Source organism: Pseudomonas sp. LBUM1644, from assembly GCF_059716195.1.
In genome coordinates this window covers 631,263-746,605 of the sequence record NZ_CP166812.1, presented here as the reverse complement: position 1 = coordinate 746,605, position 115,343 = coordinate 631,263, and the positions used below count along the sequence as shown (strand labels likewise).

The following is a 115,343-nucleotide window of genomic DNA, read 5'->3' as shown; positions in this document are numbered from 1 at the left end:
TCCGGAACCATCACGATGATGTCACGAGGCTTCAAGTCGGGATCAGCGCTGAAGCGGGCAAGTAATTGGTCGTGGAGAATCTCCACTTCGCGCTGAGCGCTGTGGGCGATATGAAAACGGATCGATTCGTCTCGCTTTAAATCGACTGCCGGCCAGCGCTCACGCGTTTCGTTCAGAGGACGTAATTCAAGAATGTCATCCTGCAGTTCATTGAGCATGCTCTGCGGCTGGCTGTCACTGAACAGGTCAATGCGTCCATCACGAAAGGCCGAGCGATAGCTGTTGGGTTCGTCGTAGCTGTCGAGCAGATTGATGTAGTCACGACCCTGTTTACCCCACGCCGCCAGCAGCGGATGTGCGTGCTGGTGGAGGGTCTGCGGATCAAGCACAGCGGGCATGCCGCTCTTGCGGGCCTGGCGTTTGTATTGATGCCGCAACAAGTCTTTATCGGCGACGATGTCTGCCCAGTGGTGACGACACGGGTTGTGCACGCACAGTAACACCTGACTGAAGCGAGCCAATCCGGCCAGTGCTTCCAAGGCTTGAGCGGGCAACGAAGAAATTCCGAAAACAATCACCCGTGATGGCAAACCATTGGGCGCCACGTCCAGGCTGTTGATGCGTTCGATGAACCTTTGATGGACTCCGGCGCGGCTTTGCGCCATGCCCTGCTCTCCAACATCCAGCAACAGCGCTCGCCATAACTCGGCCTGCCAGCAGTTCGCCGGGGTCAACGGTTTTGCTTCGCCTCTGCCATTTCGCAGCTGATGACGACCTTCTGCCCAGTCTTCGAGCCAGTCAGCCCGATACACCTGATATTGGTCGAACAAGTCCGCCAACCGCTCAGCCAGCTGATAACGTTTACGCAAATCGCTGTCATTGGTAAGGAAGCGCTGCAAGGGTTCGAAGTGCGGTTCATTGATCAACTGTGGAAGCAGGCGCATCAACCGCCAGGTCAGCGGAGCTTTATCCAGCAAGGATTTTACCGGAATTTCATCACGCCCAAGCACCATGCGATAGAGCTGCCACATGAAGCTACCCGGCAGCTGCACGTCGATGGCTGCGGCGATTCCGCAGCCGCCCATGTCGTCTTCTTCAGGGTCTTCAGCGAGCGCCAGTTTCAACCACTGGGCGATGCCATTGCTTTGCACCAAGGCAATTTCGTTTTCCAGAGGAGCCAACGGGTAACGCCGCATCCAGCTCACCACCAGGCTGCGCAACTCGTCCAGGCGGTTACCGTGAACCACCATAAAACCAGCACTGAGGGACGTCGCATCCGGCATAGAGGCTTCCTTGGGAAAATACAAAAGCTAGGGCCGAACCTTAGCATTGTCGGGAGAGTGTGACAGCCGGGAGCAGTCCGATGTGGCTGTACGAACTTTCCTGCGGGCAAAACAAAACCCCTACCTGCATACGCAGATAGGGGTTTCGGAATTTAATCTTGACGATGACCTACTCTCACATGGGGAAACCCCACACTACCATCGGCGATGCATCGTTTCACTGCTGAGTTCGGGATGGGATCAGGTGGTTCCAATGCTCTATGGTCGTCAAGAAATTCGGTAGCCAGGTCGTTCTCCTTGCGGATCACGCTCCAGCGAATGGGTATGTGATAGATCTTGGTGCTTTGTGAGTATCTCGAACTTTCGGTTCGTTTCGTCTTCACACACCGCAATCTGGCCTCTTTCGAGTTCACAAATTGCTTGGGTGTTATATGGTCAAGCCTCACGGGCAATTAGTATTGGTTAGCTCAACGCCTCACAGCGCTTACACACCCAACCTATCAACGTCGTAGTCTTCGACGGCCCTTCAGGGGACTCAAGGTCCCAGTGAGATCTCATCTTGAGGCTAGTTTCCCGCTTAGATGCTTTCAGCGGTTATCTATTCCGAACATAGCTACCCGGCAATGCCACTGGCGTGACAACCGGAACACCAGAGGTTCGTCCACTCCGGTCCTCTCGTACTAGGAGCAGCCCCTCTCAAATCTCAAACGTCCACGGCAGATAGGGACCGAACTGTCTCACGACGTTCTAAACCCAGCTCGCGTACCACTTTAAATGGCGAACAGCCATACCCTTGGGACCGGCTTCAGCCCCAGGATGTGATGAGCCGACATCGAGGTGCCAAACACCGCCGTCGATATGAACTCTTGGGCGGTATCAGCCTGTTATCCCCGGAGTACCTTTTATCCGTTGAGCGATGGCCCTTCCATACAGAACCACCGGATCACTAAGACCTACTTTCGTACCTGCTCGACGTGTCTGTCTCGCAGTCAAGCGCGCTTTTGCCTTTATACTCTACGACCGATTTCCGACCGGTCTGAGCGCACCTTCGTACTCCTCCGTTACTCTTTAGGAGGAGACCGCCCCAGTCAAACTACCCACCATACACTGTCCTCGATCCGGATAACGGACCTGAGTTAGAACCTCAAAGTTGCCAGGGTGGTATTTCAAGGTTGGCTCCACGCGAACTGGCGTCCACGCTTCAAAGCCTCCCACCTATCCTACACAAGCAAATTCAAAGTCCAGTGCAAAGCTATAGTAAAGGTTCACGGGGTCTTTCCGTCTAGCCGCGGATACACTGCATCTTCACAGCGATTTCAATTTCACTGAGTCTCGGGTGGAGACAGCGCCGCCATCGTTACGCCATTCGTGCAGGTCGGAACTTACCCGACAAGGAATTTCGCTACCTTAGGACCGTTATAGTTACGGCCGCCGTTTACCGGGGCTTCGATCAAGAGCTTCGCGTTAGCTAACCCCATCAATTAACCTTCCGGCACCGGGCAGGCGTCACACCCTATACGTCCACTTTCGTGTTTGCAGAGTGCTGTGTTTTTAATAAACAGTCGCAGCGGCCTGGTATCTTCGACCGGCATGGGCTTACGCAGTAAATGCTTCACCCTCACCGGCGCACCTTCTCCCGAAGTTACGGTGCCATTTTGCCTAGTTCCTTCACCCGAGTTCTCTCAAGCGCCTTGGTATTCTCTACCCAACCACCTGTGTCGGTTTGGGGTACGGTTCCTGGTTACCTGAAGCTTAGAAGCTTTTCTTGGAAGCATGGCATCAACCACTTCGTCACCCAAAGGGTAACTCGTCATCAGCTCTCGGCCTTAGAATCCCGGATTTACCTAAGATTCCAGCCTACCACCTTAAACTTGGACAACCAACGCCAAGCTGGCCTAGCCTTCTCCGTCCCTCCATCGCAATAACCAGAAGTACAGGAATATTAACCTGTTTTCCATCGACTACGCTTTTCAGCCTCGCCTTAGGGACCGACTAACCCTGCGTCGATTAACGTTGCGCAGGAAACCTTGGTCTTTCGGCGTGGGTGTTTTTCACACCCATTGTCGTTACTCATGTCAGCATTCGCACTTCTGATACCTCCAGCAAGCTTCTCAACTCACCTTCACAGGCTTACAGAACGCTCCTCTACCGCATCACCTAAGTGATACCCGTAGCTTCGGTGTATGGTTTGAGCCCCGTTACATCTTCCGCGCAGGCCGACTCGACTAGTGAGCTATTACGCTTTCTTTAAAGGGTGGCTGCTTCTAAGCCAACCTCCTAGCTGTCTAAGCCTTCCCACATCGTTTCCCACTTAACCATAACTTTGGGACCTTAGCTGACGGTCTGGGTTGTTTCCCTTTTCACGACGGACGTTAGCACCCGCCGTGTGTCTCCCATGCTCGGCACTTGTAGGTATTCGGAGTTTGCATCGGTTTGGTAAGTCGGGATGACCCCCTAGCCGAAACAGTGCTCTACCCCCTACAGTGATACATGAGGCGCTACCTAAATAGCTTTCGAGGAGAACCAGCTATCTCCGAGCTTGATTAGCCTTTCACTCCGATCCACAGGTCATCCGCTAACTTTTCAACGGTAGTCGGTTCGGTCCTCCAGTTAGTGTTACCCAACCTTCAACCTGCCCATGGATAGATCGCCCGGTTTCGGGTCTATTCCCAGCGACTAGACGCCCTATTAAGACTCGCTTTCGCTACGCCTCCCCTATTCGGTTAAGCTCGCCACTGAAAATAAGTCGCTGACCCATTATACAAAAGGTACGCAGTCACCCAACAAAGTGGGCTCCCACTGCTTGTACGCATACGGTTTCAGGATCTATTTCACTCCCCTCTCCGGGGTTCTTTTCGCCTTTCCCTCACGGTACTAGTTCACTATCGGTCAGTCAGTAGTATTTAGCCTTGGAGGATGGTCCCCCCATATTCAGACAAAGTTTCTCGTGCTCCGTCCTACTCGATTTCATGACTAAGAGATTTTCGCGTACAGGGCTATCACCCACTATGGCCGTACTTTCCAGAACGTTCCGCTAATCTCAAAGCCACTTAAGGGCTAGTCCCCGTTCGCTCGCCACTACTAAGGGAATCTCGGTTGATTTCTTTTCCTCAGGGTACTTAGATGTTTCAGTTCCCCTGGTTCGCCTCTTAAGCCTATGTATTCAGCTTAAGATAACCATCTTATGATGGCTGGGTTCCCCCATTCAGACATCTCCGGATCAAAGTCTGTTTGCCGACTCCCCGAAGCTTTTCGCAGGCTACCACGTCTTTCATCGCCTCTGACTGCCAAGGCATCCACCGTATGCGCTTCTTCACTTGACCATATAACCCCAAGCAATCTGGTTATACTGTGAAGACGACATTCGCCGAAAATTCGATAATACTCAATTAAGAGCAACTCACAAATTTTACCTTAGCCTGATCCGTTACCAGTGAAAGTAACGTCCAGTCTATCTTTCTATCACATACCCAAATTTTTAAAGAACGATCTAATCAAAGACTAGAAATCAATATTCACGCTGGAATATTCATTTCTAAACTCTAACAGCAGAAGCAGTTAATGGTGGAGCCAAACGGGATCGAACCGTTGACCTCCTGCGTGCAAGGCAGGCGCTCTCCCAGCTGAGCTATGGCCCCATACAAAATTGGTGGGTCTGGGCAGATTCGAACTGCCGACCTCACCCTTATCAGGGGTGCGCTCTAACCAACTGAGCTACAGACCCAATTTCGAGCGCGTAACTGTTAGCGTTGAGCTATCAGCTTGGAGCTTAAAGCTGCTTCTATCGTCTTCTTCAATGAATCAAGCAATTCGTGTGGGAACTTATGGAGCAGCTGATGTCGTCGATTAAGGAGGTGATCCAGCCGCAGGTTCCCCTACGGCTACCTTGTTACGACTTCACCCCAGTCATGAATCACACCGTGGTAACCGTCCTCCCGAAGGTTAGACTAGCTACTTCTGGTGCAACCCACTCCCATGGTGTGACGGGCGGTGTGTACAAGGCCCGGGAACGTATTCACCGCGACATTCTGATTCGCGATTACTAGCGATTCCGACTTCACGCAGTCGAGTTGCAGACTGCGATCCGGACTACGATCGGTTTTCTGGGATTAGCTCCACCTCGCGGCTTGGCAACCCTCTGTACCGACCATTGTAGCACGTGTGTAGCCCAGGCCGTAAGGGCCATGATGACTTGACGTCATCCCCACCTTCCTCCGGTTTGTCACCGGCAGTCTCCTTAGAGTGCCCACCATTACGTGCTGGTAACTAAGGACAAGGGTTGCGCTCGTTACGGGACTTAACCCAACATCTCACGACACGAGCTGACGACAGCCATGCAGCACCTGTCTCAATGTTCCCGAAGGCACCAATCCATCTCTGGAAAGTTCATTGGATGTCAAGGCCTGGTAAGGTTCTTCGCGTTGCTTCGAATTAAACCACATGCTCCACCGCTTGTGCGGGCCCCCGTCAATTCATTTGAGTTTTAACCTTGCGGCCGTACTCCCCAGGCGGTCAACTTAATGCGTTAGCTGCGCCACTAAGAGCTCAAGGCTCCCAACGGCTAGTTGACATCGTTTACGGCGTGGACTACCAGGGTATCTAATCCTGTTTGCTCCCCACGCTTTCGCACCTCAGTGTCAGTATCAGTCCAGGTGGTCGCCTTCGCCACTGGTGTTCCTTCCTATATCTACGCATTTCACCGCTACACAGGAAATTCCACCACCCTCTACCATACTCTAGCTCGACAGTTTTGAATGCAGTTCCCAGGTTGAGCCCGGGGATTTCACATCCAACTTAACGAACCACCTACGCGCGCTTTACGCCCAGTAATTCCGATTAACGCTTGCACCCTCTGTATTACCGCGGCTGCTGGCACAGAGTTAGCCGGTGCTTATTCTGTCGGTAACGTCAAAACAGCACAGTATTAATGTACTGCCCTTCCTCCCAACTTAAAGTGCTTTACAATCCGAAGACCTTCTTCACACACGCGGCATGGCTGGATCAGGCTTTCGCCCATTGTCCAATATTCCCCACTGCTGCCTCCCGTAGGAGTCTGGACCGTGTCTCAGTTCCAGTGTGACTGATCATCCTCTCAGACCAGTTACGGATCGTCGCCTTGGTGAGCCATTACCTCACCAACTAGCTAATCCGACCTAGGCTCATCTGATAGCGCAAGGCCCGAAGGTCCCCTGCTTTCTCCCGTAGGACGTATGCGGTATTAGCGTCCGTTTCCGAGCGTTATCCCCCACTACCAGGCAGATTCCTAGGCATTACTCACCCGTCCGCCGCTCTCAAGAGAAGCAAGCTTCTCTCTACCGCTCGACTTGCATGTGTTAGGCCTGCCGCCAGCGTTCAATCTGAGCCATGATCAAACTCTTCAGTTCAAACATCTTTGGGTTTTTAAGAAACCCTAAACTTGGCTCAGCAATCGTTGGTTACATCTTTGATTTCTCGCGGAGTAACTTGTGATGCTGATAATCTTGTTGACTATCAGTCTGACTCCACAAGCACCCACACGAATTGCTTGATTCAGTTGTTAAAGAGCGGTTGGTTAAGATCTTTCGTCTCAACCGAGGCGCGCATTCTACAGCAGCCTCTGTTGCTGTCAAGCGGTTATTTTTCGAAGTTTTCAAAGTTTCCTCTGCAACTTCAACCACTTGCGCTTTCGATCTCTCGTCAGCGGGAGGCGAATTCTACAGCGTTACTCGCTGCTGTCAACACCTCTTTTTCAACTCCCTTTCGGCTTCGATGACCTGAAGCAACTCACTGTCGAAAACCGCGCAACTCTTTGTTTACCAAGGAGTTTTCCGTTTCGACTGCGCCGGAAGTGGGGCGAATTATAGAGGCTCAGAATCTGCCGTCAACACCTAATTTCACAATTCTGTCATATAGGTCAGAAACCCCCGGAAACGCGAAGGCCGACCCCAAGGGGTCGGCCTTCTGCACGCCTACTTACAAGCTAGGGAATGCGAATTGCGATGCTTCATGGCTCGCCCGCTGCGGCCAGCGCTGAGTGATAGCTTTACGGCGAGTGTAGAAACGCACGCCATCCGGGCCGTATGCATGCAGATCGCCAAACAGTGAACGCTTCCAGCCACCAAAGCTGTGATAAGCCACCGGCACCGGCAACGGCACGTTAACGCCGACCATACCGACTTCGATCTCATCGCAGAACAACCGCGCCGCTTCCCCGTCACGGGTAAAGATGCAGGTCCCGTTGCCATACTCGTGATCGTTGATCAGTTGCATCGCCTCTTCCAGGCTGTTGACCCGAACGACGCAAAGCACTGGGCCGAAGATCTCTTCTTTATAGATGCGCATCTCTGGCGTGACATTGTCGAACAGGCAGCCACCCAGGAAGAAGCCTTCCTCATGACCGGCCACGCTCAGACCACGACCGTCAACCACCAAGGACGCACCGGACGAAACGCCGTCTTCTATATAGCCACTGACTTTGTCGCGGGCCTGACCGGAAACCAGCGGCCCCATGTCCAGGCCGCAGGAAGTTCCCGCACCGATTTTCAGCGCCTTGATCTGCGGGGTCAGTTTGGCCACCAACGCATCCGCCACCTGATCGCCAACACACACAGCTACAGAGATCGCCATACAACGCTCACCGCAGGAACCGTAAGCCGCGCCCATCAGTGCGCTGACGGCGTTATCCAGATCCGCATCCGGCATCAGCACCGCATGGTTCTTCGCGCCGCCCAGTGCCTGGACACGTTTACCGCGCTTGGTGCCTTCGGCGTAGATGTACTCGGCAATCGGTGTCGAGCCAACGAAACTCAGCGCTTTGACTTCCGGCGCTTCGATCAGCGCATCCACCGCAGCCTTGTCACCGTGGACGACGCTCAGCACGCCTTTCGGCAGGCCGGCTTCCAGCAACAATTGAGCGATCAGCAGCGTCGAGCTTGGATCACGCTCGGACGGCTTGAGGATGAAACAGTTACCGCAAACGATCGCCAGCGGATACATCCACAGCGGCACCATTGCAGGGAAGTTGAATGGCGTAATACCGGCCACTACACCCAACGGCTGGAAGTCCGACCAGGCATCAATGTTCGGGCCGACGTTACGGCTGTATTCACCCTTGAGGATTTCCGGCGCTGCGCAAGCGAACTCGACGTTCTCGATACCACGCTTCAACTCACCCGCCGCATCTTCCAGGGTCTTGCCGTGCTCTTCGCTGATCAACTGAGCGATGCGCGCTTCGTTCTGCTCCAGCAGTTGCTTGAAGCGGAACATCACTTGCGCACGTTTGGCCGGTGGCGTGTTGCGCCAGGCCGGGAATGCAGCCTTGGCCGAGTCGATGGCTTTCTGAATGGTTTCGCGGCTGGCCAATGGCAGTTTGTGGATGACCTGGCCGGTAGACGGGTTGAACACGTCGGCCGTGCGGCCTTCTTCGGTCACCAGTTCGCCATTGATCAAATGCGGGATAAGGCTCATGCGGGGCTCCTGAAAAGTGATGCACAGACGCCCGACAAGAGCGTCTGTATATAGAAGGGAAAATCAGTCGATCTTGTTCAGCACTTCGCCAACCGCGTCGAACAGACGATCAAGGTCTTGCGGCTTGCTGTTGAAGGTTGGGCCGAACTGCAGGGTGTCGCCGCCGAAGCGCACGTAGAACCCGGCTTTCCACAGCGCCATGCCCGCTTCGAACGGACGCACGATGGCGTCGCCGTCACGCGGTGCGATCTGGATCGCACCGGCCAGGCCGTAGTTACGAATGTCAATGATGTTCTTCGAGCCCTTCAAGCCGTGCAGCGCATTTTCGAAATGCGGCGCGACTTCGGCCACGCTCTGCACCAGGTTTTCCTTTTGCAACAGGTCGAGTGCAGCCAGGCCAGCGGCGCACGCTACCGGGTGTGCGGAATAGGTGTAGCCGTGCGGGAATTCCACCGCGTACTCAGGCGTCGCCTGATTCATGAAGGTCTGGTAGATCTCGGAGCTGGCAATCACCGCGCCCATCGGGATCGCGCCATTGGTCACTTGTTTGGCGATGCACATCAGGTCCGGGGTCACGCCGAAGCTGTCAGCACCGAACATCGAGCCTGTACGGCCGAAACCGGTGATCACTTCGTCGAATACCAGCAGAATGTTGTGCTGATCGCAGATTTCGCGCAGACGCTTGAGGTAGCCCTGCGGCGGAACCAGAACGCCAGCAGAACCGGCCATTGGCTCAACGAACACGGCAGCGATGTTCGACGCATCGTGCAGTTCGATCAGCTTCAGCAGCTCATCGGCCAAAGCGATACCACCTAACTCCGGCATGCCACGCGAGTAGGCATTGCTCGCCAGCAACGTATGCGGCAGGTGATCGACGTCCATCATCGCCTGACCGAAAATCTTACGGTTGCCGTTCACGCCGCCAAGGCTGGTGCCGGCGATGTTCACACCGTGATAGCCACGGGCACGGCCAATCATTTTGGTCTTGGTCGCCTGGCCTTTCAGGCGCCAGTACGCGCGCACCATCTTCACGGCGGTATCGGCGCACTCGGAGCCCGAGTCGGTGAAGAAGACGTGATTCAGATTGCCCGGCGTCAGGTCAGTGATTTTCTCTGCCAGTTGGAACGACAGCGGGTGGCCGTACTGGAAGCCTGGCGAGTAATCGAGGGTGCCGAGTTGCTTGGCGACCGCTTCCTGGATTTCCTTGCGCGTATGCCCGGCGCCGCAGGTCCAAAGACCGGACAGCGAGTCGTACACCTTGCGTCCTTTGTCGTCGATCAGCCAGCTGCCTTCAGCCGCCACGATCAGGCGCGGATCACGCTGGAAATTGCGGTTGGCGGTGTACGGCATCCAGTGAGCATCGAGCTTGAGCTGGCTGGCCAGGGAAGTCGGGGCGTTTTCAGGCAAGTTCATGGGCAAAACCTCGCAGGGCAATAAGCGGCGTGGAGATGAAAGGCGTTCTTGCAGCTAAATTGCCACGGGGATAAAGTCGGTGAAATTCAATTTTTCAAACCTTCAGTCAGGCCCTCACTAAACTATGAGCACTCGCCGACCCGATCCGCTGGCACAAGTCAGCGACTTTGATATCCGCCTGTTAAGGATTTTTCGCAGCGTGGTGGAGTGCGGCGGCTTCTCCGCAGCTGAATCTGTGCTGGGAATCGGCCGCTCGGCGATCAGCCAGCAGATGAGCGACCTGGAGCAGCGCCTCGGCCTGCGTCTTTGCCAACGCGGCCGTGCCGGTTTTTCCCTGACCGAAGAAGGTCGCGAGGTGTATCAATCGTCGTTGCAGCTACTAAGTGCGCTGGAAAGTTTCCGCACCGAGGTCAACGGGCTGCATCAGCACCTGCGCGGCGAGCTGACTATCGGCCTGACCGACAACCTCGTCACCCTCCCCCACATGCGCATCACCCACGCTTTGGCACAATTGAAGGAGCGCGGGCCGGACGTACAGATTCAGATCCGCATGATCGCGCCCAATGAAGTCGAGCAGGGTGTGCTCGACGGACGCTTGCATGTGGGTGTGGTGCCGCAGGCCAGCGCATTGTCCGGGTTGGAATATCAGCCGCTCTACAGCGAACGTTCCCTGCTGTATTGCGCGGTCGGACATCCGCTGTTTTATGTCGATGACAAACAACTGGACGACGAACGCCTCAACAGCCAGGACGCCATCGCCCCGACCTTCCGTTTACCGGCCGAGATACAGGCGCATTACCAGGTGCTCAACTGCACCGCCAGCGCATCCGATCGAGAAGGCATGGCGTTCCTGATCCTGACGGGGCGCTTTATCGGCTACCTGCCGGATCACTACGCCAGTCTTTGGGTGCAGCAAGGTCGCCTGCGTGCGCTGAAACCCAAAGCACGGTTTTATGACTTGAGCCTTGCTTCGGTCACGCGCAAGGGCCGTCGGCCGCATTTGGTCCTGGAGAGCTTCCTGGAGAGCCTGGCCGCAACACGTTAAGAAGAACCTGCACTGTAGGAGCTGCCGAAGGCTGCGATCTTTTGATCTTTATCTTTAAAAAATCAAGATCAAAAGATCGCAGCCTTCGGCAGCTCCTACAGAGGTTGTGGAGTTTCATGGTTTTATCGTGTCGGGACTTGTCTGGAGTCTGTGGGTGCGCTATCAACGCACTGGTTGCGCCCACTCACTTGTTCGGAAGTGCCTATGACCTTTGAAGTCCCTGCTCACGGCGGCAAACCCGCCAGCCGCATTCGTCAGAAGAACGAAGAGACCATCATCAAAGCCGCCGAAGACGAGTTCGCCCGTCACGGATTCAAAGGCACGAGCATGAACACCATCGCCCAGAATGCCGGATTGCCCAAGGCGAACCTGCATTACTACTTCACCAACAAGCTCGGTTTGTATGTGGCGGTGTTGAGCAACATCCTTCAGTTGTGGGACAGCACCTTCAACACCCTGACGGCCGAGGATGATCCGGCCGAAGCGTTGACGCGCTACATCCGCGCCAAAATGGAATTCTCCCGTCGCCAGCCGCAAGCCTCGCGAATCTTCGCCATGGAAGTCATCAGCGGCGGCGAATGCCTGACTGAGTATTTCAACCAGGACTACCGAGCCTGGTTCCAGGGCCGGGCGGCGGTGTTTCAGGCGTGGATCGACGCCGGTAAAATGGACCCGGTCGACCCGGTAAACCTGATCTTCCTGTTGTGGGGCAGCACCCAGCATTACGCGGATTTCGCCACGCAAATTTGCCGAGTCAGCGGTCGTAGCAAGTTGACCAAACAAGACATGGAAGACGCGGGCAACAACCTGATCCGCATCATTCTCAAGGGCTGCGGCCTGACCCCTGCTATTTAAGACTTTTATGCCTTTTACCCTCAGCGGTTTTTGCGAATACCGCGAAGAAATTCGCAAAAGCCGCTTCCTCACCTTTGCCGGGCCGATAACCAGCCCGGCTGAAGCCCAGGCGTTCATCGAGCAGCACAGCGATTTGAATGCCACGCACAATTGCTGGGCCTGGAAGCTCGGCGATCAATACCGCAGCACGGATGACGGCGAACCTGGGGGCACGGCGGGTCGGCCGATTCTGGCGGCGATCGACGCCCAGGATTGCGATCAGGTCGCGGTGTTGGTGATCCGCTGGTATGGCGGCATTCAGCTAGGCACCGGTGGCCTCGCCCGGGCGTACGGCGGTGGCGCCAACAAGTGCCTGCAAGCGGCGCCGAAGGTCGAGCTGATCAGCCGCGTGCCGGTGAGTTGCGCCTGCGGGTTTGGCGAATTGACGCTGGTGAAACTTCGGGTGGCCGAGCTTGGCGGGTTGGTGGTGGCAGAAAACTTCACGGCCAATGGTGTAGAGCTGCAATTAGCGATTGGCGACGCACAGATCGATACCCTGCAAAGCCAGCTCGCGGATTTGAGTCGTGGGCGGATTTTGTTGGAGCGTTAGAGGATCAAAAGATCGCAGCCTGCGGCAGCTCCTACAAGGCTGCGATTTTTTGGGGCACTATGAATTTTCATGTATTTCACATTTGCCCACATCTACTGTGCACCCGGCTGTGGATAACCTGAGCACATACCGCTGTAACCCTTCTGTCATGCGGCTTTGCGGGCATTGTTCACTTTTCATCCAAATCGCCATCACTGAAACTAAATCCACGTTAAAACAACTAGTTAGCGCGGGTTATCACCTTTAGAAGAAAGCAGGTCAGTGCTTATGCCCGAGCTTCAGGCTTGCGCACAAATACTGTGGAGCAACCTGTGGATAACCCGTTCATGGCTGGCGCGGCCCCATATCCGGCATGGCTCGCGGTGAGTTGCTCGTTTTTTGATCAACCCTTAATGAGCAAAACCGGAGCCTGATCAACGGCTTTGCCCCCAAGTGGTGCCTGGTTCGGATCGAAAGACAGCGAAGCCACGTGCTCAACACCTTGGCCGCCAGGACTTTTGAAATTTCCTGACTTAATGGCCAGGAAATTGCTTTATCCACAGGCATCACTTCAGTCGATCCGAGCCTGTCATGTCCAACCCCGAGCCGATCCCCGATCAAACGCCTCGTCTGCAATTGCGCCGAATCAGCAAACGCTACCCCGGCTGCCTGGCCAACGATGCTATCGACCTGAGCATTGCCCCGGGTGAAATCCACGCGCTGCTCGGTGAAAACGGCGCGGGGAAAAGTACGCTGATGAAAATCATCTACGGCGTCACCCACGCCGATTCTGGCGAGCTGATCTGGCAAGGCCAGCGCGTGTCCATGCGTAACCCGGCCCAGGCGCGCGGGTTGGGGATCGGCATGGTGTTCCAGCATTTCTCGCTGTTCGACACCCTGAGCGTGGCGCAGAACATTGCGTTGGCGATGGGCGCGGCGGCCGGTACACCGAAGCAGCTTGAGCCAAAAATCCGTGAAGTCTCCAAGCGGTACGGCATGGCGCTGGAACCGGAGCGACTTGTCCACAGCCTGTCGATCGGCGAGCGGCAGCGGGTGGAAATCATTCGCTGCCTGATGCAGGACATCCGTCTGTTGATCCTCGATGAACCCACTTCGGTGCTGACGCCGAAAGAGGCTGACGAATTGTTCGTGACCCTGCGCCGACTGGCGTCCGAGGGCTGCAGCATTTTGTTCATCAGCCACAAACTCGGTGAGGTTCGCGCGCTGTGTCACAGCGCCACGGTGTTGCGTGGTGGTCGGGTGGCCGGGCATTGCGTGCCCTCGCAGTGTTCGGACCGGGAGCTGGCGAAGTTGATGGTCGGGGAAGCAGCGGAGTTGATTACCGATTATCCGAAGGTGATGGGCGCTGATGTATTTCTGAACGTGAGCGGGTTGTCGTGGCACAACCCGGACCCGTTTGGATGCTCGCTGAGGGAAATTGACCTCGATGTGCGCAGCGGCGAAATTGTCGGCATCGCCGGCGTCGCCGGCAATGGCCAAGATGAATTGTTGGCCTTGCTCAGCGGCGAAGAACGTCTGCATCGCCAAGACGGCGAGACGATCCGTTTCGGTGGGCAACCGGTCGCGCATCTACGGCCCGACGCACGACGCAACCTGGGTCTGGCGTTTGTGCCCGCCGAACGCCTGGGTCACGGCGCAGTGCCGGAATTGAGCCTGGCTGACAACGCGCTACTCACCGCTTTTCAACAAGGTTTGGTCAGCCATGGGCTGATTTCGCGAGGCAAGGTCAACACGCTGGCCGAAGAAATCATCCGCCGCTTTGGCGTGAAAACGCCACACGCTCAAACGCCGGCCCGCAGCCTGTCCGGCGGTAACTTGCAGAAATTCATCCTCGGCCGGGAAATCCTCCAGCGGCCGAAATTGCTGGTGGCCGCGCACCCGACCTGGGGCGTGGACGTCGGCGCCGCCGCGACCATCCACCGCGCGCTGATTGCCTTGCGCGACGCCGGTGCAGCGATCCTGGTGATCTCCGAAGACCTCGACGAACTGTTCCAGATCAGCGACCGGCTTGGTGCTTTGTGCAGCGGACGATTGTCGCCACTCAAGGCCACCGTCGACACCCGCCTGATCGATGTTGGCGGCTGGATGGCTGGCCAGTTCGACGCCCCCCAATCATTCGTATCCGCAACGGTTTAACGGAGTTCCACATGCTGCTTTCTCTCGAACCCCGTGGCCAGCAATCGCGCTTGATGTTGTGGTGCTCGCCGTTGCTGGCAGCGGTCCTGACACTGGGCTGCGGCTCGCTGCTGTTTATCGCATTGGGGCATGACCCGCTGCTGACCTTGCACACCTTGCTGATCGCGCCGGTCAGCGATTGGTATGGCGTATCCGAACTGCTGGTCAAAGCCTTGCCGATTTTGCTGTGTGCCCTTGGTCTCGCCGTGGCCTACCAGGCGCGAATCTGGAACATCGGCGCTGAAGGTCAACTGCTGCTCGGCGCGCTGGCCGGCAGCGCGCTGGCGGTCAACATTATCGACCTGCAAAGTCGCTGGGCGCTGGTGTCGATCCTGTTCGTTGGCACGCTAGCCGGCGCGGCGTGGGCCGGGCTGACGGCGTGGTTGCGCACGCGCTTCAACGCCAATGAAATCCTCACCAGCATCATGCTCAACTACATCGCCCTGAACCTGCTGCTGTTCTGCGTGCATGGACCGCTTAAAGATCCGGCCGGGTTCAATTTTCCGGAATCGGCAATGTTCGGTGATGCCAGCCGTTTGCCGCTGTTGACGGAGGACGGCCGGGTTCACGCTGGCGTGTATTTCGCCCTGCTGGCGTTGGTGGCGGTGTGGGTGTTGCTGCAGAAAAGCTTTGTCGGGTTCCAGATCAAAGTGCTCGGGCTGGACAAGCGTGCGGCCGGATTTGTCGGCTTTCGCGAGAAGCGCTTGATCTGGCTGGCGCTGTTGATCAGCGGCGGTCTGGCGGGGTTGGCCGGCGTCTGCGAAGTCACCGGTCCTATCGGCCAACTGGTGCCGCAAGTCTCGCCGGGGTACGGCTACACCGCGATCACCGTGGCGTTTCTGGGGCGACTCAACCCCATCGGCATTATGTTTTCCAGCCTGTTGATGGCGCTGCTTTACATCGGCGGAGAGAGCGCACAAATGAGCATGAATCTGCCGCAAGCGATCACGCAATTGTTCCAGGGAATGATGCTGTTCTTCCTGTTGGCCAGCGACGTGCTGATTCTCTACCGGCCGCGTTTGAACCTGCGCTGGGTCCGCCGCGCACCCGCCACCGCTGTAATCGCAGGAGCGCTGTGATGGATATCGATCTGCTGAGCAATATTTTCTACGCCATGGTCCGTTGCGGCACGCCGCTGCTGTTGGTGGCGCTGGGTGAATTGATCTGTGAGAAGAGCGGCGTCCTCAACTTGGGCCAGGAAGGCATGATGCTGTTTGGTGCGGTGATCGGATTTATCGTCGCGCTGAACAGCGGCAACCTGTGGCTCGGCGTGCTGCTGGCGATGCTCGCCGGGATGCTGTTGTCATCGCTGTTTGCGTTGGTGGCGCTGGTGTTCAACGCCAATCAGGTGGCCACCGGGTTGGCGCTGACGATTTTCGGCGTGGGCCTGTCGACGTTTGTCGGCGCGGCGTGGGTCGGTAAACCGTTGGCGGGTTTTGAGCCGGTAGCGATTCCTCTCCTGAGTGAGATCCCGTTGATCGGACGGATGCTGTTTGCGCAGGATCTGCTGGTGTATCTGTCGTTTGCGTTATTTGCACTGGTGGCGTGGGTAATTCTGAAAAGTCGTATCGGCCTGATCATTCAGGCGGTTGGGGAAAACCCGGAGGCGGCCAGTGCCATGGGCTTGCCGGTGTTGGGCGTGCGCACCTTGGCGGTGTTGTTCGGCGGGGCAATGGCCGGGTTGGCCGGGGCCTATTTGTCGCTGGCCTACACGCCGATGTGGGCAGAGAACATGAGCGCCGGGCGTGGCTGGATTGCCTTGGCGCTGGTGGTGTTTGCCAGTTGGCGCGTGTGGCGGTTGTTGCTTGGGGCCTATCTGTTCGGGCTCGCCAGCATCCTGCATTTGGTGGCGCAGGGGCTGGGCTTGGCGATTCCATCGAGCCTGCTGGCGATGCTGCCGTATGTTGCGACGATTGTGGTGTTGGTGCTGTTGTCGCGGGATGCGGTGCGCACGCGGTTGTATGCGCCGGTTTCATTGGGGCAGCCGTGGCGGGCCGGGCATTAGGGGTGGCCTGCACTGGCCTCTTCGCAGGCAAGCCTCGCTTCTACAGGTCCGATACAAAATCTGTAGGAGCGAGGCTTGCCCGCGAAGAGGCCCTGACAGGCAACACCTGAGCCACGCCCCACGCCAGTTCAAAGAACAGGAAAATCACCAACAGCGAACTGGCACCATGGACCAAGGCATACAGCTGCCAAGTCGCAAACAAAAACCTGCCCACCGCGTCATATCGCCCAAAAACGGGCTGCGGATCACGAATCCGCAGCACCGCCCAGACACACACAATCGACCCCAGCAAATTGGCCATCAGCATGTGCATCGGCTCGAACGCCGGCAATGCTCCGGACAGGTTGAAAGCCTGGCTCAAATCCGCCAACACCCGGTGCAACACCGCAAAACTCCACGGTGTGGCAAACGCTGCCGTCACGATCAAGTCATACCAGGCGCTGCCTCGCACCAACCGGCGATATTGGGTTGAAGTCCACATTGTCGTTGCTCCACAAAATCAGGGAGCAAGCAGGCTAAAGCCTGGAGTATGCTCCAGGGTCAAGCCCCTCTCGAGATGTCAGGATGCGCATCGGTGAATTAGCCCAGGCCAGCGCCGTCAGTCGTGACACGCTGCGCTTCTACGAGCAGCGCGGATTGATCGCGGCGCAACGTAGCGCCAATGGTTATCGCGACTATCCAGCAGAAATGGTGCAACTGGTGCTGTACATCAAGACCGCTCAACGGCTCGGCTTCACCCTCGGCGAGATCGGCAACAGTGTCGCTGCGTTGTGGCAATCGCCCGACCCGGACAGCGCCGTCACGCAACTATTGCAAGACAAACTCAAACTGATCGAAACCCGTATGGACGAACTCGGCGCACTGCGTCACGAGTTGCAGCAACGGCTCGGCCAGCGTTGTCCATTGAATCCGTGATCCTCTTTTCTCAAGGAAGCCTCTCATGTCCAAGGCAAAAACCGCGCTGATCATCGGCGCTTCCCGGGGCCTGGGCCTCGGTCTGGTGAAAACCCTGTTGGCCGACGGCTGGCAAGTCACCGCCACCGTGCGCAACCCGCAGAACGCCGACGCCTTGCAAGCTTTGGGTAGCGTGCGGATCGAAACACTCGACATGGATGATCAGCAGGCTGTCATCGCTTTGAGTCAGCAGTTGAAGGGCGAAGTGTTCGATCTGTTGTTCGTCAACGCCGGGGTGAAAGGACCCGACGTGCAAACCCCGGGCGGTGCGACACTGGCTGAAGTGGGCCAGTTGTTTTTCACCAACGCCGTTGCACCGATCAACCTGGCGCAGCGTTTCGTCGCGCAGATTCGTCCGGACAGCGGCGTGTTGGCGTTCATGAGTTCGGTGCTCGGCAGCGTGACCATGCCCGACGCGCCGGAGCTGGCGCTGTACAAGGCGAGCAAAGCGGCGCTGAACTCGATGACCAACAGCTTCGTGACGCAATTGGGCGAGCAGAAACTCACCGTACTGTCGCTGCATCCGGGTTGGGTGAAGACCGATATGGGCGGTGAAGGTGCCGATATCGATGTGCAAACCAGTACTCGTGGGTTGGTCGACCAGGTGAATGCCTACACCGGCAAGGGCGGGCATCACTTCGTGAACTACAGGGGTGAAACCATCCCTTGGTAACACCACATTCCCTGTAGGAGCTGCCACAGGCTGCGATCTTTTGATCTTTTCTGGACTGTTGAAAAAACAAGATCAAAAGATCGCAGCCTGCGGCAGCTCCTACGGGATTTTCGTCGTCTGGTCGGGCGAGGCTTGCCGTCAAAGCGGATTTGTTTGAAACTCCGCACCTCGTCCTCGCGGCGCCCCTGGATCAGCAGACAGGGTAATCACTGAGCTGGCAACCCTGAACCCAACTTTCAGAGGAGCCGGCCAACATGCCTGCGACCCGTACCTGGTTAAAAAATCCCCTCGCGATCTTCACTGCCAACGGCCTCGATGCCCGTGGCGGTCTGGTTGTGCAAGACGGTTTGATCGTCGAAGTGCTCGCCGCCGGCCAGCAACCTTCCGCGCCGTGTGCACACATTTTCGATGCCCGCGAGCATGTGATCCTGCCGGGACTGATCAACACCCATCACCACTTCTATCAAACCCTGACCCGCGCCTGGGCGCCGGTGGTCAATCAGCCGCTGTTCCCTTGGCTGAAAACCCTGTACCCGGTCTGGGCGCGACTCACACCTGAAAAACTCGCCCTCGCCACCAAGGTCGCGCTGGCCGAGCTGCTGCTGTCCGGCTGCACCACCGCCGCCGATCACCATTATCTGTTTCCCGAAGGCCTGGAAAATGCGATCGACGTGCAAGTCGAGAGCGTTCGCGAACTGGGCATGCGTGCCATGCTGACGCGCGGTTCCATGAGCCTTGGCGAAAAGGACGGCGGCCTGCCACCGCAGCAAACGGTGCAAGAAGGCGAAGTGATTCTCGCCGACAGTCAGCGCTTGATCGCCGCGTACCACGAGCGTGGCGCTGGCGCGCAAATCCAGATCGCCCTGGCGCCGTGCTCGCCGTTCTCGGTGACCCCGGAAATCATGTCGGCCAGCGCCGAACTGGCGAACAAACTCGACGTGCGTTTGCACACGCACCTGGCGGAAACCCTCGACGAAGAAGACTTCTGCCTGCAACGCTTCGGCCTGCGCACTGTGGATTATCTGGACAGCGTCGGCTGGCTCGGCCCGCGCACCTGGCTGGCGCACGGCATCCATTTCAACCCGGACGAAATCGCCCGCCTCGGCGCGGCCGGCACCGGCATTTGCCATTGCCCGAGCTCGAACATGCGCCTCGCGTCCGGCATCTGTCCGACCCTGGATTTGACGGCGGCGGGTGCATTGCTGGGCCTCGGTGTGGATGGCTCGGCGTCCAACGATGCGTCGAACATGATGCTCGAAACCCGTCAGGCGCTTTACATTCAGCGCCTGCGGTATGGCGCGGAGAAAATCACGCCGGAATTGGTGTTGGGTTGGGCGACCAAGGGTTCGGCGAGTTTGCTGGGGCGTACGGACATCGGTGAGTTGGCGGTGGGCAAGCAGGCGGATCTGGCGCTGTTCAAGCTCGATGAGCTGCGTTTCTCCGGCAGCCATGACCCGGTGTCGGCGTTGCTGCTCTGCGGGGCGGATCGGGCGGACCGAGTGATGGTCGGCGGCAAGTGGCGGGTGATTGATGGGCAGGTCGAGGGGTTGGATCTGAAAGGTTTGATCGCCGATCACAGCCAGGCGGCTCGGCAGTTGATCGCCGGTAACTGATCGAACGCCTTCGCGGGCAAGCCTCGATCCTACAGGTACAGCCCCACAACCTGTAGGAGCGAGGCTTGCCCGCGATGCTTTTACAGACCCAGCAGCGACAACATGATAAACGTCGCAAACAGCACAAAATGGGTCATGCCTTCGATGGCATTGGTTTCGCCATCGTTGAGGTTGATCGCGCTGACAATCAGGGTCAGGAAGATCATCACGGTCTGCACCGGCGTCATCGCCATCTGAAACGGCTGGCCGGTATAGAGCGCCATCGCTTCCATCACCGGCACTGTCAGGATGACCGTCGACAGCGATGCGCCCATGGCGATGTTGACCACCGACTGCATGCGGTTGGCCAACGCTGCGCGCAACGCGGTCAAAATCTCCGGTGCCGCAGAGATCGCCGCCACCAGAATTGCGGTGATCACCGGCGGTGCGCCCGTCCCTTCCAGCCCCAGATCGAGGGTTTTGGACATCACCTCGGCCAGGGCGCCAATCACCACCACACCAAACACCAACGTGCCGATACTTAGCGCCAGGTTGACCGGTTCAGGTTCTTCTTCCGGGACTTTCTTGCGGCGTTTTTCCGGGTAGCTGTAACTGAAGAAATAGCTGTGCGGCCCGACCTGCATACGCAGGAACAGGGTGTAGAGCACGATCATCGCGCCGATGGTGAACGCAGAGTAAATCTTCCAGTTCGCCTCGGGGATGAACTCCGGCACCACCATGGAAACACCCATGGCGGTGAGAATCATCGCGCTGTAGCTGCGCGCCGAGTCGTCGTTGTAGGACTGTTCGCCGTGCTTGAGCCCGCCCATCAACGCGGCGAGGCCAAGGATGCCGTTGATGTCGAGCATGACCGCCGAGTAAATCGTGTCGCGCACCAGCGTCGGCGAGGCTTCGTTGCTCATCATGATCGCCAGGATCACCACTTCCACCAGTACCGCAGCGAGGGTCAGGATCATCGTGCCGTAAGGGTCGCCGACTTTTTCAGCGAGCAGTTCCGCTTGATGGGCCACGCGCATGGACGCGGCGACGATGAAGGCGATCAACACCAGCCCGGACGCCAGTGCGATGGGTTGGCCGCTGTTGAGCATCCAGTGTTCCATCGGATAGGCGACGATGGCGGCGATCAGGGCCAGCAGCAGAAAACTTTCTTGCTTGAGAAGTGTGAGCATCGCGGACCTTTTTTACCGAGTGCAGCGAAAGCAGGGTGGTGAGCTACTGACTGCGGGGTGGCGCTAACGTTTCGTTACACCTTAGCGCACCAGTGGATGGCGTGGAGTTAGGCAAGTGCACCGGGTTGGTTCTGAGGGTGAGTTGAAGATCAAAAGATCGCAGCCTTCGGCAGCTCCTACAGGGGACCGCAACCCTGTGTAGGAGCTGCCGCAGGCTGCGATCTTTTGCTTTTGTTGTCCTGTTGGTCAGCAATTTGCATTGACCTCGCCAACCTCAAAACAAAATGGAGTTGGAATTCATGCACAAACGTCCGCTGAAGAAACTGCTTTGCGCCATTACTGCGGCCATCGGTCTGAGCGCCAGCCTGGCCGCCAGTGCGGATGTCCCGCTCAAGGTCGGTTTCGTCTACATCGGTCCGATCGGTGACCACGGCTGGACGTATCAGCATGAACAGGGGCGCAAGGTGCTGGCGGAGAAGTTCGGCGGGCAGATCACCACCAACTACGTAGAGAACGTCGCTGAAGGTGCCGACGCCGAGCGGGTGATTCGCAACATGGCCAAGGACAACTACGACCTGATCTTCACCACGTCCTTCGGCTACATGAACCCGACGCTGAAAGTCGCTAAACAATTTCCCAAGGTGACCTTCGAACACGCCACCGGCTACAAGCAGGACAAGAACCTCGGCACCTATCTGGCGCGCACCTATGAAGGTCGCTACGTCGGCGGTTTCCTCGCGGCGAAGATGACCAAGACCAAAAAGATCGGCTACGTCGCTTCGTTCCCGATTCCGGAAGTGATCCGCGACATCAACGCCATTCAATTGGCCCTGAACAAGTACAACCCTGGCACTGAGATCAAAGTGGTATGGGTCAACTCGTGGTTCGATCCGGGCAAGGAAGCCGACGCCGCGAACGCGCTGATCGACCAGGGCGTGGACGTGGTGTTCCAGCACACCGACAGTCCGGCGCCGATCCAGGCTGCAGAACGTCGCGGCGTGTATGCCGTCGGTTATGCGTCGGACATGGCGCACTTCGGGCCGAAAGCGGTGCTGACTTCGATCGTTAACGATTGGGGGCCACACTACATCCAGGCGACTCAAAGCGTGCTCGACCACTCGTGGAAGACACAGGATTATTGGGGCGGGTTGAAGGAAGGCACGGTCGAGTTGCCTATCAGCGATCTGGTGCCAGCACCGGTTAAAGCCGAAGCCGAGCAGATCATTGCCGACATCAAGAGCGGTGCGCTGCATCCGTTCACCGGGCCGATCAAGGATCAGGCAGGGGTCGAGAAAATCCCGGCTGGCGTGAGTGCGACGAATGCGGAACTGGCCTCGATGAATTACTACGTTGAAGGCATGAAGGCCGACATACCGAAGTAATCCCCGAATTCAATACAAAAACCTGTGGGAGCGGGCTTGCTCGCGAAGGCGGCAGCACATTCAACATTGATGCTGGCTGACACACCGCCTTCGCGAGCAAGCCCGCTCCCACAATGGATTCTCAGCGTTCTTAAGGACTGCGAATGAACCAACTCCCAATCATCGACATCGCCCCGCTCTACACCGACGACCAAACCGCCTGGCAATCGGTCGCCACGCAAATCGACCGCGCCTGCCGCGAGTGGGGCTTTTTCTACATCACGGGTCACCCGATCAGTGCCGAGCGCATCGATACCGTGCTCGATCACGCCACGCGTTTCTTCGCCCTGCCTGCCGCCGAAAAGCTCAGCATCGACATCACCCAGACCCAACACCATCGCGGATACGGCGCGATAGCCACCGAGCAACTCGACCCGAGCAAACCCAGCGATCTGAAGGAAACCTTCGACATGGGCCTGCACTTGCCGGCCGACCACCCCGAAGTGCTGGCGGGGAAACCGCTGCGAGGCCCCAACCGTCATCCGTCACTATCAGGCTGGGAGTCGCTGATGGAGCAGCACTACGTCGACATGCAGGCGCTCGCGCAAACGTTGTTGCGCGCGATGACAATGGCACTCGGCATCGAGCGCGACTTCTTCGACACGCGGTTCCATGAGCCGGTCAGCGTGCTGCGCATGATCCATTACCCGCCGCGCCATACCGCCAGCTCCGCCGAGCAGCAAGGTGCCGGCGCTCACACCGATTACGGCTGCATCACCCTGCTGTATCAGGACGCCGCCGGTGGCCTGCAAGTGCGAAACGTCAAGGGTGAATGGATCGATGCGCCGCCGATCGAAGGCACGTTCGTGGTCAACCTCGGGGACATGATGGCGCGCTGGAGCAACGACCGTTACCTGTCGACGCCGCACCGGGTCATCAGCCCGCTGGGCGTGGATCGTTACTCGATGCCGTTCTTCGCCGAGCCGCACCCCGACACACCTATCGAATGCCTGCCCGGGTGCCAGGACGAATTGCACCCGGCGCAATACCCGGCCACGACTTGCGCCAATTTCCTGCTCTCGCGCTTCGCCGATACCTACGCGTATCGACGGGACCCGGAAGGGGTGGAATGAACCTCTTGGTCAGGTTTTACCAATTGTTGCTGCGAGCATCTGTAGAATGCCGTCATTGCACCTGATGAGATTCGAAGAATGTACGACTGGCTAAACGCCCTGCCCAAGGCAGAACTGCACCTGCACCTCGAGGGTTCACTGGAACCCGAGCTGCTGTTCGCCTTGGCCGAACGCAACAAGATCGCCCTGCCATGGAGCGATGTCGACACCCTGCGCAAGGCCTACGCCTTCAACAACCTGCAGGAATTTCTCGACCTGTATTACCAAGGCGCCGACGTGTTGCGCACCTCCCAGGATTTTTACGACCTGACCTGGGCGTACCTGTTGCGCTGCAAGGCGCAGAACGTGATTCACACCGAACCGTTCTTCGACCCGCAAACCCACACCGACCGTGGGGTGCCGTTTGAAGTGGTGCTCAATGGTATCGCCGCGGCATTGAAAGATGGTGAACAGCAGCTGGGCATTACCAGCGGTTTGATCCTGAGTTTCCTGCGCCACTTGAGTGAAGAAGAGGCCGAGAAAACCCTCGACCAGGCGCTGCCGTTCCGTGAGGCGTTTGTCGCCGTCGGCCTCGACAGTTCGGAGATGGGTCATCCGCCGAGCAAGTTCCAGCGCATATTTGATCGTGCCCGCCACGAAGGCTTCCTGACCGTGGCCCATGCCGGTGAAGAAGGTCCGCCCGAGTACATCTGGGAAGCCCTCGACCTGCTGAAAATCCAGCGCATCGACCATGGCGTGCGTGCCATCGAAGACGAGCGTCTGATGCAGCGGATCATCGACGAACAAATCCCGCTGACCGTGTGCCCGTTGTCGAACACCAAGCTCTGCGTGTTCGATCATATGTCCCAACACAACATTCTCGACATGCTCGAGCGCGGCGTGAAAGTGACCGTGAACTCCGATGACCCGGCGTATTTCGGCGGGTATGTGACCGAGAACTTCCATGCGTTGTACACGGATCTGGGCATGACCCAGGATCAGGCCAGGCGTTTGGCACAGAACAGCCTGGATGCGCGGTTGGTCAAGCAGTAAGCAACACCGCAAAACCCATGTGGGAGCGAGCCTGCTCGCGAAAGCGGTGTGTCAGATACATGATTGTTGACTGACACGCCCTCTTCGCGAGCAGGCTCGCTCCCTCATTTGGATTGGTGTTGCTTCAGTCAAAGGACTTAGAGCGCCATCTCCAGCTCGGTTTCCTTGGCAAAACGATGGACTTCACGTTGCCCTGCCGCGGTGATGTGCAAGGCCCGCGAATCGTTGGGCAGGCTCAGCCAGCCCGACTGCATGAACAGCTGCAACAACGCCGCCCCCAATGCGCCACCCATGTGCGGGCGTCTTTCGCTCCAGTCGGGACAAGCGCAAGCGACGCTGCCGTTGCGATGAGCCAGCGCCTGGATGAATACGCCACGTGTGGCCAATTGCGTGGAGCCCTTGTGCGTGATCATGACCCGTTGATCAAACTGCTCGATCCAGCCCGCATCCAGCAGACGCTGGTAAAGATCCGCGGCCACCGTGCCCCCCAAATGATCGTCGCACAGCCTGGCGCGCAACAACGACGAGGGCGCCGTCTGCGGTTTGGAAGGGGGGACCCTGCCTTTGAAAATGTCCGGCACGTCCCGCGGCGTGCTGGCCAGGGTGGCGCTGGCCAATGCCTCTATCGCGGCACCGACTTCGGGGGCGGAAAGCCGGAAGAATCGCTTGCGTCCACGGGGTTCCACTTTCAGCAGACCTCCGGCGAGCAAACGCGCCAGGTGTGCGCTGGCCGAAGACGGTGACAACCGGGCCAATAAGGCCAGCTCATCGGTTTCCCGTGCCGAGCCGTCCATCAAGGCCCACATCATTGCGCTGCGCTTTGGGTCAGCCAGCAGCGTGGCGATCTGGCTGATGCAAGGTGCATGTTCCATGTATTCACTCCCTGTTGAATCGTTTCGTCTACTGCTCACAGGTATCTTGACCAGTAATGTGTCGTCGGCCAAGACGGGGAAACCGCCATAACCCGGGCAAAGCCTTCCACTCCCATCGACGGTGCGTCCATGAAGCGAGCGCTAGTATAGGCGGGTTAATCGCCGGTTCCTGCCCTCGGAAATCCATTGCTGGTGATAGTTCCTGAGGGAAATTTCTCTATTTGCCTGCGACTAATGATCGATGCTGGATAAAGTGGGAAATTGACTGCTTATTTGGGCGCATCGGCTGGCAAGCATTTCCCGCAAAAGGTTCACCGGCTTACTCAATTGTGCGCGATGGGCGCACAGCAGATTCAGCGGAGCGCGCTCACAGAGCAACTCCGGCATCAGGACTTTCAATCGGCCCGCCAGCACATCGGCAGCCACGTCGAGCCAGGACTTGTAGGCGATTCCGGCGCCCGCCACCGCCCACAGGCGCACCACATCGGCATCGTCGCTGAAGCGATCACCGCTGACCGTCAGGCCGACCTCGCGCTTGCCGTCATGAAAACTCCAGTGATCGTGGACTCGGCTGCCGAGCATGAACAGTAGGCAGTTGTGCTGCGCCAGTTGCTCCAGTTGTCGCGGCTCGCCGTGTCGGGCCAGATAACTCGGCGCGGCACACAGCACGCGGCGGTTTTGCGGGGCGATGGGCAGCGCCACCAGGCTTGAGTCTTCCGGCTCGCCATAGCGCAGGGCAATGTCCACCGGTTGACGGAACAGGTCGGCAATGCGGTCCCCCAGCAGCAACCGCACCGTGAGTTTCGGGTGCTCCCGCTGAAATTCGTCCAGCCACGGCAGCAACAGATTACGACCAAAGTCCGAGGGTGCCGACAACTGCAAAATCCCGCTGACCTGATCCTGGCCGCTTGCCAGCAAACGGCGGCCCTCATCGAGATTGCTCAAGGCCGCCCGGGCATATTCGAGAAATCCCTCACCCTCGGCGGTCAGGCGCAGGCTGCGGGTGGAACGGGCGAGCAAACGCGCGCCGAGTTGCTGCTCGATGCGCTTCAATGCCGCACTGGCCACCGCCGCCGACATGTCCATGACCCGCGCGGCTGCCGACAGGCTGCCCAGGTCCGCTGCCCGGACGAACAACTGCAAGTCATCGAAACGCAGCATGTCCAGCCCCATTATCAAAAATTTATTGAAAGAGACTGCTCTTTTAGCGGGTTTTATCTTGCAGAGAAATAGCCAATCATCTGCCCCATCAAAATCATCTCGCTTGCGGAGTCGACCATGTCCCAGCCTTTTACTGCTATCGCCACCCTCATTGCCAAGACTGGCCAACAAGACGCCCTCGAACAGCACCTGCGTGCTCTGTTGCAACCGACGCGGGCCGAGGCCGGTTGCGGGCAATACGATCTGCACCAGGACCTCGCCAATCCGCTGGCCTTCTACATGATCGAACAGTGGAACAGTGACGAAGCCTTGCAAGCTCACGACGCCAGCGCGCACATCCAGAACTTTCGAGCCAAGGCCGGCGACTTTCTCGAGCACTTCGAGCTCAAGCGCCTGCGCTCCGTGGCGTGATCCGTTCTTCTATTACCGTTCAGGAACCCTACATGAAAGCCATTGCCTACTACGCCTCCCTGCCGATCAGCGACGAAAAATCCCTGCAAGACATCGAATTGCCAGCGCCGGTGGCCGGCCCGCGTGACCTGCTGGTGGAAGTCAAAGCCATCTCGGTCAACCCGGTGGACACCAAGGTCCGCCAGAACGTCCAGCCTGAAGGCGGCGTAGCGAAAGTACTGGGCTGGGACGTGGCCGGTGTGGTCAAGGCTGTCGGCAACGAAGTGACGCTGTTCAAGGCCGGCGACAAGGTCTTTTACGCAGGTTCCATCGCCCGCACGGGCGGCAACAGCGAGTTGCATGTGGTGGACGAGCGGATCGTCGGCCATATGCCGAAAACCCTCGGTTTCGCCGAGGCCGCTGCCCTGCCGCTGACCGCCATCACCGCATGGGAATTGCTGTTCGAACGCCTGCAAGTGCGTGAAAGCCAAACCGATGAAGGCCAGAGCCTGCTGATCGTCGGTGCGGCCGGTGGCGTCGGTTCGATCCTCACGCAACTGGCCAGCCAGCTCACCGGGCTGAAAGTCATCGGCACCGCTTCCCGCCCGCAAACCCAGAGCTGGGTGCGTGAACTGGGGGCCGACCTGGTGATCGACCACAGCCAGCCGCTGAGCGAAGAGCTCAAGCGTGCTGGCGTTGAGCAGGTGACCCATGTCGCCAGCCTGACCCAGACCGACCATCACCTGGATCACTTGGTCGAGGCATTGGCGCCGCAAGGCAAACTGGCGCTGATCGATGATCCGAAAGCGCTGGATGTGACCAAGCTCAAGCGCAAGAGCCTATCGCTGCACTGGGAGTTCATGTACACCCGTTCGCTGTTTGAAACCGCGGACATGATCGAGCAGCACACACTGCTGAATCGTGTCGCCGAGCTGATCGACGCCGGGACATTGAAAACCACGGTCGGCGAGCACTTTGGGACGATCAATGCGGCGAACTTGCGTCGTGCGCATGAATTGCTGGAGAGCGGCAAGTCCAAGGGCAAGATTGTGTTGGAAGGGTTTTAACCTCAAGAGATCGCATGTCCCTGTAGGAGCTGCCGAAGGCTGCGATCTTTTGATCTTGATTTTTGTCATGTGCAGATAGCTACAAGCAGGATCAAAAGATCGCAGCCTTCGGCAGCTCCTACAAAGGTTGCGATTTTTTGCCGTCAGTCCGAAGGTTGATCGTTGTCATAATTGCGATCGTATTCGGGTCTACAATCGAGGCCTCTGCGATGCAATCTTTTACAAAAGGAGGTCAGCAATGAAGATCCTGATAAAAGAAATGGCAACATCCCAGTGGCAGGTTCGTCTGGACCAGCATGCGGTGACATTCCGCAGCGAAGCCGAAGCGCGCGCTTTCACCCGTACGCTTGAAGCGCGACTTTACGCCCCTCATCAAATTCCCGACCGCCAACAGCGCGCTGCTGGCTGAGTCCGTCCTCACACCTGGGCTTGTACCAGCGCCCGGGCATTTTGCAGACGCCGGGTGAGCATCGCCACGCTCACCACCAGAATTGCGCACAGGCTGATGACCATGGCCATCGGCAGGGCCGTGCCGTCGTACAAGACACCGACCAGCGCGGCCGCCCCGGCGGCGACGCTGAATTGCAGGCAACCGAGCATCGCCGACGCACTGCCCGCGCGGGCACCCTGCCCGTTCATGGCGCAGGCCGAAGCGTTGGGCAGAATGCAACCGAGGCTGGAAATGCAGATAAACAGTGGAATCAGTAGCGGCCATAACTGCTCGGTGTGCAGCGCACTGACCGCCATCAGCGTAAGGCCGGCCCCCAGGTAGACCCACACCGCGCGCGCCAGCAAAAACGCCGGGCCCCGCTTGGCGAGCAGTCGCGCGTTGACCTGCGCCACAAGGATGAAACCCGCGGCATTGGCGCCGAACAGCCAACCGAAGTGTTCGGCAGGTACGCCATACAGTTTGATGAAGACGTACGGTGAACCGGCGATATAGGCAAACATCCCGGCGATGGCGATGCCACCGGTCAGGGCGTGGCCGAGGTACACCGGGTCCGACAACAGGCGGCCATACTGGCGCAGCGCGCCCGATAATGGCTGACGTGGCAAATGAGCCGGCATGCTTTCCGGCAATCCGAGGGCCACGGCCAACCCCGCCAACGCACTGAAACCGGTCAGCACCAGGAAGATCGACTGCCAACCCGTGGTGTTTACCAGCAACCCACCGAGCATCGGCGCGAGAATCGGCGCCAGCCCCATGACCAGCATCAGCTGTGAAAAGACTTTCGCCGAGCCCACCGCATCGCATTTGTCACTGACGATCGCCCGGGAAACCACCATCCCCGCACAACCGCCCAGCGCCTGTACGAAACGCGCGCCGAGCAACCATTCAAGGTTCGGCGAATAGGCGCACGCCAGGGAAGCAGCGGTGAACAAGCCGACGCCGGTCAGCAACGGAATGCGTCGCCCAAAACGATCCGCCACCGGGCCGTAGGCCAGTTGACCCATGGACAAACCCAGGAAATACGCTGCCAGCGTCAGCTGAACGTGCTGTTCATCGGTGCCAAACGCCAGCGCCATGGCCGGGAAGGCCGGCAGATAGAAATCGATCGCCAGCGGACCAAACGCGCTCAGCGCGCCGAGAATCAAAATGGTACGGAAGTTCATCAGGCATCCAGTGTGACTAAGGTCAGCGGCCCCACAGTCTAGCCTCGCATGAACCCCTTGAACATTCTGATAGCTCGCTAACTATTAAAAACCAGTGGATGAATGCAAAAAACAGTGTGGGAGCGGGCTTGCTCGCGAAGGCGGTGTGTCATTCAGCATTAATGTCGACTGACACTGCGCCTTCGCGAGCAAGCCCGCTCCCACAGGACCTGTGGTTGGCCTCAGGCGACTTTCGCCTCGTAGCCTTCCTCGCTGATTGCCGCGATCACTTGATCGACGGTCAACGCGCTTTCGACGCCGACTTCTTTTGCCGCCAGATCGACCCGCACGCTCGCAGTCGGATCCTTGGCCTGGACCGCTTGAGTGATGGCCTTGACGCAGTGACCGCAAGACATGCCTTGAACGTTGAACACTTGCATGGAATGACTCCTTCAGTAGGGTTGCGAGCACTCTCGGGCTTGCCACCATGGCAAGGTCAAGTTCTGAAGTGAGCTGCCGGGCTGGCATTCGTCGCCGCGCTCGGCCAAGCTGCGTGCATCAATGACTCGACACCAGGAGATTCAGCCATGCGCTGGTCAGCTCTCAGCCTGTTTGGCTTCCTCAGCCTTTTCGCCGCCATCCCTTCGGTCAATGCCGCCGGGGAGGACTATGGCGTTCTGATCATTTCCCGCGAGCGCCTGGAAGTGTCGACCAGCTGCGAGATCGGTGTGTACATCCAGGATCAGCTGTCGGCGCGTCTGTTCCAGGAACAAAGCACCTCGTTCAACCTGCCACCGGGCAATGTATCGCTGCGTCTTAAATTGCTGCCGGGGCAAGCGCCGGGGTGCAATCCGGGCATGTTGGCGCCGGGATCGCAGATCATCACGCTCAGGGCCGGGGATGTATTGAAGTTCCGGATTGCGATGACGCAGGAAGGGATGTACCTGAAAGCGGCTGCCCTGGATTATTGAGTCGACGGTACAAAGATCAAAAGATCGCAGCCTTCGGCAGCTCCTACAGGGTGTACATCAATCCATGTAGGAGCTGCCGAAGGCTGCGATCTTTTGATCTGAATAATGGCGCTTGACCTTGCCAGCATGGCAAGGTTGATCCTGTAGACATCTTCTACAAGGAGCGCGACCCATGTCCGAATCCACCACCTTCGATCTGCCGATTGCCGGCATGACCTGTGCCAGTTGCGCCGGGCGTGTCGAGCGAGCCTTGAGCAAAGTCATTGGCGCCAGCGCAGTCAGCGTCAACCTCGCCACCGAACAGGCGCGTGTTCAAGCACCCAGCGACAGCCTGCCGGCCTTGATGGACGCGGTGCAGCAGGCCGGTTACAGCGTGCCGCAGCGAAGCCTGGAATTGAGCATCGACGGCATGACCTGCGCCTCCTGCATCGGTCGCGTCGAACGGGCGCTGGCCAAGGTGCCGGGCGTCAAAAGCGTCAGCGTCAACCTGGCCAACGAACGCGCCCACCTCGAACTGCTTGGGCAGATCGAGCCGCCGACACTGATCGCCGCCGTGGCCAAGGCGGGTTACAGCGCCAGCGTCTGGGAACCAGAACACCCACCAACCGATCATCAGCAACAACGCCTGCACCGCGAGCGCTGGGCCTTGATCATGGCGATCATCCTCGCCTTGCCGCTGGTGTTGCCGATGCTCCTGCAACCGCTCGGCGTACACTGGATGCTCCCGGTCTGGGCGCAATTCGCGCTGGCGACGCCGGTGCAATTCGTCTTCGGCGCGCGTTTTTATGTGGCCGCCTGGAAAGCCGTTCGTGCCGGTGCCGGCAACATGGATTTGCTGGTCGCGTTGGGCACCAGCGCCGGTTACGGCCTGAGCCTTTACGAATGGGCTACCGCCGCCGGGCGCATGCCGCACCTGTATTTCGAAGCCTCGGCAGTGGTGATCGCCCTGGTATTGCTGGGCAAATACCTGGAAAGCCGTGCCAAGCGCCAGACCGCCAGCGCCATTCGTGCCCTCGAAGCCTTGCGCCCGGAACGGGCGATTCAGGTGATTGACGGCCGTGAGCAAGACGTCGCCATCAGCGCGTTGCGCCTCAATGATCTGGTGATGGTCAAACCCGGCGAACGTTTCCCGGTGGACGGCGAAGTGGTCGAAGGCCAAAGCCACGCCGACGAAGCGCTGATCAGTGGCGAAAGCCTGCCCGTCCCCAAGCAACCCGGCGACAAGGTGACCGGCGGGGCGATCAATGGCGAAGGCCGGTTGCTGGTTCGTACCCAGGCGCTCGGCGCGGAAACCGTGCTGGCGCGCATCATCCGTCTGGTCGAGGACGCTCAAGCCGCGAAGGCACCGATCCAGAAACTGGTGGATAAAGTCAGCCAGGTCTTCGTGCCCGTGGTCTTGCTGCTGGCCCTGGCCACTTTGATCGGCTGGTGGCTGTACGGCGCGCCGATGGAAACTGCGCTGATCAATGCCGTCGCGGTGCTGGTGATCGCCTGCCCTTGCGCCCTCGGGTTGGCCACGCCAACGGCGATCATGGCCGGCACTGGTGTGGCGGCGCGCTACGGGATTCTGATCAAGGACGCAGAAGCGCTAGAGCGTGCCCATGAAGTCAGCGCCGTGGTGTTCGACAAGACCGGCACGCTGACCTCGGGTGCACCGCGGATTGCGCACTTGAGTGCCATCGACGGTGATGAAGCCGCCCTGCTGCAATTGGCGGGTGCCCTGCAACGCGGCAGTGAACATCCGTTGGCCAGGGCGGTGCTGGATGCGTGCGCCGAAGGTGATTTGATCGTGGCGGATGTCAGCGACAGTCAATCGCTGGCCGGTCGTGGCATTGCCGGCACGCTCGACGGTCGGCGCCTGGCGTTGGGTAATCGTCGTCTACTGGAAGAGAGCGGTTTGAACGCCGGCCCATTGGCGGGCTCCGCCACCGCCTGGGAAACCGAAGGCCGGACGCTGTCCTGGCTGATCGAGCAAAGCCCCGAACGGAAAGTATTGGGCCTGTTCGCCTTCGGTGACACCCTCAAACCCGGTGCGCTGCAAGCGGTGCAACAACTCCGCGCACGGCACATCAGCAGCCACCTGCTGACCGGCGACAATCGCGGCAGCGCCAAAGTGGTCGCCGAGGCACTTGGCATCAACGATGTCCATGCCGAAGTGCTGCCGGCCGACAAAGCCGCCACGGTCGCCGAACTGAAAAAAACCGGTGTGGTGGCGATGGTCGGCGATGGCATCAACGATGCCCCGGCCCTGGCTGCTGCCGATATCGGTATCGCCATGGGCGGCGGCACCGATGTCGCCATGCACGCAGCAGGTATTACCCTGATGCGCGGCGATCCACGACTGGTGCCGGCAGCGCTGGACATCAGCCGCAAGACTTACGCAAAGATTCGTCAAAACCTGTTCTGGGCCTTCGTCTATAACCTGATAGGCATTCCGCTGGCAGCCTTCGGTTTTCTCAACCCGGTGCTGGCAGGCGCGGCGATGGCATTGTCGAGCGTCAGCGTGGTCAGCAATGCGTTACTGTTGAAAACCTGGAAACCCAAGGATCTGGAGGACAACCGATGAACATCGGCCAAGCGGCCCGCCACAGCGGCCTTAGCGCGAAGATGATCCGTTATTACGAGTCCATCGGCCTGCTCAAGGCCGCCCATCGCACCGACAGCGGTTACCGGGTATACGGCGACGATGATTTGCACACGCTGGCCTTTATCAAGCGCTCCCGTGACCTGGGGTTTTCTCTGGAGGAGGTCGGCAAATTGCTGACCCTCTGGCAAGACCGCCAGCGCGCCAGCGCCGATGTGAAGGCTTTGGCGCGTCAGCATATCGACGAACTGAATCAGAAAATCCGCGAACTCGGCCAGTTGCGCGACACTCTGCAAGACCTGGTTGAACATTGCCAGGGCGACCACCGGCCGGATTGCCCGATCCTCAAAAACCTTGAGTCGGGTTGCTGCACCAGCCCTCCCCTGTAGGAGCTGCCGCAGGCTGCGATCTTTTGATCCTTTTAAAAGCAAAAATCAAAAGATCGCAGCCTTCGGCAGCTCCTACAGGGGGATGCGAGCACATTCAGCATCCAAATTGACTGACACACCGCCTTCGCGAGCAAGCCCACACATTGGATGGTCAGTGTTTGGAGATTCGGATCAAGCCTCTACAAAAAACCCGGCCGAAGCCGGGTTTTTTTAACCGATCACTGCATCCAGGGCGGAGGCGGCTCTTCGGTTTTGCCCGGTGGCGCGTCATCCGCCGCCCGAACCGCTTGCTTGCGCTCTTCATCGAGGCGTGCGGCCTCGATCTCGCGCATGATCCCGCCAACGTCGGCCAACTCTTCCGGCTCGTCGAACTCGCCGGTCAAGACGCTGGCCGGGTGCAAGGTGCCGGCTTCGTACAGCGCCCACATTTCCTTGGCGTACTTGGTCTTTTTCAACTCCGGTGCAAAACGCCCGAAGTAGGACGCCATGTTGCCCACGTCCCGCTCCAGCATGCTGAACGCGTGGTTGTTGCCGGCCGCGTCTACCGCTTGCGGCAAGTCGATGATGACCGGGCCAGTCGGGGTCAACAGTACGTTGAACTCGGACAAGTCACCGTGCACCAGACCGGTACACAACATCAGCACGATCTGCGAAATCAGGAACGCGTGATATTCGCGGGCCTGATCCGGCTCCAGCACGACGTCGTTCAGACGTGGGGCGGCATCGCCGTATTCGTCGGCCACCAGCTCCATCAGCAGCACGCCTTCGAGGAAGTCATACGGCTTGGGCACCCGCACACCAGCGCCGGCCAGACGGAACAACGCCGCCACTTCGGCGTTCTGCCAGGCATCTTCGGTTTCTTTCTTGCCGAACTTGGAGCCCTTGGCCATCGCCCGAGCCTGACGGCTGTTGCGCACCTTACGGCCTTCCTGGTACTCGGCCGCCTGACGGAAACTGCGTTTATTCGCCTCCTTGTAGACCTTCGCGCAACGTAACTCGTTGCCGCAGCGCACCACATAAACAGCTGCTTCTTTACCACTCATGAGTGGGCGCAGCACCTCGTCGACCAGACCGTCCTCGATCAGGGGTTCAATGCGTTTTGGAGTCTTCATCAGCTTTTATTGTGGGTCCTTTATTACCAAACACGCGAAAGTCATTCGTTATACGGCAATCCACTCGTTCGGGGGAGGGGTTGCCGACCTATGAACATTACTGTGAATCTCAAAATGCACACAATGTGCCTGTTTTACCCACGTATATAGGAGCGAGCTTGCTCGCGATGGTTGTTAACGATAACGCGAATTTACTGGTAAAACACGGCGCTCTTCAGTCCATCGCGAGCAAGCTCACTCCTACAAAGACCGGCATTACCCCCCCCTTTCGTAGGATTTTTCTCGATATCCCTAAATTTCCGCCTCCGTCAGCCGAAGTCATCAGTGACAAAGTGAATTGTCCGACAACCGTTCCTACAGAAAAAACGACTGCGCACTCACGGACCCGAGTTGAACCCTAACGTTTTCGGCTGCCAAAAATCCGCGAGTCATCTGCACTGCGTGGGCCTACAAGAAAATCTGGAGCGCGGATGAACATCAAACAAAAGTTGACCTGGGCGTTTGCAATCATCGCCTGCTTGCCCGTGGTGCTGGTCGCCACACTCGTTGTGCTGAACTTGCGCAGCGATGCCAAGGACGAATTCGTCGACAACAGCGGTCGCGAAATCCGTCAGGTCAGCAATGCCATGCAACTGTTCTTCGACGGCATCAGCCAGAACGTCGAATACCTGGCCAAGCAACCGCTGATCACGAATTCCGACGACAGCCTCAAGACCTACATGAACGCCAACGCCGCCAGCATTCCTCAGGGCGAGATGGACAAAAAAGTCTTCGGTTTCCTGCAGGACCTGGGCAATGCCCATCCGTCCTACGCCTACGCCATCCTCGGCACCGCCGCCGGTGGTTACGTGTCGTGGCCGGACGATGCCAAGCTGGCCAATTACGACCCGCGCCAGCGCCCGTGGTTCAAGGCGGCCCAGGCCAAACCGGGCAAGCCGTTCCGTACCGAGGCCTACTACTGGGCCGAAAATGATACGTCCTACGTCAGCACCGTACGCACCATCGACAACAAGCTGGGCACCAACGGCGGCGTAGTCAGCATCGACGTGTCGCTCAAACAGCTCACCGAACTGGTCAAACAGATCAAGCTCGGCGAAACCGGCTACCTGATGCTGCTGGAGAACTCCGGCACCGTACTGGTCGATCCGAAGCAACCGGAACACAACTTCAAGGCCCTGAGCAGCCTCGGCGAGGGTTATGCGCAACTGGCCAAGGCCGGCAAAGGCCTGGTCGAAGTCGAACTCAATGGCGAGCGCTACATGGCCAACGTCTGGCCGTCCGAGCAACTGGGCTGGACCTTCATCGGCCTGATCAAGCAGAGCGATGTGATGAGCACCGCGACCCAACTGACCTGGTTGATCGCAATCATTGCCGCCGTACTGGCAGTGATCTTCGCCGTCGTGGGTGCCAGTTTCGCCAGCGTCATCGTGCGGCCGATCCGCAGTGTGGCCGATGGCCTGGAAGGCATCGCCCAAGGTGAAGGCGACCTGACCAAGAACCTGCAAGTCCGTGGCAGCGACGAAACTGCGCAACTGGCCAACTGGTTCAACCAGTTCCTGGCGGCGATCCGTAACCTGATCCAGAGCATTGGTGGCGCGGCCACCAAGATTCTCGATACCTCGAAGAGCTCGACCCAGGTCTCCAGCGACATGGCCGAAGCGGCCGGGCGCCAGCGTGAAGCGGTGGACATGGTGTCCACGGCGTTCCACGAAATGGTCGCCACCGCCAACGAAGTCGCACGTTCTTGCAGCCAGGCGGCGGAATCCGCTGACAGTGGCCAGCGCCAGGCCCGCGAAGGTCAGCAGCAGATTGATGCGGCCGTGACGAGCGTCGATCGCCTGAGCCAGGAAATCGAACAGTCGGCGCAGTCGATGCAACAGCTTGAGCGCGACAGCAACGACATCCAGTCGATCCTCGGGACTATTCGTTCGATTGCCGAGCAAACCAACCTGCTGGCGCTGAACGCCGCTATTGAAGCAGCGCGGGCCGGTGAGCAGGGTCGCGGGTTTGCGGTCGTGGCCGACGAAGTACGGGCACTGGCCAAGCGCACGGCCGATTCCACGGCGGAAATCGACGGTCTGCTCGGCAACCTCGCCAAGCGCACCAGCCAGGTGACCCAACAGATGCATGCGAGCCTGGAAGTGTCGCAGCAGTCGGTGACACGGATCGGTGAAGCGCGCAGCAGCTTCGGGCTGATTCGTGAGTCGGTGGACGTCATTCGTGACATGAATACCCAGATCGCCACGGCAGCGGAACAGCAGCATCAGGTGGCAGAAGACATTAATCGGCACATCAGCCAGATTCACGGCGATGCGCAGTTGGTGGCGGAACTGGCGAATTCGGCGCGGCTGGATTCGCAGAGTCTGGCGGGGCTTTCGAATGAGCTGGATGGGTTGGTTCGGCGGTTCAGGACTTAAGGTCAACAGATAGATCAAAAGATCGCAGCCTTCGGCTGCTCCTACAGGGGATCGGCGTACTCCTGTAGGAGCTGCCGCAGGCTGCGATCTTTTACTGCCGAAATAATTCCCCCGGGGTAAACCCGAACAACCCCTTGAACGCCGCAATAAACGCCGACGTCGAGTCATACCCGCAAGACAGCGCCGCATTCGTCACGCTGTCGCCCTCCTCCAGCCAACTCAGCGACGACAACAACCGCATGCGCTGGCGCCACCCCCGAAAGCTCAATCCGGTCTCACGCTGGAACAGGCGCATCAGGGTTTTCTCCGACATGCCCAACCGTTCGGCCCACTCCTGCAACGTCACGCTGCGCTCGGGGCTTTCGATCAGCTCGTTGCACAAGCCCAGCAGTCGCTGATGGCGAGGCAACGGTAGAGAAAAACCGACCTCCGGCAGATTCGCCAACTGGTCCAGCAGCACACTCACCAGCCGCGCCTGCGGGCTGTCACCCTGTGGATATTCCACCGGCAGCAAACAAAAGCTCTTGATCAACTCCCGTGCCAGCGGCGTGACTTCCAGCACCCGGCAGCGCCCGTCCGCCCACTCACACTCTTCGCGACGCACATAGAGGCTGCGCATCTCGGCGCGCATCGAGGTCACGACCTGGTGTTCAAGATCCGCCGGTATCCAGATACCCCACTGCGGCGGCGCAAAGAAACTGCCCTCGGCGGTGTGCACGCCGAGAACACCACTGATGGCGTAGGAAAACTGCACCCAATCGTGACGATGCGGCGGTGTCCACGACCCGGCATTAAGACTTTCCGCCCGCGCGTACAAGGGGCGCGGCAGCACGGTCAGGGCCGGAATCATCCGTTCGAGGGAAAGTTGTCCGTTAGTCGGCATTGACTGGCCTTATGTCGCAAGCTGGCTGATGAGGCGACGTTAGGCCAAGTCACTCATCTATTCAACATCGCAAATCCCCCTGTAGGAGCTGCCGCAGGCTGCGATCTTTTGATCTTGATTTTTAAGATCAAAAGATCGCAGCCTGCGGCAGCTCCTACAGGGGATCGCGAGCTCAGCGTTCGATGATTGCGGTGACGCCCTGTCCGCCAGCGGCGCAGATCGAGATCAGACCCCGACCTTTGCCCGCAGCGTCGAGCAACTTGGCCAAGTTGGCGACGATGCGCCCGCCGGTGGCGGCGAAAGGATGCCCCGCCGCCAGCGAGCTGCCTTTGACATTGAGCCGGCTGCGGTCGATGGAACCCAGCGGTGCGTCGAGTTCGAGGCGGGTTTTGCAGTACTGCGGATCTTCCCAGGCCTTCAATGTGCACAGCACCTGCGCGGCGAATGCTTCGTGGATTTCGTAGTAATCGAAGTCCTGCAAGGTCAGGCCGTTGCGCGCCAGCAGACGTGGCACCGCGTACACCGGCGCCATCAACAAGCCTTCGGCACCGTTGACGAAATCAACCGCCGCCGCTTCACCGTCGCGCAAGTAGGCGAGGATCGGCAAGCCACGCGCCTTCGCCCATTCCTCGCTGCCCAGCAACACCAACGACGCGCCGTCGGTGAGCGGTGTGGAGTTGCCCGCCGTCAGCGTGCCCTTGGCGCTTTTTTCGAACGCGGGTTTGAGTGCGGCGAGCTTTTCCAGGGTCAGGTCCGGGCGCAGGTTGTTGTCGCGGGTCAGGCCGAGAAACGGCGTCATCAGATCGTTGTGCCAGCCTTCGGTGTAGGAAGCGGCCAATTTCTGATGACTTTCCAACGCCAACTGATCCTGCTCGGCGCGCGGGATGTTCCAGGTCTGCGCCATCAACTCGCAATGTTCGCCCATCGATAGCCCCGTTCGCGGCTCACCGTTGCGTGGAAATTCCGGGATGAGGTGACCCGGCCGTAGCTGCAAAAACGTTTTCAGTTTGTCGGCGGTGGTCTTGGCGCGATTGGCTTGCAGGAGGATGCGCCGCAAGCCTTCGTTGATGCCGATTGGCGCGTCAGAGGTGGTGTCGACGCCGCCCGCAATGCCGCATTCGATCTGGCCGAGAGCGATTTTATTCGCCACCAGCAACGCCGCTTCCAGACCGGTACCACAGGCTTGCTGAATGTCGTAGGCCGGGGTGGTCGGCGACAGCCGCGAACCGAGCACGCATTCGCGGGTCAGGTTGAAGTCCCGGGAATGCTTGAGCACCGCGCCGGCCGCCACCTCACCCATACGCAAACCGTGCAGGTTGAAACGCTCGATCAAGCCTTCGAGCGCGGCGGTGAGCATCGCCTGGTTGCTGGCGGTGGCGTAGGGCCCATTGGAGCGAGCGAAGGGGATCCGGTTACCGCCGATAATCGCGACGCGGCGCAGCTGAGTCATGAAAAGCTCCTGATGAAATACCGATTTGAAAACCGCCCTGTAGGAGCTGCCGCAGGCTGCGATCTTTTGATCTTGTTTTTCGGGATCAAGATCAAAAGATCGCAGCCTGCGGCAGCTCCTACAATGTTCAAGCGTAGGCCTTATCTCGCGGATCGAACGACTGATCGCCATTCGTGGTCCACACTTTGAACCCCAGCTGCTGGAGCGCGTTCCATGTCTGACCGCTATATCGACTTCGCCAATTCATCCATCGGCCATCGTTTGGTCGGGGCCCTGGGTCTGCCGTCGCCGGTACGGCTGGAGCGCTGGCAAGCAGGCCGGCTGCGTCCGGTCGAAGGGGCGCTGCTGTTGGGCGGCGGTGCGCTGGCGGAGAAAGTCAGCGCTTTCGCCAATCGCCTGACCGACGCGATCTATAGCTACGGCGCCGAACCGTCACTGGCCACCGCATGGATTCCCGGGCATGGCCCAAAACTCAAAGCGGTGGTGTTCGATGCCAGTGACCTGGTGCAAACCGATCAACTCAAACAGTTGCGCGAGTTCTTCCAGCCCCTGATGAAAAACCTCGATCACAGCGCGCACCTGGTGATTCTCGGACGGGCGCCGGACACGCTCAGCGATCCGTTTGCCGCCAGCGCCCAGCGCGCCATTGAAGGTTTCAGCCGTTCACTGGCCAAGGAATTGCGCAGCGGCGGCACGTTGCAGTTGATCCATGTCGGCGCAGGTGCCGAGGATCAACTGGAAGGCCCGCTGAGGTTTTTCCTCTCGCCAAAAAGTGCCTTCGTGTCCGGGCAAGTGATTCGCCTGAATGCCTGCGACACGCAGGTGACGGACTGGACGCGCCCGCTGTCCGGCCGCAAAGCGCTGGTCACCGGCGCCGCTCGCGGCATCGGCGCCTCCATCGCCGAAACCCTGGCCCGTGACGGCGCCGACGTGATCCTGCTCGACGTGCCCCAGGCCAAGACCGATCTCGAAGCGCTCGCTGCGCGCCTCGGTGGACGCAGCATCACCCTGGACATTTGCGCCGAAGACGCCGCCGCACAATTGGTCGAACAACTGCCCGACGGCATCGACATCGTGGTGCATAACGCCGGCATCACGCGCGATAAAACCCTGGCCAACATGACCCCGGAATTCTGGGACGCGGTGCTCGCGGTCAACCTCAATGCGCCCCAAGTGCTGACCAAGGCGTTGCTCGACAACGGCACGTTGCGTGACAACGGCCGGGTGATTCTGCTGGCGTCCATCAGTGGCATCGCCGGCAATCGTGGGCAAACCAACTACGCGGCGAGCAAAGCCGGGTTGATCGGCCTGGCCCAGGCGTGGGCGCCGCTGCTGAATGAGCGCGGCATCAGCATCAACGCGGTCGCGCCGGGTTTCATCGAAACGCAGATGACGGCGCACATTCCATTCGCCTTGCGCGAAGCCGGTCGGCGCATGAGTTCACTGGGCCAGGGCGGTCTGCCGCAAGACGTCGCCGAAGCAGTCGCCTGGCTGGCGCAACCGGGCACCGGCGCCTTTACCGGGCAAGCGCTGCGCGTCTGTGGACAAAGCGTTCTGGGGGCTTAGGCATGATCACCGACTGGCACACTCTCAACCGCGAACCGAGCCTGGCCGGGCTGTATGTCAGGGCCGCGACACGGCGCAAAATCACCGGCACCACCCTCCCCGATTCGGGATTGCGGTGCTGGGTCGATGTCGATCCGAAGCGTCTGGCGGCGTACCGCAAGGTGTGTGGTTTTACCGACAATGGTTTACTGCCGCCGACGTACCCGCACATCCTCGCCTTTGCCCTGCAGATGCAATTGCTCACCGCTCAAGCGTTTCCGTTTCCGTTGCTGGGCCTGATTCACCTGAGCAATCGCATCCGCGTCTTGCGGCCGATGGGCGGGGTTGGACGGGTGCGCGTCAGCGTGCAGGTGCAGAACCTGCAGCCCCACGCCAAGGGCGCAACGTTCGATGTGGTGACATCGCTGGACGATCAGTTGGGCCCATTATGGGAAGCCGAAAGTCAGATGCTGTGTCGCGGCGTCAAACTGGAAGGGGAACCTGTCGAGGAGGTTTTGGCATTGAGCCTGCCGCTGATCGAAGTGACTCGATGGAAAGCGCCGGCCGATATTGGCCGGCAATACGCAAAGGTATCCGGCGACTACAACCCCATCCACCTGAGTGCCGCCAGCGCCAAATTGTTCGGCTTTCCAACGGCCATTGCGCATGGGTTATGGAACAAGGCACGGACGCTCGCGGCGCTGGCCGATCACTTGCCGACGGCGAATGTCGAGATTGCCGTGCAGTTCAGGAAGCCGGTGCGATTGCCCAGTGAGGTGACGTTGCTGGCCAGTGCGGCGGGGTCCAGCGGGGATTTTCAGTTGGTGGGTGCGGGGGATCTGGAACATATGGCCGGCCATTGGCGGCCGGTGGCCTGAAGCTCCTGCAACCGATCGCCGCTACCTGTTGGAGTTGTTGGACCTGTAGGAGCTGTCGAGTGAAACGAGGCTGCGATCTTTTGACTTTGTTTTTTAAGATCAAAAGATCGCAGCCTGCGGCAGCTCCTACAGGGATGTCACGAACGAACCAGATTCAACCGCGGCTGCGGGAATAGATTGTTCAACGTCTCCAGCAACCGCACGTGATAAATCGGCTTGCGAAACAGATCCAGCACCTGCAACCGCAACATGTCACTGACATCCTCCATGTCCGCATGCCCCGACGTCACGATCACCGGCAAATGCTGGCGGGACGTATGCTCTCGCAGCCGCTTGATCAACGACATGCCACTTTCCTCGGGCATCCGCAGATCGGTGATGACCAGCGCAATATCAGGGTGGCGCGTCAGATGATGCAGCGCGAGCTTGACCGAAGTCGCAGCGAAACAATGGAAGCCCTCGCCCTCCAGCAACTCTGCCAGTTCAAGCAACGCATCCTCCTCGTCATCGACCAGAAGAAGTTGTTGGCGCGGAACAGCAGAAGCGTTCATAGGCAACACCTAGGATGGACGAGCGCTGACGTTAGAATTTGTGTTCGGCATTGGCACGTTATGGAGTGCCACCCAATGCAGTGGTGATTTTGCCAAAGATATTCGTAATCGTAGTGCCCATTCCCGCACTGAGTCCGGCAATCACCACCGCCACCATCGCCGCAACAATCGCGTACTCAATACCTGACGCACCTTCGGTGTCTTTAGCCAGGCCTTTGTAAAAAGCAATTTCGGTTTTGATCTTCTGCACAAGCCGTGTGATGACCATCGCATTTCTCCTGATGACTGCGGGTGTTGCACCGCTGCAACATGATTCCCCAATGCCAGCACCAGCATTGACGGCATTCTCCCTCCCAACAACTGTAAGAAAGTATTAGCGCTAAAGTAGTAGCGGGTTCATTGGCGCCAAACAACCGCACATTTACGCCGTAGGCACCTACTTTTCCTGGATTTTTTCCAATCGCTAATGGCGTTTTGCAATACCTGCGCTACGGTCAAATAGCGAAACAGTTTGATGTTCATAGCTGCCTGATTGCGAAGTTGTCTCGTCGGGGTTGACGGGTTCTTTGAGCAGCAGGAAAGGGAGAGCCGTCATGAACAGTCGCGTCACCATGGGCCTGGCCGGATTGCTTCTGGCAGGCGCGATCATTGCCGGTTACTGGGGGCTCACGTTGAGCCGTCAACCGACGCCCGAACCTGTCGCGCAACCTGTCGTTGTCTCGAGTACGCCAACTGCCTTGGCGCCTGCACCGGTGGATGACCCGACCCGCCAAACGGTGGTGGTGTTGCTGCATGACGTCGCACCGTTCCTACAAATAACCGCCGCCGACGTTGCCCTGGAAAAACTCCGTACCGCCCCCGTCGGCAGCCTGACCCGCGTGGATCAAGCGATTGGCCGCACGCCTTGGCGCGCCCTCACCGCCGGCAGTTGGCTCAACGCTGACAGTTTCGAAGCCGGCGGTGCACTCGCTCGCATGATTCGCCCGGATGAACGCGCCCTCGCCGTCGCCGTGGACGACGTAATCAGCGTCGGCGGGCAACTGGCACCCGGGGATTACGTCGATGTGCTGCTGTTCCTGCGCATGGACAGCAACAACCTGCAGCCGTCGGCGCAGTTGGTGGTGCCGGCCTTGCGGGTGCTCGGTGTGGGTGAGGAATTGGGATTGACCAATGACGGCCAACCCTCGAACCCGGCCCTGAGCAATGACGAAAAACTCAAGCAAAACCAGATGCGCGCCAGCGCCCGCACGGTCTTGCTCGCCGTCCCCGAACAGCTCTTGAGCCGGCTGATGCTGGCAGCCCAAGCCGGCGTGCTGCGCCTGGCGGTGCGCAGTGCCGATGAAAAACGCCTGGCGCGTTATTGGGCCGGGGCAAGCGACTCATCGAACAACCTCGCCGCGGCCAATCGCGAGCTGATCCAGTTCAGCCAACTGGCCATGACTGCCGCGCCCAAATCCGTCACTGCGGCTGGGGTGGTCGCCGCCCCACGCAAGTCGAGCGTGGAAGTCATTCGCGGCAATGAACTTACTCAACAAACCCCCTGAGTCGAGCAAGGACGCATCCACATGCGCAGACGTTCCCTGTCCATTTTCCAAAGCCTGCTTTGGGTCGCTGTGTTGAGTGGATTGCCGCTCACGGTGACGCTTGCAGCCGTCGGAAATTGCGCCGCGTTGGGCTCGATGCCGGCCGTGCTGGAAGTCGGTGAAGGACTGCAACAGGAATTGCAGACGCCCGTGGCGATCACTCGAGTGGCCGTCGGCGATCCGAAAATCGCCGACGTGCGGGTCAACGGCAATCAGGCCTTCCTGCTCACCGGCATGGCCCCCGGCGCCACCAGCCTGATGGTCTGGACGGCGTGCGCCAGTGCGCCGCGTCAAAGCATGGTGTTCGTCCAGGGGCGGGCGACCACGGCCATGACCGCCACGCGACTGCCGTCCGATGATCCGCTGCTGCCCTCGCAGGTGCAGACCGACATTCGCTTCGTCGAGGTCAGCCGGACCAAGCTGAAAGAAGCCGGCACCTCCATTTACGGCAAAACCTCGAACTTCCTTTTCGGCTCTCCGGGCACCGTGCCGAATACGGCGGTAACGCCCGGCGTGCTGCCGCTGCGCAACCTCGATCCGCGTATCGCCGTGCCGAGCATTCCTCTGGCTAACGACATGTTCAATATCGTCGCCGGCGGCGGCAATTTCCTCGCCATCATCAACGCCATGGAAGGCAGCGGCTTCGCCTACACCCTGGCACGGCCGAGCCTGGTGGCGATCAGCGGGCAGAGCGCGAGTTTCCTCGCGGGTGGCGAAATCCCGATCCCGGTGCCCAGCGCCAACAGCAACAGCTACTCCATCGAATACAAGGAATTCGGGATCCGCTTGACGCTCACGCCGACGGTGGTCAGCCAGGATCGCATTGCCCTCAAAGTCGCGCCTGAAGTCAGTGAGCTGGATTACAACAATGGCGTGACCATCGGCGGCACCACCGTCCCGGCGTTCACCATTCGCCGCACCGACACCAGCATCTCCCTGGCCGACGGCGAGAGTTTCGTCATCAGCGGTTTGATCAGTACCCAAAACGCTTCTCAAGTCAGCAAGTTTCCGGGGCTGGGCGACATCCCGATTCTCGGTGCTTTCTTTCGCAACTCATCAATCAAACGTGAAGAGCGTGAGCTGCTGATGATCGTCACGCCGCACCTGGTTCAACCCCTGGCTGCCAACGCACAACTGCCGTCGTTGCCCGGTGAAAAACTACGCAACTACGACCCCAACTGGTATCGCCTCTACTTCCTCGAAAACGGCAACTTCGATAAACGCAGCGGGTTATCGCAATGAGCCAGAGCCTGAGTCAAACCTTCCTCGCGATCACGCGCAACAGCACCGACCTTGAATGGTTGCAAGGCGCACTCGCCCCGCTGGGCCAAGTGGTCAGTGCTGGAGGTGGCAACCTCGACGAACTGTTGGCGCTGGTGGACGTGACCTTCGCCAGCCTGGTGTTCGTCGGGCTGGACCGTGAACACGTGGTGGCCCAGAGCGCGCTGATCGAAGGTGCGCTGGAAGCCAAACCGATGTTGGCGATCGTCGCCTTGGGCGACGGCATGGACAACCAGCTGGTGCTGAACGCAATGCGCGCCGGCGCACGGGATTTCGTGGCCTATGGCTCACGCTCCAGTGAAGTCGCGGGGCTGGTGCGACGCCTGAGCAAACGCCTGCCACCCGTGGCGCCCAACACGCAACTCGGTGGCCTGACCGTGCTCTACGGCGTACAGAGCAATGCCGACGGTGCATTGCTTGCCAACCACATGGCGCAAGTGGTGCAGAAGAGCGGCCAGCAAACGCTGTTGCTGGACCTGGGCCTGCCGCGCGGCGACAGCCTGGCGCTGCTCGGATTGGAGAGTTCGTTTCATTTCGGTGATGCATTGCGGCACTTGCGCCGCCTCGATGCAACGCTGATCGACAGCGCCTTCACCCGGTGCGACGCCGGCATGCGGATCCTGGCCTACGCCAGCAACGACGAACCGCTGGAGCACACCAGCACCGCCGAGCTGTACATGCTGCTCAGCGCCCTGCGCCAACACTTCCAGCACATCGTGGTGAACCTCACCGGCCAGCCCGACAGCGAAGCTTTGCGCACCTTTGTCAGCCATTGCGACAAGCTGCTGTGGTACACCGATCAGAACGTGCTGGACTGCCGTCGTAATCTGGCGGTACTCGGCCTCTGGCGCGAAAAAGGCATGAAGCTCGATCACGCCCGATTACTGGTCGACCGCTACCTGCGCAACGTCGCACCGGACTCCGACACGCTGTGCAAAAGCTTCGGCATGGAGGTCATCGCAGTCCTCAACTACAGCCCGGAAGTGCGGCTCAACGCCAAGAACCAGGGCGTCTCCCTGTTCGAACTGGCGCCACGGGAAAACCTGACCCAAAGCCTGCACACCCTCGGCGAACGACTGGCCAAACGCACCGAAGACCTGGCCAAACCCAAGGGTGGCTGGTTCAACCGGCTGAGGGGCGCGCAATGAGCAGCGAAAAACTGTTCGGCGCCCCCCAGCGCGTGACCACCGGCAATACCGACCACGACGGCCTGAAACTGGTGCTGCACCGCTACATCATCGACGCCATCGAGGAGTCCGGGAAAAACCTGCTGGAGGGCGCGCGGCCAGTCCTGTCGCAGTTCGTCATCGACAAGATTGCCGAGTACATTGCGCGGCTGCACCTGGCGATTTCCCGCTACGAAATGGAGCGCCTGGCGGAAGAAATCGTCGACGAACTCACGGGTTTCGGCCCGTTGGAGGTGCTGCTGCGCGATCCCGCCGTGACCGAAATCCTGGTTAACGGCCCACACCGGGTGTTCATTGAACGCGACGGCGTGCTGCATCAAAGTGACTTGCGGTTTATCGATGCGCACCACGTCGAACGGGTCATGCAGCGCATCCTCGCGCCCCTTGGTCGACGGCTGGACGAGTCTTCGCCGATGGTCGATGCGCGATTGCCCGATGGCAGCCGGGTGAACGCGATCATCCCGCCGATTGCCCTCGACGGCCCGTGCCTGTCGATTCGTAAATTCCGCAAGGACATGCTCAAAAGCACCGACCTGATGGCGATGAAAACCATCGACCAGGCGATTTTCGACTTCATTCAGGAGGCCGTGGGCAAGCGCTGCAACATTTTGATCAGTGGCGGCACCGGCACTGGCAAGACCACGCTGCTGAACATTCTCAGCCAACTGATCAACCCGCACGAACGGCTCGTCACCATCGAAGACATCGCCGAACTGCAACTCGGCCACCCCCACGTGGTACGCCTGGAAACCCGTCCGCCCAATGCCGAAGGGCACGGCGAAGTGAAGGCCAGCGACCTGATTCGCAACGCCCTGCGGATGCGGCCGGACCGGATCATCCTCGGCGAGATCCGCGGCGTCGAAGTGCTCGACGTGCTCACGGCGATGAACACCGGCCACGATGGTTCGATGAGCACCGTGCACGCCAACAACGCGCAGGATGCGCTGTTGCGCCTGGAGACGTTGGTCGGCCTGACCGGCCGCACCATCGCCGAACGCACTTTGCGGCAAATGATCTGCGCCGCGCTGGACGTGGTGATCCAGTTGACGCGCATGCCCGATGGCCGCCGCTGCGTCAGCGAAGTGGTGGAGGTCATCGGCATTCGTGAGGACGTGTACGTCACCAACACGCTGTTCCGGCTCGACCGACGCAGCGGTTTCGGTTTCATGCGCGAGGCGGTCAACCCCGCCGGCGACAAACTGCGCCGCGAGTCGGCGCTTTCTCCCTCTGCGTACTGAAGGCCACGGCATGCTCAAACCGGTGCTGCTTATCCTCGTCTGCCTGGTGTTGCTCGGCCTGTCGGTGCGCCTGTTCTACCGCAGCATGCGCCAGACCGGCACCGAACGGGTGTTGGGTCGCCTGAGCCAGGGGCAGGTTGAACAGAGGGTGGAGAAATCCTCCTGGGCGGGGCTGGAGCGGGCGTTCTTGCGTGCCGGTCTTGGACGTCCTACGGAGCGTTTGAAGGTGTGGCTGCTGCTCTGGGCCGTCGGCATTGTGCTGGGTTTTACCGTGGCGGGCTGGATCGGTTTACTGGCGATGTTGCTGCCGCCGCCGCTGCTCTTGCGGGTGTATGTGAGTTGGCGCTATCAACGCCGGCTCAAGCGCATGATCGAACAATTGCCGCCATTGCTCGATCACGCCGTACGCAGCCTGAAGTCCGGGCGGACCCTGGCCGATGCGGTATTGGGGGCCATCGAGGCGGCCGAAGATCCCCTGAAAAATGCCATGGGCCGGGTGCAGCGCAACGTGCAGTTGGGCGTCAGCCTGCCGGACGCCGCCTCGGACTTCGCCGAGCTGTATGAGAAAGATGAACTGCGCTTGTTCGCCCTCGGCTTGAAGGTCAATCACCGCTATGGCGGCAATGCCAGCGAGCTGCTGGAAAACCTGATCAAGATGATCCGCGAACGCGAGCAAGCGGCACGTCAGCTCGCCGCCATGACCGGAGAAACCCGGGTAACGGCGTGGGTGCTGGGCAGTTTGCCGATTGTCCTCGCCGGTTATTTTCTGCTGACCAACCCTCACTACCTGCTCGCCATGTGGCACGACAGCTCGGGGCAGATCATGCTCGCCAGCGCGTTCGGCCTGCAGGTGGTGGGCAGCCTGGCGCTCTGGCGCATGTTGCGCAGCGTATGAAAATACCGCTGCTGATCAGCGCGCTGTTGATGCTGGGGGCCACGCTGGTACTGCTCAGCGGGCTGCTGGAACAGCGTCGACGGGTTCGTCAGGTGGCCCAACGGCTGGATGGAAAACTGCCCGGCGACAATCGTGTCGGTCATTGGCTGCAGTGGCTCGGCAACAGCCGGCTCGGTCAGCGCTCGGTCAATCTGGACACCGAAACTCAAACGCTGCTCAACCGTCTCGGCTGGCGCAGCGCCCGGCGGCGTTCGTTGTTCGCGGCATTCCAGGTGGGCAGTCCCGTGCTGGCGCTGGCCCTGACGCTGCTGATCCAGGGGCTGTTTTTCCCGCAGGTGAACAATCAATGGCTCGCCCCGGCCTTTGCCCTGGGAACCGGCTACCTGTTGCCCAAACGCTTGCTCGCCGCGGCGGCGCTCCGCAGGCAGAAACAATTGGCGATCGAGATATCCACCTTCATCCCGCTGCTGCGCATTCTGTTCGAATCAGGCATGGCCGTGGAGCAGTCGCTGCGAGTGCTGAGCAACGAAGGCCAACAATTAATGCCGGCGCTGACCCATGAGCTGCGCCTGGTATTGGCCCGGGTCGATTCCGGCCTGGAGCTGGGCGAGGAACTGAGCAAAGCCACCCGCTTGCTGGCGGTGGACGAGTTCACCGACACCTGCGTGATCCTCCAGCAGTTGATCCACCAGGGCGGCGGCGCGATGAAATCCCTGCTGACCCTCAAGCAACTGCTCGATGACCGGCGCCTGACGCGCTTGCAGGAATACATCTCCAGCCTGTCCGCCAAAATGTCCGTCGTGATGATGCTGTTCCTCTTCCCGGCGTTATTGATCGTGCTCGCCGGCCCGGGTTTCACCGCCCTGGCCCGGGCCTTTGCTTCTTAGAGGAAACGTGATGAAAGCATTGATCGCCGGTTTGAGTTTGCTGTTGTTAAGCGGTTGCGCCAGCGACGGCCAGGCGCCGTGGAGCGCCCTGGCCAGCTCTGCCAGTTGCGCCAAATTGAGTTCCGATCAACAGCTGTCACTGAACCTCGCCGACGACATGGCCAACGACGGCAAACTGCACGCCAGCCTGGCCAACCTGCAAGGCCTTCCGGACAACCTGGCCGACGTGCGTTTGCGCAAAGCCAAGGTCTATCGATTGCTCGGTCGCAGCGAAGCCGAGCCGTTGTATCGCAGCTTGCTCGGCAGTTGCCTGGCCGCCGAAGCCGAACACGGCCTCGGCCAACTCGCCGCCGCCAAGGGCGACAACGGTCTGGCTCAGGCTTACTTGCAACGGGCCGCACGGCTGGCACCGACGGACGAGAAAATCCGCAACGACCTCGGCGTGGTGTACCTCAATCAATTACGCGTAGAGGACGCGCGTTTCGAATTTCTGACGGCCATGGAGCTCAAGCAAAGTGATCAGCTGGCTGCCTTGAACCTGGTGACTTTGCTGATCTACCAGGACGACTGGAACCGCGCCGCCGAACTGGTCAGCCGCCTCGGCTTGACCCCCGCCCAAGTCACTGAAGCCCAGGCCCGCTCAGAAAAACTCAAGGCCCCGGGCAAACGCGCCCCGACCACCGTGAACCAGGTCGCCGCCGTCGCGGCACCGACCATTCAGTAGGGAGAAGTCTCTGATGAAACCGACCCTTTTCTGTTGCCTGGGCCTGCTCGCGTTGCCCCTCACCGCACACGGCCTCGACGCTGGCCCCTCCTCGCCCCAGCAGCAAGAAACCGAAGGCTGGCTGCAATTGCAAAGCAGCAACACGGCAGCCTCGGCCAAGGTTCAAACCTCAACCGCGACTGAGCGCGAGTTGAGCATGCAGCGTTGGTTGAAGAGTTATCAGCATGAGATCCCGCAGTTTTTTGATCAGGATACGGGTGGGCAGGTTGATAGTGGGTCAGGGGGCTAGAAACCAGCGATTACCGCAACCCACAATGCTGTGTGTAGGAGCTGCCGAAGGCTGCGATCTTTTGATCTTGGCGACCGCAATACCGACAAAGATCAAGATCAAAGGATCGCAGCCTTCGGCAGCTCCTACAGGGTCATGCGCGAACCCTGTAGGAGCGAGGCTTGCCCGCGAAGAACGATAACGCGGTCTGACGGTTACTCCGCAGCCTGCGGATCGAGGTTATCCAGCGCCCGATTCACCGTCAGATCGGCCAGCATGATCACCTGCTGAATGCCCAACAACATATTGCGCTGCGGCCCCTGTAGAAACGTCGCGAAATCACTGGCCATCACACTGGCCGACGCCAGGGATTCGCAGGCGTAAGCCAACAGGGACTCGGTGTTGATATCCGGGGTGACGGTGAACATCTTGCTGGGGGTGTGGGGCGGGAGGGCGCACTGTTGGGCGTAGAGGGAGAGGTCTTCGGTTTCGGGGGGATTCGGGGTTGGTTTGATCATTGAAAACTCCAGGTGTGAAATGGAGCCCCCTCTAATCGCCGCGACGCAATTTTAGGTGGCAGCTGTGCGCGGGTTCGCGGACCGATACCTGGAAACTCGGCATACCCGAAGGTATCCCGCGCACAGTCGCCATAACACAAAACCACAGACATCTAAAAAGGGCTGCCGTAAAGCGGAGCGATTATGCACCAAGTAAGCAGGCCGCGACGCCCGGACGCTGAATTGACAGCGACGGCAAGAGGCTAGGCTTGCCGCTTCCGACGCACAACCTTAAAAACCTGTAGGAAAACCCACCACGATTTCATCGGTTGTAGGCGCTTTCTGTAGGAGCTGCCGAAGGCTGCGATCTTTTGATTTTGGCGACCGTAATACCGACAAAGATCAAGATCAAGATCAAAAGATCGCAGCCTTCGGCAGCTCCTACAGTTGGACAGCGCGTAGTTTTAGTGAGCAGTGACACGTTGGCGCAACCCGGAGTTGCCGGGCGACAACGCCAACGCCAACTGCGTCCGATTATGCATATGCGTCAACCGCAACACCTGCGACACATACAACTTCACCGTGTTCTCGGTAATCCCCAACTCACAGGCAATCTGATAATTCGTCTGCCCCTTCCCCACCAACCGCGCCACATCCAGTTGCCGGGGTGACAGCTGATGAAAAATCGCCGGAATCTCCACCCGATCCAAATCACTGACATCGCTATCAGAAGCATCCGACAACGACGGACTACGCCGAACCTTATCCAGGTCCTGATACAAATCATCGATCGATTCGGAAAGGTATTGCAGCTTCTGATTCAAATGCCCCAACTGCAGATTCTTCTGCTGTTCCTGCAACGCCACTTCCTGACGCTGCATCCCTTCGAGTAATTCACCCAGATCAATAGGCTTCTGATAGTAATCGGCAAACCCCGCGCGCAACGCCTTGATCACATCCTGCTTGTCCGCACGCCCAGTCAGCATGATCGCCTCGAAGGCCCGATGTTTGCCGGACAACCGTTGCAGTTCCTGCACCAGCTCGATGCCGTCCAGGCCGGGCATGTGCAAATCGCAGAGCACCAGGCCGATACTCAGGTCTTCATTGAAACGCGCGATCGCCTGACTGCCGGACTCACACGGCACACAGCGATAACCGCTTCTTTCCAGGAACTCGCACAGTTCGTCAACGATCAACGGCTGGTCATCGACCACCAGGACTTTTACTGCCGAAGTAAGCTTCTTCACGTGCGACTCCCTGCAAGGCCAAAGCCTGACCGTTCCTGTACCGCCAGCCTCGGGCTGTACGAATACTGTTTGAAAGTAGACGTAGTTTCTGACTCTGTACATACGAGGAACGACTAGTGAATCCAGGCGAGCGTCAGCAAGAAACCCGTCAATGCGAAGGGCGCAAATGGCTGTTTGCTTGACGTTCCCGGCCCCAGATATCGCAGACGATCCCTAAGTGTTTGACTCATAAAAAGCCAGACTCTTGGCGCCAGCAGCAGCCACAGCACACTGGCCAATCCGGCGCCGATAAACGTGCCCAGCAAATGCACACCGTCCGTCGCAAGGCCTAGCGCTGCCATCAGTTTCACGTCGCCCGCGCCGACGCGGCGCAACACATAGCCGGGCAAGGTAAAGGCCAGCGCCAGCAAGAAGGCCCAGCCACCCTGCACCGCCTCGGCACCCAGCCAAGTGGTGCCGGTCCACCACAGATATGCCAGCGCCAACGCACCTGCGCCAAGGGTCAAGCCATTGGTGATGTGGCGCTCTTGAGCATCCTGCGCTGCGCACAGCGTCAGCCAGATCAATAAGACAAAGTTCTGCATTCGGTAAAAAACATCCGTTCTGGCTGAATGATTCTATGCTGACATTACGCAGTGATGGTCAGGGTAGACGCACTCATGAAAACAAGCCTCCCACGCAAACAAAAAGGCGCCGCCGCGATTGAATTTGCCTTGGTGTTTGTCATTTTTTTCGCTGTGTTTTATGGCGTCGTGACGTACAGTCTGCCGTTGTTGCTGGTGCAATCGTTCAATCAGTCGACCGCCGAAGCCGTGCGCCGAAGCGTGGCGCTCGACACGAATACACCCGGTTACGCCACTGCAATAACAAGCGTCGCCACCACGGAATTGACCCGGCAACTGGCGTGGATCCCGACCGCGCTGAAATTCAATGTCGCCACCGACGCCAGCGCCACTTACGTCGCAGGCGTGTTGAAGGTCAGCATCAACTACCCCACCAGTAAACTGAAAGATGTCCTCCCGTTTCTGGTGCTCCCGGGAATCGGCCCGGTGCCCAATCTGCCGGCCAGCCTCACCGCCAGTTCGAGCCTGCAATTTTGAGCTCCGGGGACAAACTGTTCGGGCGCCTGCTCAACCGCCATCCGCCACCGCAACAGCTCGCGCCGGTGACCCTGAGCGTACAAAGCGTCGGTTTGCAGGTGCATCTGGATGCCGAAGGTCGAGTCACGCACCTGACCGGCCCATTGCGGCATGCACTGGCCCAGCAGATACCCGCCGCGCAGACGCCGCTCCTGCTTGATCTGCTCATGCCCCACAGCCAAATGGCCGTCGAAGGCCCGCCGGCTGATTGGCAGGGTCAGACGCTGGACCTGGATTTTTACAGCCTCAGCGGACACCCCCTGCAGCTACGCGGCTGGGTCCAGCCGCTGGCCGATGCCTGGATATTGCAGTTGCTGGACATCGGCGACTTGCTGCTCGAACGCCGACAAGCGCGCAGCCGCGACCACTGCCAATTACTCGCGGCCCAGATCGGCGAGCAATTACGCCTGTGCAGCCTGACGCGCTTGCCCGACGTTTTGCTGGAACAACTGCAAGCCCTGTCCCAGCGTTTGCAGATCCCGTGCATCGCCGTGGCGTTACTCGACGAGCAACAGGGTTGGCAGATTCACCAGCATTTCGCCGCCTTAAATGCGCCGGGCCTGTGGCAAAACGGTCAGCGCCTGGGCACGGGACTCGACAGCTTGAACGGTTCCGCGCCGCAATACGTGAGCCTTGGCGAGCACTCGCGCCTGGACAGCACCTTCGGCCATACCGAAGGTCTGGCGGTGCCTTATCACGATGCTCAGGGAGTGGTCGCCTGGTTGCTCTGCGGTGCTTATCCGGTGCAGCAACGTGCGCCAGATCTCAGCGAGCGCGACTGGTTGCAGTTCGCTGCCGCACTCGCCGGTCCGCTGCTGGAGCGCTTGCGCGAACACCGGCACCACCTGCAACTGGAGCGACTCGAGTCACTGCAAGCCTTGCTCGGCACCGGATGGTGGGAGGTTTTCAGCGACAGTGCCGAGGTGCAATTGGCACCGTCTCTGGCCAACCTGTTGAACCTGGGCACGCATTTAACGCTGTCCGACTGGCTCGACCAGGTGCATCCCGCGGACAGGGATGAGCTGAACAGTCGCCTGCAAGACCTGCAAAATGAAGGCACACCCTTGCTGCTGTGCGTGCGCCTGGCACACGCGCCGGTCTGGTATCGCTTGCAGGGCCAGGCCTTGGGTGCCGGCACACACCGGCGGCTGGTGGGTTTCATGCTCGACATCAGCGACATCAAGAACCAGGAGCAGAATGCCGCCGCGGCCCATGCCCGACTGGACAACCTGATCGCCAGTTCACCGGCTGTGATTTACGTGCAGCGCTACGTTGAAGGTGCATTGCAACCGACGTTTTTCAGCGACAGCCTCCTGCCATTGCTCGGCTGGACCCTCGCCGATTTCGGCGCCGGCGCGCTGGTGGACAGGGTGCACCCCGAGGACCGTGATCGCTATTTCGAGCGCACCCGGCACTTGCTGCGCGAAGGCTCTGTGCGCGCCCGTTACCGGCTGCGCGACAGCCGTGGCGATTACCACTGGCTGCTGGACGAAGCCAAGCTGTTGCGCGATGACCTGGGCCTGCCCGTTGAAGCCGTCGGCCTGTGGCTGGACGTGACCGAGGCGACCCTGGCCGCCGAGCAGGTGAAGCAAAGTGAAGAACGCTATCGGATCCTGGTGGAAGACTCCCCGGCGATGATCTGCCGCTATCGCCCGGACCTGACCCTGACCTTCGGCAATCGACCGTTGGCGACGTATCTGGAATGCTCGCCCGAAGCGCTGCCGGGGGTGAACCTGGGCAGCTGGATGTCGGATGGACAGCGCGAGGCGTTCCTCCAGCGACTCGGCCAACTGAGCCCCGAGCAGCCGGTCAGCACCGCCGAAATAAACCTGCAACTGCCGGGACGGGAACACGCCTGGTGGGTCTGGTCGGATCGCGGCGTGTTCGATGATCAAGGTCGCCTGTTGGAAATTCAGGCGGTGGGTCGGGACAACACCGAGGTCCGGCGCTCCCAGCAGCAACTGACCCAAAGCGCGAAAATGGCCACCCTCGGCGAGATGGCCACCGGGCTCGCGCATGAAATCAACCAGCCGCTGAATGTGATGCGTATGGCAATCGTCAATGTGCTCAAGCGCCTGAGCAACGGCGATGTGCAGATCGACTACCTCACGGACAAACTCAACCGCATCGATGCTCAGGTCCAGCGCGCCGCACGGGTGGTCGATCACATGCGCGTGTTTGGCCGCCGCTCTGAGGTCGAGCAACATCCGTTCAACCCGGCGCATGCCATCGAAGGCACGTTGTCATTGCTGGCCGAAGGCATGCGCGGCAAAGGCGTCGAGCTGCGCGTCAGCGAGACCGGTTTCGAGGTGCAAGTGCGCGGGTACGTCGATCAGCTGGAACAAGTGCTGATCAACCTGATGGTCAACGCCCGGGATGCGTTGCTGAGCAAGCGCGAGACTGACCGTGAGTTAAAGCCGTGGATCTCGGTGCATGCCGACCGCGACCGGCATACGGTGAGGCTGTGGGTCGAGGACAACGGCGGCGGCATCGAACCGCGGCTGCTGGAGCGGATTTTCGAGCCGTTTTTCACCACCAAACCGGTGGGTGTCGGCACCGGGCTCGGGTTGTCGGTGAGTTACGGTATCGTCGAAAACATGGGCGGCCGGCTGAGCGTGAGTAACACTCGCGAAGGCGCTCGATTTTGTATCGAGTTGCCGGTTATCGAGGGCGATCAGATCATCAGGTAGGCTTTGCCTTTCTGCCCGCAGGTCAGGTTGAAACCCACGTCGACCTGATTGACGTCGATCCCGAGATTCCCCAGCAGGCCATCGACAATCGGATCGACCAGCGGCGCGAGCAGGCCACCGATGGCGGACACCAACAGCGAGACAACGTTAGCCAGCGTCGACAGCAAGGTGTTAAGAACCGCCCCCAGCAGGCTGCCGATGGTCGGCGTGTGTTGGATCAGCGAGATACCTGCGAGTGTGCCTTTCAAACTACCGACCACACCGGACACCGAGACTGGATGCGTAGGGTTGGGTGATACGTTGATCTCATGCGGGTTGGCGAAGGTGTAGTTGGGCTCGCTGGTCCCGGCTACCGGACTGTCGATCATGATTTCGCTGCCACCACCTGCGAAGGGGGTTCGCGCGCCGCAGCCCGACGACAAGCTGCAGATTTTTGAACCGATATCGAACAGCGTCAGCGGAGAAAGGCTGGGGGCGGGAGACGACGAGAGCCAGGTCGCGGAATCAATTCGGCCGACTTTTAATTGCAGCGCCGAAACAGTGGTAGTGGCGGTAAGGCTCTTGTTTGTCGGGCTCACGCAGCTGTAATCCGTGACGTAGCTACTGCCCACACCGGCCTCAAGCCCAACGTCGAGGTTCAGCCCATTAGGCAAGACAACGAAGTCAGTCTGTGTGCAGCTCCCAAACAGGCAGCCAGGTGACAGAAGCGTATTCATGATGCCGACCACGACCTGCAACAGGCCATTCACCGTCTGCAAAACGGCATTGATCAACGCAAGATCAACCGACACCAGGACCCGGACCTGTGCGGTGCGCACGTAAATTCTGTTGGCACCCAACGGGGCCACTTTCGCCAGGGCGGGATCACCGACCACGGAAAACTGCGGCGGCTGAATGACCTTGATGCGCGTGGTCATGCCTGCCAACCCCAACACATTCACCGGCAACACCGCGGTTACCGCGCTGTTCTTGTTCGCCAGTTGGACAAAGCCCTGGACCAGCTGGAACAACTGCACCGTGGCATCCAACCCCGCCGCTTGTGTACCTGTTTGCACTCGCAGTAAATCGCCCAACTTGATCGGTGAAGCGTTAGTGGCCGCCAACTCCAGATTACCCAGCGCGGTTTTTACGGTAGCCGTGGAGCCGCTCACGGGAAGCACGTCAGCGGCGGCCTGAATGAACTGGGTCACGCTGGCCTGGGCGTTCAGCAACGCCGTGTAATTACCTGCCGCCACCCCGAGTTTTATGGCCAGTCGATCCATGAACTTCAGCAGATTGACGTCGGTTTTCACCAGACCGTCCCAACCGCCGACAGTGAGGTTCACATTGCCGCCCAGCAGTGTCGAGAACAGCGGGTTCAGCAGGTTTGCCCGCGCCGTATCGATCCCCGTCAATGTGCTGCGAATACTCAGCTGTGCCAGCGTCAGTTTGGGTTCGGCCGCCACGGCGGTGGCCGTCAACCGGGTGCTGAGATTGACCGGCCCGCCGGACAGCAACGCACCAATCCCTGCGGCGACGCTGGTGGGCACGGTATGGGTGGCAATGACTTGGACGGCTGCGGATTTGCTGGAATCGACGGTGAACACACGGAAGTTATCGGCACCGGTCTGCAAGGTGCCGCAACTGACGGTGAGCGTGCTGTCGGCGTTGACCGTGAAGCCGTTGCGCGTTGCACTTTGCGTGGCGTAACTGGCGGCACTCAGCCCGGACAGGCAATTACCGTCACGGCTCACAGCCTCGAGTGCAGCGGTGTCCGCCACCCGCTGCAATTTGCGCTTTTCCAGGTAGAGCCTGCCGGTATCGACCACCAGCAACATGAACGCCAACACCAGCCCCAGGGTCAGTGCCGCGATCAAACCGATGGCCCCCCGTTGCCGGGTCGGACCACGAAACTGCATGCACAGAGACATCGCGCACTCCTTTGCCGGCGCACTGCCGAGGGGTTACCTCCATGGGTGAGCAGCAGTGTAGTAGGCGCTTTCACAGGCTGCCCGCAGATCAAAAGCAAAAGATCGCAGCCTGCGGCAGCTCCTACACCGATTTGCGTAGGAGCTGCCGCAGGCTGCGATCTTTTGATCTTCCTGCTATTTATTTCGGTGGATAGTTGGCCAATATCCGCCCGACCGTTTCGTGTATCGCATTGGTGCGATCAGTCGGGTTCGGTGTGCGGCTGAGCATCTGCTCGTCGCTGCCGCGCCACACCAGTTTGCCGTCCTTGCCATCAAGCAGGTCAATCTGGATGGTCGCGACTTTGTAGGGAACAAGGCGGGTTTCGTTGTACATCGGCGCGCCCCAATAACCGTTCCATGGGTTGCCCCAACCGCCGCCATAGCTCGTCGTCACCTGTTGCTGCCGCTCTTCGACGACCAGGTAAGTCTGCACGCTCAAATCCCCCTTGCCACCGGCTGCGGCCGGACGCAAGCCGCGCTGGTCCAGTTGATCGGTAACCGCCTCGCGAATGCGCTGTTCGGTCAGGTCGCTTTTGATACGAGGGTCATCAGGACGATATTGCAGGGCAGGTTCTTTCCAGCTCCAGCTTCGATAGGCTGCGAAATCGCGGCTGGCGTCGAAGTCATGGTTGACCTGGGTGGCGCAAGCGCTGAGCAGCACGGCCATGGCCAGTAAAGCGAAACGGCGGAACATGATTTTTCTCCGGTTGAAGACATGATCCTGCGGAATGCTTCTTGACTGCGGAAGCTAACTAGGAGGATACGCCGACATGGCCTTTTCCACAGCCTCCCGAATGGCGTCGGCCTGTTCACTCTGAGTGCCCTTGCTGCTGGTTTCAGCACTGGAACTCCATACCGGTTGACCACTTTGCGCATCGAACATGTCCACCCGCACCACCACGACCTGCTCCGAATAGGTCCGAACGATCGGTACCGTGTTGTACATGCCAATACCGCTGCCGTAGTGGTTGTAACCGCCATAACCGCCGCCGTAGTAACCGTAGTCGTCCTGGACCTGACGCAAACGGGTTTCCAGGCTCAGGGCGGCGCTGACAAACAGGTCCGCCGGGAGGTTGTCATGCCGCGGGCGCAAGCCGCGTTGATCGAGGGCATTGCTGACGGCTTCAGCGACCTGCGTCGAATCCGCCCACGCGGTGCCAGGCGGCAGATGCCCGTTGAGCCAGGCCCAACTGCGGTAGCGTCCATAGTCACGCGGCGGCGCTGGGTAGGCACTGCGGTCGAAAGTGTTCGCCGCCTGTGGCGGCGCTGGCGGCAAAGGGTTGGACGTCGCCACATAAGGGTTGCTGCCCTGGCAGGCGGCCAACCCCAGACAGATCACCAATAACCCTGAACGACTTTTCATTTCGCGCTCCGATCAGACCGGCCGACAGATCCAGTGCAGGTAACGCCCAAGCCCGGCAAAGCTTGGGTGGCGACGGTGTGCCAGCTCCATTTCGAGCAAGTCCACCAATTCGGCGCGGGCCTGGAATTCCACCGGCATGTAGTCGTGAAAAACCCGGACCCCACTCTGGGTTTCGACCCGCCACAGACCCTCAAGTTGCGCCGCCAATTCACGCGGATCAAGGGGCTGCTGCGGGGTCAGGCTCTGCTTCTCACCGGCCATGTCGTTCTTGCGCATCTTGCGGAAGTGGCCCTTGAGCAGGTTGCGGTAGATCAGCGCGTCGCGGTTGTAGAAGGCCAGGGACAACCAGCCGTCTTTCGTCGTGAGCTGATGCAAGACGGGCAAGATGGCGTGGGGTTCGGCCAGCCATTCCAGGACGGCGTGGCACAGCACCAGGTCGTAAGGTTCGGTCAGTTGACCGAGCAGGTCCTGCCATGGCGCCTGAATGAACGTCGCGGTCTGCCCGGCCTCGGCGAAGCGCTGGCGCGCACCTTCGAGCATCGGCTCGGCGGGTTCGGCCAGCGTCACCTGACAGCCGCGCTGGGCCAGCCACAACGACATGTGGCCAAGGCCCGCGCCGATGTCCAGCACGCGCAGTGGCCGGTCGGGCAAGGTTTCGGCCAGGTCCGCTTGCAAGACCGCCAGACGGATCGCCCCTTTGGCCCCGCCGTAGATTTTTTCGGCGAAACGGGTCGCCAGCTGATCGAAATGACGGTCGCTCATCAGCTGAACCTCCGTTCACTGTCCGTGAGTTTGCTGCGCACGACTTCGTTCATGTCCAACCCCAACTCGCTGCACAGCAGCAATAAATAGAGCACGATGTCGCCCACTTCCTGGCCGGCATGCGCCAGTTTATCCGCCGGCAGCTGGCGCGACTGGTCTTCCGTCAGCCACTGGAAAATCTCCACCAGCTCGGACATTTCCACACTGGCCGCCATGGCCAGGTTTTTCGGGCTGTGGAATGGCCGCCAGTCGTTGCGGTCACGGATGGCGTGCAGGCGTTCGGTCAGTTCAACTAGGTTCATCGGGCTCTCCTGAAGGCGTATAGCTTCGGGGGGATGGCGGGGGAAGGCAAGTGCCCGCCGAGACGCGGGTCTTCGCGCAACACTTGTAGGCGCTGCCGAAGGCTGCGATCTTCTGGCGTATTCGAGTACGCTAACGATCAACATCAAAAGATCGCAGCCTTCGGCAGCTCCTACATCACTTACATCAGGACGTAAACGACATGCAGGTAGAAAGTTTCTTCGAATGGCTCGGCCAGGCGCTCGGTTCGGTCATCCGTTTTATCGTTGACGCCCTCAGTGGGCTGTTCAATCTGTTGAGCCATGCCGGTGGCAATTTTGTCGAAGGGTTGTCCCGGGCGCTGGGGATGGACACTTCGATCATCAGCATCATCGCGTTGGTCATTGGGTTGATGCTGTTGTGGTCGGCGATTCGGGCCTTCATGAATGCGTCGATCATCATGGGGATCATCTGGTTGGTGCTGGGGCTTTGGTTGCTGAGCTGGATTATTCACTAACACCATCCCCCCTGTAGGAGCGAGCTTGCTCGCGATGGTGTGTCAGCTACGCAGGTGTCGGCTGACACTCCATCGCGAGCAAGCTCGCTCCTACAGTAATGGATTGCGGCGGTTTTCGAATCTGTCGCTACAATGCCGCTCCCCCAAGGAGCCCGCATGTCCAACCTGATCGCCGACTGGCGCGACCGCCCTACCCATCGTCGGGTCTGGGCGCTGGCCGCGCCGATGATTCTTTCGAATATTTCCGTACCGCTGGTGGCGCTGGTCGACAGCACCGTCATCGGTCACCTGCCGCACGCCCATCAATTGGGCGCCGTCGCCGTCGGGGCGAGCTTGTATACCTTTCTCGCCTGGGGCATGGGTTTTCTGCGCATGGGCACCACCGGTTTCGCCGCCCAGGCCGCCGGGCGAGGCGATGGTGCTGCGTTACGGCAGATTTTATTGCAGGGCCTGTTGCTGGCCATGGGGCTGGCGATTGTGCTGGGGGCGCTGGGTGTGCCGTTAAGCGGTGTCGCGCTGCACTTCATGCAACCCTCCGCCGAGCTGGATCAACTGACCCGCGAATTTTTTCACACCCGCTTGTTCGGCCTGCCGGCCGCGCTGGCCAGTTATGCACTGGTCGGCTGGTTCCTCGGCACGCAGAACGCCCGGGCCCCGCTGGCGATTCTGCTGAGCACCAACCTGGTCAACATTGCGTTGAACCTGTGGTTCGTTCTCGGTCTGGAATGGGGCGTGGTCGGTGCCGCCCGGGCCTCGGTCATCGCCGAATGGACCGGCGCGTTGATCGGCCTGCTGATGACCCGCAAGGCCCTGCGAGCCTACCCCGGCCACATCGCCTGGGCCGCGTTGGCGTTGTGGCAGAGCTGGCGCCCATTGCTGGCGGTCAACCGTGACATCTTCATTCGCAGCCTGGCGCTGCAATCGGTGTTTTTCCTGATCACCGTGCAGGGTGCGCGGTTGGGTGATGCCACTGTCGCCGCCAATGCGTTGCTGCTTAACGGTTTGCTGCTGACCGCCCACGCGCTGGATGGCTTGGCCCACGCGGTGGAGGCCCTTTGCGGGCATGCCATCGGCGCTCGTGACCGCGATGCCCTGCGCCGCTCGCTGGTGGTGGCGTGCGGCTGGTCGTTATTGGCAAGCGTAGGCTTTGCGGCACTGTTCCTGTTCGCCGGGCACCTGTTCATCGAGATGCAGACCGACATTCAAAGCGTGCGCGACACGGCCTTCATCTATCTGCCCTACCTCGCCGCACTGCCGCTGATTGCCGTCTGGAGTTACTTGCTCGACGGCTTGTTTATCGGCGCTACTCGCGCCCGGGAAATGCGCAACGGCATGCTGCTGACGGTGGCGCTGTTGCTACCGTTCGCCTGGGCACTGCAAGGCTTGGGCAACCATGGGTTGTGGATAACATTCCTGTTGTTCATGTTGCTGCGCAGCCTGACCCTCGGCGCGTTTGCCTGGTTTCTGCGCAAGAACGACGGCTGGTTCGCCGGCTCAGCTCACTGACTCGGCGTGGCCCTGACGAAAGAGGTCACCTCGTCCAGCACCGGCGCCAGACCGCGCAGGGGTCGGGACATTGTCGCCACCAGCGTGGCGTGGCTGGTGCGGGAAAAATAGAGGTCCTGAACCGGCACGCCGGCTTCGCGTAATTTCAGCGCCAGGCCGGCGGTGTTGCGAGTCGGGTTGACCACGTCATCGTCGCTGGCCGCCATCAGTAAGGCTGGAGGCGCACCGCGACTGACGTGATTGATCGGTTGAGACTGTGGTGGAGAATCCGGCCAGAAAAACACCGGGCGTACCTCCGGGTTTTCAATCGGCAAAAAATCATAAGGCCCGGCCAGGCCGATCCAGCCACTGAGGTCATGCGGCGACAGGCCCACAGCCCTGAGTAATCCTGGGTCCAGCGCCAGCATCGCGACGTTGTAAGCGCCCGAACTGTGCCCCATCAGGTACAGGCGCTGCGGGTTTCCGGAAAACTGCCGGATGTGTTCGTGAGTCCAGCCCACGGCTTTGGCGCCATCTTCGAGAAACTGCGGGTAACGCACTTGCGGATACAGTCGATAGTCCGCCAGCACGGCGACGAACCCCCGTGAAGCCAGCGCCTCGCCGACAAAGCTGTAGTCACCGCGTGAACCACTGTTCCAGCTGCCGCCGTAGAAAAACACCACCACAGGCGTGTTTTGCATCGGATGGCGCGGCACATACACATCGAGTTTTTGCCGGGGGTCATCGCCATAGGCAATGCCCTCCGTCTTGTCGAACGTCCCGTCAGGCGTGAGGGCATTGAGCATTTTCAGTGGCGAGCATGCGCTTATCGCCACCAGCAACACCCCGCCGATGGCCAGTTTGAACAGTCGCCGGACGTTGCTTGCCATCAAGGTGAGACCTCGCGTTCAGGGTTGGTTGCTCTGCCACAGGTAGCGCAAGATATCGAGATGCTCCTGCTGGGTGAGCCCCGATGACATCCGGGCAGGCACAGCGCCGGGATACTGCAAGCGTAGCCATAGCCAGCCATCCAGTATGGGACGTTCGCTGAAACCTAGCGCCAGGCCTTCCTGAAGATGGGACCACAGGCTGTTGTAATCGGTCCCGGTGGAATGGCTCCATTGCCAGGCATGGTGTTCCAGCAGGCAGGTTTGCAGTTTTTCCTGCTGATACGGACTGAGTTCTTCTTCGTCTGTCAGCGAGCTGACTGCAAGCTTCGGGTTGATCAGCTGCTGCCAGCCCTGGCTGCCGATCGCGCGGTCGGCCCAGGTGCCGCCGAACCAGTGCATTTGGCTAATCGGCCCGAGCCAGCGAGTCAGTTCCCGGGCATCGCTGGCATCGAAGAAATAGCTGGCAGTCTGCGGGTTGTAGTAGTTCAGCAAAGCCCTGTGATGCAGGCCGATAGTCACTGTGAGCATGCGGCGCAGATGCGCCAGCAACTGCGACGTTGACGCGTCGCTGAACAGCAGCAACCCGCGCCAGGTATCAGGTTCACTGTGGCATGACTCGACCAGTGTCGGGCAGGCACGAAGGTCGACCAGCGCCGGCCCGTGTTCGCGCAGCACATGCAATTCCGTTTCGTCGAACAACCGGAAACGGCGAGCCTGTGGGAAAGTCTGTTGCAGTGTTGCACCCGCGTTTGGCACACCTGGCAGATCCAGCAACAGCCATTGCGGGCTTTCGGCGATCATGCCGCACCGCTCTGACTGAGCCGCGTCGCCACCCGGCAGGTGCAAACGGCCCGGGCGCAATGGCTGAAACTGCCGCCGCCTGGCAACAGGCATAGCAGCGTCAAGGGCTCGCCCGATCGCAGCAATCCCAACAAGCCCTCGACGGACCGGCAATCCTCTTCTGGCTGCGGCACGTACGCCTCGTCGGCAGCCGATGGAACATGAAGAAACCCTGTAATCAACGGCTGATCCGGATCACCGTCGATGAAGCTCACCACCACCTCAGTGCCCACGCTCAATTGCGAAACGGTGGCTGTGCCGAGCCCGCCGGCCAGTGGCAGCCAGCAGTGACTGGACGTGGCACCCTCGCCCTGATAGAGCCAGTCAAACTGCACGGCAACCGGCCTGGACGGATCAGGCTGCTGCTCATCGACGTCCACCACCCAGGCCCGTTGCAGGCTGTGCATCCGGGGCTTTTGCGCAGAATGGGAGGAGACCACAGGCGTCGCCCAATGAATGCCGCGGATACGGTTGCCGTACCCGCCCTCTGCGCCCTCATGCTCGACATGCGTCAGCAGCCAGCGATGATTACACTCGGCATTCGGGTGCCCGGACAGCGGCATCAGCTGGCCACTGCGCAACATCGGCAGATCCGAGCGCCCCTCGGCACGCCGCGCAGCAGGTTGCATCGACTGAAGTTCGAACTGCCGCACGGCCGGCTGTTCGCTGTCGACATGGAAAACTGCGTTTGCACCCGGTTGAAAATGCGCCTGGCCATCACCGAACACCAGGCAGTGCCCGTGCTCGTCATGCTCGAAGTGGTAATGAAGCCGATGATGGGCGCACAGCCGCTGTAGAAATTGCAGATCCGATTCCCGGTACTGCGTGCAGAAATCACGGGGCGGGTAATCACCACTCAGTTCGAAGCGTCGATGCTTGCCGACAATGCCATGCTCGGTGAGCACCTGATTCAGGATATCGGGCACCGAACGCGCACTGAAAATCCGCTGACTGAAGCGCTGTGCCAGGCAAGCCAGCTTCGGCTCAAGGCGCGCGCGGCAGAGCCGGGTAACCGAGCCATATTCACGCTGAACCAGTTCATGCAAGAGTCCGTGGAAGCCGTTGTCCGTCAGCCCGAATCGCAAAAAAACCGGGCGGTACAGCAGGCTGGCAAGGTCGAGTGTCGGATCATCGATCAGCAGATCGACGTCGAACACAAACGGCTCGCTGATGGCTTCTCTACCGGTAAAGGCCAAGACTTCAAAGGAGTCGGACAGACCTGTTACGTCCAGACGAAATGATGGTTCGCTGACTGGATCGAACATGAGCGATTCTCTACAGGAGGGGCGGCCGGGGATTCTCGCTGAGAGACATGGCCGAGTAGAGTGCCGAAGTACAACTTAGGAAATGGCCTACGCGAAAAGAGGACCATCTGACTTTAATAGCCGGGATCGTAGGGTATTTCGACTGGAAAAAGAGACGTGCCTCACCAGGTCATCTGAAATTTCCGCAGCGCGCGGAACATTTTCAGACAACCTGATGAGTTACCTCATGAGGACAGGTAAGAGGAGCGCGTGAGCCCCAGACGCAACGCGTCGAGGAACTGGGTGCGCTCGGCAGCGGTGATGCGGGCACTGGCGCACTTGTCGCGGTAGTGGGTCATCAACTCTTCCGGCGACAAGTGCACGTAGCGCAGCATGTCTTCGATGGTGTCGTGGGTCTCGATACCGGCGTGGTACACGCTGCCATCAGCGTTTTGGTAGATGTTCACCGAATCGGTGTCACCGAACAGGTTGTGCATGTCGCCGAGAATTTCCTGGTAGGCGCCGACCAGGAAGATCCCCAGCAAGTAATCTTCGCCTTCATTCAAGCCGTGAACCGGCAAGCTGGTTTCAATGCTCTGCTCGTCGACGTATTGCTTGATCTTGCCGTCGGAGTCGCAGGTCAGGTCTTGCAGCACCGCACGACGCATCGGCTCTTCGTCGAGACGGTGCAGCGGCAGGATCGGCAGCACCTGGCCGATGGCCCAGGTGTCCGGCAGGCTCTGGAACACCGAGAAGTTGCAGATGTACTTGTCGGCGAGCTTGTCGTTGAGTTCGTCGAGCACCTGACGGTGCGAACGCTGACGCGCCTTCAACGAGTTGTGCAGGCGACGGCACACGGCGAAGTAGCATTGCTCGGCCAGGGCTTTTTCAGCCAGGGTGAGTTTGCCATCGGCGTACTGGGTCGCGATGTCGCTCATGTAGTGCGTGGCGCGCCAGTAGGTTTCGGTGACCATCTCGATGTCGGTCGGACCCAACAGGTCAACCAGCCATTGCACGGTTTCCGGCAGCGCTTCCTTGTTGTCGATCTGCGGTACGTCGTCGTTGTGCTTCTCGACGTCGGTCACCTGCACCACCAGCATGGCGTGGTGGGCGGTCAGGGAACGGCCGCTCTCGGAGAAGATGTTCGGGTGCGGCAGGCTCTGCGCATCGCAGAACTCCTTGAGCATCCCGACCACGACACCGGCGTAATCATCCATGTCGTAGTTGATCGAACTGGCGTTACGCGAGTGGGTACCGTCGTAATCCACGCCCAAACCGCCGCCGACGTCGATGTGGTCGACCGGCAGGCCGAGGTTGCGCAATTCGCCGTAGTAGCGGATCGCTTCCTTGAACCCGTGCTGGTAGTCCGCCAGGTTGGCGATCTGCGAGCCCATGTGGAAGTGCAGCAGGCGAATTCCTTGATCCAGGCCAGCCGCGCGGAAACGCTCGACCACCGACAACAGTTGCGCCGCCGACAGACCGAACTTGGACTTCTCGCCGCCGGTGTCCGCCCACTTGGACGACGCCAGGGACGACAGACGCACGCGCAGGCCGACCTGAGGCTTGACCTTCAACGAGGCGGCTTCTTCGATCACCAGGGCCACTTCGGATTCTTTCTCGATCACGATGAACACGTTGTGGCCCAGTTTCTGGCCCATCAGCGCCAGACGAATGAACTCACGGTCCTTGTAACCGTTGCAGACGATGGTGCCGCCCTTCGGCGCCAGGGCCAGTACGGCCAGCAGCTCGGGCTTGGAGCCGGCTTCCAGACCGATGGATACGTTCTGGGTGGCGATGATGTTCTCGATCACCGCTTCTTGCTGGTTAACCTTGATCGGGTACAGCGCGGTGTACTTGCTCTGGTATTCCAGGCGCTCGATATTGGCATCGAAGGCACCGGTCAGCTGACGCACGCGGTCTTGCAGGATATCCGGGAAACGAACCAGCAATGGCAAGGACAAGCCGCTTTTGCGCAGCTGGTCGACTTGCTCGAACAGGTCGATAGGCGAACTGGCCGGACCGTTCGGACGAACTTCGACGCGACCGGCGTCATTGATCGCGAAATATCCGGCCCCCCAATGGCGAATCCCGTAAACACTGCGGCTGTCCGCAACTGTCCATTGGCTGCCATCGTCTTTGCGTGTGCGTCTTACGGACATTGAAGTCCCCTATAAAGAAGTCATAGAGCGTCGCCTGGGTTCAGGCTGGCGCAGTCTAAAGTATAAAAATGACGATTAGCCTGCATGCAAGGGGCATAGACCTCACATCCAGCGCTGAGTTTAGAACCGATCAGAACAGGCTCTGTGAAAACCATGTAGACGACGCCAGACCTGAAGGTGTTCAGGACTGGTCAAGCCGAGGGTGGTTTTCACAGAGGCTGCTAGCCGCCGGACTTCTTTGCTTTGAAACCGAGTTTGATCAGTTCGGCCAAGAGTAGCTCGACATGATCGCCCTGGATTTCGATGATCCCGTCTTTCAGCGCCCCACCGGTGCCGCAACGTTTCTTCAACGTCGTGGCCAGGTCCTTGAGCGCGTCTTCAGCCAACGGCACGCCGGTGATGGTGGTCACCGTCTTGCCGCCACGGCCCTTGCTTTCGCGACGCACGCGAGCGATGCCGTCGCCGGCCGGGATAACGGTCTGTTTGCAGATACAGGCGTCCACCGGCTTACTGCAATCCGGGCAATGACGACCTGCGTCGGTGGAAAATACCAGGCCACCAAGGGCGGCGAAGGATGCGGCTTTTTTGGCCACCGGCAATCCTCTTGGGAGGACAAAGACTGGTCGCGGCAGGTGCCATCGACCGCGAAGCCCCACTCAGGCAGGGGCAGCGCTACTGAAACGGTAAAATCTGTGTAGGAGCTGCCGCAGGCTGCGATCTTTTGATTTTAGAAAAACAAGATCAAAAGATCGCAGCCTGCGGCAGCTCCTACAAAAAGCAAGACCGGTTCAGTTTGAAAAGGTCGCGCAGTGTAACGGCAAAAAGCCGACTTGCTAAGAGCCAATCGGCGCCAATTTATGGCTCTTTTGCGACGTCCTCGCCACGCGCCCGGAGATAGCGTTGCAACGCGGCCAAAGAGTCCGGGCAGTAAGGCTTCTGCTGGATTTCCAGCATGACCTGATCGACGGCAATAAAGCGCGCTTCAAGCACTTCCTCAGGCTGCAGGATCAATGGACCGTCCCACACCGCCGAAAACGCCGAACACCAGAGGCGGTTGCCGGTGTCTTCGAAGTAAAAATGATCATGGGCGGTCAGTTCCACGCCGCTCACTCCCAATTCTTCCTCGAGTTCGCGAGCGGCCGACTCGGCGTAGGTTTCGGTGGCCAGCACCATGCCCCCGGCCGCCACATCCCAGTAACCGGGATAAATCGCTTTACTCAACGTGCGCCGATGCACACACAGCTCACCGGCCGAATTGAACAGCATGATGTAAGTCCCGCGTCCGATCAGCCCGCGCTCGCGCAGGTCAGAGCGGACCAGGGCGCCAAGCAGGTTGTCCTGCTCGTCGACCCAGGCGATCTGTTCAGCATCCGAGGCCGCGCGGTGGGCGGCCTCTTTGGAACTGTCGACCATGACTCAGCCCTGATTGAGCAGTTGACGCAAATCGATCACTGCGGCGTTGGCCCGGGAAATGTAATTGGCCATGACCAGCGAGTGGTTGGCCAGCACGCCGAAACCGCTGCCGTTGAGGATCATCGGGCTCCAGACCGGCTCTTGCGAGGCTTCCAGCTCACGAATGATCTGGCGCACGCTGACCGTGGCGTTCTTCTTCGCCAGTACATCGGCGAAGTCGACTTCGATGGCGCGCAGCAAGTGGGACAACGCCCAAGCCTGACCGCGGGCTTCATAGAACACGTTATCGATTTGCATCCACGGGGTTTCGACGATTTCTTCGTCCACCTGCGGCACTTGGCCCGGCACAACCACTTCGGTTTTCAGCGAGGTGTTGAGCTTGACCCGGCCCACGCTGGCCGACAGCCGTTGCGACAACGACCCCAAACGGGTGCCGACATCGCCCAGCCAGTTGTTCAGGTTGTCGGCCCGGGCATAGAACAGTGCGTTTTTCTGCGTTGGGTCGGACAAGCGAGCCTGATAGCGGCTCAGGGAATTGATACCTTCCTGATACTCGGACTCACTGGAAGGCAGCACCCAGCTCTTGTTGTCAAAGTTGAAACGCGGCTCGGCCTTGGCCAGATCGGCGTCTTCGGCCGATTGCGATTGCGAGCGGGCGAAGTCTTTGCGCATGGCGCGCGTCAGGTCGCGAACCTGGACCAGTACGCCATACTCCCAGCTCGGCGTGTTATCCATCCACAGTCCCGGCGGGAAACGGTCGTTGGAAATGTAGCCGCCCGGCTTGTTCAGCAACGTACCGGCGACGGTCTTGAGGGTTTCCACCGTGGTGTAGCCGATGACCATCTGCTTGCCTTCTTTCTCGGCCGCCATCTGGGCATTCTGCTGAACGGGGAACAGCGCCGGCTCCTGGCTCCAATACCAGCCCAGACCGATGGTCACCAAAAGATACAGTCCAACCAGCGTCGCCAGCGCCCGGCTGAACAAAACGCCACCTATATAAGAGCGGGCAGCCGATTTCGGTTCAGCGGCACGTTCAGGCGCGCTGCCCGCGCGGTTCTTCCAGTCCAGCATGGCGATATCCTTTCAATCACTTGAGTTCATCGGTTCGACCACAACCATACAACAACGTGCCTTTGACCGGCACCCGCCGTTGGGTGAATCCCGAAAATTACCTCTGTGATTGGTGATCACCGTGTGCCCATGAACTGAGCCGCCCTGCCCGGTTAAACGCCAACGACCTTCATTGAGATTGGCTGAACCGCAGCCGAGATAAATAGATGGGCGATTCCCTCGCCGTCGGTTCTGCGCGGAGCCGAGTCGCCATCCACCGTTGCGATGTAATGACGCTGCGCCAGAGGCTCGCCCGTTGCATTGTCGAGGAGGCGAAAGAGTTTTGGCGATCTCGAAGGCTGGACGGGGGGATTTTGCACCAGCTCCATGACCTTCGGATCAAAGGCCCGATCCGGCATCCTCCAGTCGACGTAATCGGCTTCAGCCCTGACCAACCACCACTCTCCCCGCTCAATCTGGTCAAGCACCTCGCTGTCGAGGTCGATCAACAGGCTGGCACGCAGCTCGGCAAGGCCTTCGATGGGCTGTTGATCAAGCAGTGCCTGATGCACCAGCTCCAGCGCCTGCTCGCCGGCCCAGGCATGTCGCTGCTCCCACTCGGACAGACCCATTTGGTTGACCAGCCTCATGCCTGCCCCTCGTTGCTCCATTCATCGGATCCCATGGTTCGGCTGATTTCATGCCGCCAAGTAATACGACGATAGCTGAAATGGACTTTTTCCAGTTGAGTCAGGTAGGCGTTACCGGGATCCTGGCAATGCGGCATGAGCACTTCAGCGCCGACGATCACCGCATCTTCCAGCTCCAGCGTGTAGAAGTGTTCCTGAATCCCCTGCGCCGACGTGCGATACCACTCGACGCGGCACACTTTGAGCAATTCTCCCGAGCATAAAGCGTTGTTGATCAGCGGTGTCGCTTTGTCGATGGTCTTGGTAATGATCAAAGGCTTGTGCATCCGACGCCCCGCGCCCAAGCCTTTCGGCACGAAAATGCCGTGGCTCAGGGCCTGGATCATGATCTGGTCTTCACGGCCCAGTTGATAGACGTTGCCCACCGAGGCCTCGGTGAAGGCCCCCGCGCTGATCAAGCCTTGTCGTTCGCCGTGGAGGGTCATGAAGGCAGGGGTTGGCATGGTGGGATTCCTTTTTTATTTGGGTTGATAAACAGGATGACGATCTTGGTATCCCTCTTCGACTTCATCGAAGGGCGTCCACGGCTTGCCTATCGAGAGGGTTATCAGATAGCGTTCTTCGTCTGGGTACTTGCTGTACTTAAAACGGTACATAAACATCGCGACTTGATATTTTTCACCAGCATTCCAGTAGGTCGTTCCTCCTTGGTTCACGTCTCGTAACCGCGCTCGCCATGCAGGCGTATCGGCAAAGGGTGGAAAGGTTCTCGGTCCGGCAACCCGCCATCCGCCCTGGCGCCACTGATCCTGCAAATCCAGGACAACCTTCAGGGCATCATCGAGTAGCAGCGGCTCGATTTGCGGAGATATGCGGATGCTTTTAATCACGTTATCGTCAAATCCAACGGCGAAAAAACGCGCCTGCGGAGTAATGAATTCGTACTGTGGGTCGATGAATCGCAATCTCGCATCGGTCGCGGGGATACCGGACCAGACATTCCCGCGTACTAACGGGCTAAAGGAGGCGGAGGAGCGCTTGTGCAGGTCTTCATAGGTACCGCCCATTTCCAAAGCGATTACCGGCTCTTGCGATAGAGACTCAATTAACTGATACGCAGCCATCCCTATCAGGGCAGCCAGAAGCAGCAAACCTGTCCAAAGCCGCCAGCCGCTAATACCTTGCCGCAAATTCATCGTATTTCTTGTCCTGATGCGATTTCGGTGATCGACTGCTCCAGCACACTAAGGCTTGTGTCGTTGAGCATCTGATCAAAGCGCCCAGCAGCCCGAAATACGAAACGCATTCGCTGCTTGATATCCGATAAGTCCGCTAGCGGGCTGTTGCTGAAACCAATGGTGCGCCCGTCATGAATACGCTGGCATTGGCCGTGATCGTCGTATCCCTCTTCGACTTCATCGAACGGTGTCCACGGCTTGCCTATAGAAAGGGTGATCAGATAACGCTCTTCGTTTGGGTACTTGCTGTACTCGAAACGACTCATATACATCGTGACTTGATATTTACCACCTGCCTTCCAGTAGGTTTTTGCGTCTGTGTTCTCGTCTCGAAACAGCGCTCGCCATGCCGGAGTATCAGCGAATGGCGGATAACTGCTCGGCCCAGCTACCTGCCATCCGCCTTTGCGCCACTGATCTTGCAAACCAAGAGCGACCTTCAGGGCATCATCAAGCAACAGCGGCTCGATTTGCGGCGACATACGGATGCTTATGATCACGTTGTCATCGAAACCCACGGTGAAAAAACGAGCGGGTGGCGTCACGAATCCAAACTTCGGATCAATGAACCGTAAACTTGCATCGGTCTCGGGAAGCCCCATCCAGATATGTCCAGGTATTAAAGGGCTGAAGGAAGCAGAGGAGCGCTCGTAAAGGTCTTCATAAGTGCCGCCCATTTCCAAAGCGACTTCCGGACCATCCGAAAGCATTTCGATCGTCAATTTCACTGCAAGCACACACAAAATAACGAGCAATGCTCGCCTCCAGCTGCGAACCGCTTGCAACGACATGGTCATGACAACCCACCCCGCGCAGCGATCTCTCGAATAGATTGTTCCAGCGCGGACCGATTGACGTCCTGCAACATCTCGTCGAAGCGAGCCGCAGCCCGAAGCACAAACGGCATTCGCTGTTTGATGTCCGACAAATCCGCCAGGGGAGAGTTAACAAAACCAATCGTGCGGCCATCCTCGACGCGCTGACATTGGCTGGTGAGGGTCAACTCGATAGCTTGAGCCACTCCGGTAGGAAAACCGGTCACGTAGGAAGCATGGTTAGCACGCAGCAACGCCACCAGTTGTTGGTCCTCGTAGATGGTTGGCTGGAGGATATTGCGCTGTTCATGCCAAGCCAGGTGCTCAACGCTGTCAGCAATATTCCCCGCCTCAATCGCCTCAAACCCCTGCAAAATCTCGGTGTGATCCCGCCCGAAACGGAGTTTTTTCTGGTCCACCGGCCACAGCACCGGAAACTTCGGATGTCCAAGTATTCCCGCCCGCGCTCCCAGGCACCTCTTCAACTCTTTTAACCCACGCTTTGCATAGAACTCATGCAGCGGAAAAACATCAAGAAACAGCGCGGTATTGCCCAACGCCAACATGTCGTGCACATGCTGGAACTGCTGCTGCACCAGCGACAGATCCTCTCCTTGTGAACGAAAATCCACGGAAGGGACCGGATTACGCGAGTCGGCTTCTTTATATTCACGCAACTCATCCGCCTGTTCGGCCATCCTGCCCGGCGTCAACAACCCTGATTCGCGACGGCTGTCGCGCAACCGCTCCCGCGCTTCATACTCTTCGCGAATCAGATCAATACTGTCCGCCGCGTGAAGCAACCCGCAGCCAACCTGCTTGGAAGCAAACGCCGCCAACCCGGCCCATTGAAACCTCGGGTCATGCAGCCATAGCCGGGCGTACGCGGCATTAATCGCACGATTGCGCTCCACTGGATCGGCAATCAGGACGCCGCCGGGGGCAACGATTTCTTCCGCTTCCTTCTGGTAATGACGCCAAAGGCATGCGCACGTAAGAATCGGCACATCGGTGACAAACGCTCTGGAACCATAAAGCTCCATCTCTTTGCATTCACAATCAGCCACGGGCGTGCTGTTGTGATTCAGCAGCTGCTTATCGCAAGGCAGTTCTTTGAAACACTGGGTCATGATTGGTAATTGGCTTCTAGGGGAATCCCTGAACCCTACCAGCCAAAAATCCTGTCCGAATCACGCCGACGAAAAATCAGAATCCGCTGACAGACGAGAGTCGTCGTTAAGAAGGAAGTTGCCCTGATATGAATAGGAAACGTCCCGAAGCGCACTGTCTGCTGGCCGTTACCAGACTGTAACAAGCAAAGTTCGACCAACCAGTCAGAAACTGAATATCGCCGTAGTACAGATTATTGACTTACGACACTCATGCAATCGAAAAGAGGTGCTAGCATAGAGCCACCAGTCGATCTCAGCATGCACCCTAACTAGTAGTCAGGATATGACCGAGCCAGAAGACCCCAGCCGTGAGCGCCTCAAGCACCACTTTGCCCAGCGGGTAATTCATCAGGCACGTCAAATTCTTGAGATCTGGCAACGCCTGCAACGCAGCGAGTGGTCCCCCACCGACTTATCGGAACTGAGCGAGGCCAACCTGCGCCTGCTGCGTTTCGCCGAGCGTTTCGAACAACCGGAACACACGCAACTGGCGCGCCATATCGGCCTGTCACTGGAAGCGGTCGACGCCAATCGCGGGCGCCTGAGCAGCGGGCTGATCACCGACCTCAATCGGTTGATGCAGCGCCTGTCGCGCACCGGTCTGCGCCATGGCGATCAGTACGAACAAACCTTCCTGCCGCCGCTGCGCAAGCCGATCTATGTGATGCTGCAGGATCACGACCGTGCCGAGCGCCTCGCCAAGCAATTGGAATTCTTCGGGCTCAGTGCCCAGTCGCTGGACAGCGTGGCGGCGTTCCGTTCCTCGATGGTCGAACGCTTGCCCGCCGCGATCGTCATGGACGTGGACTTCAGCGGTCCCGGCATCGGTTTGAAACTGGCCGCCGAGGCCCAGGTCGGCCTGGATGAACCGTTGCCACTGCTGTTTTTCAGCCTGCTCGAAACCGACACTCCGACCCGACTCGCCGCCGTACGTGCCGGTGGCCAGGAATTTCTTACCGGCACGCTTGAAGCCTCGAGCTTGCTGGAAAAGATCGAAGTCCTGACCTGTGTCGCGCAGTACGAGCCTTATAAAGTGCTGATCATCGACGACTCCCGTGCCCAGGCCTTGCACACCGAACGCCTGCTCAACAGCGCTGGGATCGTCACGCGGACCTTGATCGAGCCGATTCAGGCGATGGCCGAACTGGCAGACTTCCAGCCCGACCTGATCATCCTCGACATGTACATGCCGGCCTGCACCGGTACTGAACTGGCCAAGGTGATCCGCCACAACGATCGCTATGTCAGCGTACCGATCATTTACCTGTCGGCCGAAGACGACCTGGACAAGCAGCTCGACGCGATGAGCGAGGGCGGTGATGACTTCTTGACCAAACCGATCAAACCCCGGCACCTGATCACCACTGTGCGCAACCGCGCCGCGCGGGCACGCAACCTGAAGGCACGGATGGTCCGCGACAGCCTCACCGGGTTGTACAACCACACGCACATTCTGCAATTGCTCGAAGATTGTTCGTTCCGCGCCCGCCGCGAAAACAAGCCGCTGAGCTTTGCGATGCTCGACATCGACCACTTCAAGCGGGTCAACGATAGCCACGGCCACCCGATGGGCGATCGCGTCATAAAAAGCCTGGCGCTATTTCTCAAGCAACGGTTGCGCAAGACTGACTTCATCGGTCGATACGGCGGGGAAGAGTTCGCGATTGTCATGCCCGACACCGATATCGAAGCGGCCTACAACGTCCTCGATGAAATCCGACAGCGTTTTGCCGAAATTCATTACCCGGCGCAACCTCAGGATCTCTGGTGCACGTTCAGCGCCGGGGTAGTCGAGCTGTGTGAAGATTCCGACGGGCTGATGATGGCCAGCCAGGCCGACGAGGCTCTCTATCGGGCCAAGCACGCCGGACGCAACCGCGTCCAAGCCGCACGGACGTCAAAGCAAAGTGCCACTTTTTCATCGGAATCAACCCCGTCCGTCATAACGCTGTAACAGAAACGCAATAACTTCAGGCGCTTACCATTCTGCCGTTGGTAGTCCCGCGATGCGCCTGAAGCTGCTGACCAATCTCAATACCCTCCTTTTAGTCGCCGTGTGTGTGGCGCTCGGTGCCACACTCTGGTGGTCGCAAAAAGCCCTCGAACGCCCTTATCTACTGATGGAGCGTTACCTCGGTTTGTCCCAGCAATTTCAAAATCAAGTCGCGCGTAACGTTGAAGACTACCTCTCCAGCGGCGATGCCCTGCGCCTGAGCGGCGCCAGCCAGGCGATCGACGACCTGCAACAGGAACTCGGCGAATTGCCGCCGGCATTGGCCGAGACCTTGCGCCCTAGCCTGTCGAACCTGAATGAGTTCAGCAAAACCGACCTGCTGGCCGCTGGCAAACTCGCGGGCGACCCGCAAGCGCTGCTGCTGCAAGCCGAGCGCGAACTCGGCGCCAGTCTCGATCAGCTCAGCCTGTATGCCAGCGATAACGCGGGCTACCTGACGCCATTGCTCGCCGCCTCACAGCACTTGGGCAAACTGTCTTTGGCCCGGGACAAACTGGTCAGCAGCGGTCGCAGCGAACTGGCCGCCGATGTTGAACGTGAAGTGACCAACATTCGCGCTCAAGCCGAACTGCTGAATGCCTTACCGCTATTAGGTGTGACGAGTACAAGTGAGTCGGGCACGGACGATTTCGCGGCGATGATGGGCCTGGAGAACACTGAAAAAGCGGTGGCGAAAGATGCCGGTGTCGGGCTCAAACGCGACCTCAATAGCCTGCTGACCCGCTATCCCTCGGAGCTTGCGCGCACCCGCGAGCAGATCCAGAAACGCGCCGACCTCAGCGCCGCGACCCACCTGAAAATCGCTGCCGTGCAGCAAGCCATCGCCGGGCTGGAGCCGGTGGTTCGCGCCCAGCACGGGCAAATCCAGAGCGAAGTGCGGCTGATGCAAGGGCTGATGATCGGCCTGATCCTGCTGATCGCGCTGCTCATCGACACCTTGCAACGACGCCTGGCCAGAACCCTGACCAACCTCGCGCCCGCCCTCTCGACCTGGGCCGAGGGCAACTTCAGCCGGGATATTGAACTGGGCAAGACCAACCGCGAACTGCACGACATTCAAGCCTCGCTCAATCGCCTGCGGGCTTATCTCGTCGACCTGGTGGGCACCATTCGCCTCAACGCCGAACAGGTCGCCGGCAGCAGCCGGACCCTGGCCGAGTTGAGCAATGACCTGCACAGTGGCGCCGAGCATCAGGCCGGTGACACCGCGCTGATCCGCGACTCCCTCGGCGAGCTGGAAGCGACCATCCAGCAAGTGGCCGGCGATGCCAGCCAGGCTGCCGCCGCCAGCCGCCATGCCGGGCTGGCGGTGGAACATGGGCAGAAAGTGATCGGCCTCAGCCTCACCGGGCTGCATGCGCTGGTGGGTGAAGTGCAAGGTAACGCGCAGATGATCGAGCACCTGGCCGAAGAGTCCGCGACCATTGGTGGCGTGCTGACAGTGATCCGCTCGATTGCGGACCAGACCAATCTGTTGGCCCTGAACGCCGCCATCGAAGCGGCCCGGGCGGGGGAAATGGGCCGTGGATTTGCGGTGGTGGCTGAGGAGGTTCGCTCATTGGCACAACGCACCGCTGGCGCCACGGCAGAGATCCAGACCCTGATCGCCGGCCTGCAAACCGCCGCGCGACAATCGGTAGAGGGCATGCGCGCCCAGGTCGAACACGCCGAAGCCACCGCCAATCAGGCCCAGGCTGCCGACGGGGCGCTGGATAAAATCGTCGGGGCCATCCAGACCATTTCCGACACCGCCGTGCGCATTGCCGATGTCACCGCCCAGCAGAGCGGCGCTGTCAGCGAAATCCGCGATCACAGTGAGCGAATTCACCAATTGGGTGGGGATAACTTGCTGAGAATTGGCGAGGGGCGTGAGCAAGGAGAAAATCTCCTTGTACTCGGCGGACGACTGCATACCGCCGTTCAGGCCTTCCGCGTCTGATCACATTCCCCTGTAGGAGCTGCCGAAGGCTGCGATCTTTTGATCCTGCTCTTGGCGCCTGACCCATCGCTGAAGATCAAGATCAAAAGATCGCAGCCTGCGGCAGCTCCTACAGGGAGTCGCCGCATTGCACAGTCAGCTATCATGCCTCCAATTCCGATACGCGAGATTGTCATGCGCCGTTTGCTCTGCCTGCTGCTTTTAGTGCTCACCCTGCCGGCCACCGCCGCCGGGTTGCTGGAGAGCCGGCCCAGTTCGACGCTGGGATCGATCAACAACAGCGCCGACTTCCTGCCGGTGCGCGAAGCCTTTCAGTTGAGCCTGGTAGAAAGCACACCGCAATCGATCAAACTGCGCTTCGTCGCAACCGAGGGCTATTACCTCTATCGGCATCGCTTTCAGTTTCGCGCCGATCCGGCCGATGTCGCCCTCGGGATCGCGCAACTGCCCAACGGCGAGAAGAAGCACGATGAGTACTTCGGCGACGTCGAGGTCTATCACGGCATGCTTGATGTCGAGTTGCCACGCACCGATCAACGCGCCTTCACCCTGGCCGTGACATATCAGGGATGCGCCGACAAAGGCCTGTGCTATCCACCCGAGACCGAACGCCTCGCCATTGCTGGCATTGGCGCCCCCGCACCAGCGCAAAACTGGAGCTGGCGCGAACTCGCGCTGTTTTTCCTCGCGGGCCTTGGCCTGACGTTCACCCCCTGTGTGCTGCCGATGCTGCCAATCCTGTCCGGCGTGGTGTTACGCGGCCAGGTTGGCGGTTTGCGCGGCTTCAACCTGTCCCTCGCTTATGTACTGCCGATGGCCGCGTGCTTCGCCCTGCTCGGCGCGTTGATGGGAATGTTCGGTGCGCAACTCAATCTCCAGGCGCGACTGCAATCAGCCTGGGTGCTGGTGCCGTTCGCGACATTTTTTGTGCTGTTTGCGTTGGCGATGTTCGGCGTCTTCGAACTCAAGCTGCCTCACGCGATCAGCAGCCGACTGGACCGGATCGCCGGCCGCACCGAGGGCGGCTCGTTGTGGGGCGCGGCGGTGTTGGGCGTGGTGTCCAGCCTGCTGGTTTCGCCTTGCGTTTCGGCGCCATTGGCTGGCGCGCTGCTGTACATCAGCGCCAGCGGCGATGCGTTGGGCGGTGGATTGAAATTGTTCATGCTCGGCCTCGGCATGGGCGCCCCGCTGTTATTGGTCGCTACCGGGGGCGCAGCCTGGCTGCCGAAAAGCGGGCCGTGGCTGGTCTATGTGAAAAACGCCATCGGGGTTTTGTTACTGGGGCTGGCGATCGGTTTGCTCAGTCGCGTGTTGCCGGGCGAGATCACCTTGCTGCTGATCGGCTTGCTGGCGGGTGGCGTCGGGTTATTCATGGGCGCGCTGGAGTTCGTCTATAAACCCCCTCGAAAACGCCTAGGCCAATTGCTTGGGATGTTCCTGCTGTTTTACGCGCTGGCCTGTTGGTACGGGGCGTTCAGTGGCCAGACCGATCCGCTCAATCCGATTGGCCAACCGCGTGTGGTTGCCGGCAATGAGCAAGCGCAAAACGCCAGTGACTGGCAAACCGTCAGCACCCCGGCAGAGCTGGAACGGGTCCTCGGCGAGGCCAGATCTTCCGCCACTCCGCTGCTGCTCGATTGGTACGCCGACTGGTGCATCAGTTGCAAAGTCATTGAACACGAAGTGCTCAACGACGCGAAGGTCGTCGACAGACTCAAGGGCTATCGGTTGATCCGTTTCGACATCACTGCAAGCAACACAGAGCAACGCGCCCTGCTCGACCGCTACAAGCTGTTCGGCCCGCCGGCGCTGATGTTTTTTGGCAAGGATGGCGTCGAACGCGCCGATGCGAGGGTGATCGGCGAGATCAATGCAGCGGACTTCGCCAAACGTGTCGCGAAAGCGAATGACCGGATTTAATCTCGCAGTCATAAATAATTGGTAAACATCGGCCATCGTGCTGGCTATTGCATAGAACTGGACAGTCACAAAGGCTTTGCGGCATAGTCGCCGGGTTCTGACAATTGCACACAGATATCAAGGAACAGCAGATGGCGACGCTATTGGTTCTGCACGGACCCAACCTGAACATGCTCGGCACCCGCGAACCGGGCACCTATGGCGCTACGACGCTGGCGCAGATCAACCAGGACCTGGAACGCCGTGCCCGTGAAGCCGGCCACCATTTGCTCCACCTGCAAAGCAACGCCGAGTATGAATTGATCGACCGCATCCACGCTGCCAGCAGCGAAGGTGTGGACTTCATTCTGATCAACCCAGCAGCTTTTACGCATACAAGTGTCGCATTACGTGACGCGCTGCTGGCGGTGAGCATCCCATTCATCGAAGTGCATTTGTCTAACGTGCACAAACGCGAACCTTTCCGCCATCACTCTTACTTCTCCGACGTAGCGGTGGGAGTGATCTGCGGCCTTGGCGCCAGCGGTTATCGACTGGCCCTGGAGGCCGCCCTGGAACAGCTTGAACTACAAGCTAAACGCCCCTGACCGACCCTTGGGAGTTGATGATTCATGGATATCCGTAAAGTTAAGAAACTGATCGAATTGCTGGAAGAGTCCGGCATCGACGAGCTCGAGATCAAGGAAGGCGAAGAGTCCGTACGTATCAGCCGCCACAGCAAGACACCAGCTCAGCAGTACTACGCTCCGGCGCCAATGCATGCTCCGGCGCCTGCACCTGTTGCTGCCGCCCCGGTTGCCGCTGCCGCTCCTGCTGCTCCGGCCGCGCCAGTGCTGAACGGCACCGTTGCCCGCTCGCCCATGGTCGGCACGTTCTACCGCAAATCTTCGCCGTCCTCGCCATCCTTCGTTGAAGTTGGCCAGACCGTGAAGAAAGGCGACACCCTGTGCATCGTTGAAGCGATGAAGATGATGAACCACATCGAAGCTGAAACCAGCGGTGTGATCGAATCGATCCTCGTCGAAGACGGCCAGCCGGTTGAGTACGACCAACCGCTGTTCACCATCGTTTGAACCGCGGAGAGACTTTGATGACTGCGAAGTTGGAAAAAGTTCTGATCGCCAACCGCGGTGAGATTGCCCTGCGCATCCTGCGTGCCTGCAAAGAGATGGGCATCAAGACCGTCGCCGTTTACTCCAAGGCTGACAAAGAGCTGATGCACCTGGGCCTGGCAGACGAATCCGTCTGCATCGGTCCGGCTTCGGCGGCTCACTCTTACCTGCACATTCCGGCAATCATCGCCGCTGCTGAAGTGACCGGCGCGACCGCCATTCACCCAGGCTACGGCTTCCTTGCGGAAAACGCCGACTTCGCCGAACAGGTGGAAAACTCCGGCTTTGCGTTCATCGGTCCGAAAGCCGACACCATTCGCCTGATGGGCGACAAGGTATCGGCCAAGCACGCCATGATCGCGGCGGGCGTTCCAACCGTTCCGGGTTCCGACGGCCCGCTGCCTGAAGACGAAGAAACCGCCCTGCGCATTGGTCGCGAAGTCGGTTACCCGGTGATCATCAAAGCCGCTGGCGGCGGTGGTGGTCGCGGTATGCGCGTCGTGCATAAAGAAGAAGACCTGATTTCTTTCGCAAAACTGACCCGCACCGAAGCAGGCGCGGCGTTCGGCAACCCGATGGTCTACCTGGAAAAGTTCCTGACCAACCCACGTCACGTGGAAGTCCAGGTGCTTTCCGACGGCCAGGGTCATGCGATCCATCTGGGCGACCGCGACTGCTCGCTGCAACGTCGTCACCAGAAGGTCCTCGAAGAAGCGCCGGCACCGGGCATCGACGAGAAAGCTCGCGCTGAAGTCCTCGCACGTTGCGTCAAGGCGTGCATCGACATCAACTACCGTGGCGCAGGCACTTTCGAGTTCCTGTACGAGAACGGCGCGTTCTATTTCATCGAAATGAACACCCGCGTCCAGGTTGAGCACCCGGTTTCGGAAATGGTCACTGGCATCGACATCGTCAAGGAGATGCTGAGCATCGCCGCTGGCAACAAGTTGTCGTACACCCAGGAAGACGTGGTTATCCGCGGCCACGCGCTGGAATGCCGGATCAACGCCGAAGACCCGAAAACCTTCATGCCGAGCCCAGGCACGGTCAAGCATTTCCACGCCCCGGGCGGCAACGGCGTTCGCGTCGATTCGCACCTGTACAGTGGTTATGCGGTTCCGCCGAACTACGATTCGTTGATCGGCAAGCTGATCACCTACGGCGCAACCCGTGACGAAGCCATGGCGCGCATGCGCAATGCGCTGGACGAAATCGTCGTCGACGGGATCAAGACCAACATCCCGCTGCACCGCGATCTGGTCCGTGATGAAGGCTTCTGCAAAGGTGGAGTGAACATTCACTACCTCGAGCACAAGCTGGCTGGCGAGAAGCACTAAGCTTTAGCCTGATCAACAAAGCCGCTTTCGAGCGGCTTTGTTGTATCTGGAGGTTTCATGTGGACTGCAACATACCTCCGTAGCAGCTGGCGAAACCTGCGTTCGGCTGCGCAGCAGTCGTAAAACCTGAGCGCACGGTCTTCCTGAAACAACGCACGGTCTGGATTGACGACTGCTGCGCAGCCGAACGCAGGCTTCGCCAGCTGCTACAGATTGCGTCGCGACTGAACCGAATGGCATTAAGGCTCGCCCACTCCCACAAAACCTCCGCGCTCGCGTAAACTTGCGCGCTTCTCGCAGCCCGCTAGGCTGCAATCAATATTTTTCAAAGGTGCCCGCCATGCCTTGGCTGCAAGTCCGTCTCGCCATCAGCCCAGAACAAGCCGAAACCTACGAAGACGCTTTCCTTGAAGTGGGCGCCGTGTCGGTGACTTTCATGGACGCCGAAGATCAGCCGATCTTCGAACCGGAACTCAATACCACCCCGCTGTGGTCGCACACGCACCTGCTGGCCCTGTTCGAAGGTGGCACCGAAGCCGCCACGGTGCTGGCCCACCTTGAGTTGCTGACCGGCAGCCCACTGCCCGAGCATCACAGCGAAGTCATCGAAGACCAGGACTGGGAACGCACCTGGATGGACGATTTCCAGCCAATGCGCTTCGGTCAACGCCTGTGGATCGTTCCAAGCTGGCACGCTGCCCCTGAACCTGACGCCGTGAACATTCTGCTGGACCCGGGCCTGGCGTTCGGCACCGGCACCCACCCGACCACCGCGCTGTGCCTGGAATGGCTCGACGGTCAGGACCTGAAAGACTGCAATGTGCTGGACTTCGGTTGCGGCTCGGGAATCCTGGCGATTGCCGCCCTGCTGCTGGGCGCCAAGGAAGCCGTCGGCACCGACATCGACGTGCAGGCGCTGGAAGCCTCTCGCGACAACGCCGGGCGCAACAACATTGCCGAGGCACTCTTCCCGCTGTATCTGCCGGAAGATCTACCGCAGGTTCAAGCTGACGTGCTGGTGGCGAACATCCTCGCCGGCCCGCTGGTATCCCTGGCGCCGCAACTGTCCAGCCTGGTCAAGCCCGGCGGGCGCCTGGCCCTGTCAGGTATCCTCGCCGAGCAAGGTGAAGAAGTCGCCAAGGCCTACGTTCAGGACTTCGACCTGGACCCGATTGCCAATCGCGATGGCTGGGTGCGCATTACCGGCCGTCGGCGCTAGAATGGACGCCTGCATAAACCGGATCGCCGCATGACCGACAGCTTCGTCACTCAGTGCCCGCATTGCCAAACCAGCTTCCGTGTCAGCCATGCCCAGTTGAGCGTGGCCCGCGGAGTAGTTCGTTGCGGCTCGTGCTTGCAGGTGTTCAACGCCGCCAAGCAGTTGCTGGAGCAGGCTGGCAAGGAAGCGGTCACGCCAGTCGCCCCGGTCATCGCCGACGCACCGGAACAACGGGCCATCAGCCTGAAGCAATGGACCGCCGCCGAACTGGATCTGGACAGCCTGGACCTCGACGAAGAACTCGCCCGGCTTGAACAGCGGGAAATCCAGCCGACCACCGAATTTGGCAGGCATCGCGAAGACGGTCTGAGCGCACACCGTGACCAGCCCGAAACCGAAGAAACCTGGTCCGACAGTCTGTTCAGCGAGTCCGCAGCCGATCGCGCACAGACCGTTGAAGACGATTTGCCGGAACTGGAACTCGAACCGGGCAATCACGAGCGCACCGAGCCTTCGCTGTCGCTGGAGCCGGTAGAACTGGACGAAGAGCCCCAGCCTCCCCAGTTGCGCCTGCACGATCCGCTCGACGCTCCGCTTCACCACGAACGCCTGTCGGCTACCGACGAAATTGACCACGACCTGCCGTCGATCGCCCCGCTGCGCAAGCGTCGTGAGCGCAGCGAACCGGCCGTAAACGCCGAAATACTGCAAGACCTGACCGATGATCCGCTACAACTGGATTGGCAGAGACGCCGCTCACCCTGGGGGCGCAGGTTTCTCTGGATGCTCCTGATCCTGCTCGGTGCCGCCGGACTCGCTGGCCAGTACGTCGCCTATCATTTCGACGAACTGGCGCGCCAGGACCAATACCGTCCGTGGTTCCAGCAACTGTGCCCGCAAATCGGCTGCACGGTACCGTCGAAAGTCGACATCGCGAAAATAAAAAGCAGCAACCTGGTGGTCCGCAGTCATCCCGACTTCAGTGGCGCACTGGTGGTCGATGCGATCATCTACAACCGCGCGCCCTTCTCCCAGCCCTTCCCGCTGCTGGAACTGCGCTTTGCCGACCTCAACGGTCATCTGATTGCCAGCCGTCGCTTCAAGCCCGGCGAGTACCTCAACGGCGACCTTGAAGGCATGGTTGAAATGCCGCCGCAAACGCCGATCCACATCGCTCTGGACATTCTCGATCCAGGCCCAAAAGCGGTGAACTACAGCCTGAGCTTTCATTCGCCCGAGTGAAACGGTTCACCGATTCAGGATTGACGGCGGCTTTCTGACTTTGCCCGTGTGGACCAAACCGCTGGCGATAACAGAATAACTGTTCAGATTTTGTTCAATTCAGCCTTTCTCCAGTCATCGAGAGCGGGTATCATGCCAACCCTTTTTCGAACTCTCATGATCCGGCCCCACAACAGGGAAGTCCTATGTCGGCGGTACGCATCGGTCCATATACATTGCACAACGGCTTGATTCTCGCCCCCATGGCGGGCGTCACCGACCAGCCCTTTCGTCAGCTGTGCAAGCGACTGGGTGCAGGACTTGTAGTCTCGGAAATGGTCACCAGCGACATGAGTTTGTGGAACACCCGCAAATCGCGAATGCGCATGATCCACGAAGGTGATCCCGAGCCACGCTCGGTCCAGATCGCCGGTGGTGATGCGCAGATGCTGGCGGATGCGGCCCGGGCCAATGTCGAGCTGGGCGCACAGATTATTGATATCAACATGGGCTGTCCGGCGAAGAAGGTCTGCAACAAGGCCGCCGGTTCCGCCCTGTTGAAGGATGAAGCATTGGTGACCGAGATCCTGCAGGCCGTGGTGGCCGCAGTGGATGTGCCGGTCACCTTGAAGATCCGTACTGGCTGGGACCGGGACAACAAGAACGGCCTGACAGTGGCGAAGATCGCGGAGCAGGCAGGCATTACGGCGTTGGCGGTCCATGGCCGCACCCGTGCCGATCTGTACACCGGTGAAGCCGAGTACGACACCATCGCCGCGATCAAGCAGGCGGTGTCGATTCCGGTCTTTGCCAACGGCGATATCGATTCGCCAGAGAAGGCCCGGTACGTGCTCGACGCGACCGGTGCCGATGGACTGCTGGTAGGACGGGCTGCCCAGGGGCGGCCATGGATTTTTCGTGAGATCGATCATTTCCTGCGTACCGGCGAAAAACTTCCGGCACTGGAACTGATCGAGGTGGAACGCATTCTGCTAGAGCATCTGGCTGCACTGCACGTCTTCTATGGAGACGTCATGGGTGTCCGTATCGCTCGAAAGCATGTGGGCTGGTATCTCGCAACCTTGCCGGGCGCCAGGGAGTTTCGCGCCCACTTCAATCGTTTGGAAGATACGGAAGCACAATGCGCCAACGTTCAGGGCTTCTTCGCCGAACGTTACAAGAGCCTGACAGGGGACGGAGAGTGGGTGGCCGCATGACGATGATGACCGAGACTTTAGTGAGTGGAACAACACCCGTGAGCGACAACGTGAATTTGAAACAGCACCTCAATACGCCGAGCGAAGAAGGTCAGACCCTTCGCGGGAGTGTCGAGAAGGCGCTGCACAATTATTTCGCCCACCTTGAGGGCGCTGCCGTCACGGATGTGTACAACCTGGTGCTCTCCGAAGTCGAGGCGCCCCTGCTCGAGTGCGTGATGAACTACGTCAAGGGTAACCAGACCAAGGCCAGCGAGCTGCTAGGACTCAACCGAGGCACGCTGCGCAAGAAACTCAAGCAGTACGATTTGCTGTAAGCATTCAATCAAACCAGAAAGGCGCCCGCGTAAAAACGGTCGCCTTTTTTGCTGACTCCTTTGCTTTTGATGGAAATTGAAATGACCGACCAGACTACCCGCCTGCCGATCCGCCGCGCCTTGATCAGCGTTTCCGACAAGACCGGGATCCTCGAATTCGCCAAAGAGCTTGAAGCCCTGGGCGTCGAGATCCTCTCCACCGGTGGAACGTTCAAGCTGCTGCGCGACAACGGTGTTGCCGCAGTGGAAGTCGCGGATTACACCGGTTTCGCAGAAATGATGGACGGTCGGGTGAAAACCCTGCACCCGAAAATCCACGGCGGGATCCTCGGTCGTCGCGGTATCGACGACGCGATCATGAACGAGCACGGCATCAAGCCGATCGACCTGGTAGCGGTCAACCTGTACCCGTTCGAAGCCACCATCAACAAGCCAGGCTGTGACCTGCCGACCGCGATCGAGAACATCGACATCGGCGGCCCTACCATGGTCCGTTCCGCAGCCAAGAACCACAAAGACGTGGCCATCGTGGTCAATGCCAGCGATTACGCCAGCGTACTGGAAGGCCTCAAGGCCGGTGGCCTGACCTACGCTCAGCGTTTCGACCTGATGCTCAAGGCCTTCGAACACACCGCAGCCTACGACGGCATGATCGCCAACTACATGGGCACCGTGAACCAGGCCGCTGAAACACTCAGCACGGAAGGTCGCAGCGAATTCCCGCGCACCTTCAACAGCCAGTTCGTCAAGGCTCAGGAAATGCGTTACGGCGAGAACCCGCACCAGAGCGCGGCGTTCTACGTGGAAGCCAAGCCTGCCGAAGTCGGTATCGCCACCGCGACCCAACTGCAAGGCAAAGAGCTGTCGTACAACAACGTGGCCGACACTGATGCCGCGCTGGAATGCGTGAAGAGCTTCGTCAAACCGGCCTGTGTGATCGTCAAGCACGCCAACCCGTGTGGCGTGGCCGTGAGTCCTGATGCCGAAGGCGGCATCCGTCAGGCCTACGAACTGGCCTACGCCACCGACACCGAGTCGGCGTTCGGCGGCATCATCGCGTTCAACCGCGAACTGGATGCTGAAACCGCCAAGGCCATCGTCGAGCGTCAGTTCGTCGAAGTGATCATCGCCCCGTCCGTCAGCGCAGAAGCTCGCGCCATCGTCGCGGCCAAAGCCAACGTACGCCTGCTGGCCTGCGGCGAGTGGTCGGCTGATCGCGCCGCTGCCTGGGACTACAAACGCGTCAACGGTGGCCTGCTGGTTCAGAGCCGCGACATCGGCATGATCGGCAGTGAAGACCTGAAAGTCGTGACCAAGCGCGCTCCGACCGAACAGGAAATCAACGACCTGATCTTCGCCTGGAAAGTCGCCAAGTACGTAAAATCCAACGCCATCGTCTACGCCAAGAACCGCCAGACCATCGGTGTCGGCGCCGGCCAGATGAGCCGCGTGAACTCCGCGCGTATCGCTGCGATCAAGGCTGAACACGCCGGTTTGCAAGTGCAGGGCGCGGTTATGGCTTCCGACGCGTTCTTCCCGTTCCGCGACGGCATCGACAATGCGGCCAAGGTCGGCATCACTGCGGTGATCCAGCCAGGCGGCTCGATGCGTGATAACGAAGTGATTGCTGCAGCAGACGAAGCCGGCATCGCCATGGTCTTCACCGGCATGCGCCACTTCCGTCACTGATAGCACCGCTTTCACCTGTAGGAGCGAGCTTGCTCGCGATGAACGATACGTCGCCGCGTTGTTTCAGACACCCCGCGTTATCGTTAACCACCATCGCGAGCAAGCTCGCTCCTACAGTCCCAGATTTGCGTCATCCGAGGTTTTTGAAATGAATGTTTTGATCATTGGCAGCGGTGGCCGTGAACACGCCCTGGCCTGGAAAGTGGCTCAGGATCCACGCGTGCAGAAAGTTTTCGTGGCACCGGGCAATGCCGGCACTGCCATCGAAGCCAAGTGCGAGAACGTCGCTATCGACGTGCTGGCCCTCGAGCAGCTGGCAGATTTTGCCGAGAAGAACGTTTCCCTGACCATCGTCGGTCCGGAAGTGCCGCTGGTTGCCGGCGTCGTCGACCTGTTTCGCGCCCGCGGCCTGGATTGCTTCGGTCCGACCGCTGGCGCTGCCCAGCTGGAAGGTTCGAAAGCCTTCACCAAGGACTTCCTGGCTCGCCACAAGATTCCGACCGCCGACTACCAGAACTTCACCGAGATCGAGCCAGCCCTGGCTTATCTGCGTGAAAAAGGCGCGCCGATCGTGATCAAGGCCGATGGCCTGGCCGCCGGTAAAGGCGTGATCGTGGCCATGACCCTGGCTGAAGCTGAAGATGCCGTGCGTGACATGCTCGCTGGCAATGCTTTTGGCGACGCCGGTTCGCGCGTCGTGATCGAAGAATTCCTGGACGGCGAAGAAGCCAGCTTCATTGTCATGGTCGACGGCAAGAACGTGCTGCCGATGGCCACCAGCCAGGACCACAAGCGCGTCGGCGACGGCGACACCGGCCCGAACACCGGCGGCATGGGTGCTTACTCCCCGGCTCCGGTAGTCACCAGCGAAGTGCACAAGCGTGTCATGGACCTGGTGATCTGGCCGACCGTTCGCGGCATGGCCGATGAAGGCAACGTCTACACTGGTTTCCTGTACGCCGGCTTGATGATCGACAAGGCTGGTAACCCAAAAGTCATCGAGTTCAACTGCCGTTTCGGCGACCCTGAGACCCAACCGGTGATGCTGCGCTTGCAGTCGAGCCTGGTGTTGCTGGTCGAAGCTGCCCTGGCGCAAGCCTTGGACAAGGTCGAAGCGCAATGGGATCCACGTCCGAGCGTCGGTGTCGTGCTCGCCGCTGGCGGCTACCCGGGCGACTACGCCAAAGGCGTGGCCATCAACGGCCTGGATGCAGCAGCGGCACTGGAAGGTAAAGTCTTCCACGCCGGTACTGCGCTCAAGGACGGTCAGGTGGTGACGGCCGGTGGTCGGGTACTGTGTGCCACCGCCATGGGCGCCAGCGTCGATGCGGCCCAGCAGCAAGCCTACAAACTGGCGGCGAAAATTGACTGGGAAGGCTGTTTCTATCGCAAGGATATTGGCTATCGTGCCATTGCCCGCGAGCGCGGCGAAAATCAGGAATAAGAGCGCCACTTGGCGAGGCAAGGACTTCGGGTCCTTGCCGCACTATTCCGGCGTCGCGCATAGTTGTAATCTGGCATCAACCTACGAAGGGATTTCGCCGTGCGCTGGCTCAGGATTGCCATAGGTTTCACCGTCACGCTGCTGACCTTGCTCTGCATGCTTCCGGCCCAGGCCGCGCAAGGCAGTGGCTGGGCGGTATTGCTCGACGAACAGGGCGATCTGCAGCTCAGCGATATCCGTTCCGCTCGCTACACCAATCAATTCAGCCCCATCGAACTCGATCATCTCACCGCGGCCGAGCCCGAAGGTGCGTTATGGCTGCGTTTCAGGCTTGCGCCCGGCAAGCATGAACAACTGCTGCGGGTGTTCGCGCCCGACCTGTCGAACTTCAATCTTTATGTGCTGGATGGCGATACGCTGGTCGAGCATTTGAACACCGGCACCGAGCAACCCCAGGCAGAACGGCCACTGCCCAGCAGCGACTTCATGTTGCCGTTGCCGCAAAGCGACAAACCCCTCGACGTTTACCTGCGACTGGTCTCCGACCACCAGCTGAGGCCTTACATCACGCTGGAATCGGCGGTCATGACCGCGGCCAATCAGACCCAGACGCTGATTTACGGTCTGCTGTTCGGTTGCATTGCGATGCTGATCCTGCACAACCTCATCCGTTACGCCTACACCCGCTCTCGCAGCAGTCTCTGGCTGGCCGGTTGCGAAGCGTTGTTGATGCTCAGCCTGGTGCTGCTGCTGAACGTGGCCGGCCCCTGGCTGCCGAACTGGCATGCGGTACAAACGCCGGGGGCTTACCTCGCCTTGCTGCTGACAGCGCCGTGCGGGTTGATGTTTGCCTATTGCTTCTTCGCCCCACTGGGCCCGCACCCGTTGAACAAGCTGCTGCTGGGCGACATCCTGTTCATCAGTGTCTGCGGCCTGCTGCTGCTGTTCGTCAACACGCTGCCGCTGAACATCATCACCTACGCGCTCGTCGCCCTTGCGGGCCTGACCATGCTCTTCGTCGGCGCCTGGCACTGGCAAAAAGGTTATCGACCTGCGCGCCTGTTCGTGGCGGGCATGGTGGTATTCAACCTTGGCACGCTGATCATCCTGCCGGCCCTACTGGGGCTGACCCTGATTGAACCGCAGGGTTTGATCACCACCCTGCTGGTGTTTATCTGCATCAGCGGCCTGCTGATGAGCATTGCGTTGAGCGAGCGCCAGCGCAGCATCACCGAAGACCGTTTCAGCGTCAGCCGTGACCTGGCCGCCAGCAACGCCGAGATCAACGCCAAGGCTGAATTCCTGGCGAAGATCAGCCATGAAATCCGCACGCCGATGAATGGCGTACTGGGCATGACCGAGTTGCTGCTGGGCACGCCGCTGTCGGTCAAGCAGCGCGACTATGTGCAGACCATTCACAGCGCCGGCAATGAACTGCTGACACTGATCAACGAGATTCTCGACATCTCCAAGCTCGAATCCGGGCAGATCGAACTGGACGATGTGCAGTTCGATCTCAATGCGTTGATCGAAGACTGCCTGAGCATCTTCCGCGCCAAGGCCGAACAGCAGAACGTCGAGCTGATCAGCTTTATCCAGCCGCAGGTACCACGGGTCATCAGTGGCGATCCGACGCGCTTGCGCCAGACACTGCTGAGCCTGCTGGAAAACGCCCTGAAGAAAACCGACGAAGGTGAAATCCTGATCGTCGTCGCGCTCGACGAACGCAGCGCCAAACCACGCCTGCGCATCGCCGTGCAGGACAGCGGCGAACCCATGGACGCCGAGGAACGCGATGCTCTGATGCACGCCGAACTGCACAGCAAGAACTTCCTCTCGGCCACCCGCCTCGGAGGCAACCTGGGGTTGGTGATTGCCCGTCAGCTGATTCGCTTGATGCACGGCGAATTCGGCATCAAGAGCGGCGCCAACCAGGGCAGCACCTTGTGGCTGACCTTGCCGCTGGACCCTGACCGCCTCGAACACCCGACATCCGACCTTGATGGCCCGTTGCAGGGTGCGCGGGTGCTGGTGGTTGACGACAACGACACCTGCCGCAAAGTCCTGGTGCAACAATGCAGCGCCTGGGGCCTGAACGTCAGTGCCGTGGCGTCCGGCAAGGAAGCGCTGGCACTGCTGCGCACCAAGGCCCACTTGCGCGATTACTTTGATGTGGTCCTGCTGGACCAGAACATGCCCGGCATGACCGGCATGCAACTGGCGGCCAAGATCAAGGAAGACCCGAGCCTGAACCACGACATCCTGCTGATCATGCTCACCGGCATCAGCAATGCCCCGAGCAAGATCATCGCGCGTAACTCCGGGATCAAGCGCATCCTCGCCAAACCGGTGGCCGGCTACACCCTGAAAACGACCTTGGCGGATGAACTGAACCAGCGAAACAAGGGCCTCGCCGTGTCGCAGGTGCCACCGACCGGCCCGACGCAACCGGTCAAGGTCCCCAGCGATTTTCGTATTCTGGTGGCCGAGGACAACAGCATCTCGACCAAGGTCATTCGCGGCATGCTGGGCAAGCTCAACCTGCAACCGGACACCGCCAGCAATGGCGAGGAAGCCTTGAAGGCCATGAAAGCCCAGCGTTACGACCTGGTGTTGATGGACTGCGAAATGCCCATCCTCGACGGCTTCTCGGCCACCCAGCAATTGCGTGCCTGGGAAGTCGGCAACCAGCGGACGCGCACGCCGGTGGTGGCATTGACCGCACACATCCTCGCCGAACACAAAGAGCGCGCGCGCCAGGCCGGGATGGACGGGCACATGGCCAAGCCGGTCGAGCTTTCGCAGTTGCGTGACTTGATCGAGCATTGGGTTGCCCAACGCGATCTGCAAAACCGCACAGCGACTCAAACGTCCTGAGCCGACAGACCCCGCAACGCCTGATAGACTCCCCCTCGACTTCCCCCGCCAGTGAGCTCGCACCATGCTCCACGTGTTGTTCAGCGTTTACCTGAAGATGCTGGTGCTCTACAGCCCGTTCTTCGTATTGTCCTGTTTCATCAGCCTGACCCGCGGTTATTCGCGCAAGGAACAACGCCGGCTGGCCTGGAAAGTGGCGATCGCCACACTGGTCTCCAGCGTCCTGTTGTACCTGTTCGGGCGAGTGATATTCGATGTCTTCGGCATCACCGTAGATGCGTTTCGCATCGGTGCCGGCAGTGTGCTGTTCATCTCGGCGCTGGGCATGGCCCAAGGCAAGTCGGTGGTGCAGACCGACAACGTGCAACAGGACGTGACCATCGTCCCGCTGACCATCCCCCTGACCGTCGGCCCTGGCACCATCGGCGCCTTGCTGGTGATGGGCGTGAGCCAGCCACACTGGGACGACAAACTCACCGCAATCCTCAGCATTGCCCTGGCCAGTTTCACCGTCGGCGTGGTGCTGTACCTGTCGAATCGCATCGAACGCATTCTCGGTGACCAGGGTTTACAGATTGTCAGCCGCTTGATGGGGTTGTTCGTCTGCGCACTGGCGGCGCAAATCATCTTTACCGGGGTCAAGGGCTACCTGGTGCCCTGATCCACCCTGGTTTTTACGCCATCCCTGTAGGAGCGAGCTCGCTCGCGATGGACTTAAGCGCGCCGCGTTTAGCCCATAAACACGCGTATCGTTAACGTCTATCGCGAGCAAGCTCGCTCCTACAATTTACGCACCAGGATTTGGTTGGAGTACGCATCAATTTTCTCGTGAACCCGCGCACGGTAGCGTTCAAACACCTCCCGATTGAACGCAAACACGCCGCCACCCGGGATGATCACAACCTCTCGGTCAAACTCCCAAAAGAAGTCTTGCTCGATAACATGGGTGCTATAGCGCAAACCGTAGAGACAGACCACCGTTTCACCCGAGTCCAGGCGTTCGCAAGGCGCACATTTGAGAATACCTGAACCACCCCGCGCGATATTGCCGCGAAAAAAATCCCAGGCGAACTCGTCCAGCTTCAGGGCTCGGTAGGTTTCTGTTACCAGCTGTGCCAGGCGGTCCGACCCCACACGACCAATAATGGTGTAACTGACGTTCAGGAGTTGATGGACCGTTGACACCCTGATTTGCCCTGAGGGGACGATCGCTGTCAGCGTAAAGCCCGCTTTCAACAATCGTCCCTGGTAGTAATCAAACCACAGCTTCTTCGAGACTTGCCCCGGGTATTTGTCATTCGCTGCCAGCTCTGCATACAACAAGCAATCTTGAATATCCTGTTGGTCCTGAGCGTGCACGGTGTCCGCGAAGGACAAAAGGCAACCGCCGACAACAACCGCATCAGCAAGCGCCGGCATGTTGTGCTCCCCGCTTTCCCGTATTTAAAAAATCGAACACTTCCATCACCAGGCGTCCTCTTAGTTTTATTGCCCGGTCAACTTCTTGAACAGATCATCGCCAAACTGATCGATATAGTTATACACCAGCTGACGCTTTCGATCGAATGCACGCTTATTGAACTTACGTACACCGGCAGCCTGGAAAATGTTCAAGCCTTGGGTCTTGAAAGTAAAGAACAGAAAGTTGCCGTCATAGTTCTTGCTTACAACATCCAGGCCACCCATGACCATCACCATGCCGCCGCTTGGCGCCACAATACAAGGCACCGCTTTAAAGCTGACAACTTCAGTGTTCTTGCTTCCGGTTTCCACGATCTTCAGCGCTTCCTGATCGCCCTTCAACTTTTCAAAGCCAGCGGCGACCAGGCTCAACACGTTGCCGGAACCGGCACTGATGACCGTTTGCAGCACTTGCAACAACGCCTCGTTCATGGTCAACGTCAGCTGTTTGGAGTCGTATTTTTTGAAGGTGTAGCTTTCGGTCACCCAACCAATCGCCGACAAGGCTTCGTTATAGGCATCGTATCGCTGCTCCAGCGTATTACCCGCCGGCATTTTCCTGACGATGGCTTCGGCAAATGCCTGGCTATCCAGTGCGTCCTGTTTGTCGTCTTCGGACAGCTTCTCCTCGAACACGACAAGCGACGGGCCGACGACAGAGGCATCATTTCCCTGCGCCATCCGAGTGGCCATGACCTCGCCAAACCTGGCAGACCGCTTGACCCGCGGACGAAGAGGCGCTTCAGCCAGTTGCGCTTCGATGCGTTTAAAGTACTTGTCTTGCCGAGCATCATCCAACAGCAGATTGGTTTCGTTAACGATTGGGTTTTGCATGATTAATTCCTTATTAAGTTGAACCGCTCCTTGCGGCCAAACCGAAACTAAAACATGAAACTTATGTGTTCAAGTTTATTATCAGAAAAACCCATTCCAATAATTACCAAACCATAGGCAACAGCAATACAAAGCCAACTTATCAGCGCTTTTAACAGTATAAAAAAACGGCCTCAGAACGAGGCCGTTGTTATTCAGGAAGCAGGCTTGGTGTGATACCAGCGCGGCGTATACACCCACTGTCCACCCTCGGCCCGGGGAAACACACACGTCGTGGATGAGCCGATCAGCACCATCGTGCGCATGTCTACCTGGTCGGGGGTCAGTTGCCCCAGCGTGACGACCCGCAGCGTCTGCCCCGGACGACCGATATCCCGCCCCAATACCACGGGCGTCTGGGGGGTGCGGTGCCGGGCAACGACTTCCAGCGCGCGTCCCAGTTGCCACGGCCGTGAACGCGAGATCGGATTGTAGAAAGCCAGCGCAAGGTCAGCTTGTGCGGCGAGGTCCAGGCGTTTTTCGATGATGTCCCAAGGCTTGAGGTTGTCCGAGAGCGACAACACACAGAAGTCATGCCCCAACGGCGCACCGGCTTGAGCAGCGGTTGCCAGGGAAGCGGAAACACCCGGCAGGATTTCCAGGTCGACGTTGTGCCACGAAGCGTCGGTGGATTCGTGCAACGCTTCCAGCACCGCCGCCGCCATGGCAAACACCCCCGGGTCGCCGGATGACACGACCACGACTGAACGCCCCTGCGCCGCCAGTTCAAAGGCATGCCGGGCGCGCTGCATCTCTTCACGGTTGTCGGTGCAATGCATCACCTGGTCTGCACGGAACGGGCCGGCCATGCGCACATAGGTTTCGTAGCCAAGGATGTCGTTGGCGCGAGCCAGCTCGGCCTTCACTGCGGGCACCATCAATTCGGCGGCGCCCGGCCCCAGACCGATTACCGCCAGACGTCCACGAGGGCGGCCAATCGACAAGGGGTCCAGCGGCTCTTCGGCAACCACGATGGCAATGGCGTCATCGCCGACGATCGAAACAGTCTGGCCGACGGCGTTGCGGGCCAGTTCGCTGACCACGCCGCCCCCATTGGCAAAACGCAGTGGTACGCCCAGCTCAAGCGCTGCTTCACGCAACGCCGGGCTAGTCATTTCGCTGTCGGCCGCCAAAACACACGCCACCGATTGCACGGCTATTTTCGCCTGACGCAATGCATCGCGAATGGCGCACGCCGGATTGGCCATGTTGGCACTCACGGCGACCAGCACACAGCGTGGATAGATCATCAATTCATTGGCCGCAGGCTCGCGCTCGGCATGACCGACATGAACCGCCAGCCTCGCCTCCGGGCTTTCAGGCAGCTGCGCTTGCACCAACCAGGGTGCGGCACCCTCGATGCGTACCGTTGCACCGGCCAGCAAATCGGAAACGAAGCGCTTGCCCAACTCCAGATCACCCAGGGCATAACCACTCGGAGGGTTGAGCAGGCACGTGCCGAAACGCAACTCCCCACTCGTGGTGATCGCCGCTGCCACATTGAGCGCCGCCGCAATTTCCCGGGCCAGGACGTTCACACCGCCCAGGCCGCCGAGTAACGGCACCACCGCACTGCCGTCTTCGGCCACCGCCAGCACGGGCGGCTCGACACCTTTTTCAAGCAGCAGGGGCGCCAGCGTGCGAATCACGATTCCGGCTGCGCACAGGGCAATGATCGGCATGTCCTGCTGATAGAGATCACGCACGGTGGCGCCGAACTCGTGATAGACGCGGTCCGCGCCGTCGACCCGTTCGGCCAGGCCGTGAATCAGGGCGCCTGGATAAACCTGCTGGATTTTACGCGCGGTCGCGAGGCTGCCATTGCCGAGAATGACAATCGCCGGAGCTGGACGAGTCATCAGCCTTGCCACCTTTCGCCGGGAACGATGATCAACGAAAAGTAGGGCGAGGACATGGGCTCGACCTGGTCCAGCGGCACGATTTTCTGATTGGCCATGGTCGCGCGCTCGACGTAGAGCGCACGCTCCGCCAGCCCGAGCTCTTCGAGCACCTGGCGGACTTTGGGGAAGTTACGCCCCAGCTTCATGATCACGGCGGCATCGGCATCGGCGAGGCGACGCTTGAGGTCGTCATGCGGCAGCACGCCGGACAGCACCGACAGGCTCTGGTTGCGGTACACCAGCGGTGCGCCGAGTACCGAGGCACCGCCGAGCATCGAGCAGACACCCGGCACGACTTCAGCTTCGTAGCGCTCGGCCAGTCGATCGTGCAGGTACATGTAGGAACCGTAGAAGAACGGGTCGCCTTCGCAGATCACCGCCACGTCGCGGCCAGCATCCAGATGCGCAGCGAGTTCTTCGCCGGCGGCATCGTAAAAGTCGCTGATCACCTGTTCATAGGACAGCGGGGCTGGCAGCGCTTCGGTCGTCACCGGGTACACCAGCGGCAGCAAGGTTTGTGCGTCCTGCAAATGCGCTTCGATGATACCGAACGCATTGCCCTTCTTGCCCTTGGCAACGAAGTACGCCACGACCGGCGACTCACGCAGCAGGCGCAGGGCTTTGACGGTAATCAGTTCCGGATCACCGGGGCCGACGCCGAGGCCGATCAAACGTCCAGGTGGCTGCATCATTCGATCTCCGTGGCGAGGGCATTGACGGCCGCGGCGGCCATGGCGCTACCGCCCAGCCGGCCTTGCATGATGACAAACGGCACGCCGCGACTGTCAGCGGCGAGCGCTGCCTTGGACTCGGCGGCACCGACGAAGCCTACCGGGAAGCCGAGGATCAGCGCCGGTTTCGGTGCGCCGGCGTCGAGCATTTCCAGCAGATAAAACAGCGCGGTCGGCGCATTGCCGATCACTACCACGCTGCCTTCCAGGTGCGGACGCCACAATTCAAGCGCGGCGGCGGAGCGGGTGTTGCCCAACTCGCGGGCCAGGTCGGGCACGCTTTCATCGCGCAGGGTGCAAATGACCGGGTTGTTCGCCGGCAAGCGGGTGCGGGTTACGCCCTCAGACACCATTCGCGCATCACACAGAATCGACGCACCGGCTGCCAGCGCATCGCGCCCGGCCTTGCCCGCGCCTTCGGAGAACTGCAGGCCGTCAATGGCATCGACCATGCCGCAGGCGTGAATCACCCGCACCGCCAGTTTTTCCAGATCGGCCGGAATCCGCTCGAGGTTGGCCTCGGCACGAATGATCGCGAAGGAATTGCGATAGATCTCCTGACCGTCGCGGATGTAATCAAGCATCTAGGGGGCTCCGTGCGCGGGCGTCGAGCAAGGCTGCGACCGCTTCAATAGTAAGGTTGTGTGCGTGCAGGGCGCCGAAACCCGGCTGCCCCGCTGCGCGAAAATAGACGTCGTAATGGCCGGGGGCGACGGCCAGCAAAGTGACCGGCGCGGTATGCGCGGCGGCGCAGGAACGCTGGCAGCCGGACAAGTGCACGTCCAGCGTTTGGCCGTGACGTTGCAACAGCGCGGCCAGTTGCCCGGCGTCGCCCTTGGTGTCGGCCAGCCCTTTGCCGCAGCCGCTGGAACCGGTGCAGGCGATCAGATGCGCCAGGGCATCGTCGACCGCGCAACGCAGGCCGAGCTGTTCGAGTCGGTGGAGAACCTGAGGCGCCGTATTGGCCTGAACACCGGGCAACAACAGGCTTTGCCAAGGCGTCACACGCAAACTGCCGTCGCCCTGTTCCAGCGCCAGTTGCGCAGCGCCTCTGAGCATTGCCGGAGTGAGGCGGCCCAACGGCGGCACCGCGCCGATGTAGACCAGCCCGGCGCCACGCTGTGGATGAGCGCCGATGTGCAAGCCACTCGGACTGATGCTGCGTTTCCAGGCCTCGATGGGCAGCAACGGTACACGCTTGGCGAGACGTGCCTGGAAATCGTCAAGCGAGCATTCGGCGAGCAAATGGCGCATGCGTGTCTGCTCGGGTCGCGCCAAGTCAAGAAACAACTCAAGCACCGCGACGACCAGCGCGTGTCCCTGCTCCAGCGCCACCGCACCCACCGGCGTGTCCACGGGACATCCGGCCAGGCCGAATGCGAACACGCGCACACCGTCTCGTTCAGCGGCGGACAGCCACAGATCATGGGGATGCTCGAGCATTGCCAGGCGTTCGCCACCGTCCAGCTGCACCGCAAACTTGGCGCTGAGGTCGAGGAAGCGTTCATGGCTTTGCAGCGTGGCGAGGATTTGCCCGGCCAGAGGGCGCGTATCAAGCAGCATCTGCTGATCGATGCCAGCGCCGGGGCTGAGCATCAGATTGCGCACGTCGTCGCCCGCCGCGCTGCTTGGGCCGAGACCGGCCGCCATCAGGCTGTCGATCAGGGCGCCGTGTTCACGGCCAATCCCGCGAATCTGCAGGTTGGCACGGTTGGTCGCCTCGATCACGCCACCGGCGTAGCGCTCGGCCGCATCGGCCACCGCTTCGGCCTGTGACGCAGTGATCGAACCGCCATTGAGTTTGATCCGGCAGATTCCGCCGTCCAGCGCCTGAACGATACGCAGCAACCCCGGGCAGGCCGAGGGGCGTAAGGCTAAGGACATCGGGCGTTCGTTCAAGGGGGCGACCAGCAATGTGGGAAAGGCGCTTCGCAAGCAAAGGCGCGGTATTATGCCTGCTTTGTTCGACGGCATGAAAAGCCTGCCCGTCGGAACACTACGTTTGAGGACTTTAGATGGCGCCCTGGCTGACAGTAGTAGGTATCGGTGAAGACGGCTTCAAGGGCCTGGGCAAGAATGCCCGGCGCGCCCTTTTGCGCGCCTCGCGGATCTTCGGCAGCCCGCGCCAACTGGATTTGTTGCCGGTGTGCATCCGCGGCGAACGCCTGTTGTGGCCGAGCCCGTTCACCCTCGAGCCGTTGCTGGCGCTGCGTGGCGAGCCGGTTTGCGTGCTGGCCAGCGGCGACCCGATGTTCTTCGGCGTCGGCGCCAGCCTCGCGCGACAGCTGCCGGCCGATGAAATGTTGATCCTGCCGGCGCCCTCCTCTTGCTCGCTGGCCGCCGCGCGAATGGGCTGGGCGTTGCAGGAAGTGGTGACGCTTTCGGTGGTCGCCCGCCCCCTCACCGCGCTGAACGCGCACGTGTTCAGCGGCGTTCGTTTGCTTGTACTCAGCAACGACGGACAAAGTCCTGGCGCAATCGCCGCGCTGTTGCGTGATCGCGGGTTCGGGCCGAGTCGCCTGAGCGTGCTGGAGCACCTGGGCGGTGACGCCGAACGCCGCATCGACGGCGTTGCCCACGACTGGACCGATCCGCCGATCGCCGACCTCAACCTGATCGCCATCGAATGCATCGCCGAGCCCGATGCGCCGCGCTTGTCGCGGCTGGCCGGGCTGCCTGACTCGGCGTTCAGGCATGACGGCCAATTGACCAAGCGCGACGTGCGCGCAATCACCCTCGCGCGCCTCGCTCCGACACCCGGCGAACTGTTGTGGGACGTCGGCGCCGGCAGCGGCTCGATCGGCATCGAGTGGATGCGCGCGCACCCGAGTTGCCGGACGCTGGCCATCGAAGCGGATGAGGGTCGACAGCTGTTGATCGAACACAACCGCGATGCGCTCGGTGTGCCCGGCCTGCAATTGATTCGCGGCAGCGCGCCGCACGCCCTGGCCGGACTCGAACGCCCGGACGCCATCTTCATCGGTGGCGGGGTCACCCGCGAAGGCGTGCTGGACACCTGTTGGGCCGAACTCAAACCCGGCGGCCGTCTGGTTGCCAACGCGGTCACCCTGCAAAGTGAAATGACCCTGATGGCCTGGCGCGAACAACACGGCGGTGAGCTGACGCGTATTCATATCGCGCAAGCGCAACCGCTGGGGGAATTCGATACCTGGCGTCAGGCGCTGCCGATTACCTTGCTCGATGTGATCAAGCCCCTCGATGCGTGACGAAACCGCCGAACAACCCGCCCCCCTGCGTAGCGGCCTGACGACCGGCAGCTGCGCCACCGCCACCAGCCTCGCCGCCGCTCGCCTGTTGCTCGGCGGTGTAAGCTCGGACGCCGTGGAAATCATCCTGCCCAAAGGCAAGCAGGTGCAGATGCGCCTGGAATTCTGCCGCCTGCGCGATGACGGTGCGGAGGCCGGGACAATCAAGGACGCCGGGGACGACCCGGACGTGACCCATGGCGCCCTGCTCTATTCCCATGTACGACTTGGCACGGAGCCGGGCATACGTTTCAGCGCCGGGCGTGGTGTCGGCACCGTCACTCGGCCGGGGTTGGTACTGGGTGTCGGCGAACCGGCGATCAACCCGGTGCCGCGCAAGATGATCACCGATCACTTGACCCGGCTGGCCGAAGAGCTTGATTACCGTGGCGGGTTCGAGGTCACGATAAACGTCGAAGGCGGCGAAGCGCTGGCCTTGAAAACCATGAACCCGCGCCTGGGCATTCTTGGCGGGCTGTCGATCCTCGGTACCAGCGGCATCGTCCGGCCATTTTCCTGCGCGGCCTACATTGCCTCGATCCATCAGGGCATCGACGTGGCAAAAACCAACGGTTACCTGCACATCGCCGCCTGCACCGGCAACGCCAGCGAAGACACCATGCGCCGGGTCTACGACCTGCCGGAAATCGCCCTGATCGAAATGGGTGACTTCGTCGGCGCCGTCCTCAAACACTTGCGCAAAGTCCCGGTGGAAAAACTCAGCCTGTGCGGTGGCTTCGGCAAGATCAGCAAACTGGCGGCCGGGCACATGGATTTGCACAGCCGGCATTCAAGCATCGACTTGCCGCAACTGGCCGAATGGGCGGCGGCGGTCGGCGCGGATGACACCTTGCAGCAGGCGATCCGCGAAGCCAACACCAGTCAGCAAGCCTTGGCGATGGCCAGCGCGGCGGGCATCGCCCTCGGTGATGCGGTGTGTCGGCACGCGCTGGATTTTGCGCGCAGCGTGGTGCCGGCGCAGGTTCAGGTCGAAGTGTTTGCCATTGATCGTCAGGGCGGGATTGTCGGCCGTGCGGGAGTTTTTTCATGAAGCGCATTTTACTCCTCGGTGGCGTCACTGAAGCCCTGGCCATCGCCCGCACCTTCGGGCCGGAACACATCTATAGCCTGGCCGGCGTTGGTCGCGTGCCGACGGATTTAACCTGCCAGGTACGGGTCGGTGGCTATGGCGGCGCGCAGGGGCTGGCACATTTCATCCGCGATGAAGGCATCGATCTGCTGCTGGACGCGACCCATCCTTACGCCGCACACATCAGCCAGAACGCAGCGACAGCCGCGAAGATCAGCGGCATTGCGTGCTGGGCGCTACGGCGTCCGGCCTGGCAACCGCAGACCGGAGATGACTGGCGCGAGGTCGGCGATTGGGCCGAACTGATCGCAGCCCTGAAACCCTTCCGCCGTCCGTTGTTCACGCTCGGCCGCGAACCCTTGCAGCACCTGCACGAAATCCCGCCGGAGCAATTCTGGACGCTGCGCGCACTGGACATTTATCCGGGCAACGAACGCTGCGAAGTCATCGGCGCGCGCGGACCGTTTCTGCTTGAGGATGAGCGCGAGCTGTTCAAACGGCGGCAGATCGACGTGCTGATCAGCAAAAACAGCGGCAGCACCGCGACGGAACCGAAGCTGGAAGTGGCACGGGAGCGCGGGGTGCCGGTGCTGGTGTTGAAGCGACCGGTATTGCCGGGGGTGGATCGGGAGTTTGGGTCGGTGACAGATATGCTGGCAGCCTTGAAAGCAGACATCGACGCGTAACTTGTAGCAGCTGGCGAAGCCTGCGTTCGGCTGCGCAGCAGTCGTAAATCCTGTATCCGCGATTGACCTGGAGATTGAGTCGATTGATTTTACGGCTGCTGCGCAACCGAACGCAGCCTTCGGCAGCTGCTACATAATGCGAAGTGCCCTACATGTTTATAGGATCTCTCTCACAACTTCATCCAAAGCCGCTGACTAGTAGGATCGTTTCCAGGCCCCTATCTTTCTGAGCTCCCTCAAACAAGCAACTCCGAGGCTTCAATGCCCAAACACTACCAATTCGACGCCGCTGAATTTATTAAAACTCCAGAAGAAATGGCCGCCTATCTGGATGCCTGTTTTGAAGAAGATGCCGGCGATGGAGTGCTCATACGAGCCGCACTTAACGACATAGCCCGAGCACAAGGCATGACGCAGGTCGCGCGTGATGCAGGTCTGGGTCGTGAAAGTTTGTACAAGGCATTGAGTAGCACTGGCAATCCAGAATTCGCGACTATCATGAAGGTTATGAAAGCCTTGGGTCTGCGTTTGCATGCCACTGCTATCTGATTGCGCTGCGACATCACACCGCACGCCGCTTTTTTACTTATCGGCCCTGATCAGGCTAAATAGCCGCGCCTGATCGCCCACCCAACGGATGTTGCCCCATGTCCCGACAACGGCTCGCAATTGCCTGGATCGCCTGCTTCGCAGTGCTGTTCAACATGCTCGCCATGCCGATGACAGGAGCGATGGCGCAAACGGCGAAATCGCCGGCTGAGCAGCTGTTGTGGGGCAGTTTCTGTACGTCCAGCGGCACGAAGATGGTGGCGATTCCCCTGGGCAATCTCGAGCAAAAAGCCCCGCAAAACGACGATCATTCCAACATGCAGCATTGCTGGTGCTGCTCCGGGTCCGCGCCGTTGGTGGCGCTGCCCGGGCATGTGCCGCAGTTGTATTTCGCGCAGTTCGAGACCCATCGAAGCCTGCCCGCCGCTTCTCTCGATTCACCGACACCTCGCCAGCAATGGCCGAGCCTCAATCCCCGCGCCTCCCCTCTGGTGTGATTCCTTCTCGCAATTGACCTGCGTTTTGAATCGTTCCGGAGAACTGCCATGTTGAACAAACTCATCGTTCTGGCTGCGTTGCTGCTGCCTGCCTGCTTTGCCAATGCCCACGAATACAAGGCTGGCCAGCTTGAAATCGCTCACCCTTGGTCGCAGGAACTGCCACCCAATGCGCCAACCGTTGCGGCGTACTTCGTGATTCACAACCCAGGTAAAACGGCCGACCGGCTGCTCAGCGTCGACTCGCCAATTGCGGGCATTGCCCAGTTGCACGAGCATGTCATGCAGAACGACTTGATGAAAATGCAACAGGTGCCAAGCGTGGAAATCCCCGCTGGAGGCGAAGTCACTTTTGCACCGATGGCCTATCACGTGATGCTGCTGGAACTGAAAGACCGCAGCCTGCTGAGCGATGGCAAGCGCTTCCCGCTGACGATGCATTTCGAGAAGTCCGGTGACTTGACCGTCGAAGTCGCGGTGCAGAAAACGGCACCGGACGGTATGCAAGCACACGTGCACAAACCGTAATAGTCAGCGCAGAAAACGCCCATGCGCCCGCTTAGCGCCAGGTCATCCGCAGCACGCCGTCAGCCATTGAGCCTGACCCGCGGCAGCTGGATCAGCCTGTTCGCCATGTTGCTGATCTTTATCGGCCCGCTGGTTTCTCAGTCGATGCCGATGAATCAGCGCGCCTCCGCGCTGATGCAGGTGTCCATGAACATGTCGATGGACATGGACATGGACATGTCGGCAATGGAGCATGCCGACCACGGCACGCAACCCGCCGCTGAACACTGCCCGCCCAAAGCCTCCCACCATGCGCTCTGGGAAAAATGCGGCTATTGCAGCCTGTTGTTCAATTGCCCGGCGCTGACCGGCGGCCAGTCCTTCGTCGCATTCGATTCGCCAACAGCCACCACCTTCACCACACCTGCCATTCGCCTGGGTCACGCCCGGCAATCCTTCTTCCCCGGCGCCCGAACCCGCGCCCCGCCCATCGTCGCGTAAACACTCACCCGATCTCACACGGTCCGCAAGACAGCCAAAGCAACCTGTGGGAGCGGGCTTGCTCGCGAAGAGGGAGTGTCATTCAACATTAATGTCGTCTGGCACACCGCTTTCGTGAGCAGGCTCGCTCCTGCAAGGGATTGCACAGGCCGTCGGCCGTGTCGTTTACGACTGTTCGATGGAAATTGTCATGTCCAGGTTTTCTGCTGACACACGCTTGAGCCCTGCTCAGGTTTTCTTTTCGCCAGACGAATCCAGTATTCGTTTCAGGCACGCCACTGCCGTCCTTTGCGGTGCCCTGCTGACACCTATGGCGCAAGCCGATGAGCACGCGGGGCACCAGGAAGAACTGAGCCCGACGGTCATCACCGCCATTGCGCCGAGTTCGCCGCTGACCATCGTCACCAACCCCAAGGACCCGCGCCAACCCGTGCCGGCCAGCGACGGTGGCGATTATCTGAAGACCATTCCGGGCTTCGCTCTGGTCCGCAATGGCGGCACCAATGGCGACCCGGTGCTGCGCGGCATGTTCGGCTCGCGACTGAACATCCTCACCAACGGTGGCCAGTTGCTTGGCGCCTGCCCCGGTCGGATGGACGCCCCGACCTCCTACATCTCACCGGAAACCTACGACAAACTCACCGTGATCAAAGGCCCGCAAACCGTGCTCTGGGGACCGGGGGCATCGGCCGGCACCATCCTCTTCGACCGTGAACCGGAAAGCTTCGGCGAACTCGGCACCCGGGTGAACGCCAGCGTACTGGCCGGTTCCAACGGTCGTTTCGACAAGGTGGTGGACGCTGCTGCCGGCGGACCATTGGGCTACGTGCGTGTCATCGGCAACACCGCGCACTCCGACGACTACCGGGACGGCAACAACAACACCGTGCCGTCGCGTTATGACAAATGGAATGGCGATGTGGCGCTCGGCTGGACCCCGGACGCCGACACCCTGCTGGAGCTGACCGCCGGCAAGGGCGATGGCGAAGCCCGTTACGCCGGGCGTGGCATGGACGGTTCGCAGTTCAAGCGCGAAAGCCTGGGCTTGCGGTTCGAGAAGTCCAATATCGGTGATGTGCTGGACAAGGTCGAAGCGCAGATCTACTACAACTACGCCGACCACGTGATGGACAACTACACCCTGCGCACACCGTCCGGCACCGGGATGATGGCCGGGCCCATGGCGTCCAACGTCGACCGTCGGACCCTCGGCGCCCGGGTCAAAGCCACCTGGCGCTGGGCCGATGTGCAGTTGATCAGCGGCATCGACGCGCAGACCAACGAACATCGCCAACGCAGTGCCATGGGCATCGACGTCTACAAGAACCTGCCCTACACAAAAGACGCCGACTTCCATAACTATGGCGTGTTCAGCGAATTGACCTGGTACGCCGCCGATCGTGATCGGTTGATCAGCGGCGCGCGCCTGGACCGCGCCTCGGCCAAGGATTACCGGCAGACCACCGGGTCGGGGATGATGACCCGCGCCAACCCTACCGCCGACGACACCCGCGCCGACACCTTGCCAAGTGGCTTTATCCGTTACGAGCACGACCTGGCCGATAGCCCGACCACGTTGTACGCCGGCCTCGGTCACACCCAGCGTTTCCCGGATTACTGGGAGCTGTTTTCGCCCAATTCGGGGCCCGCCGGTTCGGTGAATGCCTTCGACTCGATCAAGCCCGAGAAAACCACCCAGCTCGACTTCGGCCTGCAATACAAGACCGAAGACCTCGAAGCCTGGGCGTCGGCTTACATCGGGCAAGTGCGTGACTACATCCTGTTCGACTACACGCCCGGGATGATGGGCATGACCTCGCAGGCACAGAACATCGACGCACGCATCATGGGCGGTGAACTCGGTGCGGCCTATCAACTGACCTCCCACTGGAAAGCCGACGCGACCCTGGCCTATGCCTGGGGCAAGAACAGCAGCGACGGCAACGCCTTGCCTCAAATGCCACCGCTGGATGCACGTTTCGGCCTGACCTACAGCGAAGCCAACTGGAGTGCCGGTGCCTTGTGGCGGGTGGTCACGGCGCAAAACCGCATCGACCAGAACAAGGGCAACGTGGTCGGCAAGGACTTCGACAAGACCCCGGGCTTTGGCGTGTTCTCGCTCAACGGGGCGTATCGCATCAACCAGAACTGGAAGGTCAGCAGTGGCCTCGACAACCTGTTCGGCAAGGCATACGCCGAGCATTTGAACCTGGCCGGCAATGCCGGTTTTGGCTACCCGGCCAATGACCCGCAGGCCATTAAAGAACCGGGGCGAACGCTCTGGACCAAGGTGGACATGAGTTTCTAACAAGAAAAGTCAAAAGATCGCAGCCTCCGGCAGCTCCTACAGGGGCATGCCGTACTCCCTGTAGGAGCTGCCGAAGGCTGCGATCTTTTCAAGACAATTAAATCTCCAAGCGGAGCACAACCGATGAAACAGCCCAAAGTAAATTTCTACAACCTGGCCTGGCGCTGGCATTTCTATGCCGGTCTGTTCGTCGCGCCATTCATGGTGATGCTGGCCCTGACCGGCGTCATTTACCTATTCAAGCCGCAGCTCGATACGTTGATGTACGGCAGCCTGATGAACGTCCCGGCCGGGCATCACAGCGTGCCGGCCGACGACCTGCTCAAGCGGGTGAAAGAAGCTTATCCACAGGCTACGATCAAACAGTACCTGCCACCGGTCAACGCCGAGCGCACCGCGCAATTTGTCGTCGTCAACGGTGGCAGTGAGCTCAACGTATTTGTCGACCCGTACCACGGCGACATCCTCGGCGAGCAAGACGCCAAGAAAAACCTGCAAGCCATTGCGCGAGCCATTCACGGTGAATTGATGATCGGTACGGTCGGTGATCGACTGGTCGAACTGGCCGCCGGCTGGGCCGTGGTGCTGGTGGTCTCCGGCGTATTTCTGTGGTGGCCGCGCGGCCAGGCAGCGGGCATTTTGTGGCCACGGCTGAGCAGTCGCGGGCGCGTGCTCTGGCGTGACCTGCATGCCGTCACCGGTTTCTGGGGTGCGACGTTCCTGCTGGTGATGCTGCTCAGCGGCATGACCTGGACCGGGTTCTGGGGCCAGAAATACGCACAAGTGTGGAACGTGTTTCCGGCGGCGATGTGGGACAACGTCCCCAAGTCCGATGTCGAGGCGCGCAGCCTGAATACCGCCACCCGCCAGACCGTGCCCTGGGCCATGGAAAATACGCCGATGCCGATGTCTGGCGACCACGCTGAACACATGGCCCACGGTGGCACACAACCCGGCCCTGCCGCGCCGACCATCAGCCTGCAAGACGTGCAGAACATCGCCGTGCAACGCAAGGTCGAGCCGGGTTACAGCATCACTTTCCCGACCACGGCGACGGGTGTGTTCACCATCGCGGTGTTTGCGGATGACCCGCGCAACGACGCCACGCTGCATATCGATCAGTACACCGGCGATGTCCTCGCCGATGTGCGTTGGGAGCATTACGGCACCGTCGCCCGCGCCACGGAAACCGGCGTGATGTTGCATGAAGGCAAGATGTTCGGTGCGTTCAATCAGATCGTCGTGCTGCTGATCTGCCTGATGATTTTGCTCAGCGCGGTCAGCGGTGTGGTGATCTGGTGGAAGCGTCGGCCACAGGGCAAGTTCGGTGTTCCACCGTTGCGCCACGATCTGCCGAAATGGAAAACGGCGATGGTCATCATGTTTGCATTGGCGGTTGCGTTTCCGTTGGTGGGCGCGTCGTTAGTCGTTGTGTGGCTCTTGGATCGACTGCTCCTGTCGAGATTCACCCGGCAAACTGAATCGACCTCATCTTCATCATGAAACAGGCGAGATGCGCGGTTTAGAAGGATCTGTAGACTTTCCGCGCTTATCTCCCAGCGCTAGATGCTTGGCCCCTGTAGGAGCTGCCGAAGGCTGCGATCTTTTGATCTTGATTTTTTAAGATCAAAAGATCGCAGCCTTCGGCAGCTCCTACAGGGCGAATACGCACCGAAAACCTCTTGAGAAACGCATGACCTCGCTGAACCTCACAAACCTCGCCTGGACACCCCTCGGCCACGGCCATTGTCATCACCAGTTCCAACTGCGTGACGCCTCGCTGCACGTGGCCGCCGGTGAGTTCGTCGGTTTGATCGGCCCCAACGGCAGTGGCAAGACCAGCCTGTTGCGGTGCGCCTGGCGCTTCAGCAAACCCGAGAACGGCGAGGTCCGGCTCGACCATCACAACGTCTGGAAGCAATCCTCACGCTGGTGCGCGCAACGCATTGCGGTGGTGTTGCAGGAGTTCCCCGACGCCTTCGGCCTGACCGTCGAGGAAGTGGTCGCCATGGGTCGCACACCGCACAAAGGCCTGTTCGATGGAGACACCCTCGAAGACCGGAATCTCGCGATCCGGGCTTTGGAATCTGTCGGTCTCAAAGGCTTCGAAGATCACGCCTTCGCCACCCTCTCCGGCGGTGAAAAACAACGCGTGATCCTCGCCCGTGCCCTGACCCAACAACCGCAACTATTAATCCTCGACGAGCCGACCAATCACCTCGACCCACGCTATCAGCTCGAATTGCTGCAATTGGTCAAGCGCCTGAACATCGGCACACTCGCCAGCATCCACGACCTCAATCTCGCCGCCGCTTTTTGTGATCGGTTGTACGTGATCAATCACGGTCGCATCGTCGCCAGCGGCGCCCCCAAAGACGTGCTGACCACTGCGCTGCTGCGCACCGTGTTCGGCGTCGAAGCGCTGATCGATGAACATCCCTTGCACGGCTACCCACGAATCACCTGGATAACCCAACCATGACCTTGCGTTCCCTGCTGTGCGTCACGCTGTTGCTGGGCAGTACCCAGACGTTTGCCGAGGCCACGAAGTACCCGCTGACGATCCAGAGCTGCAATCGCGAAGTGACCTTCAAGCAAGCCCCTCAACACGCGGTCAGCCACGACATCAACATGACCCAGATGATGCTAGCCCTCGGCCTCAAACCGAACATGGCGGGTTACAGCGGCGTGACGGGCTGGAAGTCAGTGACGCCTGAAATGCAGACCATCCTCGACGGCTTGCCGGAGCTGGCCGCCAAGTACCCGTCGGTGGAAACCCTGCTCAATGCCAACGTCGATTTCTTCTTCGCCGGGTGGGATTACGGCATGCGCGTCGGCGGCGATCTGACCCCACAAACGCTGCAGCCGCTGGGCATCAACGTCTACGAGTTGACCGAGTCCTGCGCGTTCGTGATGCAGCGCCCGGCGGCTACGCTGGAAGACACTTACAACGATCTGCGCAACCTCGGCAAAATTTTTGACGTACAGGATCGCGCCAACGCCCTGATTGCCAAGATGCAGGCGCAAGTCGCCAAGGTGCGCAAGGATCTACCGGCGGACAAGCCTCGCGTGTTTCTTTATGACAGTGGTGAAGACCGCGCCATGACCTCCGGCCGCCTCGGCATGCCGCAAGCGCTGATTGATGCGGCGGGCGGGCGCAACATTCTGGATGACGTCGAGGCGAGCTGGACTCGGGTCAACTGGGAGAACGTGGTCGAGCGCAATCCGCAGGTAATCGTGATCGTCGACTACGGCGAAGTCACCGCCGAGCAGAAGGTGCAATTCCTGCTCAACAACAAGGCACTGCAATCGGTGGACGCGATCAGGAACCAGCGTTTCATCGTGATTCCGTACGTGCAGGCCACACCCGGAATAGACAACGTGCTCGCGGTCGAGACCCTGGTAAAAAGTTTCCACGGCGAATGATCAACCGTCGCTACGCCTTGCTGATGATTGCCCTCGGCGCGCTGTTGCTGGTGTCGTGCGTGGTGTCGCTGGGCTTCGGCCCGGCGCGGGTGCCGGTGGATGTGGTCTGGCGGATTCTGCTGCTTAAGGCGTTCGGCATCGGCGACGTGAGCTGGCCGGCCGGGCAGGAACACATCGTGTGGCTGATCCGTGTGCCGCGTATGTTGCTCGGCGCGTTAGTGGGTGCCGGGCTGGCGTTGATCGGCGCGGTGCTGCAAGCGGTGACACGTAATCCGCTGGCCGACCCGCACCTGCTGGGCGTGACTTCCGGCGCGACCCTGGGTGCGGTAATCGTGGTGCTGCATGTCGGTGAAATTGTCGGCCTGTTGACCTTGCCGATTGCCGCATTCATTGGCGCGTTGGTCAGCATGCTGATCGTGCTGATGATCGCCAATCGCAACGGTCGACTGGACAGCGACAGGCTGCTGTTGTGCGGTGTGGCGGTGTCCTTTGTGATGATGGCCATCGCCAATCTGCTGCTGTTTCTCGGTGATCACCGCGCCAGTTCGGCGGTGATGTTCTGGATGCTCGGCGGGCTTGGGCTGGCGCGCTGGGAGTTGCTCGCGGTGCCGGCCGCCAGCGTGTTGCTTGGCTTGATTCTGCTGCTGGGCATGGCTCGACCGTTGAACGCGTTGATGGCCGGAGAGCAGACCGCTGTGACCCTCGGTTTGAATGCGCGCACCGTGCGTTTGCAGGTATTTTCGATTGCGTCGCTGATGACCGGGGTGCTGGTGTCCATCAGCGGCTCCATCGGTTTTGTCGGGTTGATGGTGCCGCACATCGCCCGCCGGCTGGTCGGCGCCGAGCACCGTCGGCTCCTGCCGACATGCGTGCTGTTGGGGAGTGTGTTTCTGGTGTGGGTGGATGTCGCGGCGCGCACCCTGATCGCCCCCGAGGACTTGCCGATCGGCGTGGCCACGGCGGCGATGGGTGGATTGTTTTTCATCGGGCTGATGCGCAAGCGTTGATACAGAGAGCTCTCGCACCTGCCCTGAAATTGGGATTACAGTTCATCCCGAGTAGGTTTTTCGGACACCTCGAGAGCCTGTTCGCGGTTGACTCGCCAATGAACACCCAAGCGCCCAACCTGCTTCCAGTCAGCCGCTGCCTTCAGCACTTTGAAAACCCCCATGTCGGCCAATCTGGTAATAAACGCCTCGGATGAAAGCGTCTGCGTTGAGAGCAACAATGATTTCTCTTCCCGGGTGTACGTGGGGATGTATCGGAGCAATGCCCCGTGCCGTGTCGAGTAATAGTAAGCCTCGATGGAAAAGCCTTTGGCTTTCAGGGCATGGGTGTGCACATGAACGGCCGCCGGGGACGCAAAGTTCACCTCAGTCTCGCCTGGGGTGACGGTCACCGGCGCGGATAGCTGGTAGCTGCCCATCAGCATGTAACCGTCAGGAAACTGCGGCGCTTTATTCCTGTGCGAAGTGCTGGCGTCGCGCGCGGTGCGGAAGATGCGCTTGATGGCTTCACCGGGATCCGGATCTGCGATGGGCTCCAGGGCGACATACGAATGGGAAGGGGGTTTGGCCAGAATTGCACTGGCATGCGCAGCGGTTTGATCAACGACAGGTGCCGCTCGAAGCTGCGCATGACGGGCCGCATCGTCGGGGTGATGAAACATCGGCCCCAAAGGCAATACAGGATTGCGCGCCCAAAGCTCATCGGCGGAAACAGCCGGCATGTGCGGCATCCAGTCATGCCCCACCTCTCCAGGACACGACCAGTAGGCACTGGTCACCAGAACCTCCAGACGCCCGGCGACCGCCATGCGTCGAATGTAGCGGGTCAGGCTGAAGGTACTTTGGTTGACATCGTTCCAGTCACGCTGCGCCTGCTCAAGCGTTGCAAACGGATTGTCCCTGGCCTCGGGTTGACCGAACTTGTCCAGCGCCACGACGGGATCGAAGGGGCTGAGCTTTAAACGGAGCAAGGCACCGTCGGCGCAGGAAAAATAAATCGGCCGGTATCCCTGGGCGGTGTAGGCAACGGTACGTGCGAGATTCACCTCGATGGGTGAAAAGAAATGTCGGTAATCATCATCGATCAAACCCGCCGGCGCTTTGGCAGCACACAGGTATATCCCGCTGGTGACGTAGCGGTAAGGTAATGCGCCGGGAAAGATACGTTCATATGCAAACTTGGAATTCAGCGCCTCAATGGGCAGCGTCGCCATGAAGGAATTGTCGCGAGAGTTCATCAGCATGAATCCGAAACTCAATGCCGAACGACTACCGGCCTGTTCATGAACGAAACGCGCGGCGTCTTGCTCTCGAATGTGCACCGGGCTGTACGTCGGCTCGGACACTGCATGCCTCAAGGCATTCGCACGTACTGCCGTGGTAAAGGGTACGAATTCCGTCACCGCACGCGCATGACCCCATACGCGGCTGCCCATGACCACTTGCAGGTAACCGGCCTTCGCCAGTTTCTTTACCCAGTCTGTCGGTGACAACGCGCCCTGATAGATCTGCGCCTTGATCCAGCTCGCATCAAAGTCACCACCCGGTTTGCCAGACACACTGAACAGCGCAGCAAGGTCGGCCCGGATGCGTTCCCACACCCCGACCCGATAACGGATGATCGAGCCATCAGGTGCGAACAGGTACTCATCGAGGGGTTGCTCAGTACGGTTGAATGCCGTGTACACCACATCGACAGACAGCATGTTCAGATAGAGCGCTTTATCCGCCATCGACAACAAAACGGGCAACGCGCGTGGTACCCGTGAACGGTAGCGCGCAACGATGCTGCAGCCCGCCGGAAACTGCCCGAGGGTGACCGCTGCATCCGGGAAGATCCACTTGATATCGAAGTCTTCCTGGGGAATACCGACAGGATCGGTCGCCACAAAAAAACCGTCGGCACGTTTCAGAATAAGGCCGCCAAACGCACGCGCGCGGCCCGTTGGTGCTTGCGAGCGAGCGTAGACGGCAGCGTCATCGACCGTAGAAAACACCGGGCTGAGCGTACGACGCTCAAGGTTCAGACTGGGCGCCCAGAGGGTATCGACCGGCCCTTTCCTATCCCAACACAGGCTGGTGCGCATCACCGACAATGAACCGCTGTTGGCGACCACTTTGACAAAATCGGTCGTCGTCAGCTTGCCGCTGGCGAGGTTGTTCTGGATCGTATCCAGCCTCATCGTCGGCACATCGTTGTCGAACAGCTTGGTGCCCTTGCGGGCGACATACTTCAGCAGAGCGCCGTCCTGAGTCGACACATAAAGAGGAATGCTTGCGTTGGTTTCAATGACCGGACGCCGGCCTGAATTGTAAATCACCACAAACAGATCCCTGGGCACGATGAAATGTTGCGCCAGCCAGTATCTGGAAGAATCCCGTGCATGCTTGACCCGTTGGCGTGAATAGCAATACGAATGCGGGATGAATGACTCGGGATAAGACATTTGCCTGGTGTTGGCAGACACGCCGAACAGACTGCGTAATGAGTAGAGTTTGTCTCTCCCCTCGCTGACCGGGACCCATTCAGTGGCGATGTACGCTTCCTTGCCTTGTTGCTTGAGAATGAACCCGAAGCGGGTTTGTTCCTCATCATGTTGCTCCATGTCTTTGGCGTAACAGTCGAGTGCCGCTTCATCGGCTGACTGAAAAATCGCACCAAACGACACCCGCTCCGGCACCATTCGCTCCCACGGGCCGGGGACAAAGTGTTCCGTGACTTTTCCTCGAGGTCGCCAGCGACCGTTGCTGATGATGACCTGTAAATCACCGGCCGCCGCCGTTTCCACAACCAGCTGCTCCGGCTTGGCAGCCCCCGTTTCAAGGCCCAGGGCAAACTCCCCCGGAGCCTGCCCGGTGCCTAACAGATTGAGCAGGCTCACGCTGCGCGCGTTATCGGGGGTGAAGCCAATCAAGCTGTCTTCGGCCCCCGAAAGATAGGCCGGCAGATGGCTCCCGAGGCTGTGGCGCAGTTCGTCGACGCTGAACATCAACAGACTCGTCGCCGCCTCATCGCTGGACCACTTCAGGTCCGATACCTTGCGCGCATCGAGCATCGACAGTGCGGGGTGAGAATAGAAGCGGCTGTGCAACGCGTAGTTGTCGGGAAACAGTTGATGATGCGTGACGATGCTGAGCGGCTGCTCAACCGGTTCGGTAATCACAAACCGTCGATCGTTTCGCTGAAGGATAAAGCCGTAGTAACCGTGGTCACGACGGCGACCTACCCGTTCGTGGGCATAACGCGCGGCATCGTCCGCCGACAGAAACGCCCGGTCCAATACATCCAGCGCCGATAGTGCGCCCTTCGGGGCGGGTTGTTGGAGTTGCTCATCCATGCAGTAGAACTCCGTTGAGTCATCAGTGGTGAGCCACTCTCGCACCGCTAAATACACCAGGGGCGGTACATAGTTACTACTTCGCGGCCTTGGCACCAGTTGAGCGCATCGCCATGCCCGTACGCGTTTTTTATGCCCGCTCACGGTGCAACAACTGCGCCTGCAGACCTTTCTCCCCCCTCAGGCAAAGCGCTTCGGGCGTTAGGCACAGCCCTTGCTAAAGACCCTTCAGTAGTCCGCATCTGCCAACCTAGAAAATTCATAAGTTCATGGAGATCGCACAATGAAGCGTCGCAGCTTGATCAAGGCTTTCACACTATCGGCAAGCATTGCCGCGATGGGCATGACCTGGACGGTCCAGGCCGCCGAGACCATCAAGGTGGGTATTCTGCATTCGTTGTCCGGGACCATGGCGATCTCCGAAACGTCACTCAAAGACATGGCGTTGATGACCATCGATGAGATCAACGCCAAGGGCGGCGTGAACGGCAAGATGCTCGAACCGGTGGTCGTGGACCCGGCATCCAACTGGCCGCTGTTCGCGGAAAAGGGCCGTCAGTTGCTGACCCAGGACAAAGTGGCGGTGGTGTTCGGTTGCTGGACGTCGGTGTCGCGCAAATCGGTATTGCCGGTGTTCGAAGAACTCAACGGCTTGCTGTTCTACCCGGTGCAATACGAAGGCGAAGAGATGTCGCCGAACGTGTTCTACACCGGCGCCGCGCCAAACCAGCAGGCGATACCGGCCGTTGAATACCTGATGAGCGAAGAAGGCGGCAGCGCCAAGCGCTACTTCCTGCTGGGCACCGATTACGTCTATCCGCGCAC

General features: G+C 59.8%; 101 protein-coding genes, 2 tRNA genes, 3 rRNA genes and 1 pseudogene (2 of these 107 cut by a window edge). 61 read left to right on the top strand and 46 right to left on the bottom strand.

Features of this window, described 5'->3' with window-relative positions; translation table 11 throughout:
- The 8 genes from recC to aptA form a co-directional block, all read right to left on the bottom strand.
- Positions 1-1,283: the beginning of an exodeoxyribonuclease V subunit gamma gene (gene recC / locus ACA052_RS03380; RefSeq protein ID WP_497648406.1), read on the bottom strand. The gene continues 2,170 nt to the left of window position 1, outside the view; 1,283 of the gene's 3,453 nt are visible here — the first part of the coding sequence; it begins with the start codon at positions 1,281-1,283; its stop codon lies beyond the left edge, outside the window.
- Positions 1,284-1,439: 156 nt separating this feature from the next.
- Positions 1,440-1,555, bottom strand: a 5S ribosomal RNA gene (gene rrf, locus ACA052_RS03375).
- A 159-nt stretch (positions 1,556-1,714) separates the two neighbouring features.
- Positions 1,715-4,606: ribosomal RNA gene (locus ACA052_RS03370) — 23S ribosomal RNA — on the bottom strand.
- 239 nt (positions 4,607-4,845) lie between these two features.
- Positions 4,846-4,921, bottom strand: a tRNA-Ala gene (locus ACA052_RS03365).
- 9 nt (positions 4,922-4,930) lie between these two features.
- Positions 4,931-5,007: transfer RNA gene (locus ACA052_RS03360), tRNA-Ile, on the bottom strand.
- Between the two features lie 123 nt (positions 5,008-5,130).
- A 16S ribosomal RNA gene (locus ACA052_RS03355) occupies positions 5,131-6,667 on the bottom strand.
- Together the 16S, 23S and 5S rRNA genes with 2 tRNA genes alongside form the textbook arrangement of a ribosomal RNA operon.
- Positions 6,668-7,235: 568 nt before the next feature.
- On the bottom strand, positions 7,236-8,729 hold the full coding sequence (locus ACA052_RS03350) for a CoA-acylating methylmalonate-semialdehyde dehydrogenase (RefSeq protein ID WP_497648405.1): 1,494 nt from the start codon (positions 8,727-8,729) through the stop codon (positions 7,236-7,238).
- A gap of 63 nt (positions 8,730-8,792) precedes the next feature.
- On the bottom strand, positions 8,793-10,142 hold the full coding sequence (gene aptA, locus ACA052_RS03345; protein WP_497648404.1) for an omega-aminotransferase AptA: 1,350 nt from the start codon (positions 10,140-10,142) through the stop codon (positions 8,793-8,795).
- A 124-nt stretch (positions 10,143-10,266) separates the two neighbouring features.
- Here aptA and ACA052_RS03340 point away from each other — a divergent pair, with 124 nt between their 5' ends.
- The 6 genes from ACA052_RS03340 (at position 10,267) to ACA052_RS03315 (ending at position 16,811) form a co-directional block, all read left to right on the top strand.
- On the top strand, positions 10,267-11,187 hold the full coding sequence (locus ACA052_RS03340) for a LysR family transcriptional regulator (protein ID WP_497648403.1): 921 nt from the start codon (positions 10,267-10,269) through the stop codon (positions 11,185-11,187).
- Between the two features lie 204 nt (positions 11,188-11,391).
- On the top strand, positions 11,392-12,042 hold the full coding sequence (locus tag ACA052_RS03335; protein ID WP_497648402.1) for a TetR/AcrR family transcriptional regulator: 651 nt from the start codon (positions 11,392-11,394) through the stop codon (positions 12,040-12,042).
- A gap of 7 nt (positions 12,043-12,049) precedes the next feature.
- Positions 12,050-12,631: an IMPACT family protein gene (locus tag ACA052_RS03330; protein WP_497648401.1), complete on the top strand. Its 582-nt coding sequence runs from the start codon at positions 12,050-12,052 to the stop codon at positions 12,629-12,631.
- A gap of 570 nt (positions 12,632-13,201) precedes the next feature.
- Complete coding sequence (locus ACA052_RS03325; protein ID WP_497648400.1) at positions 13,202-14,767, top strand: ABC transporter ATP-binding protein; 1,566 nt, start codon at positions 13,202-13,204, stop codon at positions 14,765-14,767.
- A gap of 11 nt (positions 14,768-14,778) precedes the next feature.
- Positions 14,779-15,885 carry an ABC transporter permease gene (locus ACA052_RS03320; protein WP_497648399.1) on the top strand — a complete coding sequence of 369 codons (1,107 nt, stop codon included), beginning with the start codon at positions 14,779-14,781 and terminating at the stop codon, positions 15,883-15,885.
- Positions 15,885-16,811, top strand: coding sequence for an ABC transporter permease (locus tag ACA052_RS03315; RefSeq protein WP_497648398.1), 927 nt, complete (start codon positions 15,885-15,887; stop codon positions 16,809-16,811). The genes ACA052_RS03320 and ACA052_RS03315 overlap by 1 nt, the downstream gene beginning before the upstream one ends.
- 40 nt (positions 16,812-16,851) lie before the next feature.
- Here ACA052_RS03315 and ACA052_RS03310 read toward each other — a convergent pair whose 3' ends face one another.
- On the bottom strand, positions 16,852-17,292 hold the full coding sequence (locus ACA052_RS03310; protein ID WP_497648397.1) for a hypothetical protein: 441 nt from the start codon (positions 17,290-17,292) through the stop codon (positions 16,852-16,854).
- 83 nt (positions 17,293-17,375) lie between these two features.
- Between ACA052_RS03310 and ACA052_RS03305 the strand changes: the two genes are divergently transcribed.
- From ACA052_RS03305 to ACA052_RS03295, 3 genes are all read left to right on the top strand, one after another.
- A complete protein-coding gene (locus tag ACA052_RS03305; protein WP_497648396.1) occupies positions 17,376-17,726 on the top strand; it encodes a MerR family transcriptional regulator in 351 nt (116 codons plus the stop codon).
- Between the two features lie 25 nt (positions 17,727-17,751).
- Positions 17,752-18,438 carry an SDR family oxidoreductase gene (locus ACA052_RS03300; RefSeq protein ID WP_497648395.1) on the top strand — a complete coding sequence of 229 codons (687 nt, stop codon included), beginning with the start codon at positions 17,752-17,754 and terminating at the stop codon, positions 18,436-18,438.
- A gap of 254 nt (positions 18,439-18,692) precedes the next feature.
- On the top strand, positions 18,693-20,051 hold the full coding sequence (locus ACA052_RS03295) for an 8-oxoguanine deaminase (protein WP_497648394.1): 1,359 nt from the start codon (positions 18,693-18,695) through the stop codon (positions 20,049-20,051).
- Positions 20,052-20,131: 80 nt separating this feature from the next.
- Here ACA052_RS03295 and ACA052_RS03290 read toward each other — a convergent pair whose 3' ends face one another.
- Positions 20,132-21,220, bottom strand: coding sequence for a calcium:cation antiporter (locus tag ACA052_RS03290; RefSeq protein ID WP_497648393.1), 1,089 nt, complete (start codon positions 21,218-21,220; stop codon positions 20,132-20,134).
- 299 nt (positions 21,221-21,519) lie between these two features.
- On the opposite strand from ACA052_RS03290, the gene ACA052_RS03285 reads away from it, so the two are divergent.
- The 3 genes from ACA052_RS03285 (at position 21,520) to ACA052_RS03275 (ending at position 24,746) form a co-directional block, all read left to right on the top strand.
- Complete coding sequence (locus tag ACA052_RS03285; RefSeq protein ID WP_497648392.1) at positions 21,520-22,602, top strand: BMP family ABC transporter substrate-binding protein; 1,083 nt, start codon at positions 21,520-21,522, stop codon at positions 22,600-22,602.
- Between the two features lie 143 nt (positions 22,603-22,745).
- Entirely contained in the window at positions 22,746-23,714 is a 969-nt protein-coding gene (locus ACA052_RS03280; RefSeq protein ID WP_497648391.1) for a 2-oxoglutarate and iron-dependent oxygenase domain-containing protein, read from the top strand.
- A gap of 78 nt (positions 23,715-23,792) precedes the next feature.
- A complete protein-coding gene (locus ACA052_RS03275; RefSeq protein WP_497648390.1) occupies positions 23,793-24,746 on the top strand; it encodes an adenosine deaminase in 954 nt (317 codons plus the stop codon).
- 137 nt (positions 24,747-24,883) lie between these two features.
- On the opposite strand, the gene ACA052_RS03270 is transcribed toward ACA052_RS03275, so the two are convergent.
- Positions 24,884-25,618 carry an ArsR/SmtB family transcription factor gene (locus tag ACA052_RS03270; RefSeq protein ID WP_497648389.1) on the bottom strand — a complete coding sequence of 245 codons (735 nt, stop codon included), beginning with the start codon at positions 25,616-25,618 and terminating at the stop codon, positions 24,884-24,886.
- Between the two features lie 231 nt (positions 25,619-25,849).
- The gene (gene vimR, locus ACA052_RS03265) at positions 25,850-26,779 is read right to left on the bottom strand and encodes a transcription regulator VimR (RefSeq protein WP_497648388.1); all 930 of its coding nucleotides are present in this window, start codon (positions 26,777-26,779) and stop codon (positions 25,850-25,852) included.
- A gap of 117 nt (positions 26,780-26,896) precedes the next feature.
- Between vimR and ACA052_RS03260 the strand changes: the two genes are divergently transcribed.
- From ACA052_RS03260 to ACA052_RS03250, 3 genes are all read left to right on the top strand, one after another.
- Positions 26,897-27,190 (top strand): putative quinol monooxygenase, encoded by a 294-nt coding sequence (locus tag ACA052_RS03260; protein WP_497648387.1) that lies wholly within the window; start codon positions 26,897-26,899, stop codon positions 27,188-27,190.
- 32 nt (positions 27,191-27,222) lie between these two features.
- A complete protein-coding gene (locus tag ACA052_RS03255; protein ID WP_497648386.1) occupies positions 27,223-28,236 on the top strand; it encodes a zinc-binding alcohol dehydrogenase family protein in 1,014 nt (337 codons plus the stop codon).
- A 238-nt stretch (positions 28,237-28,474) separates the two neighbouring features.
- The gene (locus ACA052_RS03250; RefSeq protein WP_497648385.1) at positions 28,475-28,645 is read left to right on the top strand and encodes a hypothetical protein; all 171 of its coding nucleotides are present in this window, start codon (positions 28,475-28,477) and stop codon (positions 28,643-28,645) included.
- Between the two features lie 8 nt (positions 28,646-28,653).
- On the opposite strand, the gene ACA052_RS03245 is transcribed toward ACA052_RS03250, so the two are convergent.
- On the bottom strand, positions 28,654-29,850 hold the full coding sequence (locus ACA052_RS03245; RefSeq protein WP_497648384.1) for a multidrug effflux MFS transporter: 1,197 nt from the start codon (positions 29,848-29,850) through the stop codon (positions 28,654-28,656).
- 221 nt (positions 29,851-30,071) lie between these two features.
- Complete coding sequence (locus ACA052_RS03240) at positions 30,072-30,269, bottom strand: cation transporter (RefSeq protein ID WP_497648383.1); 198 nt, start codon at positions 30,267-30,269, stop codon at positions 30,072-30,074.
- Between the two features lie 147 nt (positions 30,270-30,416).
- Here ACA052_RS03240 and ACA052_RS03235 point away from each other — a divergent pair, with 147 nt between their 5' ends.
- The 3 genes from ACA052_RS03235 (at position 30,417) to cueR (ending at position 33,773) form a co-directional block, all read left to right on the top strand.
- Positions 30,417-30,800 (top strand): hypothetical protein, encoded by a 384-nt coding sequence (locus ACA052_RS03235; protein WP_497648382.1) that lies wholly within the window; start codon positions 30,417-30,419, stop codon positions 30,798-30,800.
- A gap of 172 nt (positions 30,801-30,972) precedes the next feature.
- On the top strand, positions 30,973-33,366 hold the full coding sequence (locus ACA052_RS03230) for a heavy metal translocating P-type ATPase (protein ID WP_497648381.1): 2,394 nt from the start codon (positions 30,973-30,975) through the stop codon (positions 33,364-33,366).
- Positions 33,363-33,773 carry a Cu(I)-responsive transcriptional regulator gene (gene cueR / locus ACA052_RS03225; RefSeq protein ID WP_497648380.1) on the top strand — a complete coding sequence of 137 codons (411 nt, stop codon included), beginning with the start codon at positions 33,363-33,365 and terminating at the stop codon, positions 33,771-33,773. The genes ACA052_RS03230 and cueR overlap by 4 nt, the downstream gene beginning before the upstream one ends.
- Positions 33,774-33,991: 218 nt before the next feature.
- Here cueR and ACA052_RS03220 read toward each other — a convergent pair whose 3' ends face one another.
- Positions 33,992-34,885 (bottom strand): PA4780 family RIO1-like protein kinase, encoded by an 894-nt coding sequence (locus ACA052_RS03220; RefSeq protein WP_461957072.1) that lies wholly within the window; start codon positions 34,883-34,885, stop codon positions 33,992-33,994.
- Between the two features lie 470 nt (positions 34,886-35,355).
- Here ACA052_RS03220 and ACA052_RS03215 point away from each other — a divergent pair.
- Positions 35,356-36,444 (top strand): annotated as a pseudogene (locus ACA052_RS03215) (cache domain-containing protein); the annotation flags it as partial.
- 90 nt (positions 36,445-36,534) lie between these two features.
- Positions 36,535-37,302 (top strand): methyl-accepting chemotaxis protein, encoded by a 768-nt coding sequence (locus ACA052_RS03210; RefSeq protein WP_401359943.1) that lies wholly within the window; start codon positions 36,535-36,537, stop codon positions 37,300-37,302.
- 91 nt (positions 37,303-37,393) lie between these two features.
- Here ACA052_RS03210 and ACA052_RS03205 read toward each other — a convergent pair whose 3' ends face one another.
- The gene (locus ACA052_RS03205; protein ID WP_497648379.1) at positions 37,394-38,185 is read right to left on the bottom strand and encodes an AraC family transcriptional regulator; all 792 of its coding nucleotides are present in this window, start codon (positions 38,183-38,185) and stop codon (positions 37,394-37,396) included.
- Between the two features lie 172 nt (positions 38,186-38,357).
- Positions 38,358-39,635, bottom strand: a complete 1,278-nt coding sequence (locus ACA052_RS03200; RefSeq protein WP_497648378.1) for an acetyl-CoA C-acetyltransferase — start codon at positions 39,633-39,635, stop codon at positions 38,358-38,360.
- 213 nt (positions 39,636-39,848) lie between these two features.
- Between ACA052_RS03200 and ACA052_RS03195 the strand changes: the two genes are divergently transcribed.
- Positions 39,849-41,201 (top strand): 3-oxoacyl-ACP reductase, encoded by a 1,353-nt coding sequence (locus ACA052_RS03195; protein WP_497648377.1) that lies wholly within the window; start codon positions 39,849-39,851, stop codon positions 41,199-41,201.
- A 2-nt stretch (positions 41,202-41,203) separates the two neighbouring features.
- On the top strand, positions 41,204-42,058 hold the full coding sequence (locus tag ACA052_RS03190) for a MaoC family dehydratase (RefSeq protein WP_497648376.1): 855 nt from the start codon (positions 41,204-41,206) through the stop codon (positions 42,056-42,058).
- A 137-nt stretch (positions 42,059-42,195) separates the two neighbouring features.
- On the opposite strand, the gene ACA052_RS03185 is transcribed toward ACA052_RS03190, so the two are convergent.
- Positions 42,196-42,609, bottom strand: coding sequence for a response regulator (locus tag ACA052_RS03185; protein WP_497648375.1), 414 nt, complete (start codon positions 42,607-42,609; stop codon positions 42,196-42,198).
- Positions 42,610-42,667: 58 nt separating this feature from the next.
- Complete coding sequence (locus ACA052_RS03180) at positions 42,668-42,877, bottom strand: Flp family type IVb pilin (protein ID WP_497648374.1); 210 nt, start codon at positions 42,875-42,877, stop codon at positions 42,668-42,670.
- 325 nt (positions 42,878-43,202) lie between these two features.
- Between ACA052_RS03180 and cpaB the strand changes: the two genes are divergently transcribed.
- The 8 genes from cpaB to ACA052_RS03140 are packed head-to-tail and all read left to right on the top strand — an operon-like array spanning position 43,203 to position 50,693.
- Complete coding sequence (cpaB, locus tag ACA052_RS03175) at positions 43,203-44,153, top strand: Flp pilus assembly protein CpaB (RefSeq protein ID WP_497648373.1); 951 nt, start codon at positions 43,203-43,205, stop codon at positions 44,151-44,153.
- Positions 44,154-44,174: 21 nt separating this feature from the next.
- A complete protein-coding gene (locus tag ACA052_RS03170) occupies positions 44,175-45,434 on the top strand; it encodes a type II and III secretion system protein family protein (protein ID WP_497648372.1) in 1,260 nt (419 codons plus the stop codon).
- Positions 45,431-46,621, top strand: a complete 1,191-nt coding sequence (locus tag ACA052_RS03165; RefSeq protein WP_497648371.1) for a CpaE/TadZ family protein — start codon at positions 45,431-45,433, stop codon at positions 46,619-46,621. The genes ACA052_RS03170 and ACA052_RS03165 overlap by 4 nt, the downstream gene beginning before the upstream one ends.
- On the top strand, positions 46,618-47,898 hold the full coding sequence (locus ACA052_RS03160) for a TadA family conjugal transfer-associated ATPase (RefSeq protein ID WP_497648370.1): 1,281 nt from the start codon (positions 46,618-46,620) through the stop codon (positions 47,896-47,898). The genes ACA052_RS03165 and ACA052_RS03160 overlap by 4 nt, the downstream gene beginning before the upstream one ends.
- A gap of 10 nt (positions 47,899-47,908) precedes the next feature.
- Positions 47,909-48,793: a type II secretion system F family protein gene (locus ACA052_RS03155; protein WP_497648369.1), complete on the top strand. Its 885-nt coding sequence runs from the start codon at positions 47,909-47,911 to the stop codon at positions 48,791-48,793.
- Positions 48,790-49,680 carry a type II secretion system F family protein gene (locus ACA052_RS03150; RefSeq protein ID WP_497648368.1) on the top strand — a complete coding sequence of 297 codons (891 nt, stop codon included), beginning with the start codon at positions 48,790-48,792 and terminating at the stop codon, positions 49,678-49,680. Before ACA052_RS03155 ends, ACA052_RS03150 begins: the two co-directional genes overlap by 4 nt.
- A gap of 10 nt (positions 49,681-49,690) precedes the next feature.
- The gene (locus ACA052_RS03145; protein WP_497648367.1) at positions 49,691-50,404 is read left to right on the top strand and encodes a hypothetical protein; all 714 of its coding nucleotides are present in this window, start codon (positions 49,691-49,693) and stop codon (positions 50,402-50,404) included.
- A 13-nt stretch (positions 50,405-50,417) separates the two neighbouring features.
- Positions 50,418-50,693 carry a DUF3613 domain-containing protein gene (locus ACA052_RS03140; RefSeq protein ID WP_497648366.1) on the top strand — a complete coding sequence of 92 codons (276 nt, stop codon included), beginning with the start codon at positions 50,418-50,420 and terminating at the stop codon, positions 50,691-50,693.
- 194 nt (positions 50,694-50,887) lie between these two features.
- Here the strand turns inward: ACA052_RS03140 and ACA052_RS03135 are convergent, their stop codons facing one another.
- From ACA052_RS03135 to ACA052_RS03125, 3 genes are all read right to left on the bottom strand, one after another.
- Positions 50,888-51,190, bottom strand: coding sequence for a DUF6124 family protein (locus ACA052_RS03135; RefSeq protein WP_497648365.1), 303 nt, complete (start codon positions 51,188-51,190; stop codon positions 50,888-50,890).
- 443 nt (positions 51,191-51,633) lie between these two features.
- Entirely contained in the window at positions 51,634-52,416 is a 783-nt protein-coding gene (locus ACA052_RS03130) for a response regulator transcription factor (protein ID WP_497648364.1), read from the bottom strand.
- 113 nt (positions 52,417-52,529) lie between these two features.
- On the bottom strand, positions 52,530-53,000 hold the full coding sequence (locus ACA052_RS03125; RefSeq protein WP_497648363.1) for a prepilin peptidase: 471 nt from the start codon (positions 52,998-53,000) through the stop codon (positions 52,530-52,532).
- A 75-nt stretch (positions 53,001-53,075) separates the two neighbouring features.
- On the opposite strand from ACA052_RS03125, the gene ACA052_RS03120 reads away from it, so the two are divergent.
- Together ACA052_RS03120 and ACA052_RS03115 are read left to right on the top strand one after the other, a co-directional pair.
- Positions 53,076-53,516 (top strand): TadE/TadG family type IV pilus assembly protein, encoded by a 441-nt coding sequence (locus ACA052_RS03120; protein ID WP_497648362.1) that lies wholly within the window; start codon positions 53,076-53,078, stop codon positions 53,514-53,516.
- Positions 53,513-56,245 carry a sensor histidine kinase gene (locus ACA052_RS03115; protein WP_497648361.1) on the top strand — a complete coding sequence of 911 codons (2,733 nt, stop codon included), beginning with the start codon at positions 53,513-53,515 and terminating at the stop codon, positions 56,243-56,245. The genes ACA052_RS03120 and ACA052_RS03115 overlap by 4 nt, the downstream gene beginning before the upstream one ends.
- Here the strand turns inward: ACA052_RS03115 and ACA052_RS03110 are convergent.
- The 5 genes from ACA052_RS03110 to ACA052_RS03090 form a co-directional block, all read right to left on the bottom strand.
- The gene (locus tag ACA052_RS03110; RefSeq protein ID WP_497648360.1) at positions 56,230-58,155 is read right to left on the bottom strand and encodes a pilus assembly protein TadG-related protein; all 1,926 of its coding nucleotides are present in this window, start codon (positions 58,153-58,155) and stop codon (positions 56,230-56,232) included. The genes ACA052_RS03115 and ACA052_RS03110 overlap by 16 nt on opposite strands.
- Before the next feature lie 178 nt (positions 58,156-58,333).
- Complete coding sequence (locus ACA052_RS03105; protein ID WP_497648359.1) at positions 58,334-58,888, bottom strand: DUF4136 domain-containing protein; 555 nt, start codon at positions 58,886-58,888, stop codon at positions 58,334-58,336.
- Positions 58,889-58,942: 54 nt separating this feature from the next.
- Positions 58,943-59,557, bottom strand: a complete 615-nt coding sequence (locus ACA052_RS03100) for a DUF4136 domain-containing protein (protein WP_497648358.1) — start codon at positions 59,555-59,557, stop codon at positions 58,943-58,945.
- A 12-nt stretch (positions 59,558-59,569) separates the two neighbouring features.
- Positions 59,570-60,319 (bottom strand): methyltransferase, encoded by a 750-nt coding sequence (locus tag ACA052_RS03095; protein WP_497648357.1) that lies wholly within the window; start codon positions 60,317-60,319, stop codon positions 59,570-59,572.
- Entirely contained in the window at positions 60,319-60,621 is a 303-nt protein-coding gene (locus ACA052_RS03090) for a MazG-like family protein (RefSeq protein WP_497648356.1), read from the bottom strand. Before ACA052_RS03090 ends, ACA052_RS03095 begins: the two co-directional genes overlap by 1 nt.
- Positions 60,622-60,821: 200 nt before the next feature.
- Between ACA052_RS03090 and ACA052_RS03085 the strand changes: the two genes are divergently transcribed.
- Entirely contained in the window at positions 60,822-61,115 is a 294-nt protein-coding gene (locus ACA052_RS03085; protein WP_497648355.1) for a hypothetical protein, read from the top strand.
- Between the two features lie 156 nt (positions 61,116-61,271).
- On the top strand, positions 61,272-62,621 hold the full coding sequence (locus ACA052_RS03080) for an MATE family efflux transporter (protein WP_497648354.1): 1,350 nt from the start codon (positions 61,272-61,274) through the stop codon (positions 62,619-62,621).
- On the opposite strand, the gene ACA052_RS03075 is transcribed toward ACA052_RS03080, so the two are convergent.
- The 12 genes from ACA052_RS03075 to ACA052_RS03020 form a co-directional block, all read right to left on the bottom strand.
- Positions 62,615-63,490: an alpha/beta hydrolase gene (locus tag ACA052_RS03075; protein ID WP_497648353.1), complete on the bottom strand. Its 876-nt coding sequence runs from the start codon at positions 63,488-63,490 to the stop codon at positions 62,615-62,617. The genes ACA052_RS03080 and ACA052_RS03075 overlap by 7 nt on opposite strands.
- Before the next feature lie 18 nt (positions 63,491-63,508).
- Positions 63,509-64,291, bottom strand: a complete 783-nt coding sequence (locus tag ACA052_RS03070; protein WP_497648352.1) for a DUF4123 domain-containing protein — start codon at positions 64,289-64,291, stop codon at positions 63,509-63,511.
- Positions 64,288-65,595 carry a contractile injection system protein, VgrG/Pvc8 family gene (locus ACA052_RS03065; protein ID WP_497648351.1) on the bottom strand — a complete coding sequence of 436 codons (1,308 nt, stop codon included), beginning with the start codon at positions 65,593-65,595 and terminating at the stop codon, positions 64,288-64,290. The genes ACA052_RS03070 and ACA052_RS03065 overlap by 4 nt, the downstream gene beginning before the upstream one ends.
- A 224-nt stretch (positions 65,596-65,819) precedes the next feature.
- On the bottom strand, positions 65,820-67,733 hold the full coding sequence (gene speA / locus ACA052_RS03060; RefSeq protein ID WP_497648350.1) for an arginine decarboxylase: 1,914 nt from the start codon (positions 67,731-67,733) through the stop codon (positions 65,820-65,822).
- Between the two features lie 221 nt (positions 67,734-67,954).
- Entirely contained in the window at positions 67,955-68,326 is a 372-nt protein-coding gene (locus ACA052_RS03055; RefSeq protein WP_090176030.1) for a translation initiation factor Sui1, read from the bottom strand.
- Positions 68,327-68,588: 262 nt separating this feature from the next.
- The gene (locus ACA052_RS03050; RefSeq protein WP_497648349.1) at positions 68,589-69,146 is read right to left on the bottom strand and encodes an NUDIX hydrolase; all 558 of its coding nucleotides are present in this window, start codon (positions 69,144-69,146) and stop codon (positions 68,589-68,591) included.
- A 3-nt stretch (positions 69,147-69,149) separates the two neighbouring features.
- Positions 69,150-70,217 (bottom strand): DUF2333 family protein, encoded by a 1,068-nt coding sequence (locus ACA052_RS03045; RefSeq protein ID WP_497648348.1) that lies wholly within the window; start codon positions 70,215-70,217, stop codon positions 69,150-69,152.
- Positions 70,218-70,369: 152 nt separating this feature from the next.
- Positions 70,370-70,828 carry a hypothetical protein gene (locus tag ACA052_RS03040; protein ID WP_497648347.1) on the bottom strand — a complete coding sequence of 153 codons (459 nt, stop codon included), beginning with the start codon at positions 70,826-70,828 and terminating at the stop codon, positions 70,370-70,372.
- Positions 70,829-70,842: 14 nt separating this feature from the next.
- Positions 70,843-71,349, bottom strand: a complete 507-nt coding sequence (locus tag ACA052_RS03035) for an Hcp family type VI secretion system effector (protein WP_497648346.1) — start codon at positions 71,347-71,349, stop codon at positions 70,843-70,845.
- A 15-nt stretch (positions 71,350-71,364) separates the two neighbouring features.
- The gene (locus ACA052_RS03030; protein WP_497648345.1) at positions 71,365-72,042 is read right to left on the bottom strand and encodes a hypothetical protein; all 678 of its coding nucleotides are present in this window, start codon (positions 72,040-72,042) and stop codon (positions 71,365-71,367) included.
- On the bottom strand, positions 72,039-72,881 hold the full coding sequence (locus tag ACA052_RS03025) for a hypothetical protein (RefSeq protein ID WP_497648344.1): 843 nt from the start codon (positions 72,879-72,881) through the stop codon (positions 72,039-72,041). Before ACA052_RS03025 ends, ACA052_RS03030 begins: the two co-directional genes overlap by 4 nt.
- Complete coding sequence (locus ACA052_RS03020) at positions 72,878-74,029, bottom strand: DUF2515 family protein (RefSeq protein ID WP_497648343.1); 1,152 nt, start codon at positions 74,027-74,029, stop codon at positions 72,878-72,880. Before ACA052_RS03020 ends, ACA052_RS03025 begins: the two co-directional genes overlap by 4 nt.
- 325 nt (positions 74,030-74,354) lie before the next feature.
- Here ACA052_RS03020 and gcbA point away from each other — a divergent pair, with 325 nt between their 5' ends.
- From gcbA to ACA052_RS02950, 14 genes are all read left to right on the top strand, one after another.
- Entirely contained in the window at positions 74,355-76,025 is a 1,671-nt protein-coding gene (gcbA, locus tag ACA052_RS03015) for a diguanylate cyclase GcbA (protein ID WP_497648342.1), read from the top strand.
- A 52-nt stretch (positions 76,026-76,077) separates the two neighbouring features.
- Complete coding sequence (locus ACA052_RS03010) at positions 76,078-78,024, top strand: methyl-accepting chemotaxis protein (RefSeq protein WP_497648341.1); 1,947 nt, start codon at positions 76,078-76,080, stop codon at positions 78,022-78,024.
- A 174-nt stretch (positions 78,025-78,198) separates the two neighbouring features.
- Positions 78,199-79,944: a protein-disulfide reductase DsbD gene (locus ACA052_RS03005; RefSeq protein ID WP_497648340.1), complete on the top strand. Its 1,746-nt coding sequence runs from the start codon at positions 78,199-78,201 to the stop codon at positions 79,942-79,944.
- Between the two features lie 131 nt (positions 79,945-80,075).
- Positions 80,076-80,531: a type II 3-dehydroquinate dehydratase gene (gene aroQ, locus ACA052_RS03000; protein WP_497648339.1), complete on the top strand. Its 456-nt coding sequence runs from the start codon at positions 80,076-80,078 to the stop codon at positions 80,529-80,531.
- Positions 80,532-80,555: 24 nt separating this feature from the next.
- Positions 80,556-81,017 carry an acetyl-CoA carboxylase biotin carboxyl carrier protein gene (gene accB / locus ACA052_RS02995; RefSeq protein ID WP_054044024.1) on the top strand — a complete coding sequence of 154 codons (462 nt, stop codon included), beginning with the start codon at positions 80,556-80,558 and terminating at the stop codon, positions 81,015-81,017.
- 17 nt (positions 81,018-81,034) lie between these two features.
- Complete coding sequence (gene accC / locus ACA052_RS02990) at positions 81,035-82,393, top strand: acetyl-CoA carboxylase biotin carboxylase subunit (RefSeq protein WP_497648338.1); 1,359 nt, start codon at positions 81,035-81,037, stop codon at positions 82,391-82,393.
- Positions 82,394-82,733: 340 nt separating this feature from the next.
- The gene (prmA, locus tag ACA052_RS02985; protein WP_497648337.1) at positions 82,734-83,612 is read left to right on the top strand and encodes a 50S ribosomal protein L11 methyltransferase; all 879 of its coding nucleotides are present in this window, start codon (positions 82,734-82,736) and stop codon (positions 83,610-83,612) included.
- A gap of 30 nt (positions 83,613-83,642) precedes the next feature.
- Positions 83,643-84,854 carry a DUF3426 domain-containing protein gene (locus ACA052_RS02980; protein WP_497648336.1) on the top strand — a complete coding sequence of 404 codons (1,212 nt, stop codon included), beginning with the start codon at positions 83,643-83,645 and terminating at the stop codon, positions 84,852-84,854.
- A gap of 185 nt (positions 84,855-85,039) precedes the next feature.
- Entirely contained in the window at positions 85,040-86,050 is a 1,011-nt protein-coding gene (dusB, locus tag ACA052_RS02975) for a tRNA dihydrouridine synthase DusB (protein WP_497648335.1), read from the top strand.
- Positions 86,047-86,367, top strand: a complete 321-nt coding sequence (gene fis, locus ACA052_RS02970; RefSeq protein ID WP_007907419.1) for a DNA-binding transcriptional regulator Fis — start codon at positions 86,047-86,049, stop codon at positions 86,365-86,367. The genes dusB and fis overlap by 4 nt, the downstream gene beginning before the upstream one ends.
- An 81-nt stretch (positions 86,368-86,448) precedes the next feature.
- Entirely contained in the window at positions 86,449-88,056 is a 1,608-nt protein-coding gene (gene purH / locus ACA052_RS02965) for a bifunctional phosphoribosylaminoimidazolecarboxamide formyltransferase/IMP cyclohydrolase (RefSeq protein ID WP_497648334.1), read from the top strand.
- A 148-nt stretch (positions 88,057-88,204) separates the two neighbouring features.
- Complete coding sequence (gene purD / locus ACA052_RS02960; protein ID WP_497648333.1) at positions 88,205-89,500, top strand: phosphoribosylamine--glycine ligase; 1,296 nt, start codon at positions 88,205-88,207, stop codon at positions 89,498-89,500.
- A 99-nt stretch (positions 89,501-89,599) separates the two neighbouring features.
- The gene (locus ACA052_RS02955; RefSeq protein ID WP_497648332.1) at positions 89,600-92,377 is read left to right on the top strand and encodes a hybrid sensor histidine kinase/response regulator; all 2,778 of its coding nucleotides are present in this window, start codon (positions 89,600-89,602) and stop codon (positions 92,375-92,377) included.
- A 64-nt stretch (positions 92,378-92,441) separates the two neighbouring features.
- Positions 92,442-93,038 (top strand): MarC family protein, encoded by a 597-nt coding sequence (locus ACA052_RS02950; RefSeq protein WP_019582263.1) that lies wholly within the window; start codon positions 92,442-92,444, stop codon positions 93,036-93,038.
- A 119-nt stretch (positions 93,039-93,157) separates the two neighbouring features.
- Here the strand turns inward: ACA052_RS02950 and ACA052_RS02945 are convergent, their stop codons facing one another.
- From ACA052_RS02945 to cobG, 6 genes are all read right to left on the bottom strand, one after another.
- Positions 93,158-93,796, bottom strand: a complete 639-nt coding sequence (locus tag ACA052_RS02945; RefSeq protein WP_497648331.1) for a hypothetical protein — start codon at positions 93,794-93,796, stop codon at positions 93,158-93,160.
- Between the two features lie 66 nt (positions 93,797-93,862).
- Positions 93,863-94,672 (bottom strand): hypothetical protein, encoded by an 810-nt coding sequence (locus ACA052_RS02940; RefSeq protein WP_497648330.1) that lies wholly within the window; start codon positions 94,670-94,672, stop codon positions 93,863-93,865.
- Positions 94,673-94,866: 194 nt separating this feature from the next.
- Positions 94,867-96,570, bottom strand: a complete 1,704-nt coding sequence (cobJ, locus tag ACA052_RS02935; RefSeq protein WP_497648329.1) for a precorrin-3B C(17)-methyltransferase — start codon at positions 96,568-96,570, stop codon at positions 94,867-94,869.
- Positions 96,570-97,301 (bottom strand): precorrin-2 C(20)-methyltransferase, encoded by a 732-nt coding sequence (locus tag ACA052_RS02930; RefSeq protein WP_497650259.1) that lies wholly within the window; start codon positions 97,299-97,301, stop codon positions 96,570-96,572. Before ACA052_RS02930 ends, cobJ begins: the two co-directional genes overlap by 1 nt.
- Complete coding sequence (locus ACA052_RS02925; protein WP_497648328.1) at positions 97,301-97,927, bottom strand: precorrin-8X methylmutase; 627 nt, start codon at positions 97,925-97,927, stop codon at positions 97,301-97,303. Before ACA052_RS02925 ends, ACA052_RS02930 begins: the two co-directional genes overlap by 1 nt.
- A complete protein-coding gene (gene cobG / locus ACA052_RS02920; protein ID WP_497648327.1) occupies positions 97,920-99,227 on the bottom strand; it encodes a precorrin-3B synthase in 1,308 nt (435 codons plus the stop codon). Before cobG ends, ACA052_RS02925 begins: the two co-directional genes overlap by 8 nt.
- A 131-nt stretch (positions 99,228-99,358) precedes the next feature.
- Here cobG and cbiE point away from each other — a divergent pair, with 131 nt between their 5' ends.
- The 12 genes from cbiE to ACA052_RS02860 all read left to right on the top strand — a co-directional run bounded on the left by cbiE (position 99,359) and on the right by ACA052_RS02860 (position 111,180).
- Positions 99,359-100,570: a precorrin-6y C5,15-methyltransferase (decarboxylating) subunit CbiE gene (gene cbiE, locus ACA052_RS02915; protein WP_497648326.1), complete on the top strand. Its 1,212-nt coding sequence runs from the start codon at positions 99,359-99,361 to the stop codon at positions 100,568-100,570.
- Positions 100,563-101,660, top strand: coding sequence for a cobalt-precorrin-5B (C(1))-methyltransferase (locus ACA052_RS02910; RefSeq protein ID WP_497648325.1), 1,098 nt, complete (start codon positions 100,563-100,565; stop codon positions 101,658-101,660). The genes cbiE and ACA052_RS02910 overlap by 8 nt, the downstream gene beginning before the upstream one ends.
- Positions 101,657-102,385 carry a cobalt-precorrin-6A reductase gene (locus tag ACA052_RS02905; protein WP_497648324.1) on the top strand — a complete coding sequence of 243 codons (729 nt, stop codon included), beginning with the start codon at positions 101,657-101,659 and terminating at the stop codon, positions 102,383-102,385. The genes ACA052_RS02910 and ACA052_RS02905 overlap by 4 nt, the downstream gene beginning before the upstream one ends.
- Positions 102,386-102,646: 261 nt before the next feature.
- Positions 102,647-102,934: an addiction module antidote protein gene (locus ACA052_RS02900; RefSeq protein ID WP_497648323.1), complete on the top strand. Its 288-nt coding sequence runs from the start codon at positions 102,647-102,649 to the stop codon at positions 102,932-102,934.
- A gap of 98 nt (positions 102,935-103,032) precedes the next feature.
- Positions 103,033-103,431: a DUF2946 domain-containing protein gene (locus ACA052_RS02895; protein WP_497648322.1), complete on the top strand. Its 399-nt coding sequence runs from the start codon at positions 103,033-103,035 to the stop codon at positions 103,429-103,431.
- Positions 103,432-103,479: 48 nt separating this feature from the next.
- Positions 103,480-103,959 (top strand): copper chaperone PCu(A)C, encoded by a 480-nt coding sequence (locus ACA052_RS02890; RefSeq protein ID WP_497648321.1) that lies wholly within the window; start codon positions 103,480-103,482, stop codon positions 103,957-103,959.
- 21 nt (positions 103,960-103,980) lie between these two features.
- On the top strand, positions 103,981-104,439 hold the full coding sequence (locus ACA052_RS02885) for a DUF2946 domain-containing protein (RefSeq protein ID WP_497648320.1): 459 nt from the start codon (positions 103,981-103,983) through the stop codon (positions 104,437-104,439).
- 190 nt (positions 104,440-104,629) lie between these two features.
- Positions 104,630-106,747 carry a TonB-dependent copper receptor gene (locus tag ACA052_RS02880; protein WP_497648319.1) on the top strand — a complete coding sequence of 706 codons (2,118 nt, stop codon included), beginning with the start codon at positions 104,630-104,632 and terminating at the stop codon, positions 106,745-106,747.
- 123 nt (positions 106,748-106,870) lie between these two features.
- Entirely contained in the window at positions 106,871-108,250 is a 1,380-nt protein-coding gene (locus ACA052_RS02875) for a PepSY-associated TM helix domain-containing protein (protein WP_497648318.1), read from the top strand.
- A 190-nt stretch (positions 108,251-108,440) separates the two neighbouring features.
- Complete coding sequence (locus ACA052_RS02870) at positions 108,441-109,229, top strand: ABC transporter ATP-binding protein (protein WP_497648317.1); 789 nt, start codon at positions 108,441-108,443, stop codon at positions 109,227-109,229.
- Positions 109,226-110,173, top strand: a complete 948-nt coding sequence (locus ACA052_RS02865; protein WP_497648316.1) for an ABC transporter substrate-binding protein — start codon at positions 109,226-109,228, stop codon at positions 110,171-110,173. Before ACA052_RS02870 ends, ACA052_RS02865 begins: the two co-directional genes overlap by 4 nt.
- Positions 110,170-111,180: a FecCD family ABC transporter permease gene (locus tag ACA052_RS02860; protein WP_497648315.1), complete on the top strand. Its 1,011-nt coding sequence runs from the start codon at positions 110,170-110,172 to the stop codon at positions 111,178-111,180. Before ACA052_RS02865 ends, ACA052_RS02860 begins: the two co-directional genes overlap by 4 nt.
- 35 nt (positions 111,181-111,215) lie before the next feature.
- Here ACA052_RS02860 and ACA052_RS02855 read toward each other — a convergent pair whose 3' ends face one another.
- Positions 111,216-114,518 carry a hypothetical protein gene (locus tag ACA052_RS02855; protein ID WP_497648314.1) on the bottom strand — a complete coding sequence of 1,101 codons (3,303 nt, stop codon included), beginning with the start codon at positions 114,516-114,518 and terminating at the stop codon, positions 111,216-111,218.
- 283 nt (positions 114,519-114,801) lie between these two features.
- Here ACA052_RS02855 and urtA point away from each other — a divergent pair, with 283 nt between their 5' ends.
- Positions 114,802-115,343 carry the 5' portion of an urea ABC transporter substrate-binding protein gene (urtA, locus tag ACA052_RS02850; RefSeq protein WP_034149690.1) on the top strand. It continues 724 nt past the right edge of the window, so the window shows 542 of its 1,266 coding nt (coding positions 1-542); its start codon is at positions 114,802-114,804; its stop codon lies off the right edge, out of view.

Excerpts from the sequence above, each read along its gene's own strand:
- ACA052_RS03195 (WP_497648377.1), top strand. The coding sequence starts at position 39,849 with ATGTCTGACCGCTATATCGACTTCGCCAATTCATCCATCGGCCATCGT.
- ACA052_RS02875 (WP_497648318.1), top strand. The coding sequence starts at position 106,871 with ATGAAACAGCCCAAAGTAAATTTCTACAACCTGGCCTGGCGCTGGCAT.
- ACA052_RS02880 (WP_497648319.1), top strand. The coding sequence starts at position 104,630 with ATGTCCAGGTTTTCTGCTGACACACGCTTGAGCCCTGCTCAGGTTTTC.
- ACA052_RS03110 (WP_497648360.1), bottom strand. The coding sequence starts at position 58,155 with ATGTCTCTGTGCATGCAGTTTCGTGGTCCGACCCGGCAACGGGGGGCC.
- ACA052_RS03120 (WP_497648362.1), top strand. The coding sequence starts at position 53,076 with ATGAAAACAAGCCTCCCACGCAAACAAAAAGGCGCCGCCGCGATTGAA.
- ACA052_RS03135 (WP_497648365.1), bottom strand. The coding sequence starts at position 51,190 with ATGATCAAACCAACCCCGAATCCCCCCGAAACCGAAGACCTCTCCCTC.
- ACA052_RS03030 (WP_497648345.1), bottom strand. The coding sequence starts at position 72,042 with ATGAATTTGCGGCAAGGTATTAGCGGCTGGCGGCTTTGGACAGGTTTG.
- ACA052_RS03100 (WP_497648358.1), bottom strand. The coding sequence starts at position 59,557 with ATGAAAAGTCGTTCAGGGTTATTGGTGATCTGTCTGGGGTTGGCCGCC.
- ACA052_RS03085 (WP_497648355.1), top strand. The coding sequence starts at position 60,822 with ATGCAGGTAGAAAGTTTCTTCGAATGGCTCGGCCAGGCGCTCGGTTCG.
- ACA052_RS02855 (WP_497648314.1), bottom strand. The coding sequence starts at position 114,518 with ATGGATGAGCAACTCCAACAACCCGCCCCGAAGGGCGCACTATCGGCG.
- ACA052_RS02945 (WP_497648331.1), bottom strand. The coding sequence starts at position 93,796 with ATGCCGGCGCTTGCTGATGCGGTTGTTGTCGGCGGTTGCCTTTTGTCC.
- fis (WP_007907419.1), top strand. The coding sequence starts at position 86,047 with ATGACGATGATGACCGAGACTTTAGTGAGTGGAACAACACCCGTGAGC.
- ACA052_RS03095 (WP_497648357.1), bottom strand. The coding sequence starts at position 60,319 with ATGAGCGACCGTCATTTCGATCAGCTGGCGACCCGTTTCGCCGAAAAA.
- ACA052_RS03335 (WP_497648402.1), top strand. The coding sequence starts at position 11,392 with ATGACCTTTGAAGTCCCTGCTCACGGCGGCAAACCCGCCAGCCGCATT.
- ACA052_RS03005 (WP_497648340.1), top strand. The coding sequence starts at position 78,199 with ATGCGCCGTTTGCTCTGCCTGCTGCTTTTAGTGCTCACCCTGCCGGCC.
- ACA052_RS03105 (WP_497648359.1), bottom strand. The coding sequence starts at position 58,888 with ATGTTCCGCCGTTTCGCTTTACTGGCCATGGCCGTGCTGCTCAGCGCT.
- ACA052_RS03220 (WP_461957072.1), bottom strand. The coding sequence starts at position 34,885 with ATGAAGACTCCAAAACGCATTGAACCCCTGATCGAGGACGGTCTGGTC.
- speA (WP_497648350.1), bottom strand. The coding sequence starts at position 67,733 with ATGTCCGTAAGACGCACACGCAAAGACGATGGCAGCCAATGGACAGTT.
- ACA052_RS03025 (WP_497648344.1), bottom strand. The coding sequence starts at position 72,881 with ATGACCATGTCGTTGCAAGCGGTTCGCAGCTGGAGGCGAGCATTGCTC.
- ACA052_RS03155 (WP_497648369.1), top strand. The coding sequence starts at position 47,909 with ATGCTCAAACCGGTGCTGCTTATCCTCGTCTGCCTGGTGTTGCTCGGC.
- ACA052_RS03230 (WP_497648381.1), top strand. The coding sequence starts at position 30,973 with ATGTCCGAATCCACCACCTTCGATCTGCCGATTGCCGGCATGACCTGT.
- ACA052_RS03090 (WP_497648356.1), bottom strand. The coding sequence starts at position 60,621 with ATGAACCTAGTTGAACTGACCGAACGCCTGCACGCCATCCGTGACCGC.
- cbiE (WP_497648326.1), top strand. The coding sequence starts at position 99,359 with ATGGCGCCCTGGCTGACAGTAGTAGGTATCGGTGAAGACGGCTTCAAG.
- prmA (WP_497648337.1), top strand. The coding sequence starts at position 82,734 with ATGCCTTGGCTGCAAGTCCGTCTCGCCATCAGCCCAGAACAAGCCGAA.
- ACA052_RS03250 (WP_497648385.1), top strand. The coding sequence starts at position 28,475 with ATGAAGATCCTGATAAAAGAAATGGCAACATCCCAGTGGCAGGTTCGT.
- ACA052_RS03240 (WP_497648383.1), bottom strand. The coding sequence starts at position 30,269 with ATGCAAGTGTTCAACGTTCAAGGCATGTCTTGCGGTCACTGCGTCAAG.
- ACA052_RS03330 (WP_497648401.1), top strand. The coding sequence starts at position 12,050 with ATGCCTTTTACCCTCAGCGGTTTTTGCGAATACCGCGAAGAAATTCGC.
- aroQ (WP_497648339.1), top strand. The coding sequence starts at position 80,076 with ATGGCGACGCTATTGGTTCTGCACGGACCCAACCTGAACATGCTCGGC.
- ACA052_RS03285 (WP_497648392.1), top strand. The coding sequence starts at position 21,520 with ATGCACAAACGTCCGCTGAAGAAACTGCTTTGCGCCATTACTGCGGCC.
- ACA052_RS03255 (WP_497648386.1), top strand. The coding sequence starts at position 27,223 with ATGAAAGCCATTGCCTACTACGCCTCCCTGCCGATCAGCGACGAAAAA.
- ACA052_RS03020 (WP_497648343.1), bottom strand. The coding sequence starts at position 74,029 with ATGACCCAGTGTTTCAAAGAACTGCCTTGCGATAAGCAGCTGCTGAAT.
- ACA052_RS03340 (WP_497648403.1), top strand. The coding sequence starts at position 10,267 with ATGAGCACTCGCCGACCCGATCCGCTGGCACAAGTCAGCGACTTTGAT.
- ACA052_RS03080 (WP_497648354.1), top strand. The coding sequence starts at position 61,272 with ATGTCCAACCTGATCGCCGACTGGCGCGACCGCCCTACCCATCGTCGG.
- ACA052_RS03170 (WP_497648372.1), top strand. The coding sequence starts at position 44,175 with ATGCGCAGACGTTCCCTGTCCATTTTCCAAAGCCTGCTTTGGGTCGCT.
- ACA052_RS02865 (WP_497648316.1), top strand. The coding sequence starts at position 109,226 with ATGACCTTGCGTTCCCTGCTGTGCGTCACGCTGTTGCTGGGCAGTACC.
- ACA052_RS03235 (WP_497648382.1), top strand. The coding sequence starts at position 30,417 with ATGCGCTGGTCAGCTCTCAGCCTGTTTGGCTTCCTCAGCCTTTTCGCC.
- ACA052_RS03325 (WP_497648400.1), top strand. The coding sequence starts at position 13,202 with ATGTCCAACCCCGAGCCGATCCCCGATCAAACGCCTCGTCTGCAATTG.
- ACA052_RS03310 (WP_497648397.1), bottom strand. The coding sequence starts at position 17,292 with ATGTGGACTTCAACCCAATATCGCCGGTTGGTGCGAGGCAGCGCCTGG.
- ACA052_RS03070 (WP_497648352.1), bottom strand. The coding sequence starts at position 64,291 with ATGATCGCCGAAAGCCCGCAATGGCTGTTGCTGGATCTGCCAGGTGTG.
- ACA052_RS02860 (WP_497648315.1), top strand. The coding sequence starts at position 110,170 with ATGATCAACCGTCGCTACGCCTTGCTGATGATTGCCCTCGGCGCGCTG.
- ACA052_RS03050 (WP_497648349.1), bottom strand. The coding sequence starts at position 69,146 with ATGGTCGACAGTTCCAAAGAGGCCGCCCACCGCGCGGCCTCGGATGCT.
- cueR (WP_497648380.1), top strand. The coding sequence starts at position 33,363 with ATGAACATCGGCCAAGCGGCCCGCCACAGCGGCCTTAGCGCGAAGATG.
- dusB (WP_497648335.1), top strand. The coding sequence starts at position 85,040 with ATGTCGGCGGTACGCATCGGTCCATATACATTGCACAACGGCTTGATT.
- cobG (WP_497648327.1), bottom strand. The coding sequence starts at position 99,227 with ATGTCCTTAGCCTTACGCCCCTCGGCCTGCCCGGGGTTGCTGCGTATC.
- purD (WP_497648333.1), top strand. The coding sequence starts at position 88,205 with ATGAATGTTTTGATCATTGGCAGCGGTGGCCGTGAACACGCCCTGGCC.
- cpaB (WP_497648373.1), top strand. The coding sequence starts at position 43,203 with ATGAACAGTCGCGTCACCATGGGCCTGGCCGGATTGCTTCTGGCAGGC.
- ACA052_RS03045 (WP_497648348.1), bottom strand. The coding sequence starts at position 70,217 with ATGCTGGACTGGAAGAACCGCGCGGGCAGCGCGCCTGAACGTGCCGCT.
- ACA052_RS02980 (WP_497648336.1), top strand. The coding sequence starts at position 83,643 with ATGACCGACAGCTTCGTCACTCAGTGCCCGCATTGCCAAACCAGCTTC.
- ACA052_RS03190 (WP_497648376.1), top strand. The coding sequence starts at position 41,204 with ATGATCACCGACTGGCACACTCTCAACCGCGAACCGAGCCTGGCCGGG.
- ACA052_RS03160 (WP_497648370.1), top strand. The coding sequence starts at position 46,618 with ATGAGCAGCGAAAAACTGTTCGGCGCCCCCCAGCGCGTGACCACCGGC.
- accC (WP_497648338.1), top strand. The coding sequence starts at position 81,035 with ATGACTGCGAAGTTGGAAAAAGTTCTGATCGCCAACCGCGGTGAGATT.
- ACA052_RS03140 (WP_497648366.1), top strand. The coding sequence starts at position 50,418 with ATGAAACCGACCCTTTTCTGTTGCCTGGGCCTGCTCGCGTTGCCCCTC.
- aptA (WP_497648404.1), bottom strand. The coding sequence starts at position 10,142 with ATGAACTTGCCTGAAAACGCCCCGACTTCCCTGGCCAGCCAGCTCAAG.
- ACA052_RS03245 (WP_497648384.1), bottom strand. The coding sequence starts at position 29,850 with ATGAACTTCCGTACCATTTTGATTCTCGGCGCGCTGAGCGCGTTTGGT.
- purH (WP_497648334.1), top strand. The coding sequence starts at position 86,449 with ATGACCGACCAGACTACCCGCCTGCCGATCCGCCGCGCCTTGATCAGC.
- ACA052_RS03260 (WP_497648387.1), top strand. The coding sequence starts at position 26,897 with ATGTCCCAGCCTTTTACTGCTATCGCCACCCTCATTGCCAAGACTGGC.
- ACA052_RS03035 (WP_497648346.1), bottom strand. The coding sequence starts at position 71,349 with ATGCCAACCCCTGCCTTCATGACCCTCCACGGCGAACGACAAGGCTTG.
- ACA052_RS02925 (WP_497648328.1), bottom strand. The coding sequence starts at position 97,927 with ATGCTTGATTACATCCGCGACGGTCAGGAGATCTATCGCAATTCCTTC.
- ACA052_RS02940 (WP_497648330.1), bottom strand. The coding sequence starts at position 94,672 with ATGCAAAACCCAATCGTTAACGAAACCAATCTGCTGTTGGATGATGCT.
- ACA052_RS03010 (WP_497648341.1), top strand. The coding sequence starts at position 76,078 with ATGCGCCTGAAGCTGCTGACCAATCTCAATACCCTCCTTTTAGTCGCC.
- ACA052_RS03205 (WP_497648379.1), bottom strand. The coding sequence starts at position 38,185 with ATGCCGACTAACGGACAACTTTCCCTCGAACGGATGATTCCGGCCCTG.
- ACA052_RS03065 (WP_497648351.1), bottom strand. The coding sequence starts at position 65,595 with ATGTTCGATCCAGTCAGCGAACCATCATTTCGTCTGGACGTAACAGGT.
- ACA052_RS03315 (WP_497648398.1), top strand. The coding sequence starts at position 15,885 with ATGGATATCGATCTGCTGAGCAATATTTTCTACGCCATGGTCCGTTGC.
- ACA052_RS03200 (WP_497648378.1), bottom strand. The coding sequence starts at position 39,635 with ATGACTCAGCTGCGCCGCGTCGCGATTATCGGCGGTAACCGGATCCCC.
- ACA052_RS02930 (WP_497650259.1), bottom strand. The coding sequence starts at position 97,301 with ATGCAGCCACCTGGACGTTTGATCGGCCTCGGCGTCGGCCCCGGTGAT.
- ACA052_RS02905 (WP_497648324.1), top strand. The coding sequence starts at position 101,657 with ATGAAGCGCATTTTACTCCTCGGTGGCGTCACTGAAGCCCTGGCCATC.
- ACA052_RS02900 (WP_497648323.1), top strand. The coding sequence starts at position 102,647 with ATGCCCAAACACTACCAATTCGACGCCGCTGAATTTATTAAAACTCCA.
- ACA052_RS02890 (WP_497648321.1), top strand. The coding sequence starts at position 103,480 with ATGTTGAACAAACTCATCGTTCTGGCTGCGTTGCTGCTGCCTGCCTGC.
- ACA052_RS02885 (WP_497648320.1), top strand. The coding sequence starts at position 103,981 with ATGCGCCCGCTTAGCGCCAGGTCATCCGCAGCACGCCGTCAGCCATTG.
- ACA052_RS03295 (WP_497648394.1), top strand. The coding sequence starts at position 18,693 with ATGCCTGCGACCCGTACCTGGTTAAAAAATCCCCTCGCGATCTTCACT.
- ACA052_RS02870 (WP_497648317.1), top strand. The coding sequence starts at position 108,441 with ATGACCTCGCTGAACCTCACAAACCTCGCCTGGACACCCCTCGGCCAC.
- ACA052_RS03180 (WP_497648374.1), bottom strand. The coding sequence starts at position 42,877 with ATGGTCATCACACGGCTTGTGCAGAAGATCAAAACCGAAATTGCTTTT.
- ACA052_RS03275 (WP_497648390.1), top strand. The coding sequence starts at position 23,793 with ATGTACGACTGGCTAAACGCCCTGCCCAAGGCAGAACTGCACCTGCAC.
- ACA052_RS03150 (WP_497648368.1), top strand. The coding sequence starts at position 48,790 with ATGAAAATACCGCTGCTGATCAGCGCGCTGTTGATGCTGGGGGCCACG.
- ACA052_RS03075 (WP_497648353.1), bottom strand. The coding sequence starts at position 63,490 with ATGGCAAGCAACGTCCGGCGACTGTTCAAACTGGCCATCGGCGGGGTG.
- cobJ (WP_497648329.1), bottom strand. The coding sequence starts at position 96,570 with ATGACTCGTCCAGCTCCGGCGATTGTCATTCTCGGCAATGGCAGCCTC.
- vimR (WP_497648388.1), bottom strand. The coding sequence starts at position 26,779 with ATGCTGCGTTTCGATGACTTGCAGTTGTTCGTCCGGGCAGCGGACCTG.
- ACA052_RS03320 (WP_497648399.1), top strand. The coding sequence starts at position 14,779 with ATGCTGCTTTCTCTCGAACCCCGTGGCCAGCAATCGCGCTTGATGTTG.
- ACA052_RS03185 (WP_497648375.1), bottom strand. The coding sequence starts at position 42,609 with ATGAACGCTTCTGCTGTTCCGCGCCAACAACTTCTTCTGGTCGATGAC.
- ACA052_RS02950 (WP_019582263.1), top strand. The coding sequence starts at position 92,442 with ATGCTCCACGTGTTGTTCAGCGTTTACCTGAAGATGCTGGTGCTCTAC.
- ACA052_RS03165 (WP_497648371.1), top strand. The coding sequence starts at position 45,431 with ATGAGCCAGAGCCTGAGTCAAACCTTCCTCGCGATCACGCGCAACAGC.
- ACA052_RS03270 (WP_497648389.1), bottom strand. The coding sequence starts at position 25,618 with ATGGAACATGCACCTTGCATCAGCCAGATCGCCACGCTGCTGGCTGAC.
- ACA052_RS03350 (WP_497648405.1), bottom strand. The coding sequence starts at position 8,729 with ATGAGCCTTATCCCGCATTTGATCAATGGCGAACTGGTGACCGAAGAA.
- ACA052_RS02910 (WP_497648325.1), top strand. The coding sequence starts at position 100,563 with ATGCGTGACGAAACCGCCGAACAACCCGCCCCCCTGCGTAGCGGCCTG.
- ACA052_RS03305 (WP_497648396.1), top strand. The coding sequence starts at position 17,376 with ATGCGCATCGGTGAATTAGCCCAGGCCAGCGCCGTCAGTCGTGACACG.
- accB (WP_054044024.1), top strand. The coding sequence starts at position 80,556 with ATGGATATCCGTAAAGTTAAGAAACTGATCGAATTGCTGGAAGAGTCC.
- ACA052_RS03040 (WP_497648347.1), bottom strand. The coding sequence starts at position 70,828 with ATGGGTCTGTCCGAGTGGGAGCAGCGACATGCCTGGGCCGGCGAGCAG.
- gcbA (WP_497648342.1), top strand. The coding sequence starts at position 74,355 with ATGACCGAGCCAGAAGACCCCAGCCGTGAGCGCCTCAAGCACCACTTT.
- ACA052_RS03145 (WP_497648367.1), top strand. The coding sequence starts at position 49,691 with ATGAAAGCATTGATCGCCGGTTTGAGTTTGCTGTTGTTAAGCGGTTGC.
- ACA052_RS02895 (WP_497648322.1), top strand. The coding sequence starts at position 103,033 with ATGTCCCGACAACGGCTCGCAATTGCCTGGATCGCCTGCTTCGCAGTG.
- ACA052_RS03210 (WP_401359943.1), top strand. The coding sequence starts at position 36,535 with ATGGCCGAAGCGGCCGGGCGCCAGCGTGAAGCGGTGGACATGGTGTCC.
- ACA052_RS03280 (WP_497648391.1), top strand. The coding sequence starts at position 22,746 with ATGAACCAACTCCCAATCATCGACATCGCCCCGCTCTACACCGACGAC.
- ACA052_RS03300 (WP_497648395.1), top strand. The coding sequence starts at position 17,752 with ATGTCCAAGGCAAAAACCGCGCTGATCATCGGCGCTTCCCGGGGCCTG.
- ACA052_RS03125 (WP_497648363.1), bottom strand. The coding sequence starts at position 53,000 with ATGCAGAACTTTGTCTTATTGATCTGGCTGACGCTGTGCGCAGCGCAG.
- ACA052_RS03290 (WP_497648393.1), bottom strand. The coding sequence starts at position 21,220 with ATGCTCACACTTCTCAAGCAAGAAAGTTTTCTGCTGCTGGCCCTGATC.